Source organism: Phytohabitans houttuyneae (assembly GCF_011764425.1).
GTDB classification, from domain to species: Bacteria; Actinomycetota; Actinomycetes; order Mycobacteriales; family Micromonosporaceae; genus Phytohabitans; species Phytohabitans houttuyneae.
Window position 1 is genome coordinate 916,030 of sequence record NZ_BLPF01000004.1, and the last position, 115,343, is coordinate 1,031,372.

Annotated in this window: 97 protein-coding genes, 2 tRNA genes, 7 pseudogenes and 1 riboswitch (2 of these 107 only partly in view); of the genes and pseudogenes, 51 read left to right on the forward strand and 55 right to left on the reverse strand. The window is 71.7% G+C overall.

All coding sequences use genetic code 11. The annotated features are described in order from the left end of the window. From Phou_RS46285 to Phou_RS46295, 3 genes are all read right to left on the reverse strand, one after another. Positions 1-380, reverse strand: partial view of a 5'-3' exonuclease gene (locus tag Phou_RS46285; protein WP_246274673.1) — the 5' end (the start) only. 640 nt of this gene lie to the left of the window's left edge; the window shows 380 of its 1,020 coding nt (coding positions 1-380); its start codon is at positions 378-380; the stop codon falls past the left edge of the window. A gap of 68 nt (positions 381-448) precedes the next feature. Then, positions 449-525: transfer RNA gene (locus tag Phou_RS46290), tRNA-Ile, on the reverse strand. 100 nt (positions 526-625) lie between these two features. Beyond that, positions 626-698, reverse strand: a tRNA-Asn gene (locus Phou_RS46295). A gap of 194 nt (positions 699-892) precedes the next feature. Between Phou_RS46295 and Phou_RS46300 the strand changes: the two genes are divergently transcribed. Continuing rightward, on the forward strand, positions 893-1,189 hold the full coding sequence (locus Phou_RS46300; RefSeq protein ID WP_173070537.1) for a hypothetical protein: 297 nt from the start codon (positions 893-895) through the stop codon (positions 1,187-1,189). A gap of 229 nt (positions 1,190-1,418) precedes the next feature. Here Phou_RS46300 and Phou_RS46305 read toward each other — a convergent pair whose 3' ends face one another. After that, positions 1,419-2,426: a sugar phosphate isomerase/epimerase family protein gene (locus tag Phou_RS46305; protein ID WP_173070539.1), complete on the reverse strand. Its 1,008-nt coding sequence runs from the start codon at positions 2,424-2,426 to the stop codon at positions 1,419-1,421. A gap of 470 nt (positions 2,427-2,896) precedes the next feature. On the opposite strand from Phou_RS46305, the gene Phou_RS46310 reads away from it, so the two are divergent. Then, on the forward strand, positions 2,897-3,286 hold the full coding sequence (locus Phou_RS46310) for a VOC family protein (protein WP_173070541.1): 390 nt from the start codon (positions 2,897-2,899) through the stop codon (positions 3,284-3,286). A 471-nt stretch (positions 3,287-3,757) separates the two neighbouring features. On the opposite strand, the gene Phou_RS46315 is transcribed toward Phou_RS46310, so the two are convergent. From Phou_RS46315 to Phou_RS46325, 3 genes are all read right to left on the reverse strand, one after another. Then, positions 3,758-4,234 (reverse strand): hypothetical protein, encoded by a 477-nt coding sequence (locus tag Phou_RS46315; RefSeq protein ID WP_173070543.1) that lies wholly within the window; start codon positions 4,232-4,234, stop codon positions 3,758-3,760. A gap of 82 nt (positions 4,235-4,316) precedes the next feature. Then, complete coding sequence (locus Phou_RS46320) at positions 4,317-5,483, reverse strand: hypothetical protein (RefSeq protein ID WP_173070545.1); 1,167 nt, start codon at positions 5,481-5,483, stop codon at positions 4,317-4,319. Next, positions 5,480-6,037, reverse strand: coding sequence for a SigE family RNA polymerase sigma factor (locus Phou_RS46325; protein WP_246274675.1), 558 nt, complete (start codon positions 6,035-6,037; stop codon positions 5,480-5,482). The genes Phou_RS46320 and Phou_RS46325 overlap by 4 nt, the downstream gene beginning before the upstream one ends. A gap of 200 nt (positions 6,038-6,237) precedes the next feature. On the opposite strand from Phou_RS46325, the gene Phou_RS46330 reads away from it, so the two are divergent. The 3 genes and pseudogenes from Phou_RS46330 to Phou_RS46340 all read left to right on the forward strand — a co-directional run. After that, complete coding sequence (locus tag Phou_RS46330) at positions 6,238-6,573, forward strand: DUF952 domain-containing protein (protein WP_173070547.1); 336 nt, start codon at positions 6,238-6,240, stop codon at positions 6,571-6,573. Further along, on the forward strand, positions 6,566-7,522 hold the full coding sequence (locus tag Phou_RS46335; protein ID WP_173070549.1) for a serine hydrolase domain-containing protein: 957 nt from the start codon (positions 6,566-6,568) through the stop codon (positions 7,520-7,522). The genes Phou_RS46330 and Phou_RS46335 overlap by 8 nt, the downstream gene beginning before the upstream one ends. Before the next feature lie 119 nt (positions 7,523-7,641). Further along, positions 7,642-8,001: pseudogene (locus Phou_RS46340) on the forward strand (serine hydrolase); the annotation flags it as partial. Positions 8,002-8,025: 24 nt separating this feature from the next. Here Phou_RS46340 and Phou_RS46345 read toward each other — a convergent pair. After that, positions 8,026-8,901, reverse strand: coding sequence for a class I SAM-dependent methyltransferase (locus Phou_RS46345; RefSeq protein ID WP_173070554.1), 876 nt, complete (start codon positions 8,899-8,901; stop codon positions 8,026-8,028). Positions 8,902-8,920: 19 nt separating this feature from the next. On the opposite strand from Phou_RS46345, the gene Phou_RS46350 reads away from it, so the two are divergent. Beyond that, a complete protein-coding gene (locus tag Phou_RS46350; protein ID WP_173070556.1) occupies positions 8,921-9,076 on the forward strand; it encodes a hypothetical protein in 156 nt (51 codons plus the stop codon). Further along, on the forward strand, positions 9,073-9,951 hold the full coding sequence (locus Phou_RS46355) for an aminoglycoside phosphotransferase family protein (RefSeq protein ID WP_173070558.1): 879 nt from the start codon (positions 9,073-9,075) through the stop codon (positions 9,949-9,951). Before Phou_RS46350 ends, Phou_RS46355 begins: the two co-directional genes overlap by 4 nt. Here Phou_RS46355 and Phou_RS46360 read toward each other — a convergent pair. The 3 genes from Phou_RS46360 to Phou_RS46370 are packed head-to-tail and all read right to left on the reverse strand — an operon-like array spanning position 9,941 to position 11,939. Continuing rightward, positions 9,941-10,516 (reverse strand): O-methyltransferase, encoded by a 576-nt coding sequence (locus tag Phou_RS46360; RefSeq protein WP_173070560.1) that lies wholly within the window; start codon positions 10,514-10,516, stop codon positions 9,941-9,943. The two genes, Phou_RS46355 and Phou_RS46360, sit on opposite strands and share 11 nt — an antisense overlap. 5 nt (positions 10,517-10,521) lie before the next feature. Beyond that, positions 10,522-11,013, reverse strand: coding sequence for an SRPBCC family protein (locus Phou_RS46365; RefSeq protein WP_173070562.1), 492 nt, complete (start codon positions 11,011-11,013; stop codon positions 10,522-10,524). After that, on the reverse strand, positions 10,992-11,939 hold the full coding sequence (locus tag Phou_RS46370; RefSeq protein WP_173070564.1) for a DMT family transporter: 948 nt from the start codon (positions 11,937-11,939) through the stop codon (positions 10,992-10,994). Before Phou_RS46370 ends, Phou_RS46365 begins: the two co-directional genes overlap by 22 nt. Between Phou_RS46370 and Phou_RS46375 the strand changes: the two genes are divergently transcribed. Then, entirely contained in the window at positions 11,938-13,338 is a 1,401-nt protein-coding gene (locus Phou_RS46375; RefSeq protein ID WP_173070566.1) for an aminotransferase-like domain-containing protein, read from the forward strand. The two genes, Phou_RS46370 and Phou_RS46375, sit on opposite strands and share 2 nt — an antisense overlap. On the opposite strand, the gene Phou_RS46380 is transcribed toward Phou_RS46375, so the two are convergent. Together Phou_RS46380 and Phou_RS46385 are read right to left on the reverse strand one after the other, a co-directional pair. After that, positions 13,328-14,542 carry an RtcB family protein gene (locus tag Phou_RS46380; protein WP_173070568.1) on the reverse strand — a complete coding sequence of 405 codons (1,215 nt, stop codon included), beginning with the start codon at positions 14,540-14,542 and terminating at the stop codon, positions 13,328-13,330. The genes Phou_RS46375 and Phou_RS46380 overlap by 11 nt on opposite strands. A gap of 39 nt (positions 14,543-14,581) precedes the next feature. Beyond that, positions 14,582-15,463: an ion transporter gene (locus tag Phou_RS46385; RefSeq protein ID WP_246274680.1), complete on the reverse strand. Its 882-nt coding sequence runs from the start codon at positions 15,461-15,463 to the stop codon at positions 14,582-14,584. A gap of 72 nt (positions 15,464-15,535) precedes the next feature. Here Phou_RS46385 and Phou_RS46390 point away from each other — a divergent pair, with 72 nt between their 5' ends. After that, complete coding sequence (locus Phou_RS46390; RefSeq protein ID WP_173070572.1) at positions 15,536-16,039, forward strand: hypothetical protein; 504 nt, start codon at positions 15,536-15,538, stop codon at positions 16,037-16,039. A gap of 4 nt (positions 16,040-16,043) precedes the next feature. On the opposite strand, the gene Phou_RS46395 is transcribed toward Phou_RS46390, so the two are convergent. After that, complete coding sequence (locus Phou_RS46395) at positions 16,044-16,886, reverse strand: alpha/beta fold hydrolase (protein ID WP_173070574.1); 843 nt, start codon at positions 16,884-16,886, stop codon at positions 16,044-16,046. Positions 16,887-17,124: 238 nt separating this feature from the next. After that, positions 17,125-17,805, reverse strand: coding sequence for a GNAT family N-acetyltransferase (locus Phou_RS46400; RefSeq protein ID WP_308785112.1), 681 nt, complete (start codon positions 17,803-17,805; stop codon positions 17,125-17,127). Positions 17,806-17,928: 123 nt separating this feature from the next. On the opposite strand from Phou_RS46400, the pseudogene Phou_RS46405 reads away from it, so the two are divergent. Further along, positions 17,929-18,447 (forward strand): annotated as a pseudogene (locus Phou_RS46405) (snapalysin family zinc-dependent metalloprotease); the annotation flags it as partial. Here Phou_RS46405 and Phou_RS46410 read toward each other — a convergent pair. From Phou_RS46410 to Phou_RS46440, 7 genes are all read right to left on the reverse strand, one after another. Next, the gene (locus tag Phou_RS46410) at positions 18,435-20,513 is read right to left on the reverse strand and encodes a putative bifunctional diguanylate cyclase/phosphodiesterase (RefSeq protein ID WP_173070579.1); all 2,079 of its coding nucleotides are present in this window, start codon (positions 20,511-20,513) and stop codon (positions 18,435-18,437) included. The pseudogene Phou_RS46405 and the gene Phou_RS46410 overlap by 13 nt on opposite strands. Positions 20,514-20,665: 152 nt before the next feature. Then, entirely contained in the window at positions 20,666-22,336 is a 1,671-nt protein-coding gene (locus tag Phou_RS46415; RefSeq protein WP_246274682.1) for a glycoside hydrolase family 13 protein, read from the reverse strand. Positions 22,337-22,403: 67 nt separating this feature from the next. Next, entirely contained in the window at positions 22,404-23,291 is an 888-nt protein-coding gene (locus Phou_RS46420) for a carbohydrate ABC transporter permease (RefSeq protein ID WP_173070581.1), read from the reverse strand. Between the two features lie 13 nt (positions 23,292-23,304). Continuing rightward, positions 23,305-24,258 (reverse strand): carbohydrate ABC transporter permease, encoded by a 954-nt coding sequence (locus tag Phou_RS46425; RefSeq protein WP_173070583.1) that lies wholly within the window; start codon positions 24,256-24,258, stop codon positions 23,305-23,307. A gap of 80 nt (positions 24,259-24,338) precedes the next feature. Next, positions 24,339-25,733, reverse strand: coding sequence for an extracellular solute-binding protein (locus tag Phou_RS46430; RefSeq protein WP_173070585.1), 1,395 nt, complete (start codon positions 25,731-25,733; stop codon positions 24,339-24,341). Between the two features lie 324 nt (positions 25,734-26,057). After that, a complete protein-coding gene (locus Phou_RS46435; protein WP_173070587.1) occupies positions 26,058-26,597 on the reverse strand; it encodes a dihydrofolate reductase family protein in 540 nt (179 codons plus the stop codon). Between the two features lie 98 nt (positions 26,598-26,695). Further along, entirely contained in the window at positions 26,696-27,676 is a 981-nt protein-coding gene (locus tag Phou_RS46440) for a sigma-70 family RNA polymerase sigma factor (RefSeq protein ID WP_173070589.1), read from the reverse strand. Positions 27,677-27,707: 31 nt separating this feature from the next. On the opposite strand from Phou_RS46440, the gene Phou_RS46445 reads away from it, so the two are divergent. The 9 genes from Phou_RS46445 to Phou_RS46485 all read left to right on the forward strand — a co-directional run bounded on the left by Phou_RS46445 (position 27,708) and on the right by Phou_RS46485 (position 39,446). Next, the gene (locus Phou_RS46445; protein ID WP_173070591.1) at positions 27,708-28,952 is read left to right on the forward strand and encodes an RNA polymerase sigma factor; all 1,245 of its coding nucleotides are present in this window, start codon (positions 27,708-27,710) and stop codon (positions 28,950-28,952) included. Positions 28,953-29,128: 176 nt separating this feature from the next. Continuing rightward, positions 29,129-30,079, forward strand: a complete 951-nt coding sequence (locus tag Phou_RS46450; RefSeq protein WP_246274684.1) for an LCP family protein — start codon at positions 29,129-29,131, stop codon at positions 30,077-30,079. Between the two features lie 84 nt (positions 30,080-30,163). Further along, complete coding sequence (locus tag Phou_RS46455) at positions 30,164-31,684, forward strand: sugar transferase (RefSeq protein WP_246274686.1); 1,521 nt, start codon at positions 30,164-30,166, stop codon at positions 31,682-31,684. A gap of 74 nt (positions 31,685-31,758) precedes the next feature. After that, positions 31,759-32,946, forward strand: a complete 1,188-nt coding sequence (locus tag Phou_RS46460; RefSeq protein WP_173070594.1) for a glycosyltransferase family protein — start codon at positions 31,759-31,761, stop codon at positions 32,944-32,946. Next, a complete protein-coding gene (locus tag Phou_RS46465; RefSeq protein WP_173070596.1) occupies positions 32,939-34,399 on the forward strand; it encodes an O-antigen ligase family protein in 1,461 nt (486 codons plus the stop codon). The genes Phou_RS46460 and Phou_RS46465 overlap by 8 nt, the downstream gene beginning before the upstream one ends. Then, on the forward strand, positions 34,353-35,366 hold the full coding sequence (locus tag Phou_RS46470) for a glycosyltransferase (RefSeq protein ID WP_173070598.1): 1,014 nt from the start codon (positions 34,353-34,355) through the stop codon (positions 35,364-35,366). The genes Phou_RS46465 and Phou_RS46470 overlap by 47 nt, the downstream gene beginning before the upstream one ends. Before the next feature lie 121 nt (positions 35,367-35,487). Further along, positions 35,488-36,675 carry a glycosyltransferase gene (locus Phou_RS46475; protein ID WP_173070600.1) on the forward strand — a complete coding sequence of 396 codons (1,188 nt, stop codon included), beginning with the start codon at positions 35,488-35,490 and terminating at the stop codon, positions 36,673-36,675. A 7-nt stretch (positions 36,676-36,682) separates the two neighbouring features. Further along, a complete protein-coding gene (locus Phou_RS46480) occupies positions 36,683-38,272 on the forward strand; it encodes a lipid II flippase MurJ (RefSeq protein ID WP_173070602.1) in 1,590 nt (529 codons plus the stop codon). A gap of 10 nt (positions 38,273-38,282) precedes the next feature. Further along, a complete protein-coding gene (locus tag Phou_RS46485) occupies positions 38,283-39,446 on the forward strand; it encodes a glycosyltransferase (protein ID WP_246274688.1) in 1,164 nt (387 codons plus the stop codon). Positions 39,447-39,656: 210 nt separating this feature from the next. Here the strand turns inward: Phou_RS46485 and Phou_RS46490 are convergent. Next, a pseudogene (locus Phou_RS46490) lies at positions 39,657-39,948 on the reverse strand (transposase); the annotation flags it as partial. A gap of 439 nt (positions 39,949-40,387) precedes the next feature. Continuing rightward, on the reverse strand, positions 40,388-42,112 hold the full coding sequence (locus Phou_RS46495) for a hypothetical protein (protein ID WP_173070604.1): 1,725 nt from the start codon (positions 42,110-42,112) through the stop codon (positions 40,388-40,390). A gap of 167 nt (positions 42,113-42,279) precedes the next feature. Here Phou_RS46495 and Phou_RS46500 point away from each other — a divergent pair, with 167 nt between their 5' ends. From Phou_RS46500 to Phou_RS46510, 3 genes are all read left to right on the forward strand, one after another. Next, the gene (locus Phou_RS46500; protein WP_173070606.1) at positions 42,280-44,220 is read left to right on the forward strand and encodes an arabinofuranosyltransferase; all 1,941 of its coding nucleotides are present in this window, start codon (positions 42,280-42,282) and stop codon (positions 44,218-44,220) included. Between the two features lie 72 nt (positions 44,221-44,292). Continuing rightward, positions 44,293-45,552 carry a DUF1800 domain-containing protein gene (locus Phou_RS46505; RefSeq protein WP_173070608.1) on the forward strand — a complete coding sequence of 420 codons (1,260 nt, stop codon included), beginning with the start codon at positions 44,293-44,295 and terminating at the stop codon, positions 45,550-45,552. A 1-nt stretch (position 45,553) separates the two neighbouring features. Next, entirely contained in the window at positions 45,554-46,804 is a 1,251-nt protein-coding gene (locus Phou_RS46510) for a DUF1501 domain-containing protein (protein WP_173070610.1), read from the forward strand. On the opposite strand, the gene Phou_RS46515 is transcribed toward Phou_RS46510, so the two are convergent. Then, positions 46,788-47,654 carry an SDR family oxidoreductase gene (locus Phou_RS46515; RefSeq protein ID WP_173070612.1) on the reverse strand — a complete coding sequence of 289 codons (867 nt, stop codon included), beginning with the start codon at positions 47,652-47,654 and terminating at the stop codon, positions 46,788-46,790. The genes Phou_RS46510 and Phou_RS46515 overlap by 17 nt on opposite strands. A 207-nt stretch (positions 47,655-47,861) precedes the next feature. Between Phou_RS46515 and Phou_RS46520 the strand changes: the two genes are divergently transcribed. Both Phou_RS46520 and Phou_RS46525 read left to right on the forward strand, forming a co-directional pair. Beyond that, positions 47,862-49,199, forward strand: coding sequence for an MFS transporter (locus Phou_RS46520; RefSeq protein ID WP_218579611.1), 1,338 nt, complete (start codon positions 47,862-47,864; stop codon positions 49,197-49,199). 228 nt (positions 49,200-49,427) lie between these two features. Then, entirely contained in the window at positions 49,428-50,015 is a 588-nt protein-coding gene (locus Phou_RS46525) for a TMEM165/GDT1 family protein (protein WP_173070616.1), read from the forward strand. Between the two features lie 581 nt (positions 50,016-50,596). Here Phou_RS46525 and Phou_RS46530 read toward each other — a convergent pair. Continuing rightward, the gene (locus tag Phou_RS46530) at positions 50,597-52,966 is read right to left on the reverse strand and encodes a putative bifunctional diguanylate cyclase/phosphodiesterase (protein WP_173070618.1); all 2,370 of its coding nucleotides are present in this window, start codon (positions 52,964-52,966) and stop codon (positions 50,597-50,599) included. Positions 52,967-53,169: 203 nt separating this feature from the next. On the opposite strand from Phou_RS46530, the gene Phou_RS46535 reads away from it, so the two are divergent. Continuing rightward, the gene (locus Phou_RS46535; protein WP_246274690.1) at positions 53,170-54,405 is read left to right on the forward strand and encodes an ROK family transcriptional regulator; all 1,236 of its coding nucleotides are present in this window, start codon (positions 53,170-53,172) and stop codon (positions 54,403-54,405) included. A gap of 32 nt (positions 54,406-54,437) precedes the next feature. Here the strand turns inward: Phou_RS46535 and Phou_RS46540 are convergent, their stop codons facing one another. Further along, entirely contained in the window at positions 54,438-54,617 is a 180-nt protein-coding gene (locus tag Phou_RS46540) for a hypothetical protein (protein ID WP_173070620.1), read from the reverse strand. A gap of 284 nt (positions 54,618-54,901) precedes the next feature. Here Phou_RS46540 and Phou_RS46545 point away from each other — a divergent pair, with 284 nt between their 5' ends. Beyond that, positions 54,902-55,210 (forward strand): hypothetical protein, encoded by a 309-nt coding sequence (locus Phou_RS46545; RefSeq protein ID WP_173070622.1) that lies wholly within the window; start codon positions 54,902-54,904, stop codon positions 55,208-55,210. Here Phou_RS46545 and Phou_RS46550 read toward each other — a convergent pair. Then, positions 55,207-55,905, reverse strand: coding sequence for a response regulator (locus Phou_RS46550; RefSeq protein WP_281365193.1), 699 nt, complete (start codon positions 55,903-55,905; stop codon positions 55,207-55,209). The genes Phou_RS46545 and Phou_RS46550 overlap by 4 nt on opposite strands. After that, positions 55,884-58,160, reverse strand: coding sequence for a sensor histidine kinase (locus Phou_RS46555; RefSeq protein WP_173070624.1), 2,277 nt, complete (start codon positions 58,158-58,160; stop codon positions 55,884-55,886). The genes Phou_RS46550 and Phou_RS46555 overlap by 22 nt, the downstream gene beginning before the upstream one ends. A gap of 256 nt (positions 58,161-58,416) precedes the next feature. On the opposite strand from Phou_RS46555, the gene Phou_RS46560 reads away from it, so the two are divergent. Continuing rightward, the gene (locus tag Phou_RS46560; protein WP_173070626.1) at positions 58,417-58,704 is read left to right on the forward strand and encodes a hypothetical protein; all 288 of its coding nucleotides are present in this window, start codon (positions 58,417-58,419) and stop codon (positions 58,702-58,704) included. Between the two features lie 82 nt (positions 58,705-58,786). Here Phou_RS46560 and Phou_RS46565 read toward each other — a convergent pair whose 3' ends face one another. Further along, positions 58,787-59,482, reverse strand: coding sequence for an AraC family transcriptional regulator (locus Phou_RS46565; protein WP_173070628.1), 696 nt, complete (start codon positions 59,480-59,482; stop codon positions 58,787-58,789). 399 nt (positions 59,483-59,881) lie between these two features. On the opposite strand from Phou_RS46565, the pseudogene Phou_RS46570 reads away from it, so the two are divergent. Beyond that, a pseudogene (locus Phou_RS46570) lies at positions 59,882-60,249 on the forward strand (STAS domain-containing protein). Between the two features lie 124 nt (positions 60,250-60,373). Beyond that, positions 60,374-61,216 (forward strand): serine/threonine-protein kinase, encoded by an 843-nt coding sequence (locus Phou_RS46575; RefSeq protein ID WP_173070630.1) that lies wholly within the window; start codon positions 60,374-60,376, stop codon positions 61,214-61,216. A 17-nt stretch (positions 61,217-61,233) separates the two neighbouring features. Here Phou_RS46575 and surE read toward each other — a convergent pair whose 3' ends face one another. After that, positions 61,234-62,031: a 5'/3'-nucleotidase SurE gene (gene surE / locus Phou_RS46580; RefSeq protein ID WP_173070632.1), complete on the reverse strand. Its 798-nt coding sequence runs from the start codon at positions 62,029-62,031 to the stop codon at positions 61,234-61,236. Further along, complete coding sequence (locus Phou_RS46585) at positions 62,028-62,951, reverse strand: 1-phosphofructokinase family hexose kinase (RefSeq protein WP_173070634.1); 924 nt, start codon at positions 62,949-62,951, stop codon at positions 62,028-62,030. Before Phou_RS46585 ends, surE begins: the two co-directional genes overlap by 4 nt. A 103-nt stretch (positions 62,952-63,054) precedes the next feature. Between Phou_RS46585 and Phou_RS46590 the strand changes: the two genes are divergently transcribed. Continuing rightward, on the forward strand, positions 63,055-64,302 hold the full coding sequence (locus Phou_RS46590) for a cellulose-binding domain-containing protein (RefSeq protein WP_173070636.1): 1,248 nt from the start codon (positions 63,055-63,057) through the stop codon (positions 64,300-64,302). Between the two features lies 1 nt (position 64,303). Here Phou_RS46590 and Phou_RS46595 read toward each other — a convergent pair whose 3' ends face one another. Together Phou_RS46595 and Phou_RS46600 are read right to left on the reverse strand one after the other, a co-directional pair. After that, a complete protein-coding gene (locus Phou_RS46595) occupies positions 64,304-66,019 on the reverse strand; it encodes a glycoside hydrolase family 3 protein (RefSeq protein WP_371872284.1) in 1,716 nt (571 codons plus the stop codon). 38 nt (positions 66,020-66,057) lie between these two features. Then, a complete protein-coding gene (locus Phou_RS46600; protein WP_173070638.1) occupies positions 66,058-66,549 on the reverse strand; it encodes a DUF3145 domain-containing protein in 492 nt (163 codons plus the stop codon). A 254-nt stretch (positions 66,550-66,803) separates the two neighbouring features. Between Phou_RS46600 and Phou_RS46605 the strand changes: the two genes are divergently transcribed. The 3 genes from Phou_RS46605 (at position 66,804) to Phou_RS46615 (ending at position 70,332) form a co-directional block, all read left to right on the forward strand. After that, positions 66,804-67,130 carry a hypothetical protein gene (locus tag Phou_RS46605; protein WP_173070640.1) on the forward strand — a complete coding sequence of 109 codons (327 nt, stop codon included), beginning with the start codon at positions 66,804-66,806 and terminating at the stop codon, positions 67,128-67,130. A 108-nt stretch (positions 67,131-67,238) separates the two neighbouring features. After that, the gene (locus tag Phou_RS46610; protein ID WP_173070642.1) at positions 67,239-68,147 is read left to right on the forward strand and encodes an alpha/beta fold hydrolase; all 909 of its coding nucleotides are present in this window, start codon (positions 67,239-67,241) and stop codon (positions 68,145-68,147) included. Between the two features lie 76 nt (positions 68,148-68,223). Continuing rightward, positions 68,224-70,332: a HelD family protein gene (locus tag Phou_RS46615; RefSeq protein WP_173070644.1), complete on the forward strand. Its 2,109-nt coding sequence runs from the start codon at positions 68,224-68,226 to the stop codon at positions 70,330-70,332. Here Phou_RS46615 and Phou_RS46620 read toward each other — a convergent pair. After that, on the reverse strand, positions 70,313-71,239 hold the full coding sequence (locus tag Phou_RS46620; RefSeq protein ID WP_246274692.1) for an SMP-30/gluconolactonase/LRE family protein: 927 nt from the start codon (positions 71,237-71,239) through the stop codon (positions 70,313-70,315). The two genes, Phou_RS46615 and Phou_RS46620, sit on opposite strands and share 20 nt — an antisense overlap. A gap of 137 nt (positions 71,240-71,376) precedes the next feature. Here Phou_RS46620 and Phou_RS46625 point away from each other — a divergent pair, with 137 nt between their 5' ends. From Phou_RS46625 to Phou_RS46655, 7 genes are all read left to right on the forward strand, one after another. Further along, positions 71,377-72,285 (forward strand): cation diffusion facilitator family transporter, encoded by a 909-nt coding sequence (locus tag Phou_RS46625; RefSeq protein ID WP_173070648.1) that lies wholly within the window; start codon positions 71,377-71,379, stop codon positions 72,283-72,285. A 117-nt stretch (positions 72,286-72,402) separates the two neighbouring features. Further along, positions 72,403-72,536: riboswitch (cyclic di-AMP (ydaO/yuaA leader) on the forward strand. A gap of 4 nt (positions 72,537-72,540) precedes the next feature. Beyond that, entirely contained in the window at positions 72,541-73,548 is a 1,008-nt protein-coding gene (locus Phou_RS46630) for a coiled-coil domain-containing protein (protein ID WP_173070650.1), read from the forward strand. Positions 73,549-73,684: 136 nt separating this feature from the next. Continuing rightward, positions 73,685-74,794 (forward strand): MFS transporter, encoded by a 1,110-nt coding sequence (locus Phou_RS46635; RefSeq protein WP_246274694.1) that lies wholly within the window; start codon positions 73,685-73,687, stop codon positions 74,792-74,794. Between the two features lie 12 nt (positions 74,795-74,806). Beyond that, positions 74,807-75,772, forward strand: coding sequence for a glycosyltransferase family 2 protein (locus Phou_RS46640; RefSeq protein WP_246274696.1), 966 nt, complete (start codon positions 74,807-74,809; stop codon positions 75,770-75,772). 649 nt (positions 75,773-76,421) lie between these two features. Next, positions 76,422-77,960, forward strand: coding sequence for a hypothetical protein (locus Phou_RS46645; protein WP_173070652.1), 1,539 nt, complete (start codon positions 76,422-76,424; stop codon positions 77,958-77,960). A 129-nt stretch (positions 77,961-78,089) separates the two neighbouring features. Further along, positions 78,090-81,173: an ATP-binding protein gene (locus Phou_RS46650; protein ID WP_173070654.1), complete on the forward strand. Its 3,084-nt coding sequence runs from the start codon at positions 78,090-78,092 to the stop codon at positions 81,171-81,173. 143 nt (positions 81,174-81,316) lie between these two features. Continuing rightward, complete coding sequence (locus Phou_RS46655; RefSeq protein ID WP_173070656.1) at positions 81,317-82,015, forward strand: class I SAM-dependent methyltransferase; 699 nt, start codon at positions 81,317-81,319, stop codon at positions 82,013-82,015. A 213-nt stretch (positions 82,016-82,228) separates the two neighbouring features. Here Phou_RS46655 and Phou_RS46660 read toward each other — a convergent pair whose 3' ends face one another. Continuing rightward, on the reverse strand, positions 82,229-82,681 hold the full coding sequence (locus tag Phou_RS46660; RefSeq protein WP_173070658.1) for a hypothetical protein: 453 nt from the start codon (positions 82,679-82,681) through the stop codon (positions 82,229-82,231). Positions 82,682-83,080: 399 nt separating this feature from the next. Here Phou_RS46660 and Phou_RS46665 point away from each other — a divergent pair, with 399 nt between their 5' ends. The 4 genes from Phou_RS46665 to Phou_RS46680 all read left to right on the forward strand — a co-directional run bounded on the left by Phou_RS46665 (position 83,081) and on the right by Phou_RS46680 (position 86,623). Beyond that, positions 83,081-84,184: a LysR family transcriptional regulator gene (locus Phou_RS46665; protein WP_173070660.1), complete on the forward strand. Its 1,104-nt coding sequence runs from the start codon at positions 83,081-83,083 to the stop codon at positions 84,182-84,184. 66 nt (positions 84,185-84,250) lie between these two features. Next, entirely contained in the window at positions 84,251-84,769 is a 519-nt protein-coding gene (locus Phou_RS46670; RefSeq protein ID WP_246274698.1) for an NADPH-dependent FMN reductase, read from the forward strand. After that, positions 84,759-85,778 (forward strand): ATP-binding cassette domain-containing protein, encoded by a 1,020-nt coding sequence (locus Phou_RS46675; RefSeq protein ID WP_218579612.1) that lies wholly within the window; start codon positions 84,759-84,761, stop codon positions 85,776-85,778. The genes Phou_RS46670 and Phou_RS46675 overlap by 11 nt, the downstream gene beginning before the upstream one ends. Continuing rightward, positions 85,775-86,623 (forward strand): ABC transporter permease, encoded by an 849-nt coding sequence (locus Phou_RS46680; RefSeq protein WP_173070662.1) that lies wholly within the window; start codon positions 85,775-85,777, stop codon positions 86,621-86,623. Before Phou_RS46675 ends, Phou_RS46680 begins: the two co-directional genes overlap by 4 nt. 283 nt (positions 86,624-86,906) lie before the next feature. Here Phou_RS46680 and Phou_RS46685 read toward each other — a convergent pair whose 3' ends face one another. The 6 genes from Phou_RS46685 to Phou_RS46710 form a co-directional block, all read right to left on the reverse strand. Continuing rightward, the gene (locus Phou_RS46685; RefSeq protein ID WP_173071513.1) at positions 86,907-88,295 is read right to left on the reverse strand and encodes an acyl-CoA carboxylase subunit beta; all 1,389 of its coding nucleotides are present in this window, start codon (positions 88,293-88,295) and stop codon (positions 86,907-86,909) included. A gap of 48 nt (positions 88,296-88,343) precedes the next feature. Further along, positions 88,344-89,567 carry a beta-ketoacyl-[acyl-carrier-protein] synthase family protein gene (locus Phou_RS46690; protein ID WP_173070664.1) on the reverse strand — a complete coding sequence of 408 codons (1,224 nt, stop codon included), beginning with the start codon at positions 89,565-89,567 and terminating at the stop codon, positions 88,344-88,346. A 2-nt stretch (positions 89,568-89,569) separates the two neighbouring features. Further along, the gene (locus Phou_RS46695) at positions 89,570-89,809 is read right to left on the reverse strand and encodes an acyl carrier protein (protein WP_173038887.1); all 240 of its coding nucleotides are present in this window, start codon (positions 89,807-89,809) and stop codon (positions 89,570-89,572) included. A gap of 80 nt (positions 89,810-89,889) precedes the next feature. Continuing rightward, on the reverse strand, positions 89,890-90,834 hold the full coding sequence (locus Phou_RS46700; RefSeq protein WP_173070666.1) for a beta-ketoacyl-ACP synthase III: 945 nt from the start codon (positions 90,832-90,834) through the stop codon (positions 89,890-89,892). Next, positions 90,834-92,003, reverse strand: coding sequence for an acyltransferase domain-containing protein (locus Phou_RS46705; RefSeq protein ID WP_173070668.1), 1,170 nt, complete (start codon positions 92,001-92,003; stop codon positions 90,834-90,836). Before Phou_RS46705 ends, Phou_RS46700 begins: the two co-directional genes overlap by 1 nt. 113 nt (positions 92,004-92,116) lie before the next feature. Beyond that, positions 92,117-93,316 (reverse strand): PucR family transcriptional regulator, encoded by a 1,200-nt coding sequence (locus Phou_RS46710; protein ID WP_173070670.1) that lies wholly within the window; start codon positions 93,314-93,316, stop codon positions 92,117-92,119. Between the two features lie 43 nt (positions 93,317-93,359). On the opposite strand from Phou_RS46710, the gene Phou_RS46715 reads away from it, so the two are divergent. Next, positions 93,360-93,995 carry a phosphatase PAP2 family protein gene (locus Phou_RS46715; RefSeq protein ID WP_173070672.1) on the forward strand — a complete coding sequence of 212 codons (636 nt, stop codon included), beginning with the start codon at positions 93,360-93,362 and terminating at the stop codon, positions 93,993-93,995. Here Phou_RS46715 and Phou_RS46720 read toward each other — a convergent pair. From Phou_RS46720 to Phou_RS46730, 3 genes are all read right to left on the reverse strand, one after another. Further along, positions 93,980-94,597 carry an NYN domain-containing protein gene (locus tag Phou_RS46720; RefSeq protein WP_173070674.1) on the reverse strand — a complete coding sequence of 206 codons (618 nt, stop codon included), beginning with the start codon at positions 94,595-94,597 and terminating at the stop codon, positions 93,980-93,982. The two genes, Phou_RS46715 and Phou_RS46720, sit on opposite strands and share 16 nt — an antisense overlap. Positions 94,598-95,349: 752 nt before the next feature. Further along, positions 95,350-96,000: a response regulator gene (locus Phou_RS46725; RefSeq protein WP_173070676.1), complete on the reverse strand. Its 651-nt coding sequence runs from the start codon at positions 95,998-96,000 to the stop codon at positions 95,350-95,352. Then, positions 95,997-97,151, reverse strand: coding sequence for a sensor histidine kinase (locus Phou_RS46730; protein ID WP_218579613.1), 1,155 nt, complete (start codon positions 97,149-97,151; stop codon positions 95,997-95,999). The genes Phou_RS46725 and Phou_RS46730 overlap by 4 nt, the downstream gene beginning before the upstream one ends. A 142-nt stretch (positions 97,152-97,293) precedes the next feature. On the opposite strand from Phou_RS46730, the pseudogene Phou_RS46735 reads away from it, so the two are divergent. Both Phou_RS46735 and Phou_RS46740 read left to right on the forward strand, forming a co-directional pair. Next, positions 97,294-97,858 (forward strand): annotated as a pseudogene (locus tag Phou_RS46735) (hypothetical protein); the annotation flags it as partial. Between the two features lie 410 nt (positions 97,859-98,268). Beyond that, complete coding sequence (locus Phou_RS46740) at positions 98,269-98,901, forward strand: TetR/AcrR family transcriptional regulator (RefSeq protein WP_246274702.1); 633 nt, start codon at positions 98,269-98,271, stop codon at positions 98,899-98,901. Between the two features lie 256 nt (positions 98,902-99,157). On the opposite strand, the gene Phou_RS46745 is transcribed toward Phou_RS46740, so the two are convergent. Together Phou_RS46745 and Phou_RS46750 are read right to left on the reverse strand one after the other, a co-directional pair. Continuing rightward, complete coding sequence (locus tag Phou_RS46745; protein ID WP_173070680.1) at positions 99,158-99,808, reverse strand: hypothetical protein; 651 nt, start codon at positions 99,806-99,808, stop codon at positions 99,158-99,160. Positions 99,809-99,962: 154 nt separating this feature from the next. Then, a complete protein-coding gene (locus tag Phou_RS46750) occupies positions 99,963-101,321 on the reverse strand; it encodes an FAD-binding oxidoreductase (RefSeq protein ID WP_173070682.1) in 1,359 nt (452 codons plus the stop codon). A gap of 203 nt (positions 101,322-101,524) precedes the next feature. Between Phou_RS46750 and Phou_RS46755 the strand changes: the two genes are divergently transcribed. Continuing rightward, the gene (locus Phou_RS46755; protein ID WP_218579614.1) at positions 101,525-102,244 is read left to right on the forward strand and encodes an NYN domain-containing protein; all 720 of its coding nucleotides are present in this window, start codon (positions 101,525-101,527) and stop codon (positions 102,242-102,244) included. Positions 102,245-102,366: 122 nt separating this feature from the next. Here the strand turns inward: Phou_RS46755 and gltX are convergent, their stop codons facing one another. From gltX to Phou_RS46800, 7 genes and pseudogenes are all read right to left on the reverse strand, one after another. Then, a complete protein-coding gene (gene gltX / locus Phou_RS46760; RefSeq protein WP_281365196.1) occupies positions 102,367-103,767 on the reverse strand; it encodes a glutamate--tRNA ligase in 1,401 nt (466 codons plus the stop codon). Continuing rightward, the gene (locus tag Phou_RS46765) at positions 103,764-105,020 is read right to left on the reverse strand and encodes an MFS transporter (RefSeq protein WP_173070686.1); all 1,257 of its coding nucleotides are present in this window, start codon (positions 105,018-105,020) and stop codon (positions 103,764-103,766) included. The genes gltX and Phou_RS46765 overlap by 4 nt, the downstream gene beginning before the upstream one ends. Further along, a pseudogene (locus Phou_RS46770) lies at positions 105,017-106,308 on the reverse strand (GH1 family beta-glucosidase). Before Phou_RS46770 ends, Phou_RS46765 begins: the two are co-directional and overlap by 4 nt. 35 nt (positions 106,309-106,343) lie before the next feature. Beyond that, positions 106,344-107,391 (reverse strand): annotated as a pseudogene (locus Phou_RS55955) (DNA glycosylase AlkZ-like family protein). 17 nt (positions 107,392-107,408) lie between these two features. Beyond that, positions 107,409-107,879 (reverse strand): hypothetical protein, encoded by a 471-nt coding sequence (locus tag Phou_RS46790; protein WP_173070693.1) that lies wholly within the window; start codon positions 107,877-107,879, stop codon positions 107,409-107,411. Between the two features lie 37 nt (positions 107,880-107,916). Further along, positions 107,917-110,661 carry a pyruvate dehydrogenase (acetyl-transferring), homodimeric type gene (aceE, locus tag Phou_RS46795; protein WP_173070695.1) on the reverse strand — a complete coding sequence of 915 codons (2,745 nt, stop codon included), beginning with the start codon at positions 110,659-110,661 and terminating at the stop codon, positions 107,917-107,919. A 126-nt stretch (positions 110,662-110,787) separates the two neighbouring features. Further along, the gene (locus Phou_RS46800; protein ID WP_173070697.1) at positions 110,788-111,192 is read right to left on the reverse strand and encodes a YjbQ family protein; all 405 of its coding nucleotides are present in this window, start codon (positions 111,190-111,192) and stop codon (positions 110,788-110,790) included. 21 nt (positions 111,193-111,213) lie between these two features. Here Phou_RS46800 and Phou_RS46805 point away from each other — a divergent pair, with 21 nt between their 5' ends. Both Phou_RS46805 and Phou_RS46810 read left to right on the forward strand, forming a co-directional pair. Beyond that, complete coding sequence (locus Phou_RS46805; protein ID WP_173070699.1) at positions 111,214-112,836, forward strand: DUF4139 domain-containing protein; 1,623 nt, start codon at positions 111,214-111,216, stop codon at positions 112,834-112,836. 59 nt (positions 112,837-112,895) lie between these two features. After that, on the forward strand, positions 112,896-113,555 hold the full coding sequence (locus tag Phou_RS46810) for a DUF6766 family protein (protein WP_173070701.1): 660 nt from the start codon (positions 112,896-112,898) through the stop codon (positions 113,553-113,555). Here the strand turns inward: Phou_RS46810 and Phou_RS46815 are convergent. Further along, positions 113,532-114,218: a helix-turn-helix domain-containing protein gene (locus tag Phou_RS46815; RefSeq protein ID WP_218579615.1), complete on the reverse strand. Its 687-nt coding sequence runs from the start codon at positions 114,216-114,218 to the stop codon at positions 113,532-113,534. The genes Phou_RS46810 and Phou_RS46815 overlap by 24 nt on opposite strands. Before the next feature lie 153 nt (positions 114,219-114,371). Here Phou_RS46815 and Phou_RS46820 point away from each other — a divergent pair, with 153 nt between their 5' ends. Next, on the forward strand, positions 114,372-115,343 hold the 5' portion of the coding sequence (locus Phou_RS46820; RefSeq protein WP_218579616.1) for an MFS transporter. The gene runs 360 nt beyond the window's last position; 972 of the gene's 1,332 nt are visible here — the first part of the coding sequence; it begins with the start codon at positions 114,372-114,374; the stop codon falls past the right edge of the window.

The window sequence follows — 115,343 nt, forward strand, 5'->3', positions numbered from 1 at the left end:
CGGGCCTTCGCCGCGCCGCTGGCGAGAACGTCGTCGGCCTCGTAGCCGGCCGGGACGAAGACCGGCAGCCCGGCCGCGCGGAGCAGGTCCGGCGCGGCGGCCAGCTGTTCTTCGAGGTCTGCTGGCTTGGCCGGGCGCTGCGCCTTGTACCCGGCGTAGTCGTCCGCCCTCGTCGACGACACTGGACAGTCGAAGCCGATCAGCACGGCGTCCGGGCGTAGCTGGGCCGCCGCGTGGGCGACGTGCGTGACCAGACCCTTGAGCGCCCAGACCGCGCGACCCTCACCGTCGCGCAGTTCCCCGGTGGCCGCGGCGTGGTACGCGCGGTGCAGCAGGCTGTTGCCGTCGATGACGAGCAGCAGCGGCTCCGGGGGGCTCACGGCCACCAGCGTAGAGCGGCGGGTCGGCGCGGGGTACCCGACCATCATGGGTCCGCAGCTCGGAGCAGTGGTGGGGCGGACGGGACTCGAACCCGTGACCGATCGATTATGAGTCGACTGCTCTAACCTGCTGAGCTACCGCCCCCTGGCTGGCGCGGGGATCGTATCCCGCAGCCGGTGTCAGCGGCCACTAACCCGCCGGGCGGGAAGGGGGCGGATCGACGGGGAGCATGAGGAGTGAGGAGCTCCCCCATTTGGACTCGAACCAAAAACCTGCCGGTTAACAGCCGGCTGCTCTGCCAATTGAGCTATGGGGGATCGAGCTGGTCCGGATCGCTCCGGCGCCGCGCGACTGCACAAGAGTACAGGACGTTGGGGGGCGTCGGGCTACAGGGTTACCTGGGACACGCCAGGCCCAATTCGGGACAATCTGCCGCTCGGGCCCCAAGGGTGCATGAGTGCGAGGCAGGATGGGTAGGTATCGGGGGACAGACCACTGGGAAGGAGCCGCTATGCGCGGAAAGCTGTGGTTCATCGGCGGGCTGGCTGCGGGCTTCGTCCTGGGCGCCCGCGCCGGCCGGGAGAAGTACGAAGAGCTGGTCCTCAACGCCCGCAAGGTGTGGGACCACCCGACGGTGCAGGAGGCGGCCGGCGTCGCACAGGCGCAGGCCAACCGCCTCTATTCGGAGGGCAAGGACCGCTTGGCCCACACCCGGGTCGGCGAAAAGCTCACCAGCGGCACGGACGACGCGGTGACCGCGTCTACCGGGCCCAGCAGCGCGCACCGCAACAACAGCAGCACCATTTAACGCAGTCACAGCAGCGGGGCCCGGCCGGTCGGCTGGGCCCCGTTCGCATGCGCCCACTGTCTGGAACAGCCGGCGAGCCGCGCGCGGCGTGGGGCCGGCCAACCGCGGAGGGTCCACGTTCCCCGGGAGCCCCGTGCAACGGGCCGGACCACGACGGACAGTGAAGCCCAAATCTGCTGGAAAGGCTCCGGACCCGCCGCGCTGCGACGGACCCGGAGCCTCCAGGTCGCTAGTCCTTGCTCGCGAACGCCGCGTCGAACGCGGCCTGGGGTGCGTCGAAGGCCAGCCGGCGCACGAACTGCAGGGCCTCGGGCGCGCCGACCAGGCGGTCCATGCCGGCGTCTTCCCACTCGATCGAGATCGGGCCGTCGTAGCCGATCGCGTTGAGGGCGCGGAAGCAGTCCTCCCACGGCACGTCGCCGTGGCCGGTGGAGACGAAGTCCCAGCCGCGGCGCATGTCGGCCCACGGGAGGTGGGAGGCGAGGCGGCCGCGACGGCCGTCACCGGTGCGCACCTTGGCGTCCTTGCAGTCGACGTGGTAGATGCGGTCGGCGAAGTCGAAGATGAAGTTGACCGGGTCGAGCTCCTGCCACACGAAGTGGGACGGGTCCCAGTTCAGGCCGAAGGCGGGGCGGTGGCCGATCGCCTCGAGGGTGCGCTTGGCGGTCCAGTAGTCGTACGCGATCTCGCTGGGGTGCACCTCGTGCGCGAAGCGGACGCCCTCCTCGTCGTAGACGTCGAGGATGGGGTTCCAGCGAGTGGCGAAGTCCTCGTAGCCCTTTTCGATCATCGAGGGTGGCACCGGCGGGAACATGGCCAGCGTGTGCCAGATCGACGATCCGGTGAATCCCACGACGGTGCGCACGCCCAGCTTCGCCGCGGCGCGGGCGGTGTCGGCCATCTCGGCGGCGGCCCGCTGCCGCACACCCTCGGGCGAGCCGTCGCCCCAGATGCGGGCGGGCAGGATGCCCTGGTGGCGTTCGTCGATGGGGTGGTCGCAGACCGCTTGCCCGACGAGGTGGTTGGAGATCGCGAAGACCTGAAGGTTGTACTTGGCGAGCGTCTCGCGCTTGCGCTCGACGTACCCGTCTTCGTTCAGCGCCTTGTCGACCTCGAAGTGGTCGCCCCAGCAGGCGATCTCGAGGCCGTCATAGCCCCACTCCGAGGCCAGCCGGCACATCTCCTCGAACGGCAAGTCGGCCCACTGGCCGGTGAACAGCGTGATCGGTCGGGCCATGTCCCTCTCCTGTAAGAGCGGTGGACGGCGCGAGGAGACCGGTCCGGTGCAATACAGCAGCGAGCTCGGGCGGAGGGTGGCAGCCGACTCCGAGCGGGTTGCGCCTCCCACCCGGACGCACACCCACGCCCGCTCAACGCCAGCACAACTCTAGGCCGCCACGCCCCCGCATGAAAGCAGATGTCCCACTCCGCTCGGCCATCACGTCGCCGGGGGCACGAGGTGCGCGTCCTGAGCCGGCCTCGCCCGCGCACGGTCGCGGATGCCCGCCAGCTCGGGACAACCCTGGCCACCGCGCGCTGCCGCTCCCCCTGCCGCTTCCGGGCCGTCTGGGTCGGGCTTTGCGAGCCGGGGTACCGGCAGCGGAGCGGGCCGATGTTCAGGGAGTTACGCCGTTCGGGGCGTGGGGTCGCCTGCGAGGCTGGTTAACCGTTTGCTGACGGCGGCGGGCCTTGGCGATGCTGGCCGGCATGAGCTCATCGATTCGCTGGATTTCTTACGACTGCGCGGACCCGTACCCGCTGTCGCGTTTCTACGCCGCCGTCACCGGGTGGCCCACCGACGACGAAGACCAGCCCGACCACGACGAGTGTGCGGTGCTGCCGCCTTCGCCGGGGCATCCGGGCCTGCTCTTCACGCGGGTGCCGGAGGGAAAGACCGTCAAGAACCGACTGCATCTGGATCTCCAGCCGACCGACCGTACGCGGGACGAGGAGGTCGAGCGCGTGGTCGCCCTCGGGGCGACGGTGCTCGACGACCGCCGCCGCGGCGACGGAAAGGGCTGGGTCGTGCTCACCGATCCGGAGGGCAACGAGTTCTGCATGAACACGAGCCCCGCCGAGCGTGGCGAGGTGGCCTAGAGCTCCCGTCCACAGCGCGGCGCGTGCGGCAGCTTCCCAGCTCACGGTGTCCGCGCCGCAGTGGCCGGCTTCACGGGTAAGGCGAGTCCGCCGACAGTTCGGCGCCGCCGTCACGGTCTGTGACTGTCGATCAACTGCAGGCGGTGTGAGTGTCGAGATCTTGGTGAGTTTGCGCGTTATTTCGACGCCAACTGGCCAAGATCTGCCGGAGCGGGCTCCTGGGTTGAGCTGGGCGACCGCGGAGGGTGAGCGGCAACCGCGGGGCATAGCCGCAGCTCACATCTAACTCGGGCGCACCGCGGAGGGTGCGGCTGCGGGAACGCACCCAAGAAGACGCTCCGCTGCGCTCCACGTCTCCCCGGGGGCCCCGCGCAACGGTCCGGACCACCGCGGACATCGCGGTAGCTCGCGTCTAGGTCGGGTTGGATCTTTGGAGGCCGCGGACCCAGCGCCTGACCGTGCTGCCTGGGCTTAGAGGTGGGCGAACCAGGGGTGGCCCGGGCGGGCGGTGACCACGGATTCGCGCAGCCATCTGCGGGCGTCGGGGGTGAGGGCGGGGAGCAGGGCGTGGAAGTCCTGCTCGTCGTGCGGGCGGAGGTCGTTGACCGCCTTGAAGAAGAGGATCACCTCGGGGGTGGCCGCCGGCAGGTTTGCGGGGGACTGGCGGATGGCGCGTTCGCGGGGGAGGGCGACGCGGGGATCGCGGTGCAGGAGCCAGTCGGGAGCGGCGCCCCCGGCGAGCAGAAACTCGAACTCGAATGCCGTGTGCGTGGCGGTCGGCACGGTGGACAGCGAGCTGCCCAGCTCGGGCACGTGGATGTGGGCGGGTGGGTCGAGGCGCCGGCCGTTCCACGGCTCTTTGGTGTCGTCGGGAACGTTGGGGTCGTGCGCGACCAGGGCCCACCCGCGGAGGTGGTCGAAGATGGCGCGCTGGTCGTCGTGGAACACGCCGATGTCGAGCGCAATTCATTTACGGGGTACGCGAAAGCGGCGCCGGGGGTGAGCCCGGCGCCGCTCGCGGTGGGATCGGTCAGTGTTGGGTGTACCGGTCGAGGTCGGCCTGGTTGGTCGCGTCCGGGCGGTCGAACGTCGCGGTGACCTTGCCGTCCAGCGTGACGAGGCGGAGCTTGTCGGCGGTCTGGACGACGAGGCCGCCGTCCCAGCGGAAGAAGATCTCGGTGATCCCCTTGACGGAGGCGGGGATGGCGACCCGCTGGCCGTTCGTGCTGTCCAGGACGATGGTGGCGCCGGTGACCCGGGTGGGGTCGGTGTTGCCGATCGCGGTCGCCACGTACCGGCCGTCGTTGGAGATGGACTGCACCGCGAACGGGCACTCGGCGCTGCCGCACTCCGGCTGGCCGGCCACGTCAAACCGCCGGACCACGGTGCCGCTGGCCCGCGCGACCACGATCGTGCTGCCCTCGGCGTGCGCGCGGAAGCCGCCGTCGGCGGACCAGGTCAGGTAGCGCGGGAACCGGTCCAGGTTGACCTCGGTGAACCTGCCGCTGATCGTGTCCACCTCGCCGAACTTCGTGGCGCCGGCCGTGTCACCCCGCATCTCGGTGACGCTGACCAGCATGTGCCGCCCGTCCGGCAGCCAGACCGGCTCGTTGCCGCCGCCCCAGGTGACGTTTCGGGCGATCACCTTGCGGGCGCCGCCGGGACGGATGATGACCAGGTCGGCGGGGTACTCGCTGATGTCCTTGGTCGGGTGGAGCACCGCGACCATGGTCCCGTCGGGTGAGATGGTCGCCGCCCGGTCGCCCAGTACGCGGGCGCCGAAGCTGGTGGTCTTGGTGGTGCCGTCGGTGACCGTGACGACCTCGATCTCGGCGCCGACCCGCACGTACGAAAGGCGGCCCGGGACGTGCTCGGGTACGGTCGCGACCGGCGGCGTGCCCTGCGTGGCCGGCGGCGACGACGGCGGAGGGGTGGTCGGGGTCGAGGGCGACGGCGTGGGCGGGACGACCACAGTGGACGACTCGCCCGGCAGCGGAGTGCTGTTCGACTGGGGCAGCAGCTGGATCCCGCCGACCGCGGCCACGCCGGCCAGGGCCAGCGCCGCGACGGAGGTGACGGCGGTACGGCGGTACCCCAGGTGGCGGGCGCGCGTGTCCACCCGCTGGCGCAGCGCGGTGTAGTCGGTGTCGGTCATTTCGTCCGCCAGGGTGGCGAGCCGCTGGTTCAGGTCGTTCATCGGGTCACCCCTTCGGACAGGTCGATCTCGGGCATCAGTTCGCGGAGCTTGGCGAGGGCGCGTGCGGTGTGGCTCTTCACCGTGCCCACGCGGCAGTTGAGGATGTCGGCGGTCTCCGACTCGCTGTGGTCCTCGAAGTACCGCAGCACGACCACGGCGCGCTGGCGGGCCGGCAGGGCCTGCAGCGCCCGCCGCAGGGCGAGCCGCTCGACCGCGTTGTGCGCGTGGTCGGAGTGGTCGCGGTGCTCGGGCAGCTCACCCGGCATGGTCTCGACCACGCGGCGCCGGCGCCACATGCTGACCTGCAGGTGGTACATCACGCGGCGGGCGTACGCCTCGGGGTTGCCGCCGTCGGACAGCCGCCGCCAGGCCCGGAAGGTACGGGCCAGCGCGTCCTGGACGAGGTCTTCGGCAAGGTGCTTGTCGCCGGTCAGCAGGTACGCGGTGCGGAGCAGTGCGGGGGCGCGCCCCCGGAAGAAGGCGTCGAAGTCGCTGGTCATCTGCTCCACCACAGGCGATCGGGCGGTGGCGCCCGCGGGGGCGGCCCCGGTCATGGCTTGGGTCATGGAACAACTCCGGTCGGAAGGAACTTACGGGCGAGAGCCTGCGCGCGGCGATTGACACACGTATAAACGTCGCCGCGTTCCGCGCCGGGTTACCGGGTTCGGCACCGACTTCCGGTCGCGAACCTGACCCGGACGCATGACAACCTCGGGGACCCCGCTCGCGTTCACGCAGCGCATAGGGTGGGGGCGTGCTGATCTACAAGATCCTGCTGCCCGCGGAGTGGGCCGCGTTCGAGGATGCTGGCCGGTTCGACGGGTCGCCCTTCGACCACGAGTCAGGGTTCATCCACTGCTCCTCGCGCGCGCAGGTCGGCCCCACCGCGCTGCGGGTGTTCGCGGACGAGCCGGCGCTGGTGGTCGCGGCCATCGACGCGGAGGTGCTTGGCGACAGCGTCCGCTGGGAGGAGTCCACCGACGGCGGCCTGTTTCCGCACGTGTACGCGCCGGTGCCGCGGAACGCCGTCACCGCTGTCCACCATGTCGCGGGAGCGGCCGAGGTCGACAGGGCGCTGCCTGATGCGTGAGCGACTGGAGCAGCTCGACGGGTTGCACTGCGCCATTGCCGTCCATCGTGGACAGACGATGCTGGAGCACTACGGCTCGGGCGAGGACTTCACCTGGAACACGCCGCTGGGCACCGTCGACTTCGAGGCGCACACGCTGCACGACGTGCGTTCGGTGACAAAGAGCGTGGTCGCCCTGCTCTACGGGATCGCGCTCGGCGACGGCCTGGTGCCGGAGCCGGCCGCGCCGCTGCTTGCCAGCTTCCCGGAGTACCCCGACCTGGCCGCGGACCCCGACCGGGCGCGCCTCACCGTCGAGCACGCGCTGACCATGTCGCTCGGGCTGGAGTGGAAGGAGGAGATCCCCTACAACGGCCCGGCCAACGCCGAGATCGCGATGGAGATGGCGCCGGACCGGTACCGGTTCGTGCTGGAGCGGCCGGTCGCCGAGGCGCCGGGCGTGCGTTACGCGTACTGCGGCGGTGCGAGTGCACTGCTCGGCGGGCTTATCGCGCGGGGCACCGGCCGGGGACTGGCGGACTTCGCGCGCGACACGCTGTTCGCCGCGCTGGGGATCGACCGATTTGAGTGGATTGCCGGGCCGGACGGTGTGGTCTCGGCCGCCTCCGGGCTGCGACTGGCGACCCCGGACCTGGCCCGCATCGGGCAGCTCGTGCTGGCCGGCGGCGAGTGGGACGGCAGGCAGGTCGTCCCCGCCAACTGGCTCACCGCGATGCTCGCGCCGCGCCTGCCGATCGAGTGGGGCGGCATGTACTGCTACCAGTGGTACAGCGGAGAGATGGCCGGCCACCGCTGGGTCGGCGCCATGGGCAACGGCGGGCAGCGCCTGACGATCCTGCCCGAGCTGGACCTTGTCGTGGCGATCGCGGCCGGCAACTACGACGACCCCGAGCAGTGGCGCACCCCGACGGCGGTGCTGGAGCAGGTCGTACTCCCGAGCGTCACCTGATGCGGCTCCGCGCCTGCCTCGCGGCGGCCGCAGCGCTGGTCCTCGCCGCCTGCTCAGCCGAGCCGGCGACCGCGCCACGCCCGTCGCCCTCGGTGTCGCTGCCCTCGCCGCCCTCGGCTGCCGCGCCGGGCGACGTGCGGGACATGAGCACGCCGCGGGCGTTCGCCACGAACCTGCGGGCGTACGCGGTCGGCGACGCGCTCGGCGCCGATGACCGCGCCGTGCTGGTCGGCTGGCTGCGCGGCAACACGACCGGCGACACGCTCATCCGGGCCGCCGTGCCGGCTGGCTGGCAGGTCGGCGACAAGACCGGAGCCGGTGGGTACGGCACGCGCAACGACATCGCGGTCCTCTGGCCACCCGGCGGCCCGCCGATCGTGCTGACCATCATGTCCACGCGCGGCGAGCGGGACGCGCGGGCCGACGACGCGCTTGTCGCCCAGGCCGCCGTGCTCGCGATCGAGGCTCTTGAGCGCTAGGACTTCGGCCGCGGACCGCGGATGTCAGCGCGGCAGGCGACCGGCGGCGAGCTTGGCCGAGACCGGCAGGGACAGGCCCGAGCCGCGGGCGTAGCGGGCCACCCGCGCGTCGAAGGCGGCCCGGATCCGCTCGCGTACCTCCGGCGGCTGGCCCAGCACCTGCGCCGACATGCGCACCGTGCCCTCCATCAGGCTCTGCCACAGCTCGTCCGCGCTGTCGACGCGGTGCTCGAACGCGACCGTGGTCACCTCCACGCCGCCGAAGCCGGCCGACTCGAAGAGTGCGACGAGGCTCTCCCGCTCCGCGTACCGGAAGAACGGTGGACCCTCGGGAAGGCCGGCGGGCGCGACCGCGCCGGCCTCCGCGAGCGCGTCAACGAGGACTCCGACGAAGCGTGCGTGTTGCGGCAGGTCCCATGCGGTGAGCGCGAGCCGTCCGCGGGGCGCGGTGACCCGGGCCAGCTCGGCCACCACGGCGTCCGGGTCAGCCAGGTGTGGCAGCAGGAAGTTGCCCACCACCGCGGCGAACGTGCCACCGTCGAACGGCAGCTCCTCCGCGGCCGCCTCGCGAAAGTCCAGCCGCGGGTGGTGCGCCCGGGCCAGCGCCAGCATCGCGGCGGACTGGTCGACGCCGGTGGCGCTCGCGCCCCGCTCGGCGGCGCGGGCGGTCGCGTACCCGTGGCCGCACGCCACGTCGAGCAGCCTCGTCCCGGCGGTGACCTCGGCCGCGTCCAGCAGGTGGTCGGCGACGCGGTCGGTGATGCGGGCGAGTAGCCGCTGGTACCCGCCCGCCTTCTCCTGCCACCCGGCCCGCTCGAAGCGGCCGAACGCGTCCATCCGGCAAGTGTCGCAGATCACATCCACGGCGAGCTGGCAGTCGATGCGAGCGCTGAGCCACATGCTCTGTACCCTTCGGGCCGTGACCGCACGCGTGCGCCGGCTGGTGCTGGTCCGGCACGCGATGCCGGAGGTGGAGCGCGACGTGCCCGCTGAGCGTCGAAACCCGGGCGCCGACGACCGGGCCGCAGCCCAGTCGATGGGTCCGCTGCTGTGCCGCACGGGCGCCGCGGCATGACGGCGGTCGGGCCGCCGCTGGTGAGCCGGCTGGTCGCGAAGCAGTTCCCGCAGTGGGCAGGCCTGCCCGTGCGTGAGGTCAGCACCGTCGGCACCGACAACATGATCTACCGGCTCGGCGACGAGCTCGTCGTCCGCCTGCCCGCCCTGCCCCGCGCCGCGCCGACGGTGGGCCGCGAGTGGGAGTGGCTGCCCCGGCTCGCGCCCCGGCTGCCGCTGGACGTGCCGGTGCCGCTCGGGTCGGGCGTGCCGGACGGCGAGTTCCCGTACCCGTGGTCGGTGTACCGCTGGCTCGAGGGGCAGACCCTGGCCACCCGGCCGGACCTGGACATGCGCGACGTGGCGGTGCGGCTTGGGCGGTTCGTGGCCGCGCTGCAGCGGATCGACACGGCCGGCGCGCCGCGCTCGCCGCGCGCGGTGCCGGTGCGGGCCGGCGACACCGAGGTGCACGAGTCGATCGAGCGGCTGGCCGCCGTCGGGCTTGTCGACGCCGAGCTGGCCACCGCCGTGTGGGAGGACGCGCTCGCCGCGCAGCCCTGGGCGAAGCCGCCGGTCTGGCTGCACGGCGACCTGCTGCCGGCCAACCTCGTCGCGCGGCACGGCCGGCTCGCCGCGGTCATCGACTTCGGCCAGGTGGGCACCGGCGATCCGGCCACCGACCTGCTGCCGGCCTGGGCACTGCTGACCACCCGCACCCGGGACGTCTTCCGCGCGGTCGTGGGCGTCGACGACGCGACCTGGCGGCGGGGGCGCGGCTGGGCGCTGAAGGCGGGGCTCGGCGCGATGCGCATCTACCGGTACACCAACCCGGCCCTCGCCGCCGCCGGCCGGCACTCCCTCGCCGAGGTGCTCGCGGACTTCCGCGTCACACCCTGACGCCGATCAGCAGCCCGGACGCCCACGCCAGCGTCGTGGTGCGCAGGCCCGGCACCAGCGGCAGCGCGGCGACGAACGCGTCCACCCGCTCCTGGTGCTCGCCCGGCCAGCTCGGCTGGGGCAGCAGGTCGTCGCCGATGTAGAGACCGCCGGGCCTGAGCAGGCCGACCACCTCGTCCATCCGGTGAAACTTGCCGGGCATGCAGTCGACGAACGCGAGGTCGAAGGGCTCACCGTCGTACGTGGACAGCCACTGCTCCACGTCCGCGTTGACGAACGTGACCCGCGGGTCGAGGCCCAGATGCCTGGCCGCCACCGCCTGCACGCCGGCGTCGACCTCCACAGTGGTCAGTCGCGCCGCCGCGTCCGCGCCGTCGAGCAGCCACGCCGCGCCCGCGCCGGTGCCCGTGCCGAGCTCCAGCAGCCGCCCTCCAGGCTTGCTCGCGGCGAGCGTGGCCAGCAGTGATCCGGTGCGCTCCTCGCAGGACATCACGAAGCCGCGCGCCGCGGCGTCCGCGAGGATGCCGGCCAGCGCGGGCGGGCGGCGGGTGGGGAAGTCATCCACGCCGGTCACCGTACCCGCAGCGCCTCGCGCGCCGCCTCGAGCACGACCAGGTCCGCGCACCCGGCCGCGTAGCCGGCGATGCGGCGGCGGATGTCGCGGCCGAGGAGCCAGACCCCGATCCGTTCGAGCACCGGTCGCAGGAAGCGGGGGCGGCACCGGAAGTTGTACCGCCACGTGGCGACCGTGTGGCCCGGCGTCCCGGCGGGCGCGAAGCGCCAACCGCCGGCGAACATCTCGAAGAACCACGGGCCGCGCACCATCTTCATACCCACGTTGGTCGGCGGTGCGAACGACACGTACTCGCTGACCATCGTGAGGCCGTGCTTGGACCGGGTGAAGGTGCGCACACCCTTGCCCGGCCGGGTGGCGCCGTCGACGAAGTGCTGCCGGCGCAAGAACGGGTCCCACCGGTACCGCACCGGCGCGGTGGTCTGCGACACGGCGAACGCGAGGTCGGGCGGCACGGGCACGGTGATCATGGCTTCGACGACTGGCATCGCCCCATTGTCGCCATCGGCGCACGGGTTCGCTGGGTCAGTACGACGCAGCCCAGTACCACCACCGCCGCGCCGATCGACGCGGGAGTGACCTCCTCGCCGAGCAGCAGCGCGGACCAGAGCAGGGTGAGCACCGGCTGGGCGAGCTGGATCTGCCCGACCCGGGCGATGCCGCCCCGGGCGAGGCCGGCGTACCAGGCGAAGAAGCCCAGAAACATCGAGACCGCGGTGAGATAGGCGAACGCCGACCACGCCCCGGCGCCGGCGCGCGGCGGGTGCAGCCAGGCGGCGCCGAGCGTCACCGTCAGCGTGACCGGGAGCGACAGCACCAGCGCCCAGCAGATCGTGCGGGCACCGCCGAGCTCGCGGGCGAGCGCGCCGCCCTCGGCGTACCCGAGTCCACAAAGGATGACCGCGACGAGCAGGAACAGGTCGGCGGCGCTCAGCGCACCGCGGACCGTGCCGCTGGTGACGAGGAACGCGAGCACGGCGAGCATGCCGGCGGCGATGGCCACCCAGAAGAGCGGCGGCGGCCGCTCGCCGGCCCGCAGCACCGCGAACACGGCGGTCATCGCGGGCAGCACGGTGATGACCACGGCACCGTGCGCCGACGTCTGCGTGGTCAGGGCCAGCGACGTGAAGAGCGGGAAGCCGACGACCACCCCGAGCGCGACGACCGAGAGCCGCCGCCACTGCCGCGGGGTGGGTGGGGGCGCGCCGGTGAGCCGCAGGTACGCCCACGCCAGCAACGCCGCGCCGACGGCCCGCCCGAAGGCGACGAACCACGGGTCGAGCTGCTGCACGGCGACGCGGGTGAACGGCAACGACAGGCTGAACGCGAGCACGCCGAGCGCACCGAGCCCGAGGCCCACCAGGCGGTCGGCCGTTATCGCCGGCGCGAGAGTAGCGTTACTCTGATCCCTCATGGAGTACGGTAACGCAGTGGATCGCGTTATCCAAGATCTGCGCCGCCTGGCGGCCGCGGCCGAGCCCGGCGCCCGGCTGCCCTCGGTGCGCGAGCTGACCGCACGCCACCAAGCGTCACCGGTGACCGTCGCCGAGGCGATCCGCCAGCTCGTGGCCGAGGGACTCGTCGAGGCGCGGCCGGGCAGGGGCACCTTCGTGGCGGCCCGGCCGGACGAGCGGCGCGCACCCGACCTGTCCTGGCAGACGGTCGCGCTCGGCGCCGGCCGGCCCGGCGAGGACGAGATGCAGGCGTTACTGGCGTTACCGCGACCGGGCGCGATCCCGCTCACCGGCGGGTACCTCGACGCGGACCTGCAGCCCACCGCCGCTCTCGGCGCCGCGCTCGCCCGCGCCGCCCGCCAGCCCGCCGCCTGGCAGCGCGGGCCCACCGAGGGGCGGGAGGACCTGCGCGCGTGGTTTGCCCGGGAGGCCGGTGGCGGGCTGCGCGCCGACGACATGGTGATCTGCCCCGGCGGGCAGGCGGCGCTGTCGTCCGCGCTGCGCGCGCTCGCCGTGCCGGGCGACACCCTGCTCGTCGAGTCGCCCACCTACCTGGGCGCACTGGCCACCGCCCGGGCCGCGGGGCTTCGGGTGGTGCCCGTGCCGGCCGACGCCGACGGGGTGCTGCCCGACCAACTCACGGCGGCGTTCGCGCGCACCGGCGCGCGGCTGTTCTACTGCCAGCCGCTGCATGCCAACCCGAGCGGGGCGACGCTGTCCGCCCGCCGCCGGTCCGAGGTCGCCGAGGCGGTGCGGGGCGCGGGCGCGTTCCTGATCGAGGACGACTACGCCCGCGACCTCACCATCGACGGCGACGCGCCGGCGCCGCTGGCCGCCGACGACCCCGACGGTCACGTGGTCTACCTGCGCTCGCTGACCAAGTCGTGCGCGCCCGGCCTGCGCGTCGCCGCGATCGGTGCGCGCGGCCCGGCCGGCGCCCGCGTGCGCGCCGCCCGCCTGCTCGACGACCTCTTCGTCTCCGGCCCGCTGCAGCAGGCCACGGTCGAGTTTGTCACCGCGCCGGCCTGGACGCGGCACCGCCGGGCCCTGCGCGCCGCCCTGCGGTCTCGCCGCGAGGCGCTGCTGAAGGCGCTGCACCGGCACCTCCCGCACCTGACCCCACCGGCGGTACCCCGCGGCGGCCTGCACCTGTGGGCGAGGCTGCCCGACGGCACCGACGACGTGGCGGTGGCCGCCGCGGCCGCGACCGAAGGCGTCGTCGTCTTTCCCGGCCGCCCCTGGTTTGCCGCGGAGCCGCCCGCGCCGCACCTGCGCCTGACGTACGCGGCGGCCCCGCCCGAGCTCATGGACGAGGCCGCGCGCCGCCTGGCCCGCGCCGTGCCGGGCCTCAGCCCTTGACGCAGACCACCTGCTTGAGGTGCGCCACGACCTCGACAAGGTCTTCCTGCTGCTCCATGACCTGGCCGATGTCCTTGTACGCCCCCGGGATCTCGTCGACGACGCCCGCGTCCTTGCGGCACTCGACGCCGGCGGTCTGCGCCTCCAGGTCCTCGGTGCTGAACATCTTCTTCGCCTTGGACCGCGACATCCGCCGCCCCGCGCCGTGCGACGCCGAGCAGTACGCGTCGGCGTTGCCCCGCCCGCGCACGATGTACGACCCGGTGCCCATCGAGCCCGGGATGATGCCCAGGTCGCCGGCGCCGGCCCGGATCGCGCCCTTGCGGGTGACCAGCACGTCGACCCCGCCGTAGCTCTCCTCCGCCACGTAGTTGTGGTGGCAGCTGATCGGCTCGTCGTAGCTGACCTGCGGCAGGATCCGGCGCACGACATCGCAGAGCAGGGCCATCATGACGGCCCGGTTGCGGCGCGCGTACTCCTGCGCCCACCACAGGTCGCGGCGGTACGCCTCCATCTCCGGCGTGCCGGTCAGGAAGACCGCCAGGTCGCGGTCGGGCAGGTCGGTGTTGTGCGGCAGGCGGCGGGCGATGGCGATGTGCCGCTCGGCGAGCTCCTTGCCGATGTTGCGCGAGCCCGAGTGCAGCATGAGCCAGACCCGGCCGGCGTCGGAGCTCTGCTGGCCGGAGCCGCCCTGCTCGACGCAGACCTCGACGAAGTGGTTGCCGCCACCGAGCGTGCCCATCTGGAGGTGCGCCCGACTCTCCAGCTTGGACACACCATCGTGGAGGGTGCCGAACCGGCGCCAGAACGCGTCCCAGCCGCCCTGCTCGAGACCGCGGACCCGCCGCGGGTCGACCTCGCGGTCGCGCTGCGCGAAGCCGACCGGGATCGCGTCTTCGATCGCGCCGCGCAGTGCGGCAAGGCTGTCGGGGAGGTCGCCGGCGGTCAGCGAGGTGCGCACCGCCGACATGCCGCAACCGATGTCGACACCGACCGCGGCCGGCGATACGGCCTGCCGCATGGCGATGACGGAACCGACGGTCGCGCCCTTTCCAAAGTGGACGTCGGGCATGACGGCGACGCCCTCGACCCACGGCAGCTGACCGATGTTGCGAAGCTGCTGTGCGGCCTCGGGCTCGATGCCGTACGGGTCGGTCCAGACCCGCACGGGCGCCTTGGTGCCCGCCAGCAGTGTGTACCCCATGATGTTTCGCCTCCCTCCAGCCGCTCAAAGGTAAGAAAATCAAGGGCTGCGCGGCAACGGTGTTTTGACGCGGGCGGGCTCGTCGCGCTCGATGCGCAGCTCGCGTTCCAGCTCGGCCACCAGCTCCCGCAGGTCGTCCAGCCGCTGGCTGATGGCGATGCGGTCGATCTCGTCTGGCACACCGTCGCCGTCTTCGTCGGCCGCCATCCGCTCGGTCATCTCCAGCCGGCGGGCCTCCTCCATCGAGTTGACGATAACCGCGATGAGGATGTTCAGCAGGAGGTTGGCGGTGATGAGCACGTAGCTCACGTAGTACACGAGGGTCCACGGCGACAGCGCCAGGCCCTGTTCGATGAGCTCGGGCAGGTTTTCCAGCGACAGCAGCACGAAGAGGGTGAGGACGGCCTGCCCGATCGTGCCGTACTCGTCGGGCGCGTGGTCCTTGAAGATGAGCCAGCCCGCCATGCCGTACACGTAGAGAGTCACCATGGCGAGTGCCAGGAAGCCGCCGACGCCGGGCAGGCTGCGCAGCAGCGCCGCCACGATCGTGCGCAGGCCGGGGGAGAAGCGCACCAGCCGCACGACGCGCGCGATGCGGATGACGCGCAGGGCGGTGTCGCTGTTCAGGCCCGGCAGGAACGCGGCGGCGATGACGACGAAGTCGAAGACGTTCCAGCCGTGCCGGAAGAAGTCCTGCGGCCGGCGGCCGTGTGCGAGGATCCGGATGACGATCTCGGTGACGAAGACCGCCCGGAAGAACCACTCCAGCAGGTGCAGCGGCGGGCCGGCGACGCCGAGGTGCGGGTACGTCTCCAGGCCCAGCACGACCGCGTTGGCGCCGATGAAGACCACGATGGCCACCTCGAAGGCGCGGGACTCGACGATGCGGTTACAACGTTCGGTCAGGCGCGTCGGCGGCACGGCGAAACCTCCCCAGACTGTCGCGTGCTGTGTGTTCTTGCAAGCTTGTGGCAACAAGGTATGGTTGCCGGCATGGAACCTGGCGGTGACGAGCCGCCGGGCTCCGCTGCGATGATCCCGGGCGTCCGGGCGCACGTCGAGACCGTGCTGTTGAGTGCGCGGGGCGGACGGCTCTGCTTCCGCACCGCCTCCCGGCAGCTCGGGGTTGGCGAGCACCCGGACGCCTGCGCGCGGAGCCTGGCCGGCCACGGCGTGGGGCTGCTGCACTCGACCTCGTGGCGGCACACCGCCGAGGGCATCCTGCTGACGTATGTGGCGCTGCCCGACCCGGACCCGTCCGCACCGGCCGAGCCGGTGCTCGACCTGCCGGTCACGCGCGGCCCCGACCCGCTGACCCCGAGCCCGGCGGTGGTGCGGCCGGTCGACGTGGCCGCGCACGCGTGCCGGCACCTGGCCTTTCTGCGCCACACCGACCCGCAGGTGGCGGGCGCCGTCACCGGTGCCGGCGAGCTGTGGGACCTGATCGACGTCTTCACGCCCGCGGTGGCCGGGCTGCTCCCGACGGGCGTGCGGTAGCCCTTCAGGCCACCAGGTCGGCGGCCAGCCGCGGGATGCGGGCCACGATGCTGAGGTGGCCGTCGACCGGGCGCAGGTCGAGCTTGGCGCCGGGGATCAGGTCGACGGTGTGTCGCGAGTGGGCGACCGGGATGACCGTGTCGGCCTCGCCGTGCAGCGCGACCACCGGCGCCCGGATCGCGCCCGGGTCAAAGCCCCACGGCCGCGCCTGCACCGTGATGTCGTGCGCGTACCCCACGACGCCTTGGCTGAAGCTCTCCGCGAGCGTCTCGGTCATGGACGCCGCCATCTCGGGCCGGCTTGTCAGCGCGAGGTCGGCGTCGGCCCACTCGCCGCCGCCCTCGGAGTAGCGGGCGCCGTCCGGACCGAACTGCTCCTCGCACCACGCCACCGCCGCGGCGTCGTCGCCCACCCGCATCAGCTCGGCCTCGCGCTTTTCCACCCCGTCCCACGCGGGCGCCCAGCCCATGTCGGTCACGCCGGCGACCACACCGGCCGCGGCCACCCGGCCGGGAAGCAGGGCGGCACTGACCACCGCGTACGGCCCGCCGGAGGAGTAGCCGACGACCGCGAAGCGCTCCAGCCCGAGGTGGTCGGCGAGCGCGGCGACGTCGGCCGGCCAGTCGTCCAAGAGGCGGCCGGGGCGGGGCGACGACCGGCCGTAGCCCGGGCGGTCGGGAGAGAACACCCGCAAGCCCATCCGGGCCAGCTCGTTGTCCCACGGCACCAAGTCGAGCCGGCTGGTCGGTGCGCCGTGGAAATACAGCACCGGAGCGCCGTCGGGTGCACCGAGGTCGGTGTAGGCCAGGGTGCGCCCGTCCGGAAGGGTCATCGCGTCGTCCCGCATTCGGGTCAGTATGCCGCCACCGGCAAAACCGCGTGCGCCTGTTGGGTGAACCTCCGGGCCGGGGGCCCTACTGTCCGCGAAAGACCGCGACAGATATTTGCCCCGGTCCGCCCGGGTGCGGACCGTATGCTCCCGCGGGCAACGCGGAGGCCGGCGGCGAGCTGGCGCTCGCCGAAATCCCCGACCTCCGCTGCCGGGTCCGCGCGCCACGGTCCGGAGCACCGCGCCAGCGCGAAGCTCAGGCCGCGCGCGGCTCCACCACGGTGATCACCACGTCCCGGCGTAGCCGGAAGCCGATCGACTCGTAGAGCCGCAGTGCCGCGGTGTTGTCCGCGGAGGCGTGCATGAACGGCGTCTCGCCGCGCGCCCTGACGCCGGCCGCAACGGCGCGCACGATACGGGTGGCCAGGCCCTGCCCGCGGTAGGCCGGGTCCGTGCAGACAGCGCTGATCTCGGTCCAGCCGGGCGGCTGCATGCGCTCGCCACCCATCGCGACAAGCCGACCCTCCCGCCGGATGCCGAGGTACGTGCCGAGCTCGACGGTGCGCCGGCGGAACGGTCCGGGCTCGGTGCGGGCGATGAGGTCGAGCATCTCGTCGACGTCCGCCGGCCCCAGCCGCACCGCCTCCGGGTCCGCTGCCGCGCGCAGGGAGACGTCGACGAGCTGCACGCCCGCGAACACCTCCAGCACCTCCCACCCCGCCGGCGGCGTCACGGCGGCGCCGACCGTGGCGACAGCCTCGCCCGGTTCGGTGATCGCGGCGAGGTCGGCCCAGGCGCGCCCGTCCGATCCGGGGCGCAGCGCGGCGAACGGCGCCACGTCCGACGGGTAGCGGGCGGCCTCGCCCTTGAGATGCCCCAGGCGGGCGTGCGCGCCGTTCAGGGCGGCCCACACCGGATGGTCCAGCACGTGTGTCACGTACCCGATCATCGCGCGCCGCCCTCGGGTGGGCGCTATGGGGCAATTGCTATGCGGTGTGGACCACACGGGGCAACTAGATTGCTATCTATCGATGCCCCCCGCTCCCATGAGGAGTCCACAATGTTCAGACGCGCCTTCCTGGGTCTGCTCGCGCTCTCCCTCTCGCTCGTCGGCGTCCAGGTGATCGCCGAGGCGCCCGCAGCCGCGGCGCCGCGGATCATCTACTACGACGCCAGCCGGGCCGGCGAGTTCGCCACCAACTTCGCGCAGGCGGCCCAGATCTGGAACAGCAGCGTGGCCAACGTGCGGCTGCAGGCTGGATCGCCGGCGACCGTCGTCATCTACGTCGACAGCGGCTGGCCCCGGGCGTACGTGACCGGGCTCGGCTCGGGCCGCATCTACATGGGCCGGCAGGCGGTCAACCAGGGCTACAACCGCACCCGCATCGCCACCCACGAGTGGGGCCACATCCTCGGCCTGCCGGACAACCGCACCGGCCTCTGCTCGGACCTCATGTCCGGCAGCAGCGCGCCGGTCTCCTGCGCCAACGCCCAGCCCAGCGCGGCCGAGCGGGCGAGGGTCGACCGCAACTTCGCCAGCAGCGCCGCACCGGCCCCGGCGAAGGTCTACGTCTGGAGCTGACTTCGGACCGGGAGCGCGCCTCCCCGCGCCGGGCGGCGGACCACGTCGGCCGCTGAGAGCCACCTGACCAGCTCCGCGCCGGGCATCGGGTGCGCGGCGATCCAACCCTGGATCAGCGTGCACCCGGCCTCGGCGAGGAGCTGGCGGGTGTACTCGTTTTCCACGCCTTCGGCCACCGTGCGGATGCCGAGCGTCCGAGCCATCTCCACAATGGACCGCACGATCGCGGCGTCGTCGCGGTTGTCGGCCATCCCGGCGACGAACGAGCGGTCGATCTTGATTTCGCTGATCGGCAGGCGGCGCAGGTGCTGCAGCGACGAGTAGCCGGTACCGAAGTCGTCCAGCGAGATCGCGACGCCCAGCGCGGCGATCCGGTTCACCGTCGCCTGCACCCGGCTCGGGTCGGCCAGCAGCGCGCTCTCGGTGATCTCCACCTGGACCCGCTCCGGCGGCACGCCCCGCTCGCGCAGCCGTGCGGCCAGGTGCGTGGCGAGGTCGTCGCTGTAGAGGTCGCGGACGCTCACGTTGAGCGAGGCGCGCAGCGTCAGCCCGGTGCCGCGCCAGGCCGCGGCCTGCGCGGTGACGTCGTCGATGACCCGCATGGTGAGCTGCTGCATGACCGAGCTGTGCTCGGCGACGCTGAGCAGGTCGCGGGTCGGCACGAGGCCGTGCACCGGGTGGTGCCAGCGCAGCAGCGCCTCCACGCCCTCCACCTCGCCGGTGGCCAGCGACACCTGTGGCTGGTAGTGCATGGCGATCTGCTGCGGCTCCGGGACGGTCAGCGCGTCGCGGAAGTCGGTGAGCAGCTTGAGCCGCTCCGGGCTGTTCTGGTCGGCCCGTGCGGCGTACGTCGCGACCGCGTCGCCGCGCTGCTTCGCCTCGTACATCGCCACGTCCGCGTGGCGCAGCAGCGTGGGAAAGTCCTCACCGTCCGAATAGGACGCGATGCCCAGCGAGGCCGTCACGTCGATCTGCAGCCGGTCCAGCGCCACCGGACGGGCGAGTGCGTGTACGACCGTGCACGCCACCCGCTCCGCCTCCTGGGGCGTGTGCGTGGCCAGCAGGATCGCGAACTCGTCGCCGCCCAGCCGCGCCACCGTCGACTCGGCCGGCTGTACCGCGGCGATCCGCTCCGCCACCGCGACAAGCAGCCGGTCGCCGACGTCGTGGCCGAGCGTGTCGTTGACGTGCTTGAACCGGTCGAGGTCGAGCATCAGCAGCGAGAGCACCGCCGGCGCCGGCACACCGTCCGGCGAGACCCGGCCGCGGGCGGCCAGCAGGTCGTTGAAGCCGGCGCGCAGGCCGGCGCGGTTGGCGAGGCCGGTCAACGGGTCCATCCGCGCGGCCCGGTCCCGCTCGGCGGACAGGCGCGCCATCCGCTGCACGGCGAACAGCGGTGCGAAGACCAGCGGCACGAAACCGACGTTGATGTGTGCGGCCACCGCGAGCACCGGGCTCAGCAGCAGCAACGATGCCTTGAACAGCAACTGGTTGCCGACCGCGCTGGTCAGCGACCGCGACCGGGCCGGGGCCCCGCGCAGGACGGAGTGGACGAACTCCAGCGCGGCGTAGACGACGATCCACGCCACCACCGCGAGCACCACGGCGATCGCATCCGTCGCGATGTTCGTGGGCCCGTTCCGCTCGAACGGGTCCGGCTGGCCGAGCCACAGGACCGCACCCGAGGCGGCGAACGCCAGCGTGTACTGCCCCCACGCCTTGACCGCCTCGACCATCGGGGCGTGCAGCTTCCACCGCACCAGCAGCACCGCGACGGCCTGCGCCGCGATCGCCGGCCCGAAGCCCCAGCAGAGCTGGATCGCGAACGTGAAGCAGATCGTCGGGCACACGATCAGTGGCGGCCTGCCGGGTGTCGGCCGCTCGATGAAGGCGAGCATGCCGGCCACCACGGCGAGGACGGTCATCAGCCACATGGGCGGGTGCGCCACGGCCTCCGCGACGACATCACGCGCGGAGAGCGCCAACAGAAACCCTCCGGTGACGCCCATCACCAATGCGTACAGCCGTAGGAGGCGTTGCTTGGTCCACCGGCGTCCAGCCATGGTCAGACCCGCCACGTGCCACCCCCTCAGCCGCCCGTCATCCCCCGTGACCGGCCCAAAGAGTAACTCGAACGATCTTCACGGCAAAACGCATATGAGAGGTTTAACCCCCGATAGGTGGATTTCTCCAAGTACTTGCGTCGATTTGCTCCCTAGTCCGTCACGACCCAGGCGGCGGTGTCCGGCGGCAGCAGGTCGCCGTCGAGCGGCCCGCTGGTCAGGACGACGTGGCCGGGCACGGGGAGGGCGACCGGCTCGCCGGAGAGGTTGACCACACAGGTGAACGTGGCATCGCGGCCGCGGCTGAAGACGAGCACCCGGTCAGGGCCGGGCAGCCACGCGAACGGGCCGTCGCCGAGCTCGGGCCGCGCGTTGCGCTGCCGCAGCGATCGCCGGTACAGCTCGAGCATCGAGTCGGGGTCGCCGGACTCGGCCTCCACCGTGCGGTCGTGCCAGGTCGTCGGCTGGGGCAGCCACGGCTCGGCGGTGGCACCGGGCGGGCTGAAGCCGAACGGCGGCACCGCGCCGGACCACGGGATCGGCACGCGGCAGCCGTCGCGGCCGAGGTTTTCACCGGCGGTGCGGTAGAACATCGGGTCCTGCCGCAGCGCGTCCGGGATGTCCTCGATCTCCTCCAGACCGAGCTCCTCGCCCTGGTACATGTAGACCGAGCCGGGCAGCGCGAGGTTGAGCAGCAGCGCGGCGCGGGCCCGGCGCAGGCCGAGCGCGCGGTCGGTGGGCGCCCCGAGCTGGCGGTAGTCCAATGTGAACGAGGTGTCGGCGCGCCCGTACCGGGTCACGTGCCGGGGAACGTCGTGATTGGACAGTACCCATGTCGCGGCCGCGCCGACCGGTGCGTGTACGGCGAGCGTCTCGTCGATGGTGGCGCGCAGCGCGGCAGCGTCCCAGGGGCAGCCGAGGAACGCGAAGTTGAACGCGGTGTGGATCTCGTCCTCGCGCAGGTACGCGGCGAACCGCTGCGCGTCGGGCAGCCACACCTCGCCGATCAGTGCCCGCGGCTCCGGGTAGCTGTCGGTGATCGCCCGCCACGCCCGGTACACCTCGTGCACCTCGTCGCGGTCCTGGAACGGGTGCGGGAGCGGCGGGTTCGCGGGGTCGAAGTCGGCGAGCGCGCCGTCCTTCATCAGCAGCGCGGCCGAGTCGATACGGATGCCGTCCGCACCCCGGTCCAGCCAGAACCGGAGCACGTCCTCGAACTCCTCGCGGACTTTCGGGTTCTCCCAGTTGAGGTCCGGCTGCTCGGGCGCGAACAGGTGCAGGTACCACTCGCCGGGCGTGCCGTCCGGGTTGGCGGTGCGGGTCCAGGCCGGCCCGCCGAAGATGGACTGCCAGTCGTTGGGCGGCAGCTCGCCGGACTCGCCGCGGCCGGGGCGAAACCAGAACAGGTCGCGCGCGGTCGAGCCGGGCCCGTTCTGAAGCGCTTCGACGAACCACGCGTGTTTGTCCGAGCAGTGGTTCGGCACCACGTCGACGATGATCCGGATGCCCAGCGCGTGCGCCTCCCGGATCAGCTCCTCGGCCTCGGCGAGCGTGCCGAAGACAGGGTCGATCGCCCGGTAGTCCGAGACGTCGTAGCCGGCGTCCGCCTGCGGGGACGCGTACCACGGGCTGAACCACACGGCATCGACGCCGAGACCGGCGAGGTGGTCGAGGTGGGCGCGGACGCCGCCCAGATCGCCGACGCCGTCGCCGTTGCTGTCGGCGAAACTGCGCGGATAGATCTGGTAAATGACGGCCGAGCGCCACCATTCCACCGTCGCCGAGCGCACCTTCTCCGGCTCGACGGTCCCGATTTCGCCCACGGCAAACCTGCTTCCTTGTACGTGATGTGTTTCGTGCGACGTGCACCCGATGCTGTGTTGGTTGGCGCTATCCCTTCAAGCTGCCCGCGGTGAGACCGGACATGATGCTCTTTTGGAAAATCAGGAAGAAAATGATGGTCGGGATAGCGGCGATGACCGCGGCGGCGACGACCACGTTCATCGGGGTGCCGCCGGAAAAGGCGTAGATGCCGACGCTGACCGTCCTGGTCTCCGGCGACGGCATGACCAGCTTCGGCCAGAGGAAGTCCTTCCACACCGCGGTGACCGCGAAGATGGAGACCACACCGAGGATCGGCCGGGACATCGGCAGGATGATCGACCACAGGGTGCGCAACGGGGTCGCGCCGTCCATGACCGCCGCCGACATGATCTCCTCGGGGATCGAGTCGAAGAAGCGCTTGAGCAGGAAGATGTTGAACGCGTTCGCCACCGCGGGGAGCCACAGCGCCAGCGGCGAGTCGAGCAGGTTGACGTGCAGGATCGGCAGGTCGATGACCGTCACGTACTGCGGGATGATGAGCACCATCGCCGGGATCATCAGCGTGACGAGCATCAGGCCGAGGATCGCGTTGCCGAAGGCGGGGCGCAGCTTCGACAGCGCGTACGCCGCCGTGGTGTCCAGCACGAGCTGGAAGATGAGCGCGCCGGCCGCGTAGTAGAACGTGTTGAACAGCAGCTTGGCGAGGTCGAGCTGGTTCCACGCGTCGGTGTAGTTGGTCAGCCGCGGGTCCTTGGGCCACAGCGTCGGCGGGGTCTGCGCGATCTCCTGGCCGGACTTCAGCGCGCCGGTGACCATCCAGTACAGCGGGCCGATGAAGACCAGCGTGAAGATGAGGACCACGGCGACGAGCAGGGTCCAGTAGATGTACTTGCCTCGCCCGCGCCGCATCTGAGCGGAGGAGATCAGGGTCCGGGTGCCGGAGTCCGCTGCCATGAGTGGTGTTCCCCTAGTCCTGTTGCGAGGTGAGGCGCACGTACACGAAGGAGAAGCCGGCCAGCACGATGAGCATGATCACGCCGAGCGCGGCGGCCCCGTTGAGGTCGTTCTGGAAGAAGCCGTGCTGGTAGATGAGGTACGCGACCGAGGTGGCCGAGTCCTGAGTGCCGGCTCCGTTGGCGAGGATCAGCGGCTCGATGAACAGCTGCATCGTGGCCACGATCTGCAGCATCGCCATCAGCGACAGGATCAGCTTCGTCTGCGGGATCGTCACGTTCCAGATCCGCCGCCAGATCCCGGCGCCGTCGATCTCGGCGGCCTCGTACAGCTCGCCCGGGATGTTCTGCAAGGCGGCCAGGTAGATGAGCACGGCGGCGCCCATGTTCATCCACGTCGACGCGATGACCATCGCGGGCATCGTCATCGTCGTGGACTGCATCCACTCCGACGTCGGCAGGTGGAAGAACTTGAGGATCGCGTTGAAGAGGCCGGCGTCGCTCGGGTCGTACGCGTAGTACTTGAACAGGAACAGCGCGGACGCCGGCGGCAGCATCACCGGCAGGTACACCAGGATGCGCAGGTAGCCCTTCGCGTGGCGGAACTCGTTGAGCAGGATCGCCACGAAGAACGGCACCGCGTACCCGAGGATCAGGGCCAGCGCGGTGAAGTAGAAGGTGTTCTTCCACGCGGTCCAGAAGCTCGGGTCGTTGATGATGCGTTCGTAGTTGTCCCAGCCGACCCAGGTGGTCTCACCGCGTCGCGTCCGCTGAAAGCTCATGACGACGCCGCGGACCATCGGGTACCAGGAGAAGATGGCGAAACACGCCACGGCGCCGATCAGAAACGCGTACCCGGTCAGGTTGTTCTGCAGCTGGCGCTTGCGCCGGCTCTGCCGCCGGGCCGGCGGCCGCGGCCGGGATCCGGACACCTCGGCGGGCTTGCCGTGCGCCGTGATTGTCGCCATGAAGACTCCAGTGTTGGTCCATATGTCTTCGGTCTGGACGGAGGGTGCGGGGCCGCTGCCGCGACCCCCGCACGCCGACGTCAGCTACCCGTGCCACCTGTGGCGAGGACCTGGTTCACCTTTTCCTCGGCCGTCTTCAACAGCTGGTCGATGTTGGCCTTCGAGTCCGTCAGGACCGCGGACATCGCCGCGTCCAGTACCGCGTAGACGGCCTGCGCGTTCGGCGGCTCCACCTTCACCGGCACCGGGTTGTTCTCGAATGCCGCGAAGTCCTCGACCGTCACGTTCGCGTTCGCCTTGCGCTGCTCGAGCTCCTGGTTGTACGCGGCGCTGCCGACCGTGAACAGCTGCGGCTGCGGCAGGCCCACCGGGTTGTTCTGCGGCTTGGCCCGCACGTAGTCGAACTGGCCCTTGCCCGGGGTGAGCTTCTGGTACGCCAGCCACTTCAGGCCGGCCTCGACCTGCTCCTTGCTCAGGCCCTTCTTGAAGAAGTAGCCCTCGCCGCCGCCGAGCGTCGCCTTCGCCGGGCCGTCCTGGCCGGGCATCGGGCCCATCGCCCAGTCCTGGTACTTGCCCTGGAACTGGGTCACGATCGCGGTGGTGGCGTCCGGCGCGCCGATGAACATGCCGACCTTGCCGGCGCCCGCGTTGGTGAGCAGGTCCGGCCACTGCAGCAGCTGCTTTTCGCCCACGCTGTTGTCGGTGAACCGCATGTCCTTGAGGGTCTGCAGCACCTGCTTGCCCTGCGCGTTGTTGAAGTCCGCCTTCTTGCCGTCCTCGGTCACCATCTGGCCGCCGAGCGAGTAGATCTCCGCGGTGAAGTGCCAACCGCCGGTGTTGCCCGCGCTGTACTCCGAGTACCCGGCGATCCCGTTGCCGAGTGCGGAGATCTTCTTCGCGGCCTCACGAACCTCGGCCCACGTCTTGGGCGGGTTCTTCACGTCGAGCCCGGCCTGCTGGAACAGGTTCTTGTTGTAGACGAGGCCCATCGAGTAGTTCTTCGTCGGGATGCCGTAGATCTTCCCGCCGTCGGTGAAGGCCGCCTTGGCGCCGGCGTCGACGCTGTCCCAGGTCGGCACCGTCGAGGTGTTGACGTACTCGGTGATGTCCATGACCTGGCCGGAGTCGAGGACCTGCTGCAGGTCCGTCATGTACCCGTAGAAGACGTCCGTGGTCGTGCCGCCCTGCAGGCGCGCGGTGAAGTCCGGCGGGTTGTTGCACTGCGTGCCGACCGAGACGCTCTTGATCTCGATGTTCGGGTTTTCCTTCTCGAACGCGTCGACGTCCGCGTTCCAGTTGGCCAGAAGCTCCTTCTGCGACGCGACCGGCTGGCAGTCGACCGTGATGGAGACCTTTCCGCCGGACGAGGACGACCCGTCGTCGTCGCTCTTGGTGGAGCAGGCCGCGAGGCTGAGCCCCGCGAGACCGGCCGCGGCCGCTACGGCGACGACCTTTCGATACAGCGGTGCGGACATAGTCCTTCCCTTCGGGAACTCCGGTTGCGTCATCGGTGCCCTGCGGTGACGCGTCACCGCAATGCGTCTGTGCTCGGCGGTGTGAATTGACTCGCTGGTGTCGATGGCTGGCCTGGCACCGGATTCGTGCTCAAGCGCAAGTGGAGTCACCGTAGCTAACACGACATATTTCTGCAAGGTTTCGATTGAACTCTGCAAAGTTGAGACTCAACCGTGTTTGATCGTTGACGGACACGCGTATTCCGCGACGAATGAGGCTTGCATGACGAAATGGGCGGTTGCCGCCGCTTCCACGGCTGCAACCGCCCGGAAATCCGGCTGTTATCAGGGCAGTACGCGTGTCCAGATGTTGGTGGCGAGCGGCCCGTGGGTCAGGCTTGTCCGCTCCAGCCGCACGTTGTCGCCGCCCGGCCGCTCGAAGAGCCGGGTGCCGTCACCGAGCAGCACCGGCGCGACGCAGACCAGGACCTCGTCCGGCAGGCCGGCGTCGAGGCAGGCCCGCGCGGTGTTGGCGCCGAGGATGTTGACGTACTTGTCTCCGGCCGCCTCCTTGGCCGCCGCGACCGCGCGCTCCAGGTCGTCCATGAAGACCACGCTGGGCACCGGCTCGGCCGGGACCTGGTGGGTGAGCACGAACGTCGGGCCGTCCCACGCGCCGCCGAAGGCGCCTTCGTTTTCGGTGCCCTTGTTGGGGTCGTCGCCCTCGAACGTGCGCCGGCCGACCAGCAGCGCGCCGATGCGGTGGACAAGGTCGTCCATGTCCGGGTTGGGCCCGAAGTACGGCTTCAGCCAGGACATGTCGCCGCCGTGCCCGGCGATGAAACCGTCCAGCGACATTGTCGCCGCGTAGAGCATCTTGGCCATGAGCTGCCTCTTTCCCTCAAGTGACTCCTACACCCGTTGAGACGCCGGCCGCCGGAAAACTCATCGGCGGGCTTCTCAGAGGGGAATCGGTGGGCCTCTCACAGGGAGTCGGGCAGTCCGAACGCGGCGAACAGGCCGGTGTCGTGGAAAGCGCTGATCTCGGCGATCCGGCCGTCCGCCACCCGGAGCACCCCGATCGCAAACGCCTTGTACGTGTCGTCGCCGGGCGCGCACACGTACGAGGCCACGGCCGGCATGCCGTTGGCGGCGACCGGCACCACGCGGAACCGGCCGATGTAGTAAGGAAGCGCCGGGTCCCAGCTCGCCCGGAGTGTGGCGAGCACCGTGTCCCGGCCGGCGAACCACATCGGCCACGGCGGCATGACCGCGCGGATGTCCTCGGCCATCAGGTCGGCCAGCGCGTCGAGGTCGGCCCGCTCGACCGCCTCCACGTAGCGGCGGACGACGGCCAGCTCCTCCTCGGTCGGGCCGAGCGGGTGCGTCCACTCCAGCCGGTGCTCGGGCAGGTGCTCGCGGAGCGTCGCGCGGGCCCGCTGCAGGGCGCTGTTGGTCGAGGCGACGCTGGCGTCGAGCGCGGACGCGGCCTCCTTCGCCGACCAGCCGAGCACGTCGCGCAGGATCAGCGTGGCCCGCTGGCGGGGTGGCAGGTGCTGGATGGCGACAAGGAACGCGAGCTCCATCGTCTCGCGGGTGACGGCCACGGAGTCCGGCTCCGCCTCGACCGGCGCGGCCCGGTCCGGAAACGGCTGCAGCCACGGGATGTCGGCGCGCGGTGGCAGGTCGGCGTCCGGGCCGGAGGGCGGCCCGAGGTCCTGCGGCAGCACGCGGCGGCCGCGGCCGCGCAGCGTGTCGAGGCAGGCGTTGGTGGCGATCCGGTACAGCCAGGCCCGCAGCGAGGAGCGACCGGCGAAGCCGTCCCGCCCTTTCCAGGCCCGCAGGAACGTCTCCTGCACGAGGTCTTCGGCCTCGTCGTACGAGCCGAGCATCCGGTAGCAGTGCACGCGCAACTCCCGGCGGTGCCGCTCCACCAACTCCGCGAACGCGGACTCCTCGCCCATACCGGGAACGCTACGTGGTTGTATCGGGGGCGTGGCTGGTACTGACGTCAAGCGGGTGGTGGAGGCGGTCTGGCGGATCGAGGCGCCGCGGCTGATCGCGGGCCTCGCGCGGATGACGCACGACGTCGGCCTCGCCGAGGAGCTGGCGCAGGACGCGCTCGTCGCCGCGCTGGAGCAGTGGCCGGTCTCGGGCGTACCGGATAATCCGGGCGCGTGGCTGATGGCCGTCTCCAAGCGGCGCGCGATCGACCACTTCCGCCGGCGCGAGCGCTTCGACCGCAAGGTCGAGGAGCTGGGGCGGGACCTTCCGGCCGCGCACACGCCCGACTTCGACGCGGCCGTCGAGGACATCGGCGACGACATGCTGCGCCTTGTCTTCACGGCGTGCCACCCGGTGCTCTCGACGGAGGCGCGGGTCGCGCTGACGCTGAAGGTGCTGGGCGGCCTGACCACCGAGGAGATCGCGCGGGCATACCTCGTCTCCGAGTCGACGGTCGCGCAGCGCATCGTGCGGGCGAAGCGGACGCTGGCCGAGAAGAAGGTGCCGTTCGAGGTGCCGAGCGGCGCGGAGCTGCCGGCCCGCCTGGCTTCCGTGCTCGAAGTGATCTATCTCATTTTCAACGAGGGCTACACCGCGACCGCAGGTGAGGACTGGATGCGGCCTGCGCTGTGCGAAGACGCGCTGCGACTCGGCCGGATCGTCGCCGAGCTGATGCCGCGCGAGTCCGAGGTGCACGGTCTGGTGGCACTGATGGAGATCCAGCAGTCGCGGTCGGCGGCGCGGGTCGGCCCGTCCGGCGAGCCGGTGTTGCTGATGGAGCAAAACCGGACTCGCTGGAACCGGCTGCTCATCCACCGTGGACTGGCCGCACTGGAGCGGGCCGAAAAGCTCGGCGGCGCACAAGGTCCTTACGCGTTGCAGGCCGCGATAGCCGCGGTACACGCGCGGGCGGGCACCGCCGAAGAGACCGACTTTGTCCGGATGGCCGCGCTTTACGAGCAGCTCGCAGTGGTCACGCCTTCACCGATCGTCGAGCTCAACCGCGCGGTCGCGGTGGCGATGGCGTACGGGCCGGAGGAGGGACTCAAGCTCGTCGACGAGCTGATGACCGAGCCGGCGCTCAAGGACTACCACCTGTTGCCGAGCGTGCGCGGTGACCTGCTGGCAAGGCTGGGGCGCAAGGAGGAGGCGGGCGCGGAGCTTACCCGTGCGGCCGGTCTCACCCGAAACGCACGCGAGCGTGAGCTGCTGCTGGATCGCGCACGGGCTTTGTAAACTCTGTGTCCCGAGGGCGACATCTGATTGTGTGAATCAGTACCATCGGGCGCATGTCACGGGGTCCCCTGTTTGCCGAGCCAGACTCCACGCAGTTGCTGGAGATTCCGGAAGAAACGCCGCCATCGAAGCATAAGACGCGTAAGGGGCGGCGTGGCCGGAAGATTCTCCTCATCGTGCTTCTCGTGCTCGCGCTCATCAGTGGCGGTGGCCTCATCGCCGGCGGGCTCTACTACCGCTCCGTCGAGGGCAGCATCGAGCGGGTGGACGCGTTCCAGGACGTGCCCGAGGCGTCGCGGCCGGAAAAGGTTGCGACAGATGCCAAAAACATGCTCATTCTGGGCAGTGACACCCGCGATCCGGAAAACACCGGCGGTTCCCGCAGCGACACGATCATCCTGGCGCACATGCCGAAGGGTCGGGGGAGCGCGCAGCTGATCTCGATCCCGCGTGACACCTGGGTCTTCGTGCCGAAGTCGAAGGACGGGCGGCACGGCGGGCGCGAGGCGAAGATAAACGCGGCTTTCGCGTGGGGTGGCATCCCGCTGACCGTGCAGACCGTGGAGAAGTACACGGGCGTGCGCATCGATAATGTGGCAATTGTCGATTTCGCCGGATTCCAGGAAATCGTGGACGCGCTCGGTGGCGTGGACATCACTGTGGAGAAGGCGTTCACCTCGACCCACTCGCTGCTCCCGGGCGGGCGTCGCGAGTTTCCGGCGGGCAAGCAGACGATGGACGGGGCGATGGCCCTGGACTACGCGCGTGAGCGCTACGCCTTCGCCGACGGCGACTTCGCCCGGATCCGGCACCAGCAGCAGGTCATCAAGGCGATCCTGGACAAGGCGGCGTCGGGCGGCACGCTGGCCAACCCGGCCCGGCTCAACTCGTTCCTGCGCGCCACCGCCGACGCGGTCTCGGTCGACGAGACGTTCAGCATCTTCGACACCGCCACCGAGATGCGCCACCTGCGCAGCGGCAACCTGACGTTCATCACCAACCCCACCACGGGCACCGGACGCAAGGGCTCGGAGAGTGTCGTGCTCGACGATCCGGAAAAGGTCAAGGCGCTGTACGAGGCCGTGCGGCGGGACGCGGTCCCGGAGATCCTCGCGGCGGCGAAGTAGGAGGCCAGGTCGTAACTGCTGTGTATTTCGGGGGATACCATGACCAGCACCAGCCTTTCGGCAGTGGGCCATCAGCCCTCGCCGGTGCAAGAGCCTACGGTCGAGTTACCGATCGTCGCGGCGCCCAAGCGGGACACCGCCGGAGACGAGGGCGATGACTCCTCGTTGATTCCCAAGCCGCGCCATGTGGATGGGGAGCCGGATGTCGCGGCAGCAATGCCGGTCCGGCCCGTTTCGACGACCGTGCTTCCGTACGTGGCGTCGGACACCTCCAAACGCACCCGCGCGCTGCGCGCCTGGATGATCACGGCGCCCGTCGACCTCTTCGCGATGCTCGCGCCGCTGGTGGTCTCCACGCAGTACTGGCGCGGCACGATCTTCCTCGCCGGGCTCACCGTCGTCATCTTCGCCGCCGGCGGTCTCTACCACGCGCGGCGGCACGTGAGCATCCTCGACGAGCTGCCCAGCCTGTGCGGTCGGCTCCTGGCGTCCGCGGCGATCGTGGCCATCATCGCCGCGCTGCGCCACGAGTCGGTCGACTACGTCGCCGGCTTCATGCGCATGGTGGCGCTCGCCGCCGGCCTTGTCATCGTCGGCCGCGTGATGACCCGGTCGCTCACCGTCTTCGCGCGCAAGCGCCGCTGGGTCGAGCACAACGCGATCATCATCGGCGCCGGGCCGGTCGGCGTCGAGCTGGCCCGGCTGCTGCGGCGGTACCCGCGCTACGGGCTGCGCTTCACCGGCCTTGTCGACACGGAGATGCCCACCGAGGCGGGCGCGCCGCCGCTGCTGAGCACGCTCGACGACCTGGACAAGATGGTCGACATGGTCGAGGTCGACGTGCTGATCCTGGCCGACGCGGTGGTGCCCGAAGCCACGCTCATGGAGGTGCTGCGGCGGCCGTCGTGTGCGGGGTGCGACCTGTGGGTGGTGCCGCGGCTGTGGGGCTCGCACGCGCAAGGGCGGCTGCCCGACCACATCGGCGCGATCCCCGTCGTGCAGGCCCGGCACACGATGCTCAGCGGTCCGCGGTGGGCGGCCAAGCGCGCCTCCGACATCGTTTTCGCCGTGCTGGCGCTCGCCCTGCTCAGCCCGGTCCTCGTGCTCTGCGCGATGGCCACGTTCCTCGACGGCGGGCGGGGTGTCTTCTTCCGGCAGGAGCGGATCGGGCGCTACGGCAAGCCGTTCCAGGTCATCAAGTTCCGCACGATGCGCCCGGCCGACGAGCACGAGTCGCAGACCAACTGGTCGATCGCGGGCGACCGGCGGATCGGCCCGATCGGGCGCTTCATGCGCCGCACCTCGCTGGACGAGCTGCCCCAGCTGTGGAACATCCTGCGCGGTGACATGACAGTTGTCGGGCCGCGCCCCGAGCGGCCGTACTTCGTGGAGAAGTTCTCCGCCGAGCACCCCGACTACGCGATGCGCCACCGGGTGCCGGTCGGCCTGACCGGCCTGGCACAGGTGAGCGGCCTGCGCGGCGACACCCCGATCTCCGACCGGGCCCGGTTCGACAACTACTACATCGAAAACTGGTCGCTCTGGCTCGACGTAAAGGTGTTGCTGCGCACCATCGCCGAGGTGTTTCGGGGCGGCGGGCGCTGAGCACCCGTCCCGCTGGCAGCGGGTCTATCCTCTCCACAGCGCGCTGGCGGCCATGACGAGCCCGAAAGAGACACGTGACGACCACACCCATTCTGGTACTGGGAACCGCTGAGTGGAGTTCCCCGATCGCCACCAACCAGCACTACGTCGTGCGGGAGCTGGCGCGCGACCACGGCGTGCATTTCGTGGAGTCCCTCGGCCTGCGCCGGGTGCGGCTCGACGCCAAAGACCTGCGGCGCATCGGCCGCCGGTTGCGCAACTCGGTGGGTGGCCGGGACACGACGGCGTACCGGCCGGTGCCGGACGGGGCGAAGGTGATCTCGCCGCTCGTGGTGCCGCTGCACCGCGCGCCGACCCGCGTGCCCAACCGGCTGCTGCTGGAGCGGGCGGTCGCTGACTGGCGGCACAGTCCCGGGCCGCGGTTGCTGTGGACGTTCACCCCGGTGACGTACGGGTTGGAGCGGCATGCCGACGCCACCGTGTACCACTGCGTCGACATCCTCGGCGCGTTTCCGGGCATCGACGCCAAGGCGGTGGCCGCGGGAGAGCGAAACCTCGCCACCAGGGCCAGCCTCGCGATCGCGACAAGCTCGGCGGTCGCCGCACACCTGGATCAGATGGGTTTCCCGGACGTGCTGACCCTGCCCAACGTGGCCGACGTCGACGTCTTCTCCGCCGCTGTGCGGCCGGCCGCACAGCGGCGACCCGCCGCGATCTTCGCCGGCAACCTCTCGCCGCACAAGCTCGACTTTCCGCTGCTGCGCGCGCTCGCGGAGGCGTTGCGGGGCCAGGGTGAGCTGCTGCTGGCAGGGCCGGTGGCCGCCGGCGGTGGCGGCTTCGACCGCGAGCTGGCGGAGCTGACCGCGCTCGGCGCCCGGCATCTCGGCGTGCTCACGCTCGACAAGCTCGCCACCGTGCTCGGCGAGTGCACCGTTGGCCTGATCCCGTACGCGGCGAACGCGTACACGGCCGGGGTCAGCCCGCTCAAGTGCTACGAGTACCTGTCCGCCGGCCTGCGCGTGGTGAGCACGCCGATACCGGAGGTCGTGCGCGCCGCCACCGGTACAGGTTCGATCGACGTCGCCGACACGGTCGACGACTTCGTCGCGACGGTGCTCAAGGCACTGCCGCCCGGCACCGACGCCGACATCCAGGGGCGGCTCGACGGGGCCCGCCCGTTCGGCTGGGCACATCGCGGCGAGCGGCTGCGCGAGATCGCCGCCACCGCGCTGACGGCGGTGGACGGGACGCGCCGTGGCTGAGCCGCTTCGCAAGGCCGCCGGTGCGCTGGCCGGCCGGTCGCCGGCGCTCGCCGCGGGCGCCCTCTTCGTGCTCGCCGTGCCGCAGATCTACCTGCTGCCCGAAGGCCGCATCGACATCGCGCTCACCACGGTCGTCACCGGGCTGCTGGCGCCGGGGCTGCTGCTCGTGGTGTGGCGCGGCGCCGGCCGTTCGCTGCTGCGCCTCTGGCTCGTGCGGGTGCTGCTCGGGCTGATCGCCATCCGGGTGCTCGCGCTGGCCTGGTCACCGGAGCCGCGTTCCGGCCTGCAGCCGATCGTGGTGCTCGGCCAGTTCGCGGTCACGGTCGCCCTGATGGCGCAGCTGCTGCGGCGTGAGCCCGGCCAGGTGCGGCTGCTGCACTGGCTGTACTGGCCATGGGTGGCGGCGGAGGCGGCGCTCGTCGTGCTCTTCCGCGTCGCACCCGATGTCGAGGACGGTTTCCTGCGCACGGCCGGCGGCTGGTTCGCCGGGCAGAACACGGTCGGCGCCCTCTTCGGCGAGGGGCGCAACAACGTGCTGGACGTGGCCAAGTCCGGCGGCGTGTTCGTCAACGCCAACGTGGCCGCGATGTTTCTCGGGGTCAACGGGCTGGCCGCCCTCGCGCTCGCCGTGGTCACCCGGCAGCGGTGGCTGCGCGTGCTCGGCGTCGCGCTGCTGCTCACGGTGCCGTTCACCGGTTCAAAGTCCGCGACGGTCCTGACCGTGGCGCTGCCCGCGGCCGCGTTCGGCATCCAGCAGCTGACCCGGGCCGCCGCGCCCGCCGTCCGGCGCCGGCTGCTGGCCGGCTCCTTGATCGGCGGTACCGCTGTGATCGCGCTGCTGCTGACCGTGAGCGCCGGCCTGCGCGACGCGATGGTGGAGGCGTTCGTGGGCCGCACGATCATCTGGCGGTTCGGTGCCGAGGAGTTTCGCGAGCATCCCGTCCTCGGGCTGGGCTTCGGCGGCTGGGACGACGGCTTCGGGCCGTACGCGGCGGCGGAAGGGCTGGACCGCAGCTTCCCGCCGCACAACGTCCTGCTCGCCGCCTGGGCCAACACGGGCATCGCCGGCCTGCTGCTGTCCGCCGCTTTCTTCGCGCTCGCCGCGTGGCTGTGCGCGCGCCACATGTCGCGGCCCGGCGGCGACCGGCGGATGGTGCCTTTCGTGGCGGCCGCGGTCGCGTGGGTCTTCGTGCAGGGCATGGGAGAAAACACCGACCTCTTCGGTGTGATCCACCTGATCCCGATCCTCTCGCTTCTGATCGCATACCTCATCCGGCCCGCTGGCGAGGAGTCGAAGGACAGTGCCACAAACCACCGTGGGGATTCTGCGACACCAACAGTTCCTGCCGTCGGAGACCTTCATCGCGAGCCAGGCGGAGGCGCTGCGGAGCTTCCGGCCGCTGTACGTGGCGCGGGACCCGGTGCCGACCACGAGGAGAGTCGAGTCGCTTAGCGTCGCCGAGTTCGGGCGGCCGGCGCTGCTCGCGTACACGCTGACAGGTCGCGCGCAGCCGCTCGCGGCCGCCCTCAGCGAGCGCGGGGTCGCCTTGCTGCACGCCCACTTCGGGCCCGAGGGTGCGTACGGCGCGGGTGTGGCAAAGGCGATGGGCGTGCCGCTGGTCACGACGCTGCACGGCTTCGACGTGACGGTGACGAAGGCGCGGCTGCTCGCCTCGCGCAAGCCATCCTGGGTGCGGTACGTGTCCGGGCGGGGCGCGCTGTTTCGCTACGGTGCACGGTTCATCTGCGTCTCCGAGCACATCCGGCGGCGGGCTGTGGAGTGGGGCTACCCGGAGGAGAAGGTGACCGTGCTCCCAATCGGCGTCGACGTCGACCTGATCGCGCCGGCCGCGACGCCCGAGGTGCCGCGCGTGCTGCACGTGGCCCGGCTTGTCGAGAAGAAGGGCACGGCCGACCTGCTGAAGGCGTTCGCCGTGGCGGCGCGGGCGGTGCCCGGCGCGGAGCTGGTCGTCATCGGGGAGGGGCCGCTGCGCGAGTCGCTCACCGCGCTCGCGGCCGAGCTCGGCACCGGCGACTCGGTGCGCTTCCTCGGCGCCCAGCCGTACCCGGAGACGCTGCGCTGGGTGCGCGAGTCGCGGCTGCTCTGCCTGCCGAGCGTGACCGCGCCCAACGGCGACCAGGAAGGACTGGGGATGGTGCTGCTGGAGGCGGCCGCCACCGGACGGCCGGTGGTCGGCACCGACCACGGCGGCATACCTGAGGCGGTGGTCGACGGCACCACCGGCTACCTCGTGCCTGAGCACGACGTGACCGCGCTGGCGGACCGCATCGTGACGCTCCTGCGCGACCCGGAGCTGGGCGAGCGCCTCGGCAAGGCGGGCCGCGACATGGTGGTCGAGCGCTTCAACCTGAGCCGGCAGACCGGAAAGCTCGAAGACCTTTACCGGAGTTTGCTGTGAGGGAGCGAGTTGGCGCGGCGGCGTCTGGACGGAGCCACCCCGCCGGCGGAGTCGGGGTTTCGGGGTGGCGGAGGAAGACGTCGCCTTCAGCGCCGCACGAGCGAGCGAACCAGGGGGCACAGTGAGCCGGGCGATCCTCGTCTTCTCCCGGGCCACCCCGCACCACCACTCCGGCGGCATGGAGGAGGTCTCGTGGGGCCTGGCCGCCGAGTGGGCCCGCCTCGGCCGGGAGGTGCGGCTCGTCACCACAGCCCTGCCCGGCGCCGAGGGTCCGTTCAGCGACGCGGGGGTCGAGGTCGTGCCGCTTTCCGGTACCGCGCCCGGGCGCTACTCCCGCGCCTGGTGGGAGGCGTCCCGGCGGTACTGGACACAGCTTGCCGCCGCGCCGTCCGTGGTGCTGTCGGTCAGCTCGGCCGCGTACGCGGCGGTGCGTGAGCGCGCCCGCCACCCGCACACGCCCTTCGTGATGCAGGCACACGGCACGTCCGCGATGGAGATCCTGTCCAAGCTCCGCGCGGCCAGCGTGAAGTACGCGGCCACCGCGCCGAAAAACGCGCTCTGGCTCCTGCGCGACCTGGCCCGCTACCGCGACTTCGACCAGATCGTCGCGGTCGGTGACCGGGTGTACGACTCGCTGGTCGCCAAGCCGCAGCGCTGGTCGGTCGGTGCCGAGCGGGTCCGCCTCATCCGCAACGGGGTGGCGGCCGAGGGGCACGCGTTCGCCCCGGCGGCGCGCGAGCGGGTGCGCGCCGAGCACGGCATCGGACCAGACACCGTCGCTGTCGCCTGTGTCGGGCGGTTGCACCTGCAGAAGCGGGTCGACCGCGCGCTGCGCACCGCCGCGGCGCTGCGCGCGTCCGGTGACGGCGACAGGTACCGCTTCCTGCTGGTCGGCGACGGTCCGGACGAGCAGCGGCTACGGGGCCTCGCGGCCGAGCTGGGGGTCGCTGGCATGGTCGTCTTCACCGGCCGGGCCGACCGCGAGCGGGTCCGCGACTACAACTCGGCGGCCGACGTGGCACTGGTGACCACGGCCCGCATGGAGGTCGGGCTGCCGCTGGTCGTCCTGGAGGCACTCGCCAACGGACTGCCGTGCGTCGTGCCGTCGAGCTTCGTCGCCGGTACCTCATGGAAAGGCTTGCATCCGGTGGACGCGGGCGACCCACCGGCCGTGGCCACCGCGCTGGCCGCCGCCACCCGCGGGCCGCGCGGTGCCGCGAGCCTGCTGCCCGCGGACCTCACCCTCGAGCGGTGCGCCCGCACCTACCTCGACCTGTTCGACGAGCTCGCGCCCGTGGGCCGGGCCTGAGGGCACGATGGTCAAGATTTTCTTCCGGCTCGTGCTCGGCGGCCTCACCGGGAAGGTCCTCGGGCTGGTCCGGGAGGTGCTGCTCGCCGCGCTCTTCGGCGCCGGGCGCGTGGTCGCGGCCAACCGGGTGGCGCTCACCGCCACGATGGTCCCGATCAACTTCTTCACCGCGGACGCGCTCTCGGCCGGCTTCCTGCCGCTCTACGTGCAGTACCGCAAGGAGGGCTCGGCGCTCGCGCTGGCGCTCTACCGCACGGTGCGCACGGTGCTCGCGATCTTCTCGTTCGCGCTGCTGGTGGCGTTGCTGATCAGCCGGCACACGTGGGTGGACCTGCTCGCGCCGGGACTCGACGACGGCACCGCCGGCATCGCCGCCTCGATGCTCGCCATCGCCGCGCTGGGCGTGCCCGCCTGCGTGCTCTACAACCTCTACACGCTCGTGGCGCTGGCCCACGACGACGTGCGCCTGATCAACCTGCGCGCCTCGGCGCTGAGCATCGGACTGATCGGCGCGACCGTGGCCGCGTACCACACCGGGCACGTCACGCTGCTCGCGTGGGGCTTCACCGCCCCGTTCCTCGCCCTGTACGCGTGGGGCTTCTACTGGGTGCGGCGCAAGGGCTACCTGCGCGCCGGCGATGGGCCGGCCGACCTGCCCGATCGCGCGGGGTACCGGCTCGCGCTCGGCATGTTCTGGCGGCGGCTGCGACCGCTGCTGCTGATCCCGGTGATCCTGCAGGGCTCGATCGCGGTCGAGCGGATCGTCGGCTCGCTGCTCGGGGTCGAGGTGGTCGCCGCCACCGAGTACGCCCGCTTCGTCGTCGACTCGTGCATGGCCCTGCTGGCGGCGCCGCTGGGGCTGGCCGGGCTCGCCGGTTTCGCGAAGATGAGCGCGGGCGAGGTGTTGGGTGGGCTGCGGCGGCTCGTGCCACCGGTGCTGCTCGTGACGATCCCGCTCGCGGTGATGCTCTCGGTCAACAGCACCGGCATCGTGACGTTCCTCTACGCCCGCGGCCAGTTTGACGACTCCGCGGTGGAGACCTCGTCGGTGCTGCTGCTCGGCTTCGCGCTGGGCATCTGGGCGCAGGTCGTCGGGTACACGCTGGTCAAGGTCCTCAACGCCCGCGGCGCCAACCTGCGCGTCGCGATCGTCATGGCCGTCTCCTTCGGCGCCTCGGTCGCCGTCAACCTGCTGCTGTACCGCTACTGGGGCCCGTTCACGATCGGTGCCGCGGCGTCGGTGTGCGGGGTGCTGACGTTCGCCATCGCGGCGTGGTGCCTGGGGATCCTGCGCTACAGCCTCGTCCTGATCGCGCTGCTCCTGCCCGGCGCGGCGGCGGCGACCGGGGTCGGTGTGCTGCTCAGCGGCCCCGGCGTCATCCGGCTGGCCGCCTCCTGCACCGCGATCCTGGCGGTCTTCGGCCTCTACGTTTTCGTGGTGCCACACCTGCGGCGGACCTTCGTGTCCGGCCTGCTCGCGCGGCTTCGCAAGACCCCACCGCCCACCGAGGGGACGCTGCGGCCGTGCCGGCACAGGGCGGCGAATCGGTGGCCGTCACGGTATCGTCCCCGCCGGCAGGCAGCGAATCCGGCATGAGGAGCGGTGGGTGAGAGGTCACGGGGAGCACCTGGCGAGCCGCCACGGCGTGCCCGCGCAGCGGGCGAGCGCCGAGACCGCTCCCGGGCCGCTGGCCGGGCGGTCGGTGGCGTTGGTGCACGAGTGGTTCGGCGCGACCGGCGGATCCGAGGAAGTGTTCCGCCACATTGGACGGATCGTCCCGCACGGCGAGCGCTTCGTGCTCTGGAAGGACCACGACGCGGTGGAGCCCGGCCTGCGCGAGTCGTGGCTGGCCCGCACGCCGTTGCGCCGGGCGAAGGCGGCCGCGCTGCCCTTCATGCCGCTGGCCTGGCGCACGCTGAGCCGCGAGCGGTTCGACGTGGTCATCTCCTCGAGCCACGCGTTCGCGCACACCGTGCGGCTCGGCTCGCCGGCGCGCACCCGCTACCTGAGCTACGTGCACTCGCCCGCGCGCTACGTGTGGAGCCCCGACTTCGACGGCCGCGGGTCGAGCCCGTTGCTCACCGTGCCGAGGCGGCTGCTCCAGGTGGCCGACGTGCAGCTGAGCCGGCACGTCCACGCGTACGCGGCGAACTCGCGCGAGGTGCGCGCGCGAATCCAGCGGTACTGGCGGCGGGACGCGGTCGTCATCAACCCGCCGGTCGACACCGACTACTTCATGGCCGCGCCCGACGAAGACCGCAACCAGCCGCGCGACTACCTGCTCGGCGTGGGCCGGTGGATCCCGTACAAGAACTTCGACCTCATCATCGAGATCGCGCACGCCACCGGCCTGCCGCTGGTCATCGCCGGCTCCGGCCCCGAGGAGGAAGCGCTGCGCCGCCTGGCCGACCGCGCGTCGGTCCAGGTCACGTTCATCCTGCAGCCCAACCGCGACCGCCTCCGCCGGCTGTACTGGGGCGCGCGGGCGCTGCTGTTTCCGGTGCACGAGGACTTCGGCATGATCCCGGTCGAGGCACAGGCCTGCGGCACACCGGTGCTCGGCCTACGCCGCGGTGGCCTGCTGGAGACCGTCGCGCACGGCGAGACAGGCTTCCTGGTCGACTCCCGCGACCCTGGTGCGTACGTCCCGCTGGTCCGCCGGCTGGGCGAGCTGGCACCGGATCGCATGGCGGCGCAGGCCAGCCGCTTTTCGACCAGACAGTTCGCGGCCCGCATGAGCGCCTGGATCGCCGAGGCGGCGCGCGCGTAATGCCGCTCGCCGTCTGGCCCGGCGAGGTTTATCGGAGAATAGGACCGAGGCCCGTTTGTTATGCGAGCTGCCGCGACGTCCGCGGTGGTCCGGACCGTTGCTCCCGCGGCCTCACCGTCCGCGGCCGGGCGGCTCACCCCAACGGCCTGCTCCCGCAGATCGGGCCGTCACGCCTGATCGACCGGTTGACGCGCACGGGAACGCGGCCGCCAAAGACCGGTCCCGGAACGCGCCGATTTCCTGGTCCAGGTCTGTGCAGATCCGCGAGACCTCGGAATTGGCGTGCCGCTATCGGCGCCGACGGCTTTGACCACTCCGTCACCACCGCGAACAGCGCCTGGTCCACCCGCCGCAGGCGTTCTTCCCCAGCGGCCTGGGGAAGAACTTACCGGCGCGTAGTTTCGGGATGCGTAGTCCCAGGTCGCCGGCGGTGGTGGTCAGCGCCCGCCGCCCGGCGTCCGTGCGCTGCCGTCCGGGCGTCGGTGCGCTGGTGTGGCGCGGCGGCGGACGCCGCGTCGAAGGCGTCACCGCGCGGTCGCTCGACGTCGGGCTGCGGGAGCGGTCGTTTGGGGTGAGGTGCCTATCGCGGAGGGTGAGGCTGCGGGAGCAACGGTCCGGCGGGCCTATAGAGACCCGGCGGCCACGCCCAAGCCCTCGTGATCGGCGTCTGCAACGGCACCATCCACGCTCGGTATAGACGGATTCGGCCCATAGTCGGCTGCCCGTGGGGCGGTCTGGGTAATCGTAAGGGCGGTGGACGACGGTTTAGACCACACAAAGGTCCTCGCAGAGCAGATCGTGGTCGTTTGCTGCCCCTGTAGGGGCAGTAGACGTCCACGATCTCAACGGGATCCGGGGTTGAGCTTGCCCACCGCGGAGGGTGAGGCCGCGGGAGCAACGGTCTGGACCACGACGGGCGTCGCGGTAGCTCGATGTCGTTCTTAGAAGACCAGCACGTCTCGCAGGTAGGTGGCGATGCGGCGCAACTCCTGTGCCTCGCGGACCGGTGAGGTCATCCGCAGCACCAGCTGCTTGTTGACCACGCCGTCGCTGCCGCCGCGCCAGTAGGCGACCACGATGAGCGCGTGGCGCTGCTCGCCGTCGAGGAGCTGCTCGCCGATCGTCGTGTACTGGCCGGTGCGGGTCCACGGCACGCCCCACGCCTCTTCGGCCATGCGCATCGTGGTCTGCTGCTGGTCGTTGCAGGGCTGCGGGCAGTCGCGCACGATCAGCTCGCCGCCGATCTCGTTCGGCTGGCCTTGGCGGGCGCCGCAGCTGTACCGCACGAAGCCTTGCGCCTTGCCGGCCAGCGCGCAGTCCCAGTCCTGCGGCACCTTGAGCGCGAAGCCCAGACCGTCCAAGCTGGACAGTGTCTTGACGTTGTCGCGCTCGGTGACGTGCGGCCAGTTTTCCGGCCACTTGCCGGGCTTCGGCGGCTCGATGCCGGGCGACACCGGCGGGCCGGTGGGCGCCTCGGGCGGCAGCGCGCTGGCGGATGCGCTGTTTGCCGGCGGGTTCGGGTCGCCGCCGGAGGCGCTCCACGCGTAGACACCGCCGCCGCCCGCGATGAGCACCAGCACCGCCACCGCGATGCCGATCCACATCCCGGTGCGGGAGCGGCGCGGTGGCGGCGGGGCGACGGGCGCGTAAGGGTCGTACGGCGCGGGGCCGTGCGGCGGGTGCGGCCCGTATGCCGGGGCCGGTGCGGCGTAGGCGGGGGAGAGCGGCTGCCCGTACGCCGGGGACATGGGCGTGCCGGAGACCGGCCGCGGACCGCCCGAGATCGGGTGTGGTGGGACCGACGTGGGGTGCGGCGGCACCGAGGTGGGCGCGCCGGAAACCGGATGTGGTGCGCCGGAGACCGGGTGCGGTGCTCCCGAGGTCGGCTGGCCGTAGGTGGCGGGCGGCGTCGACACCGGCGAGGGCTGCTGCGAAACCGGCGGTGCCGACTGCGGCGCGGCCGAACCCGCCCACGGGGTGACCGGCGGTGCCGCCTGCGCCGTGGGCGGCAGGTGCATCCGCTGGGTCGGCTGCGTGCTCTCGAAGTCGTCGACCGGGCTCTCGGCGGCCGGCGCGGCCGGAGCGGGCGGCGCCGACTGCGGTGCGGCAGGTGCCGGCGGCTGCGCGGGAGGCTGCTGGGCGGCGACCGGCTGCGCCTGCTCGGCGGCCGGCGGGCCGGGCTGCACCGGCGGGAAGACGGTGGTCGGCGGCGCCTCGGCCGGTGTCGCGGTGTCGATGATGCCCGGCGGCAGCGGCTGCTGGGCCGGCGCTGTCGGCTGCTCCGGCGGGGCTGGTGGCGGGGTGACCTGCGTCGCCGGCTCGTACGGCGCGTGGTCGAGCGGCCCGGTCCCGTCCGGCGGCACCTGCTGGAAGTCCATGCCCAGCGCCAGAAACACCCGCTCCGCGCCGATGCCGTTCTCCGCCGAATACGCCACCCAGGGGGCGCCGGAGGCGAAGTCCGCGTACAGCCAGCCGGGCTCGCCGGCCTGCACGAGCGCGTTTGCCGCCTCCTGGAACGCCTCACGCCACCGCTGGTCGATGGCCACGTTGGGGTCGAGCAGCGCCACCATCAGGGACCGGCCCTGTGGGTCGATGGCCGACCAGACACTGCCCACCTGACACGAGCCGATCGCCTCGATCAGGTGGTACGGACTGCCTGGCTGCATGCCGCATCCTCCCCGCCTCTTACCGTATGCGGATCCTAGCGAGCCAGGGCACGTGCCCTGGTAAGGGGTGCTGCCGCCGCGTGCTGCCCAGGGCGTGAACGGACACGCTACGCTACGGCGGCTCACCCCTCCGCACCCTCAATAACTCGCACAGGACCGGAGCGCCGATGGAACGCGTTCTCGACGAACTCGACGGACCGCCGAGTCGGACGGAACAGCCGGCGGCGATCCAGGAACATTCCGGTACACAACGGGAAAAGCCGCGGCGCGCGTTCGCCCTACCCCGCGGAAAGAGCGTGCTGGTGGCGATGCGGCCGCTCATTTTCGCGGCCGCTGTCGGCCTCGCCGTCATCGGAATTCACGCGCTCGGAATAGCGGCGGAGTTCAACCCCTATTCCGGACGGGTGCAGTACGGGCTGCGCAGCGCACCGCTCATTCTCGCCGCGCTGGCCGCCGGTGCCATGTGGTGGGCCCGCAAGCGCGGATGGTCCTGGGACGCGGATCTGATCCCCGCCCTTTTCGGCGGCCTCGGCGCGCTGACGATCCTTACCGCCCTGCACGGTACGCCGTTCGACATGTACGGCCTGATCGGCGACCAACTGTTCCGCACCGAGTACGTCACGCGCTTCGCGGACTCGTGGTGGGGCGGCGACTACACCTATCGCGACCTTCCGGCCTATTACGCGCCGGCGTTCTTCTGGGTGCTGGGACGGGCCGCCGACCTCAGTGGCACGGCGCCGTGGCACATGCTCAAGTTCGGCACGATCACCGTCGCGTTTCTCGCCCCGATCGTCTCGTACCTGCTGTGGCGCCGGATCGTCGCCCCGCGCGTGGCCGCGCTCATCTCCTCGGCGGCGCTCATCCTGCCCAGCCTCAGCGAGTCGTACGCCTGGATCGTGCTTGTCGCCTTCATCCCCTGGTGGCTGATGGCCGGTCACGGCCTGCAAAGGGCGGGCGTGCGGCGCTGGCATCCGGTGCTGCTCGGCCTCATCGGCGCCGTGCTGTTCACCGTCTATTACTACTACTTCTTCGTCCTGCCGATCGTCCTGTGCCTTTACTTCGTCGACGCGCGGCTGCGCGGGCAGTTCAGCTGGCGAGAGGCGAGCCGCACCTTCATCGCGCTCGGCGTCGCCGCGCTCGGTTCTTCGGTGTACTGGGCGCCGCTGGCCTGGAACTTCCTGACATCGGGTCACTTCGAGTCGCTCAACAACCGCTGGATCACGCCGAACTCCGGAAAGCTCGCCCTCCCGATGCTCGAGCCGTCGGTCATCGGCGCGCTCTGCCTGATCGGCCTCGTGTTCCTGCTCGCCACCGTCAAAGAAGCGCTCTCGCGGGCGATGCTCATCGTGCTCGTCTCGCTGTACGTGTGGCACGCCGTCGGTTTCGTTTTCCTCGCGATCGACAAGCCGCTGATGTCGTTCCGGATGCGCGAGCTTGTGCCGATCCTGCTGCTCGCCGCGGCCGCGATGGCGGTCGCGCGGGTGGCCCGCTTCGCCGCGGACAACTTCTCCGCCGACGTCGTGTGGCGTTTCGCCGTGGTGGGCACCGCGCTGCTGGCGGTCTTCGCCGGCAACCGGTTTGTCGAGCTGGTGCTCGCCGACGCCAAGAACGCGCACAACCAGGCACTGCCCAACGGCAAGCTGCCGCCGTTTCACGAGGCCGGCGCCGAGCCGTGGAAGGGCGCGCCGCCCGAGCGGCTGAACGAGGTCATCGAGGCCGGCTACAAGGGACCCGGCCGGCCGGTCGTGCTCACCAGCCATCCGGACCTGCTGGCCATGTACCCCTACTACGGCTTCGTGCAGTGGAGCGCCAACTACAGCCACCCGACCAGCCAGTTTCGCGCTCGGCTGGACTTCCTCGAAGAGCTCGCCCGGTCCAGCGGGCCGGCCGAGTTCGCGGCGCGCGCGGGCGACAACCCGTACGACGACATCGACGTGATCGCGCTGCACTCCAACAAGGACACGCTGACCCTCAAGATCCGTGACGACGCGTTCCCGTTCGGTACGACCGTGCGGCAGATCGAGTTTCCGAGGCGGCTCGTGCAGCCCGAGTACTTCGACATCACGATGGTGGACTCGACCGTTGTGGCGGTGCTGCGGCAGGGCTGAGGGGCAGGCCAGGGGGTGTGACCCCGGCCGGTGGCGTTTGCCGTGGTGTCGGCGGTCGCCTATCTTCGCATCATGACCGGGGACGTCGCGCTGCTGCTGCGCCGCGCCGGCTTCGGTCCCACCGCCGCCGAGCTGGCCGCGGCGCAGCAGTCCGGATACGAGCGCACAGTGTCCGCATTGGTCGCCCCGGTCGGGCCGGACGTCGGCGCGACAGACGCACCGATCCCGGTGCTGGGGCTCGACCCTTTCGCCCGGCTGCTGACCCCGACCCCGGCACAGACCGAAAGGGCGCACGCCCAGCGGAGGGTGCAGCTGGAGTCGATCTCCCGTTGGTGGCTGGACCGCATGGTCGTGGCCAGCCATCAGGCCGTGGAGCGGCTCCAGTTCTTCTGGCAGGGCCACTGGGCCACAAAGCTCGGCAGCGCACAGCTGATGCTCGGGCAGCACCGGGCGTTGCGTGGCTCGCGCGACTTCGTCGACATGGCACACCGGATGGTCAACGACCGGGCGTTGGTGTACTGGTTGGACGGACAGCACAACAAGAAGAACGCGCCGAACGAAAACCTCGCCCGCGAGCTGTTCGAGCTTTTCGTCCTCGGCATCGGGCAGTACACCGAGAAGGACATCAAAGAGGCGGCGCGGACGTTGACCGGCTATCGGGTCGTGCTCGACAAGGACGCGTTGGTCTTCGACCCTCAGCACCACGACAACGGGCGGAAGACAATCCTCGGCACGACCGCCGACTTCGACCCGCACTCCCTCGTCGACCTGCTGGTCAAGCAGCGCGCCTGCCCTCGGTTCATCGCGACCCGGATGTGGTACAGGTACGCGTCGTCCAGCGAGCCGATTCCCGAGCGGGTGCGGGAAAGCATGGCAGCCGCGTTTCCAAAACCGATGGCGATGCTGCGGGTGCTGTTCGAAGACGACGCCTTCCAAGCGACCCGCGGGACGATGGTGAAACAGCCGGTGGAATGGTTTGTCGGAGCGCTGCGCCAGCTGGGACTGCGACCCGTGCGGCTCAAGCCGGAGGTCTTCACCCGGCTGTACTGGGCGCTGGAAAGCCTTGGCCAGCGGCCCTTCGCGCCGCCCAGCGTCGGCGGCTGGCCGGCGGGCACCGCGTGGCTCACCTCGGCCGCGGCCAACGTCAAGCTGGCCATGGCCAAGCAGCTCGCCGACCTTGTGGCACCGAGCCGCATGACACCCGAGGACGTGGCCTACATCCTGTGCGTGGACAAGTGGACAGACCGGACCTACGCGGTGCTGCGGGGCGAGCGCGACGCCCGCCTGCTGCTCACCCTCGGCCTGGTGAGCCCCGAGTACCAGGTGACCTGACGTGGATGCCCTGACTCGACGGCGATTTCTCCTCGCCTCCGGCGTCGCCGGAGCCGGTGCGCTGGCCACCGGCTCGCTGGCGCTGGGCTTCTACGAGCTGCTGCACAAGTCGACCGGTGCGCCGCCGGAGCAGGCCGAGCCGACGCTTGTCGTCGTCACGCTGTATGGCGGCAACGACGGCCTGAACACCGTCGTCCCGTACGCGGACCCCGCCTACCACTCGGCCCGCCCCGAGCTGGCGTACGCCCCCGAGCAGGTGCTCCACCTCAACGACGCGCTGGGGCTCAACCCCGCGATGCCGGGGATGAAGCGGCTGTGGGACGAAAAGCGCCTCGCCGTCGTGCTGGGCGTCGGCTACCCCAAGCCCGACCGCAGCCACTTCCGGTCCATGGACATCTGGCAGTCGGCCTCTCCCGCGGGCCCCGTCTCCACGGGCTGGATCGGGCGGTGGCTGGACGGCACGAAGGCACCGGTCGAGGCGGCGGTGAGCTTCGAGCCGGTGCTGCCGCCGCTGCTTGTCGGCCGGACGCGGGTTGGCGCCTGCGTCAGCTACCGCGGGCTGAGCGTGCCGTCGTGGATCAGCCCGGACGTGGTCACGGCGCTGGGACAGGGCCAGGCCGGCGAGCCGCCGATGCAGGCCAGGGCCGCCGCGGCGTACGCCGACCTGGTCAGCATGGAAAAGGTCGTCCGCGAGGCCGGAACCGTCACGCACACACCGGGCGAGGGTGAGACGCCGGACCTGCCGGCGACCGGCACCGGGGGCGACAGCGCGCTCGCGGCGCAGCTCGCCCTGGTCACGCGGTGTGTCGAGGCGGGGGTACCGACCCGGGTGTACTCGGTGAGCCTCGGCGGATTCGACACCCACGCGGCCGAGCGGGTGGGGCAGGAGTACCTGCTCAAGCAGCTCGACGGTGCGCTGACCGACTTCGTGACCCGGATGGCGCGCACCGAGGCCGGAAAGCGCGTGGTCGTGGTCGTGTACAGCGAGTTCGGCCGGCGGGTGCGGGCCAACGCCTCCGACGGCACCGACCACGGCACGGCCGGTCCCGTCTTCGTGCTCGGCGCGGGCGTCGCGGGCGGCCTCTACGGCGAGCAGCCCAGCCTGACCGACCTTGACGACGGCGACCTCAAGGCGACGCTCGACTTCCGCGAGGTCTTCGGCACGGTCCTCGACTCGGTGCTTCAGGCCGACCCCGCGAAGTACATCGACGGGTACCAGGGCATCTCGCTGCCGTTCATCCCGCCCGCTTAACGCTTTCCAGGTGCTCCGCCAGGCTGGTGGCCGGGTGCCCGGTGAGGGTCGGCACCGCAGTGGTGACACCGTCGAGCTCGCCCGCGGCGATCGCCGTGTACGTGCTCACCCACGCGTCCACCTGCCAGGCCGGCGCACCGTACTTCGCCCGTGACGCGTACGCCTCGTTGAGCGACTCGTCCTGGTAGCTGACCTTGTCTCCGGTGACCTCGGCGATCGTCGCCGCGACCTCGCGCAGCGTCAGGGCGGCCGGGCCGGTCAGGTCGTACCTCGCGTTGACGTGCTTGTCCGGCTCGCGCAGCACCGCCACCGCCACGTCGGCGATGTCGTCCTGCGTGACCGCCGCGACGCGCCCCTCGCCGGCCGGACCGCGCAGCACGCCGTCGTCGCCGACCATGAGCGGAAAGAAGTCGATGTAGAGGTTGTCGCGCAGGATCGTGGCATTCAGGCCGCTCGCGGCGATGTGCTCCTCGGTGGCCCAGTGGTCGCGGGCGAGCGTGAACGTGGCGTCCGGCGCGGCGCCGAAGAACGACGTGTACACAAGGTGCGTGACGCCCGCCGCGGCCGCCGCGTCGATGAACGTGCGGTGTGCCTCGACCCGCCCCGGCTCCTCGGCGCCGGAGACCATGAAGAGCGTCGTGACGCCCTCGAGAGCGGCCCGTGCGGCGGCGCCGTCCGAGTAGTCGGCGCGGACCGCCTCGGCGCCCGGCAGGCTCGGCGCGCGGTCGGGATCGCGGACGACGAGGCGCTGGGCCAGGCCGGCGGCGGAGAGCCGATCGGCGACCCGGCGGCCCAGGCGGCCGGTCGAGCCGGTTACGGCGAGTGCAGGTGAGGATGCGGAACGCGTCACCCTGACATCGTCCTTCCCACGATCAGCAACACGCCCGCGAAACCAACACGGGCGGCGTTAAACCTGGCACGCTGTACCCTGCCGCGAAACCCCCGTCCCAGAAACCCGCCGTTGCGTATCCCACCCGTCCCATCTCCGCCGGAGCGCCCAGATTTGACCAGGCCGACTTCCGCCGTATCGCCCGAGGGCGGTGCTGAGCTGCGCCGAGTGGTCGCGGCGTCCCTGGTGGGGACCGCCCTGGAATGGTACGACTTCTTCATTTACGGCCTCGCCGCGGCTCTTGTCCTCGGTGACCTGTTCTTCCCCAACGCATCCGAGCCGGTGCAGATCCTGGCCTCGTTCGCGACCTTCGGGGTTGCCTTCATCTTCCGGCCACTGGGCGGGTTCTTCTTCGGCCGCCTCGGCGACCGGATCGGCCGCCGCTCGACCCTGGTGATGACGACGCTTCTGATGGGCTTCGCCACCGGGATCGTCGGGCTCCTGCCGACGTACGAGACGGCCGGCGTGCTCGCCCCGATCCTGCTGGTCACCGCCCGAATCTGCCAGGGCCTGGGCGCGGGCGCGGAGTTCGGCGGGGCGTCAACGCTGCTGGCCGAGCACGCGCCCCGCGGCCGCCGCGCCTACTACGCCTCCTTCGTGCAGACCGGCGTGCAGCTGGGGCTGCTCACCGGCACGGTGGCGTTCTTGCTGGTGCAGCTGCTCGGCACCGACGCCGTGCGGGAGTGGGGCTGGCGGCTGCCGTTCCTGGCCAGCTTCGTGCTCATCTTCGTCTCGCTGTACGTGCGGCTGCGGGTCGCCGAGTCGCCGGTCTTCCTGGCGATGGAGCGCGACCGCACGATCGTCCCCTCGCCGGTGCTGACCACGTTGCGGCGCTACCCGCGCAGCTTCCTGGTCGGGGTGGGAGCGCACGTCTGCGACACCGCCGTCGTGTACGTCTACGGCACATTCATGATCACGTACCTGGTCAACGAGGAGAAGCAGAGCCGGGCGGTCGCGCTCACCGGAGTGATCCTGTTCAGCCTTGTCGTGATCGCCCTCCAGCCGGTGTACGGCGCACTCGCCGACCGCATCGGCCGCCGCCCGCTCAACCTTTTCAGCGTGGTGTTCACGGCAGTCTTCGCGGTGCCGCTCTTCCTGCTGGTGGACACCGGCGAGCCGGTGGTGATCTGGCTGGCGATGGTGACCGCGATGGCGCTCGGCTTCGCACCGATGATCGCGGTGCAGCCGATCTTCTACGCCGAGCTGTTCGGCGCCGGCGTCCGGTACACCGGCTTCGCCGCCTCCCGCGAGGTCGGCGCCGTCGTCTCCGGCTTCTCCCCACTGGTGGCCGCCGCACTGCTGCGCGCCGGCGGCGGGTCGCCGTGGCTTGTCGCCGGCTGGATCATCCTGACCGCGCTGGTCTCGCTGGTCGCCTTCCTCTTCTCCCGGGAGACCCGCGACATCGACATCGCCGCCCCGACGGTCGGCTCACCCCGCCCGCAGCTCCCCGCGCGCCCCGGTCCGCCGGCGCCGGCGGGCGTGCCGCATCGGGCCGGCGCTCACTGACGACCCCAGGGTGATCTTCGTCTCGGCGCGTGCCCGGGTCGCCGCGCGGTGGATATGGTCGTGAGCGCGAAGGGGAGTAGCTCCCAATGTCGTGGTCGACATACTGGTGCGCGTTTCGTGTGCCCGGCCACGCGGCCCCACAAAGGGCGGGCGAGACCTTCGACTTGGCTGTCAAGCCGGGTCGAGGTCGCTCATGCCCGGTCCCGGCTCTGTTCCGGGAAGGGCGTTGTGGAAGGTTTCCTGGCCGCTCTGGCGGTGAGTTTCGGGGTCATTTTCGTCGCCGAGCTGGGCGACAAATCGCAGCTGATGGCATTGACCTTCGCCACCCGCTTCCGGCCGTGGCCGGTGCTGCTCGGCATCACCATCGCCACGACCGTCGTGCACGCGGTATCGGTGGGCGTCGGCTACGGGCTGGGCGCCGCCTTGCCGACCGGGTGGATCGCGCTCGCGGCGGGCGTGGCGTTTCTCGCGTTCGGGGCGTGGACGCTGCGCGGTGACAGCCTCACCGACGACGAGAAGGCCAAGGCGGAACGGACCAAGCGGTCGGCGATCGTCGCGGTGTCGGTGGCGTTCTTCCTGGCGGAGCTGGGCGACAAGACGATGCTGGCGACGATCACGCTGGCCACCCAGCACGGCTGGCTCGGCACGTGGATCGGCTCGACGATCGGCATGGTCGCCGCCGACGCCCTGGCCATCCTCGCCGGCCGCATGCTTGGCCGCCGCCTGCCCGAGAAGGCCATCAGGTACGGCGCGTCCGCGCTCTTCGCCATCTTCGGCATCTGGCTCGTCGTGGACGCCATCGCCCAACTCACCTGACCCGCGTCACAACCTTCGGAGTCCGCGCCGTCTCAAACAGATCGGGCCGCCGGCGCCAGCCCGCATGGCCCGCCGCAAAACAGATCGTGGTACCGATTCGCCTCCAGAGGGCCGACCCATACCACGATCGTCCCGCACGAAAGCCGCGCGCCCAGCGCAAGCTCTGCGCCCGAAGCCCGTCTGCCTGGCACCTTCCCCATCAGCTGGCGGAAGAGCAGTCCCCCTCGAGGAAGAGCTTTGGGGTCGAGGTGGGCCGAATCCGTCTACACCGAGCGGGGCGGTCTGGGCGATCGCGAGGACGGTGGACAACGGTTTAGACCACACTGGCTCCTTGATCGGCGTCGACAAAGGTCTTCGCATAGCAGATCGTGGTCGTTTGCTGCCCCTGTAGGGGCTGTTGAGTCCCTGTAGGGGCAGTAGACGTCCACGATCTCAACGGGACCCGGGGTTGAGCTTGCCCAGCGCGGAGGGTGAGGCCGCGGGAGCAACGGTCTGGACCACCGCGGACATCGCGGTAGCCCAAGTCCTTTTGAATCCGGTGATCAGGCGGGGGCGCCGGTAGCGACGGCCGCGAGTGGGCGCTACGAGAGTGAGGCGCGGAGGGCGACCGGGGTGGACAGGTAGTCGAGGATGCCCTCGGGCGGGCAGGGGCGCGCGAAGTGGTACCCCTGGGCGAGCGGGCACCCGAGCTCGCGCAGCAGCGCCGCCTGGCGTGCGGTCTCGACGCCCTCGGCCACCGTGGGGACGCCGAGGCTTGAGCCGAGGCCGAGGATGGCGCCGACGAAGCGCTCGCCGCGTTCGCCGGGGGAGTCGAGCGTCGCGGTGAAGGTGTGGTCGATCTTCAGGATGTCGATGGGCAGGCGCTGCAGGTAGGCCAGGGACGAGTAGCCCGTGCCGAAGTCGTCGACCGCGATGCGCACGCCCTGCTCGCGCAGCGCGGTCAGCGCGTGCTGGGCCAGCTCGCCGGCGGCACCGGCGGCCTCGACCAGGACGGTCTCGGTGATCTCGATGATGAGGGCGGCGGGCGGCAGCGAGCGGTCGGCGAGGATCGTGAGGACGTCGGTGGCGAAGCTGGGGGAGGAGAGCTGCCGGGCGGATACGTTCACGCTAACGGCGACGTCGTGGCGCGCGTGCCACGTGCTCGCCTGCGCGGTCGCGTCGCGCAGCACCTTGCAGCCGACGTCGACCACCAGCCCGATCTCCTCGGCCACCGCGATGAACTGGCTCGGCGGCACGTTTCGCCCGTCGGCCGTGCGCCACCGCAGCAGGGCCTCCAGCGCGACGGGCTGGCCCGAGCGGATGTCGACGATCGGCTGGTACAGCACGGTGAGCGCGTCGGCGGCGAGCGCGGCGCGCAGGCTCGCGGCCAGCTCGGCGTGGCGCAGGCGGGCCTCGCGCATGCGCGGGCTGAACTCCACGACCTGGTTTTTGCCGGCCTCCTTGGCCGCGTAGAGCGCGAGGTCGGCGTCGCGCAGCGCCTCGGCGGGCTCGGTGCGCTCGGGGTTGAGGATCAGCAGGCCGCCGCTGGCGGCCAGCATGACCTGGCGCTCGGCGAGGGGGTACAGCTCGCGGACGGTCTCGATGACCCGCGCGGCGACCTGCCTGCAACGGTCGGCGGGGCTGTCGGTGAGCAGCACCGCGAACTCGTCGCCGCCCAGCCGCGCCACCGTGTCGGCACCGTCGGCGGCCACCCGCAGCCGCTCCGCGACCCGGACCAGCAGCTCGTCGCCGGTGGGGTGGCCGAGCGTGTCGTTGACGTCCTTGAAGCCGTCGAGGTCGATGAGGAGCAGGCCGCCGGGGGCGCGGCCGGATTCGTGCAGGTGCCGCTCCAGCCGCTCCGCGAGCACCGCGCGGTTGGCGAGGCCGGTGAGGGGGTCGTGCAGGGCGCGGTGGGCCAGCTCCTGCTGCAGCGACTGCTGCTCGTCCAGCGCTTGCTGGAGCGCGGTGGCCTGCATCATGAGGGCGGCCGACTGCACGTTCATCGCGCGGGCGCGGCGCATGGCGAGGCGGGCGAAGTTGCCCAGTCGCACGACGAGCAGCACCAGCAGCGCACAGGTGAGCGCGGCGGCGCCGATCAGGGCGGGCACGGTCTGGTCCGGGATGAGGTTGGAGGTGATCAGGCCGACCACCGGCACGACGGGAGCCAGTAGGGCAACCACGACGAACGTGACGAACCGGACGCGAGGCAGCACGTCCTCGGTGCCGCCGTCGGGCCGGCGGTAGCCCCGCCCGTACGACGGGTGGAGCGCGGCGGCCGCGATCAGCACGCCGCAGAGCTGCCAGGCGGTGAAGACAAGCCCGCCCGGCTGGAAGCCGTCCAGCGCGTGGGCGCCCACCCGGACGATCGAGGCGAGGTCGGCGGCGAGCACCACGCTGGCGCCGACGGCGAGCAGCAGCATGCTCGGCGTACGCGAGGACGGGCTGGAGACGATCCGGACGGAAAGGGTGAGCAGCAGCAGGTCGAGCGCGCCGAAGCAGATGACGACACCGGCGAACTCCGCATTCGGCGGGGTGTCGCTGAGCCACGGCTCGATCATGAACGCCCACGCCACGATCGCCAGGCCGGCCGCGACGATCCCGGCGTCCAGGAAGTTTTGGTCGGTGGGCTGGGCGCGGCGGGCGCCGAGCAGCAGGATCAGGCCGAGCACGAAGAGCGCGGAGCGGGCGGCCAGCGCGATCGGCCAGGCCGCGTCGGAGAGGTCGTCGCCGGGCACGAGGTGCAGTGCGGCGCTGGCGAGGCCGAGGCCGCAGCTGGCCAGCAGCACCCACCAGCCGGAACGGTGCAGCGCCTCCCGGCTCGTCAGCGCGAAGGTCGCCACGCCGACGGTGACAAGCTGCGTCACGATCCAGATCGGGGCGGCGACGGCATCCGGGAGGGGCCAAGCCACGAGGGCCAGCGTCAGTCCGCCGGCCAGAACGATCAGCCACGCGCGGCGCGGCGCACCGATCACGATCTTCGTCCCATTTCCCCTGGTCGAGTGGAAACCCCCTGGGTGCGGCCAAAACGGCTAGGCAGCGCCGTGAGTCTACTGCTCACCCGAGCGACGTACCTACGGACTAATCGGTATTTTCCGCCTCCGCCCGCCGATGTGGCGGCGCTGGTCGGTGGCAATTTACGATCCTGGAAAAGTCCCCTCGGACGAGGTTTCCCAGAATGTCGAGAGCCCCCAGGACGCCCGCGATCGGGATGGCGCAGGAGCAGATCCACCGGCACAACGTCGGTACGCTGCTGCGCCACGTCCACCTGGGCGGCTCGATGTCGCGCGCCGAACTGGCCGAGCGCATGGGGCTCAACCGCAGCACGATCATGGCGCTCACCGCCGAGCTGAGCGCCGCCGGCCTGGTGCGCGAGGAGCCGCCGACCGGCAGCTTCGGAAGCGCCGGCCGTCCCTCACTCGTCGTGCGGGTCCGGCCCAACTGGGCGTACGTGCTGGCCTTCGACGTCGCCGTCGACCGGCTCGTGGCCGCGCGGGTCGGGCTGGGCGGCGCGGTGCTGGACCGCCGCGAGGCGGTGCGGGCACGTGCCGGCGCCGACCTCGACCACGTCGTGGAGGTGCTCGCCCGCTTCGGCCGCCAGCTGCACGAGGCGGCGCCGGCGGACTCGGTTTGCGTGGGGATCGGCGCGTCCTACTGCGGGATGATCCGGCCGGGCGACGGCATGGTGCGCTTCGGGCCGGACATGGGCTGGGTCGACCAGGCGTTCGGCGCCGAGCTGAGCCGCCGGCTGGGCCTCGGCATCCCTGTGCCGGTCGGCAACGAGGCGCACCTCGGCGCACTCGCCGAGCAGCACCGGGGTGCGGGCGTCGGCCTGCAGAACCTGCTCTACCTGCACGGCGACGTCGGCGTGGGCGGCGGCATCATCGTCGGCGGCAAGCTGCTCGACGGCGACGGTGGGTACGGCTGCGAGCTCGGGCACATGGTCGTCAACCCGTACAACGGCCGGCCCTGCGGCTGCGGCTCGCACGGCTGCCTGGAAGCGGAGGTGGGGGAGCGGGCGCTGCTGGACGCCGCCGGACGCCCCGCCGAGACGTGGGGCCGCGACGCGCTGCGGGCCGTGGTCGACGACGCCGACCGCGGGGACGAGACGGCCCGCGAGGCGCTGCGCCGCATCGGCGACTGGCTCGGCATCGGTGTCGCCAACCTCATCAACCTCTTCAACCCCGGCATGGTGATCTTCGGCGGCATGCTCCGCGACGTGTACCCGGGCGCCGCGCCCCAGGTGCGCCACCGCATCGCCACCAACGTGCTGCCGGTCGCCCGCGAGCGGGTGCGGCTGCGCACCTCCGCCCTCGGCGACGACTCCACTCTGGTCGGTGCGGCCGAGCTGGGCTTCGCCGACCTGATGGCCGACCCGCTCGCCACCCTGGCCGGCACGAAGGCGAGCGCCTGAGGGCTCCCGATGCCAAGGACCCCCGCAGGCCCTCAGCTCGGCTCCTCCGCGCTCGTGCCAGGCAGTTCGCGCTTGGCTTCGCGGCCTTCGCGGCGCTTTTCCCGGACCAGCACGGCCAGGCCCGACGCGCCGAGCACGACCGCGATCGCCACCTTGAAGCCAGTCTTGCCCAGCGCCAGGTAACCGCCGATGTGGCTGAGCACCCCAGCCACCAGCGAGGATCTCCATACCGCGGCCCGTCGCTCGCCAGCACCCACCCGCGCAGCCAGAATCCGAGGACGATCAGCGCCAGCGCCACAACACCCGCGATCACCGCCGCCGTCGCCAGGACGCCGGTGCCCCGCCCGCTTCGTTCGACCATGCGATGACGGTACGAACGGCCGAGGCGCCAATCGTCATGCCGGACAAGGAAATCGTCCTGTATCGCTGGGTAGAGTGCGGGTACGCCTGTGGCCGGGGTCACTGCCCGGCGGGCGGTGGTGAGCGGGAGGAAACCATGGTTGTGCACACCGAGCGCGTGGCGTGGGACGGCGCTTCCGCCATCGTCGCGGCGCTTGACTCAGCGGCGCTCTACCCGTGGCTGCACGGCGAGGTGTCGGGCCTGCTCGGCGTGGCCGCGGGAGACGCCCTGCGCGACTCGTTCCGGATGCTGCACGGCCCGCAGGCCGACCGGCCGTTCGTGGAGACGGCCAAGTGGCGGGCCCGGCTGGACGAGGTCGTGCGCGCCGAGCCCCAGGTGGCCGGCCGGATCAGCGTGCTCGTCACCCAGGTCAACGCGCGCATCGCCCCGATCGGGCTGCGCTAAGGGCCCGCGCCAGGCGGGGCCGCGCGCCGCGGCCGCACCAGGCCGATGTCGTAGGCGAGGATCGTGGCCTGCACGCGGTCGCGCACGTCCAGCTTGGTGAGCAGCGCGTTGACGTGGGTCTTGACCGTGCCGGTCGCGACGCCGAGGCGCTCGCCTATCTCCGCATTGGACAGTCCACTCGCGACAAGCGCGAGCACCTCCCGCTCGCGCGGGGTGAGCCCGGGCGGCGGTGACACCTCGGACGGCGGGGCGAGCGCCCCACCGGCGAACGCCGCGATCAGGCGCCGCGTGACCGCCGGCGCGAGCATGCCCTCGCCGGCCGCGACCACCCGGATCGCGGCCAGCAGGTCGTCGGGGTTGGCGTCCTTGAGCAGGAAGCCGGACGCGCCGGCGCGCAGCGCCTCGAACACGTACGCGTCGAGGTCGAACGTGGTCAGCACCAGCACCCGCGGCGGGTCCGGCGCGCCGGTGAGCAGCCGCGTGGCGGTCAGCCCGTCCATGCCCGGCATGCGGATGTCCATCACGACCACGTCCGGGCGCAGGCTGCCGGCGAGCTCGACCGCGGCCGCGCCGTCGGCGGCCATGCCGACCACGGACAGGTCAGGCTCGGCGTCGAGGATGGCGGCGAACCCGGCGCGCACGACCGGCTGGTCGTCGACGACCAGGATGCGGGTCACGTCCCGGAGGGCAGCCATACGTCCATCGTCCCTGTCTGGTCCACCGTCATGCGGCCGCCGATCGCCGCGACCCGCGCCCGCAGCCCGGCCGCGACCGGGCCGGCTGTCGCCGAGGGCACGCCGGTCACCGTGATCCGCAGGTCGGCCGGACCGTAGCCGAGGGTCACCCGCGCCGGGCCGTCGTCGCCCGCGCCGAGGGCGGTCTCCACCACGCGGTACGCCGACACGTCCACCGCCGGCGGCAGCATCGGCACCGGCGCCGGGGAGTCGAGCTCGACCCGCCGCCCGGCCGCGCGCAGCTCGCGGCAGAGCGCGTCGATCGCGGCCGCGGTGGGCTGTGGCGTCCGCTCCGGGTCCACCCGCAGGTCGCCGAGCAGGTCACGCATCGCCGCCAGCGCCGCGCGGGCGGACTCCAGTACCGCGTCCAACCGGCCGCCCTCGGCTGCCTCGGTGACCTGCGCGGCGTGCCGCAGCACCGCGGCGCGCAGCCCGGCGGCGATGCGCAGCCGCTCGGCGTACGCGAGCTCGACCGCGCTCGCCGTGGAAGCGGCCACCGCCCGCCGCTCCCGGGACACGACACCCTCGCGGCGCAGCCGGGCCACGAAGCCGGCGACGCACACCGGGGCGGCGAGCAGCAGGTAGGGCGCGGAGGTGGGCACGAGCAGGACGCCCATCGGCGCCGGCGCGATCGGCTGCCCCATCAGCCACCCGTCGAGCGCGAACGTCAGCAGCGTTACCGCGCCGTGCACCCCCGCGGCGAGCGGTATCGAGAGCCAGGTGAGGTGGCGGGGCCGGCCGTACGCGGCGACCGCGTAGACGGCGACGAGGTCCGCGCCGATGCCCGCGAAGAGCGCCGCGAGCGAGGAGTCCGGCAGCAGTCGAAGCCCGGCGACGACCGGCCACAGCGCGGTGGTGGAAAGCACCGCACCGAGCACCAGCCACGGCGCGCGGCGGCGCCACAGCAGCGGCAGGGCGTGTGCCGCGGTGAGCAGGGCCGCGAGCGCCGCGGCGGCGCCGTCCACCCGCGGCATCGTGGGGTCGGGCACGAGCATCAGCGCGACCGGGAGCGCCGCGGCGGCCAGCGCGATCGCGATGTCGGCCAGCCTCGGCCCGCGCACCCGCCGCAACGAACGCTCCATTGTGGACGCTGCCGACTCTGGCAGCAGCGCGCGCACCCGCCACCCGCCGTCGGGGTCCGGTCCGGCGTCGAGCGTGCCACCCGTGGACGCCGCCCGCTCCCGCATGCCGGCCATGCCCCGCCCGGAGCCCAGCCCGCCGGCGGCGGCCGGTGCGGTGGCGGCGCCGTTTGCGACGAGTACCTCGACCGCGCCGCCGCGCTGGCACAGCGCGACCTCCACGGCGCCTCCGGGGGCGTGGCGCAGCGCGTTGGTGAGCGCCTCGCGCACGATCCCGTACGCCGCGTCGGCGACCGGGCCGGCCAACGAGTCCACGCTCAGCCGGGTGGTGACCGGCTGGCCGAGCGCGGCGAAGCCGGCCGCCAGCTCCTCGATCCGGTGGCCCAGCCCGGATCCGCCCTCCAGCTCGACACCGCGCATGACGGCGACGAGGCGGTGCAGCGCCGACTCGGTCTCCCGGCCGGTGCGGGCCGCGAACTCCAGCGCCTCGCCGGCGAGCTCCGGCTGCCGGGCGGCGAGGCGCTGAGCGGCGGTCACGGTGACCACAATGGACGTCAGGTGGTGCGCGCTCACGTCGTGCAGCTCGCGGGCCAGCCGCTGGCGCTCCTGCACCGAGGCCTGCTGCCGGTCGGCCTCGGCCCGCGCCAGGCGGTCGGCGGCCTCGCGACGGGCCGCCCGCCATCGCCGCCGGCTGCGCCCCAGGCCGGCCGCGAGCAGGTACACGACGACGCCGATCACGATGTTGCCGAGGTAGTCGCGCGGGTCGCGGTACAGGAAAAGGCCGATGGCCGCCTGCCACGCGATGAGCACGACCGTGACCGCGAACGTGACGCGGACCGGCCGGCGGGCGCCCACCGAGTACAGCGCAATGACGTCGGCGAAGATGAGCACCACGAGGGAGTCGCGGGGTGTGGCGACGAGGCCCAGCGTCAGTGCCGGGATGATCACGGCCAGCGCGCCGACCGGTGCCCGCAGCCGCCAGCCGAGCGCGGTGCAGGCCAGCGCGGTCGCGGCGAGTGCGGCCGCCACCTCCACCCGGTCGACCGAAGTGCCGAGCAGCAAGGGAAGACCCGGCCACAGCGCCGCCTGACCGGCGGCCAGCAGTGCGGGCAGCACCCAGCTTCGCAGGACCCCCATGACGGATATGACGATAGGGCGCCACGCCGGCCGCGGGCATCCGACCGAGGGTGTAGGGCACCTATACCTCGGGAGGTAGTTGGCATCCGTTAACGCTGCGCATTGTGGACAGCTTCCGCGTGTATCGGCTCGACCGAGTGACTCTGCGTGCTTAGGTTCGCACCGGATGTATTTCCTTGGTGCCGGTCGCGTCGCCAGCCCGCGACCGGCCGGCACCCACCCATCAGGAGGCATGACTCGTGTGGGGGAGTCGGTCATGATCGATGAAGTCGAGGTGCGGCGCGAGCTCAACTGCGCCGCACACGCGTTGGACCAGGCGGCGGCGTTCCTGGCCGGGTACGACGCCGCGCACGCGGCTCAGCTGGGCATGGCAGCCGGCTGGGAGTCGCCGCTCGCGCTGACCCTCCGCGACGGCCGCCAGGCGGTCGACCGGGTGGCCGCCTATGTGCGGGCCCTGGCGGGAGAGCAGGCGGCTGGCGAGTCGCTCAACGGTGTACCGGTACGGCGGATGGCACTGCTACGTCACGGCGACCCGGGAGAGTAGCCCCCGGCCCTGCCCGGGGCGCGTCGTGGCGGCGGTAGGCCCGGGCGGGGCGTGGTGGCGTCCGGGCCATCCGTCGTGCGCGTCAAGGCACCGGGTGCTCGTGCAGCGTCTCAGCCGGCGCGCGGCCGTACTCGCTGCGGTAGGCGGCGGCGAATCGCCCCAGGTGTGCGAAGCCCCACCGGTTTGCGACGCTCGCCACCGTCTCCTTTCCGGGCTCGGCGGCGTACAGGTCGGCGTGCGCGCGCGACAGCCGCAGCCGCCGCAGGTACGCCATCGGTGGCATGCCCACGTGCTGGCGGAAGCCCTCCTGCAGTGTCCGCACGCTCGCGCCGGCGACCGCGGCGAGCGAGGTGGCGGTGAACGCGCGTTCGGGCTCGGCCTCCATCGCGTCGATGGCCCGCTTGACCGCGCGGGGGCGGCTCGCCGGCTCCGGTTGCGCGGTCTCCTCGCGGAGCCGGTCGGCGGTGGCCGCCAGCAGCCCGCTCAGCACCGCGTGCCAGAGCTGCCCGGCGAGTATCGGCTGGTAGATGAGACCCTCGGGATCTTCCATCTCGGCGCGCATCAGCGCGGCGAGCCGGGCCAGGCTGCGGCCGGCCCCGGTGCTGAGGTCGGCCTCGGTGGGGATCGCCTCCACGGCCGGGAGGTCCGGGCGGGAGACGTCGTGCTGCCGCGGCACCGGGACCACCGGGCCGAACTCGATGACCGGTAGGCGGGGGGCGGGTGCTCCGGCCGGCACGCACGGCTCGACGGCCAGTGCGCAGTAAGTGATCTCCCGCATACCGGGAGTATTTTCCTACCGCTTCAAGCGGTCAACAGCTACTTGCAACTTTCATCAATGGCAGTACCTAATCGTGGCGGTTGCACACGCCCGGACTGTGATCAGTGCGATGCTGTTCCGTCCGTCAAGCCGTACTCCGGCCCCAAACGGCGACGATCACCCCAATTCACCCGGGTGGGCAGGCGATTCCAGTGGCGCCTCCCGGTACCCTGGTGGGTAGTTTGCGTGCGTGGGCCGTGGGTACTTATGGTGCTGACTGTCCGGGTTGGCCGCTTTTGTCACGGGAAACCGGAAACATTGCGCCGCCGGGGGCTGGCGGCTGGCGGGGCGGAGGAATACGCTCGGTCGCGGCCCGCGTACTGACGAGGCGCCTGGGTTCCGGGCGGGTGGAGGTGTTGCGTGAGCCTGTCGATCGTGACGTCGGTTTCCCCGGCGGTGTTGTGGAGATTGCTCCGCGCGGAGAGATCGATGTCGACACGGCGCACGAGGTGCGTGAGGCGGTGGCGGCGGTGCTCACAAAGAGCCGACCGAGCCGCATCGAGCTCAACATGAGACTGGTCACCTTCATTGACTCGGTGGGCATCAGCGCGATGGTCGCCGGGTTCCAGACGGCCGAGGTGAGCGGTGTCAAGCTGCTGGTGACCGAGCCGAGCCGGTTCGTCCATCGCCAGCTGTGGGTCACCGGGCTGCTCGGCCTCTTCGGTGCACCCGAGCCTTATTTCGCGGGCACGGCCCCGGCACCCGAGGTTCCGTCCACCGGCGTCTGACCACGATTTCTCGGCACCCTGTGGTGATTGGGCAATCGCGTAGCGTGCGAGACGTTCATCGATGTCGTGTGACACGCAACTGGGCCTTGTAAATCATCCAGCGTGTACGGAATAGTCCGGTGGCGTGACGCTGCTGCGGATGGGCACCGCCATCGTCGGGCGGTACATCGTCTTGCGGCCGATCGGGCGCGGGGGCGTGTCGGTCGTATACGAGGCAGTGGACGCGGTCTCCCCGCGCCCACTAGCCGTCAAGGTGCTGTCTCCGGAGCTGGCCGATGACGTCCGCGCGCAGGACAACGTCAGGCGTGAGGCGCTGATTACGCAGCGGCTGCGGCATCCGAGCGTGCCCCGGATCTACGAGTTCGGCGACATGCCGCTGCCTGACGGCGGATCCGCGCCGTACATGGTGATGGAGCTGCTCTCCGGCGTCTCGCTTGCCGACCGGCTCGCCGACGGCCCGCTGCCGTGGGAGGAGGCCCTGCACGTCGCGGCCACCGTCGCCGACGTGCTGGCGGTCGCCCACCGCCGCGGCTTCGTGCACCGCGACCTGACGATCGAAAACATCATGCTGACCCGCGACGGCGTAAAGATCATCGACTTCGGCCTCGCGACCACTGTGGACCGTCCACGCAACGACCGCCCCCGGGTGACCAGGACCACCGTGCCGCGCCGCCCCGTGGTGCCCGCACACCCGGTCACCAGCGCCGCCCAGCCGGCCGACGACGTCTACGCGCTGGGCGTGCTGCTCTACCAGATGCTGACCGGCCGCTCGCCGTACCCCGGCACGCTGGAGCTGCCGCACGTCCGCCACCTCGCGCCGACCCCGGTGCTCGCGGTCCCCGGGCTGCCCCGGCAGATCTCCGACATGTGCCGGTCGTGCATGAACAAGCGCCCCGCCGACCGCCCGACAAGCCGCGACGTGGCGTTCGCGCTCTGGGGCATGCTGCCCGCACCCTCGCCAAACTGAGGCGCTCCCAGCCAGATCTAGGGGAGTTCGAAGTCCACCTCGGTGACGGCCCGCACGGCGGTGACCGTGGCGTAGCCGTCGGCCAGCAGCGCCAGGTCGGTGCCCTCCTCCAGACGGGCGGTGGACTGCTCCAGCGCCGTGCGCACGTAGTCGCGTCCCCGCTCCGCGACCGCCATCGACACCTGGCCGAAGCGGGCCAGCCGCGCCTGCCGCACCCCTTTGACGGCGTCGCGCGGCAGGTCCGGGACGTTGAGGTTCAGCACGGTGCCCTCGGGAAGGTCCTTGACCGTGGGCAGCAGGGCGGCCGCGATGGCCGCGGCGGTCTCCCAGTGCCGCCGCTCGTCGTCGCCGGCCGGTCGCACGGCGGCGGCGCCGCCGCTGGCCGCGGAGGCCGCGCCGGCGGACAGCACGTCGAGGGAGACGGCCATGGCACGGGAACCGTTTTCTGCGGCGGTGAACGCGGCGCCGACCGTGCCCGAGTGGAGCACCGCGATGCCGGCGTTGGCGCCCCGGTTGATGCCCGAGAAGACCAGGTCCGGTGGCGGCCCGAAGGCGCCCCGCGTGGCGATCAGCGCGATGAAGGCGGGCGAGCCGGCCACACCGTACGCCTCGACGCCGTCCAGCCCGTCGAGCTCGTGCGCCGCCACCACGATGCGCCCGTCCTCCTCCACGGCCGTCATGGCCGCGCCCATGCCGCTCGCCTCGTTGCTGGGCGCGGCGACGACCACGTCCTCGCCCGCGTCGGCCAGCGCCAGCGCCAGGAAGCGGATGCCGGGCGCTTCGACACCGTCGTCGTTGGTGACAAGTACCCTCATCGTTCCAGTCTCCGTAGGCTCACCCTGTCGACCAGGCTGCGCACCGCGTCGGCCCGGCCGCTGCCGAGCCCGTGGCGGGTCACGTTGAGCGCGCCGGCGGCGGCGCCGGTCCGGACCGCGGTCTGCAGGTCGCCGCCCTGCGCCAGCACGGCGCACACGCCGGCGGTCATCGAGTCGCCGGCACCGCGCGAGTCGGCCACCTCGAAGCTCGGCGTCTCGACCGCGTACGCCACGCCGTCGAGCAGCGCGAAGGCACCCTTGTCCGCCCGGCTGACCAGGACCGCGGTGGCCCCGTCGCCGTTCAGCCCGTGCAGCGCGCGCACCAGCTCGGCCTCGCTGTCGTCCTTGGCCCGCCCGTCGGCGATCAGCTCCTCGTGGCTGACCTTCACGAAGTACGGGCGGCCGGTCAGCACCTCGGCCAGGTAGTCGCCGGACAGGTCCGCCACCACCCGGACGCCGTTGCTGCCGAGGTCGGAGGCGAGGCGCCGGTACATGTCGGCGGGCAGCGTGGACGGGTCCGCCGGGCCGCTCAGCACCGCCACCTGCGCCTGCAGGCCCTCGGCGAGCGCCATGCTGTAGAGCTCGTCCAGGTCGTGCCGCCCGAGCGGCTCGCCGGGCACGTCCGCGATCTCCGTGCGGCTGCCGTCGCGCCGGTCGTGCACGTACCCGCCGCTGGTGGCCTCGCGGGTGACCACCCGCAGCTCGATGCCTTCGCTCGCGATCAGCGCTTGCAACACGTGGCCGATCTCGCCGCCGACTGTCGCGCACATCACCGTTCGGGTGCCCAGCTCGGTGATCATGCGGGCCTGCCAGACGCCCTGGCCGCCGGGGTGTACGTGGATCTCCACCTCCTCGGCCGGCTGCTCGATCGTGACGGTGAGCAGGGGCGCGGGCGCGAAAACCAGGACGTGGTCGCTCATACCCCCTAGTTCCCAGCCCGGGTCGCCGCTACGCCCCGGTGCGGGCGCCAGCTAGGCATTGATGGCTATGATTAGCGAACATCATCAATGGAGGGTTGTCTTCATGAGAGTGCGTGCACGGGCCGCCATCGCCGGAGCGGCAGCGCTGCTGGTCAGCGCTGCGGTCGCGGTGAGCCCGACCCTGGTGCCGGCGGCGGGCGCGGCCGCTGGGTGCCTCGTCGACTACCGGGTCAACGCGTGGACCGGCGGTTTCACCGCGGCGATACGGGTGACCGCGGGCGACGCCGCCGTCAGCGGGTGGACGGTCACTTGGACGTACGGCGGCGACCAGCGCGTCACGAACGGCTGGAACGCCACCGTCACCCAGTCCGGCGCCGCGGTCACCGCGCGCAACGCCGCGTGGAACGGGTCGCTGCCCGCCGGCGGGTCGACGGAGTTCGGCGTACAGGGCACGTACGCGGCGAGCAACGCCGCACCGACCGGCTTCACGCTCAACGGCGAGCCGTGCAACGGTGCCGCACCCACCACGCCGCCCACCTCCGCGCCGCCCACCTCCGCGCCGCCGACGTCAGCCCCGCCGACCTCGGCCCCGCCGACGTCCGCGCCGCCCACGTCCGTGCCGCCCACCTCGGCCCCGCCCACCACGTCGCCCCCACCGACCGGTTGTGGGAGTGCCGCCTTCTGCGACGGCTTCGAGAGCCAGGCGGGCGGTGCCCCGTCGGGCGCGTGGAGCGTGTCCTATCCGGACTGCCAGGGCACGGGCACGGCCACTGTGGACACCTCGGTGGCGCACAGCGGCACCAAGTCGGTCCGCGTGAACGGCGCCACCGGCTACTGCAACCACGTCTTCGTGGGTACGACGAGCGGCGTGAGCGGCCTGGGCGCCGTGCGTTTCGCCCGCTTCTGGGTACGGCACACGACCGCCTTGCCGACGCAGCATGTCACGTTCCTGGCCATGCGCGACGCGGCCGACGGCAACCGCGACCTTCGCATGGGCGGCCAGAACGGCGCCCTGCAGTGGAACCGCGCCTCCGACGACGCGACGCTGCCCGAGCAGAGCCCGGCCGGGGTGGCGCTGAGCCTGCCGCTGGCCACCAACCGGTGGACCTGTGTCGAGTTCACAGTGGACGGCGCACAGGGCCGCCTGCGCACGTGGGTGGACGGCGCGGAGGTGGCCGGCCTGGTCGCCGACGGTACGCCCACGCAGGACATCGACCGCCAGTGGTTGTCGCGCGCCAACTGGCGCCCGAACCTGACCGACCTGCGGCTGGGCTGGGAGAGCTACGGCGAGGGCGCCGACACTCTCTGGTTTGACGACGTGGCGCTGAGCACCACCCGCGTCGGCTGCTGACTCAGCCGGCCTGGGGAGCGCAGGAGCTTCGCGGAAGGCCGGTCACCGGGACGGGTGACCGGCCCTTCGCGGGCGCCTTGCCGGCGAGGACCGCGGCCAGGCCGGCCATCGAGGGCTGGCTGGACGAGTACGTGGCGAGCAGCACCGGCGAGTCCGACTTGGCCAGCAGGTACGGCGTGTCCATCGCCACCGTCACCGCCGCGCCCTTGCGCAGGTCGCCCGCCTCGTCGCCGTACCCGACCAGGTGGACCACGGTGCCACCGCTCTCGACGACCTGTACCCCGGCGGCGCGGAGCGCGTCCACCAGCCACCCGCGGGCGGTGTCGCGGCCTCCCGCGGCGGTGACCTGGACCGGCCCGCGCAGTGCGGTACCGCAGGCGCCGCGCAACTGGGTGACCGCGGCGGCGGCGAGCCGGGCGGCGGCGTCGCGGTGTGCGGCACTGCCCACGGTGGACATGTCCGGCGCGGCCTGGCCAGCCAGCTCGAACTTCAGGGTCAGCACGCGGGTGACCGCCTCGACCAGGCGCGAGCGGGACAGGTCGCCGACGCGGAGGCCGGACAGCAGGCCGTTGTACGCCTCCGGCAGCTTGTCCGGCATCAGCAGGATGTCGTTGCCGGCGTTGAGCGCGCGCACCGCGGCCACGCCGGCGGGCCAGCGCTTGGCCGGCGCCATGTTCATGCCGTCGGTGATGACCACGCCCTTGAAGCCGAGCTGGCCGCGCAGCAGGTCGGTGAGCACCTTGCGGGAGAACGTGGCGGGCGTGCCCGGGTCGATCGCGCGCACGTCGAGGTGGCCGGACATCACGAGCTTGGCGCCGGCGCCCATGCCCGCCACGAACGGGGGCAGGTCGCCGCGGTCCAGCCCGGCGCGGCTCTGTACCAGGCCCGGCAGGGCGTTGTGCGAGTCGCCGGAGGTGTGGCCGTGGCCCGGAAAGTGCTTGAGCGTGGCCGCCACGCCGCCGCCCTGCAGGCCGCGCACGGCGCCCGCCACCTGGGCGGAGACCTGGGTGGGGTCGGAGCCGTACGAGCGGGAGCCGATGACGGTACTGCCGGCGTTGCCGAGCACGTCGGCCACCGGGGCGAAGTCGACGTTGACGCCGAGCGCGGCGAGCTCGGTGCCGGCCGCCCGCCAGGCCGCCTCGGTGAGCGCGGGGTCGCCGGCCGCGCCCGCGCCCATCGCGCTCGGCAGCGCGGTCACGCCGGTCTTTATCCGGGTGACCACGCCGAACTCCTGGTCGGTGCCGATCAGCAGCGGCGCCGAGCCGGCGGCGAGCTTGGCGTGCGCCGCCTGCAGGCCGGTGGTGAGCCCGCGCACCTGCGGCGCGTTGTCCACATTGGTCGTGCCCTGGTTCTGCGAGGTCGGGTCGTCGGCGGAGAAGCCGACCAGGATGAGGCCGCCGAGGCGGTACCTGGCGACCATCTCGGCCGGGGTGTCGACGCCGGCCAGCTGGCGGTTGCCGGCCTTGTTGCCGGGCGTGACGTCGGTGGCCGACGAGCCGTACGCGTACGGCATCAGCACCTGGCCCACGAGGTCTTCGTCGGGGAGCTTGGCGGCGAGGGCTGCCGCGCGGGCCGCCGGTGTGTCCGCCGGCGAGGCGATCGGTCCCGTGGAGGGCGGCGAGGCGGACGGAGCCGGCGCGGGCGCAGAGGACTGGCAGCCGGCGGCGAGGAGGAGCACGAGCAGGGACGTGCGGGTACGCAGACGCACGCCCGCTATCAGAACAGCCGGGGCGAGCCGGGGCAAATGGACGATCTTCAGCCCACCCGGGTCAGCAGCGTGACGGGTGCGCCGTCGCCGGCGTAGCGGTACGGCTCGAGCTCGGCGTCCCAGGCCGTGCCGAGCGCCCGGTCGAGGGCGTGCGCGAGGGCCTCGGGGGCGCGGGCTGACTCCATGATGCTGCGCAGCCGGTCTTCGCCGAGCTGGATGTCGCCGGCCGCGCCGACGGTCGCGCGGAACAGGCCGCGGCCGGGCACGAACATGAAGCGCTCACCGTCGAGGCCGGGACTGGGCTCCTCGGTGACCTCGAAACGGATCATGGGCCACTGCCTCAGGGCAGCAGCCAGCTCCGCGCCGGTCCCCGGGCGTCCGGTCCAACTGCACTCGGCCCGGCGTGCGCCGGATTCAACCGGCTGGCTGGTCCAGTGCAGATTGACCGGCGCGGTGAGGACGCGCGCGATCGCCCACTCGACGTGCGCACACACGGCGAGCGGGGTCGAGTGGACGTATACGACGCCACGCGTTGGCACTGTGACCTCCCGGAGAGCGAGGTGCGTCTTCCCCTACGACCTCGATCTACGGTTGGTTGACCAACATGATGACTGGTGTGACGGATGGTGCGCCAGAGAATCGGAAAACTCGGCTGAGAATTCCTTGCGGCCGTGACGCATTTCTGCTTGCGCTGTGACGGAGAGCGCTGGTTACCGCACGGGCACGAACGCCGGGGCATCGGGTAAAGTTCTCTGGTCTGTCTTCTTCTGTCCTGCCTGCAAGGAGTGCCTCCGTGGCGAGCAACACCTCCAAGACCGCGCGCGCGTCCGTCCGCGCCGGCCAGGGCGCGGGTGGCGCCCTGAGCGTGCTCGGCGAGTACAAGTACCTGATCCCGCTCAACAAGGGCAAGCACGCCTACGTGCGCAACCTGACCAACGGCAAGACCGTCCACCTGCGCACCGACTCCGACGCGTTCGTCGAGGAGATCCGGGCGCTGGCGGGTGCGGGCCACGGCGCCAAGATCCGCGCTGAGCTCGCCGCCCTTGCCGCCGCCGCCCCCGGCGACGGCTGGGACGCGACCGAGAAGCGTCTTGTCGACGCGGGCGTTTTCGAAGCCTGAGCCGAGCATCTGACAGAAGCCCCGCCCACTTGGGCGGGGCTTCTTGCTTGCGCTTTCTGGGTATATCCGAGGCATGATTGTTACCCGTGGGTACTTCGGAGGCGCCCAATGAACCAAACGGTCGAGCAGGCTGAGATCCGGCTTTCGGGCGGCCTCCGACTGCACGTACGCACCGCCGGTCCACCCGACGCCGCGGTCACCGTCGTGCTCCTGCATGGCTGGGTGCTCGACGGCCGCACGTGGCATCGCCAGGTGCGGCCGCTCGCCAAGGTGGCCCGGGTGGTCACGTACGACGCGCGCGGCCATGGCCGCTCCGGTGGCATCGACCGCCGCGCGGCCACGCTCGACCATCTGGGTGACGACCTCGCCGAGGTGCTGGACGCGGTGGCGCCGGACCAGCCGGTCGTGCTCGCCGGCCACTCGCTCGGCGGCATGACGATCATGGAGTACGCCCACCGGCACCCCGCGCACTTCGCCGACCGGATCGCCGGCCTCCTTCTCCTCAGCACCACGGCCGAGGGACACACCCACACGGTGTACGGGCTGCCCCCGCGGCTGGCCCACCTCGTCCGGCTCGCCGAGATGACCAGCGCGCACATGCTCGCCCGAATGGGTGACTGGCGGCCGCACCGCGCGCTCGCGCTGGCGCTGCGCCCGAGCCTGCGCTGGCTGCTGTTCGGGCAGCCGTGCGACCCGGCGGACGTACAGCTCACGACGAAGGCGGTCGTCCGCGCCTCGCTCGGCTCGATCGGCGGCTTCCGCCCCTCCGTGGGCGCACAGGCCCGGCTGGAGACGCTCGCCGCGCTGCCCACCGTGCCGACCGCCGTCCTGGTGGGGGAGCGCGACCGGCTCACCCCGCCGGCCTGCTCGCTGTCGATCGCCAAGGCGCTGCCCGGTGCGGCGCTCACGATCTGCCCGGACGCCGGGCACATGCTGATGCTGGAGCGTCCGGACGTGGTCACCGCGGCGCTGCTCGACCTGGTCGAGGCAGCTCATGATCGGCGTAGGAGGGCATGACGGGCGGTGGGCGCGTACCCTTGTCTGGCCTTGTGACACACCAGGCGCCGCACCTTCTCCTGGGAGCCCCGAAAACTTGACCGACGCCGCTACCACCCTCCAGCAGGAGATCGCCGCCGAGCAGCGCCACGTCGACCGGGTGTACGCCCGGCTGGCAGTGCTGCGCCAGGCCGCGGCCCGGGCCGAGAAGGAGGGCTACCGCCTCGCCCGCGTGGGCAACTTCGGCGCGCTGGTCGAGCGGGACGCGATGGTCTTCCACGCCGCGCGCCGCCGGCACGCCCTTGACGCCGAGCACGAGGGCCTCGTCTTCGGCCGCCTCGACCTGCGCGAGGGACCAGTGCTGCACGTGGGGCGGCTGGGAGTGCGGGGTGAAGACGCCGAGCCGCTGGTCATCGACTGGCGGGCGCCCGCCGCCGCCGCGTTCTACCAGGCCACGGCCGCCGACCCGCGGGGCGTGGTGCGCCGCCGCATGATCCAGTCAAGCGGCGAAAAGGTCACGAACATCGAGGACGACCTGCTCGACCCGGCCGCCGCGCCCGACGGCATGCGGGTGGTCGGCGACGGCGCGCTGCTGGCCACGCTCGCCCGCGCCACCGGCCGGGGGATGCGCGACATCGTCGCCACCATCCAGCGCGAGCAGGACCAGGCGATCCGCTCGCCCGCCGCGGGCGTCACGATCGTCTCCGGCGGTCCCGGCACCGGCAAGACGGCCGTGGCGCTGCACCGCGCGGCGTACCTGCTCTACTCCGACCGCTCCCGGTTTGCCGGCGGCGGCATCCTGGTGGTCGGCCCGTCGTCGGTGTTCGTGGAGTACATCGCCTCGGTGCTGCCCTCACTCGGCGAGGACGCCGCCACCCTGCACTCGCTCGGCTCGATCGTCGAGGGCGTGACCGCCACGCGCACCGACACCACCTCGGTCGCCGCGATCAAGGGTTCGCTGCGCATGCGCCGGGTGCTGGAGCGGGCGGTGCGCGACGCGGTGCCGGGCGGCCCCACCGAGCTGCGCCTGCTGTACCGCGGCGACCTGCTCCGCCTCGGCCGCCCCGAGCTCGACGCGATCCGGGCCCGCGCGCTGCCCCGCGGCGCCCGCCGCAACGAGGTGCGCCGGGCCGGCATCGACGGCCTCTTCGACGCGCTCTGGGCGCAGGCGCAGCGGCACAAGATCGGCGGCCTGCCGGAGCAGGTCGACTTCGAGGACGAGCTGGCCGAGCGCTCCGACTTCCGCGAGTTCATCAAGGCGTGGTGGCCGCGGCTGCTGCCCAGGCACGTGCTCGCCTGGCTGTCCAACCCCTCGCGGCTGCGCGGGTACGCGGGCGGCATCCTCAGCGGCCCGGAGATCGAGCTGCTGCGCGGCGCCTTCGTGCCCGGTGACCCGACCGTCGCGGACGTCGCGCTCCTCGACGAGCTGGACGAGATGCTCGGCCGCCCGCCGCAGCCCGCCAAGCGCCAGCGCGACCCGTTCCACGTGGTCGACGGCGTCCGCGAGGTGAGCACGTACGCGGACCGGCAGCGCGCCGCACGCGCCGCCGCCGTCCGCCGGCCCGACGACTACCGCGAGTACGCCCACCTGGTGGTGGACGAGTCGCAGGACGTCTCGCCGATGCAGTGGCGGATGCTGGGCAGGCGCGGGCGGCTCGCCTCGTGGACCGTGGTCGGCGACCCGGCACAGAGCGCCTGGACCGGCGACCCGGCAGAGCTGGCCCGGGCCCGCGACAAGGCGCTGGGCGGGCGGCGCCGGCACGAGTTCACGCTCACCACCAACTACCGCAACTCGGCGGAGATCTTCGCGGTGGCGGCCAAGGTGATCCGGGAGGTGTCGCCGGACATCACGCTGCCGCGGGCGGTGCGCTCGACGGGGGTACCTCCGGAGGAGCTGACCGTGCCCGCCGCGGACCTGCCGAAGGCGACCCGCGAGGCGGCGGAGCGGCTGCTCGCCGACGTGGAGGGGACGGTCGGCGTGATCACGCCGGTGCCGCGCCGCGACGAGGTCGCCTCCTGGGTGGCCGGCCTGCCCACCGACCGCCTCCAGGTGGTCACCAGCCTGCAGGCAAAGGGCATGGAGTACGACGGCGTGGTCCTCATCTCGCCGGAGGAGACGAGGACCGACGCCGGCGCACGGACGCTCTACGTGGCCCTCTCCCGGGCCACCCAGCGCCTGACGACGCTCAGCGTTTCACCGAGTTGACGCTGTACGTGGTGTCCGGGGTGACGGTCGTGCCGAAGCGGGCGTTCGGCAGGTAGAGCCGGTCGCCGTACGCGGCCACCGTGGTGGGCACGTCGAAGTTGGGGTTGGTACGGGTGCCGGTGAGGCGCCCGCTGAGGCCACGCCAGTCGAGCGTGAAGACGGCGACCTGGTTCGAGCGGTTCTGCACCACGTAGAGCGTGCGGCCGACGGTCAGCAGGCCGTCGCCGTTGGTCAGCGGGTACCCGCCGAGGTCGACCGCCCTCGTCACGCCGGTGTCGGGGTCGACCCGGTAGAGGGTGGCGGTGTTGGATTGCACGACGAGCAGGTTGCGGCCGTCCGGCGTACGGGTGATGCCGTTGACGTTGAACCCGGTCTGGTACACGAGGTCGCCGGTGAGCGGGACCTTGACCGGCTCACCGCGAAGGCTCAGCGGCGCCTTGTAGAGAAACGGCTGGTTGGAGTCGGTGAAGAAGGCACCCTTCGGGGTGAGGACCACGTCGTTGACGAACGTGGGCGCGGTCGCGAACGTCCACGACGCCAGGATGCGGCCGCTGCGCGTGTCGACCACGCGGCCGCTGCCCGCGCCGCCGCCGGACACGAAGAGGCGGCCGTAGCCGTCGATCTTCAGGCCCACCGAGGAGGTGCCGGGGCCGGTGGAGATGATCTCGCCGCGCCCGGTGAAGAGGTTGGCGCGGTAGATGTCGCCGTTGGCGAGCGAGCCGAAGTACGCGAACGGCTCCGCGCCGATCGCGATGCCCTCGGGCTGAAACGCGTTCGGCAGGGGGAACGAGTCTTGCAAGCGCCGGTGACGCGAGCCGTGGGCGGTGGCGGCGCCAGGGACGGTGAGTGTGGCCGCGGTGAGGGCCGCGGCGGCGGATGAGGTGATCAGGGCTCGTCTTGTCAGCACGATGGGTACTCCCTGTGATCGGTCCACATCAGAATTCACGTACGTCTTTTCCAACTGGTTCGAAGTTCAACCGGTTCGACACTGATTCCCAATCTCAGGTTTGCATACATAGCAATGTCAGCATGTATTCTGTGCCGATGGGTGCCGGACACGACCACGGGACGGCCGCCGCGCGGGCTGGTGAGCGCCACCGCGGGCGGCTGTGGGGTGCGTTCGCCCTGCTGGCGGCGTTCATGGTGGTCGAGGCGGTGGCCGCGCTGCTCACCGGCTCGCTGGCGCTGCTGTCCGACGCCGGCCACATGTTCACCGATGTGCTCGGCATCGGCATGGCCCTGGCCGCCATCCACGCCGCCTCGCGGGCCGCCCAGGACCCGCAGCGCACCTTCGGGCTGTACCGGCTGGAGGTCCTCGCCGCCCTCGGCAACGCGCTGCTGCTCTTCGGCGTCGCGATCTACGTGCTCGTCGAGGCCGCGCGCCGCCTGGGCGACCCGCCCGACGTCCCGGCCGGCCCGATGCTCGCCGTCGCGGTCGCCGGCCTGCTCGCCAACCTCGTCGCGTTCTGGCTGCTGCGGTCGGGCGCGCGGGAGAGCCTCAACGTGCGCGGCGCGTACCTGGAGGTGCTCGGCGACCTGCTCGGCTCGGTCGGCGTGATCGTCGCCGCCGTCGTGATCGGCCTGACCGGCTGGTCCTACGCCGACCCGATCATCGCGGTCGCGGTCGGCCTGTTCATCCTGCCGCGCACGTGGCGGCTGGCGCGGGCCGCCGTGCGCATCCTCGTGCAGGCCGCGCCGGAGCACCTCGACGTGACCGCGGTCCAGCGGCGGCTGGCCGCCGTGCCCGGCGTCTGCGACGTGCACGACCTGCACGTGTGGACGCTGACCTCGGGCATGGACGTCGCCTCCGCACACCTCACGCTGGAGGAGTCCGCGCAGGTCGGGCCGGTGCTGGTGGCCGCCCGCGAGGCGCTGCACGACGACTTCGACATCGGGCACGCGACCCTCCAGGTCGAGCCCCGGTCGGGCGACTGCCACCCCGCCGGCTGGTAGAAACCGGCCCTGAGCAGGGCGTACTTGATTCGTCACGATCGGTGCAACAGTGTGCACATCGATGGAAAGCCGCTATTCTCGGCTCCGGCCAATACCCGGCGGCGCCCCCGGCGCAGGTGTTGGCCGCCGCCGAGTCGCCTTCGGGCGAGCCGGGGAACCACCGATCCACTGGGGTGAATCCGCGACAGCGGTAGGGAGACTTCCGTCCCGAACCCGTCAGCTAACTCGGTAGGCGGCTGACTGGAAGGATGGTTGATGGCTCATGCCCGCAGCCGGGTCAGCCTCGTCGCGGTGCTTCTCGCCGCGGCGTTCGCGCTGATCGGCATACCAGCGGAGCCGGCGGCCGCCGCACCCACCGACGACGAGGGCGGCACCGCCACCCTGCGCGAGCAGCTCGAAGCGGCCACCAAGGGTTTCCTCGCGGCGCAGAACACCCTGAACAAGTCCAAGAAGCGGCAGCAGGAGCTGACCACTCAACTGGCCCAGCTCGAGCGCGACCTGGTCGTCAAGAGCGAGGTGATCGGCGAGGTGGCCAACGTGGCGTACCGCCGCGGCCGGCTCGGCCCGATCTCCGCGATGCTCAACAGCTCCTCGCCCGAGGGCTTCATCGACCGCGCCGCGGCACTTGACGCGGTGGCCGCGACCGAGGACAAGAAGCTGCGCGACCTGCTCGACACCAAGGACCAGGCGGCCCGCGCCAAGCTCGCGCTCGACGGCGAGATCCGCGAGCAGCAGAAACAGGTCCAGGTCATGGCCGCCCGCAAGAAACAGGCGGAGACCGCCCTGAAGAACGCCGGCGGCGGCGAGGACGCCAGCGGGCCACCGAGCGGCAGCGGCAGTTCGGCCACCGCCGCGGGGTTCTCCGGCGGTTCGGGCTGCTCCATCCGCCCGGATCCGACCTCGAAGAAGGGCTGCATCACGCCGCGCACGCTGCACGCGGTGCGGCAGGCACAGGGGGCGGGGTTCAAGATTTTCGTCTCCTGCTACCGCGACGGTTCGTCGGGTGAGCACCCGCTCGGTCGCGGCTGCGACTTCGCGGTCAGCTCAAGCGACATCTTCGGCGGTACGGCCTCGGGTTCGGCCAAGACGTACGGCAACAACCTGTCCAACTTCTTCATCAAGAACTCAAGCCGGCTCGGCGTGCTGTACGTCATCTGGTTCCGCCAGATCTGGCTGCCCAGCAGCGGCTGGAAGTCGTACAGCGGCTGTTGCGGGCCGAGCGAGCTGCACACGAACCACGTGCACCTGTCGATGATCGCGTAAAAGTGCGTTGACGGGCTCGATCATGGGGTGGCACGGTTGCCCCATGGTCGAGCCCACACGCCACCCCGCTTGACGCCTCGCCAGCACCACCAGCATCACCTGGCGCCTCTGCGCCCTGCGCGCCTGCACCGAGGGCGTGCTCCTCTACCCGGTCTACGCGCTGCTGTTCGCCGACGCCGGGCTGAGCACCGGGCAGATCTCGTCGCTGTTCGTCATCTGGTCGGTCGTCAGCTTCACGCTTGAGATCCCGTCCGGGGCGCTCGCGGACGCGTACTCGCGCCGCCGCCTCGTCGCCATCGCCGCCGTGCTCCGGGCCGCCGGTTTCGCGCTCTGGACCTTCTTCCCCTCGTACCCGGCCTTCGCCGCCGGGTTCGTGCTGTGGGGCGCGTCGAGCGCGATGACCTCCGGCAGCGTCGAGGCGCTCGTATACGACGAGCTCGCCGCCGCGGATGCCACCGACCGGTACGTGCGCACCGTGGGGCTGGCACAGACCACCGCGCTTGTCGCCGAGCTGGCCGCGATGGCCCTTGCCACCCCCGCGTTCCTGCTCGGCGGGTACACGCTGGTCGGCGTCGCCAGCGTCGCCGTGTCCCTCGCCGCCGTGCCGATCGCGCTGTCGTTTCCGGAGGCGCCGCGGGCCGAGGAGACCGGCGGCGGCAGCTACCTCAAGACACTGCGGGCCGGGCTCGCCGAGGTGCGCGCCAACCGGACCGTGAGCCGGGCGGTCGTGCTCTACGCGGCGGTCACCGGCCTGGGCGCGATCGACGAGTACGTGCCGATCCTCGCCCGCGACATGGGCGCGCCGACCTCGCTCGTGCCGCTGCTGTTCGTGCTGCCGGTCGCGGCGATGGCCGTCGCCAGCGCGCTGGCCGAGCGGTGGGCGCACCTCTCCGCGGCCCGGCTCGCCGCGGCGGTGGCGGTCGGCGGGGTGCTGCTGGCCGCCGGTGCCAACGCCGGCAGCCCGGCCGGCATGGTCGCGGTCGCGCTCTGCTTCGCGGTACTGGAGCTCTTCGACATCCTCACCGAGGCGCGGATCCAGGACGCGATCACCGGACCTGCGCGGGCCACGGTGCTGTCGGTCGCCGGGTTCGGGCAGGAGGTGGCGGCGCTCGCCGTCTACGCCGGCTTCGGGCTCGGCTCGGCCGTCCTTCCGGTACCGGTGATGCTCGCGCTCGTGGGCGTGCCGCTCGTGCTCTCGGGCCTCGTGACGCGTCGGTGGCTGCCGCCGGCGCGCAGTTCGTCCTGATAGCGTGCGGGCGTGGCAGCACCCGAGCCGGCACTCTCCGTGGTCGTGCCGATCTACAACGAGGAGTCGGTGCTGCCGCTGCTCGTGGCCCGGCTGCGCGGTGTGCTCGACGCGCTCGGCGAGCCGTACGAGGTGGTCGCCGTCGACGACGGCAGCACCGACCACACCGCCGTCGCGCTGCTCGCCGCGCGCCGCCAGTGGCCACAGCTGCGCGTGCTGCGGCTGCGCCGCAACAGCGGACATCAGCCGGCACTGCTCGCGGGCCTCATGCGGGCCCGCGGCGCCCACGTGGTCAGCATCGACGCCGACCTGCAGGACCCGCCGGAGACCATCGCCGAGATGTTGCGGCTCGCGCGGGAGGAAGATCTCGACATTGTGTACGGGGTACGCGCCGACCGCCGCGCGGACACCGCTTTCAAGCGGTGGACCGCAAGCGTGTACTACCGGTTGATGCGCCGCATCGTCGGCAACGACGTGCCCGCACACGCGGGCGACTTCCGGCTGCTGAGCCGGGCGGCGGTGGAGGCGCTGCGCGAGCTGCCCGAGCGCGCGCCGGTGCTGCGGCTCGTGGTGCCGTGGCTGGGCTTTCCGAGCGGGGAGGTGACGTTCGAGCGGGGCGAGCGCGCGGCCGGGCGCACCAAGTACCCGCTGTCCCGCATGATCGCGCTCGCCGCCGACAGCGTCACCAGCTTCTCCGCCGCGCCGCTGCGGGTGGCCACCTGGCTGGGACTGGCCGGCGTCGCGGTGTGCGGCGTGCTTGTCGTGGTCGCCGTTGTCGCGTTCTTCCTCGGCGCCACCGTCTCCGGCTGGCCGTCGCTCTACGTCGCGATCCTCTTCCTCGGCGCGGTGCAGCTGCTCTGTCTCGGGCTGCTCGGCGAGTACGTGGCGCGCATCTACACGGCCGTGCAGGCGCGCCCGCCGTACTACGTGGCCGAGGACTCCGACGCAACCGCGTCCATTGTGGACAGCTACCGGTGACCGCGACCGCGAGTCGCTCGGCGGGCACCGCCGGCGCGGCGGGACGGCCGTCGCCGGTAGCAGAAAATGTGCGGCGCTGGACCCCTGCGGCGGTGGCCTTCGCGGTGGTGGCCGCGGCCCTGCTTTCGACCGGGACGCCGCTGCTGGATGTGTTGCGGTACACGGCGTACGCGGCGCTGGCGGTGGTGCTGCCCGGCACGCTTGTCTACCGGGCGCTGCGCCGCACGCCGCACACGCTCGTCGAAGACCTGGCGATGGGCGCGGCGGTCGGGCTGGTGCTGGAGCTGGCGGCGTGGTTCGCGTTCGTGTCGGCCGGCGCCGAGCGGTGGCTGTGGGTGTGGCCCGCGGCCGTGATCGCGGCGTTCCTCGCGGTGCCGGCGCTGCGGCGGCACTGGGTCGTGCGCGGCTACACGCCGGTGCCGGCGGGGTGGGCGTGGGCGGTGACCGCCGTGCTCGCGGGCTTCACCGCCTACCTGTGGGACTCGTTCCTGCGGCGCAACCCGATCCTGCCCACGACCGAGGGGCAGGCGCAGTACATCGACCTGTCGTTCCAGATGTCGATCGCCGGCGCGGCCAAGCACCAGGCGCCGCTCGACGTGCCGCAGGTGGCGGGGAGCCGCTGCACTACCACTGGTTCGGCTTCGCGCACATGGGCGCCGCGTCACTGGTCAGCGGCGTCGACCTGCCGACCGTCTTCCTGCGCCTCGCGGTGCCGGCGCTGTGCGCGCTGGCCGTCGTGCTCGTCGCGGTGGTGGGGTGGCGGGTCAGCCGCCGGCCGTACGTGGGTGTGGGCGCCGCGGTGCTGATGTTCACGATCGGCGAGTTCGGCTACGAAAACGGGATCCGGCAGCTGTTCGGCACGCAGGCGACGTTCATCGTGTGGGGCAGCCCGTCGATGACGTACAGCTGGGTGCTGCTCCTGCCGCTGATCGCCGTGCTCGTGTCGATCGTGCGCGGTTCACCCTCGCACGGGACGTGGGTGCTCGCCGGGCTCTTCCTCGCCGGCTCGACAGGTGCGAAGGCGAGCTCGATCCCGGTGGCCGCGGGCGCGCTGGGCGTCACCGCGCTCGTGCTCTTCCTGACCCGGCGGCGGCTGCCGTGGGCGGTGCTCGCCGCGCTCGGCCTGGCGGTGGTGGCGCAGCTGTTCGCGACCGCGATCCTGTTCGCGTTCGAGAGCCACGGCGTGACCGTGCGGCCGTTCTCCGGCCTCGAGCCGTACACCGCGGGCGCCGCCTCCTGGGTCCTCGCGTTCGTCGCCTTCCTGCTCAACATGCAGCTGCGCCTGGCCGGCATGGTCGCGCTGGTGTGGAAACAGCGGCTGCGGCTCGCGCCCGAGCAGGTGTTCCTGCTCGGCGGTGCGGTCGTCGGGCCGGTCCTCTACCTGGCGACCGCGCATCCGGGCAGCAGCAACCAGTACTTCGTGCGGGCCGCCTTCGCCTTCGGCGTGATCCTGTCGGCGTGGGGCTGGGCGCTCGTCGGTGCGCGGGTGGCTTTCGGCGTCGGGCTCGCGGTGCTGCTGTGCGCCGTGCAGCTCATCGCCGGACCCGCCAAGGTGGTCTGGGACCCGCCCTACGATCCGCTGCGGCCGCTGCTCTACTGGGCGTTCGCGCTGGCGCTGGTGTTCGCGATCCTGGCGCTGGTGTGGCGCGGGCGGTTCGGTGCCGTGCTGCTGACCGGCGTCCTCGTGGCGGGCGCGCCGGGCCTGGTGATGGACGCCGCGGCCGCGCACCGGTACCCCAACGGCGGCGCGTACGCGGTGACCGCCCTGCCCGCCTCCCGCGTCGAGGCGGCCCGCTGGGTGCACGACCACAGCGGGCCGGACGACGTGGTGGCCACCAACGCGCACTGCCAGGGCGTGCCGGAGGACGGGTTGTGTGACGCGCGGTCGTTCTGGCTCAGCGCGTACACCGAGCGGTCGGTGCTGGTGGAGGGCTGGGCGTTCACGCCGCGGATGGTGGGGCTGCCGCGCGGGCCGTACGAGCCGTTCTGGGACCCGGCCCTGCTGGCGGCCAACGACGCCGCGTTCTACACGCCGACACCGGGCGGGCTCGACGCGCTGCGGGCGCGCGGGGTGCGGTGGCTGGTGGTCGACCGTGACGTCCAGCCGGAGTCGCCGGACCTGGCCGGACTGGCCACACTCCGTTTCGAGAACACGCGGATGGCGGTGTACGCGCTGCCTGCTCGCTGATCTTGCTTCGGTCGTGGTGTTGTCGGCCTCTGTGTTTGCGTTGATCATGGGGTCGTCGGCCTTGAGTTCGTGTTGATCATGGTGTCTGCGGCGGCTTTTGTCGGTCGGAGTGGATACCGTCTAGGCGTCATGGGCCGGAGCCGGGAGATCATCGGGCGGGAGCACCCCGCGGGGCAGCTGCGCGCCGAGGTCGCCCGCGCGACCGACAGCCACGGTGGCCTCGTGCTGGTCACCGGCGAGGCCGGCATCGGCAAGACGACGCTGGTCACCGGTGCCGCCGACGAGGCGCGGGCGCGCGGTGCCCTGGTGCTCGGCGGTGCCTGCTGGGATTCGGACAGCGCACCCGGCTACTGGCCGTGGGTGCAGGTCCTGCGCGCCCTGCGCCGCGGCGTGACCGCCGAGGAGTGGGCGGCGGCCGAGGAGGTCGGCGGCGCGGGCCTGTCGGTGCTGCTCGGCGACCGGGCCGGCGGTGACCCGATCGCGAGCTTCGAGATGTACGACGCGGTCACGACCGCGCTCGTCACGATCTCGCACCACCGGCCGGTCGTCGTGGTCCTCGACGACCTGCACTGGGCCGACACCGCCTCGCTGCGGCTGCTCGAGTTCGTGGCCCAGCACACCTGGTTCGAGCGCCTGCTGGTCGTCGGGACGTACCGCGACGTCGAGGTCGACACCGCCGACCACCCGCTGCGCCCGCTGATGGCGCCCCTTGTCGCCAAGGCCACGACGATCACGCTGACCGGGTTGGAGCGTGACGAGGTGGGCGCGCTCATCGCCCGCACCGCCGGGCACGACCCGGATCCCGAGCTTGTCACCGAGGTGCACCTGCGCACCGGCGGCAACCCGTTCTTCGTCGAGCAGACCGCGCGGCTGTGGCGCAGCGGCGGCGCGGTAAGCGCGATCGCGCCGGGCGTGCGCGATGCCGTGCGCCGCCGCCTGTCCCTGCTGCCCGGCGCGGTCAGCCAGCTGCTCACCGCGGCCGCCGTGCTGGGGCGCGAGTTTCACCGGCAGGTGCTGGCCGCCACGTACACCGCGCCGGTGCCCGAGGTCGACCGGCTGCTCGACCAGGCGATGGTGGCGCGGCTCGTGGTGGCGCTGGGCGAGGGGCGGTTCGCGTTCGCGCACGACCTGGTCCGTGAGACGCTGTACGACGCGCTCGACCCGGCGCGGCGGCGGCGGTTGCACGCCTCCGTCGTGCGGCTGCTCGGCCGCGACCTGCTCGCCCCCGGCGACCTCGCCCGCCACGCCTGGCTGGCCGGTGACGACGTCGAGCCCGACCAGGCCGTCGACCTGCTCCTGCGGGCCGCCCGCGACGCCGGGAGCCGGCTCGCGATGGAGGAGTGCGTGGGGCACCACCGCCGGGCGTACGAGCGGTCCGCGCCACTGCGCCACCGCCGGGTCACGGTCGGCCTCGAGCTGGTCCGCGAGCTGCGCCACGGCGGCGAGCACGACGAGGCGGCACGGGTCTTCGCGGAGGCGATCGGGATCGCCCGCGAGCTGGGCGATCCCGAGCTGCTGGCACGGGCCGCGCTCACCGACTTCTGGTACCAGCGTCCCGCCGAGCGCCCGGGGTTGCTCCGGGAGGCGTATGCGCTGGTGGCCGGCCACGAGTGGGAGGGCGGCGACGAGCGGGACGGCGGCGACGAAGGGCTCACCCGCGACCTGGCCAGCCGCACGGTCGCGCTGGCGCGCGAGCGGGGGCAGGACGAGCTGCTGCGGTTTGCGCTCTGGGCCCGCCACGACGCGATCTGGGGGCCGGGCAGCGCCGACGAGCGGATTGAGATCACCGGGGAGCTGGTGCGGCTGGCCCGGCGTGGCGACGACAAGGGCGAGGCGTACTTCGCGGCTTCGTTCCGCTGGGTGGCGCTGCTGGAGCGGGGCGACCCGGCCTACCTCGACCAGTACGCGGAGTTCGTGGCGCTGGCCAGCAGCGAGGGCAAGCCGCGCTCCGTGTTCTCGTCGGCGGTCGACCAGACGATCATCGCCACGATCGGCGGTCGCTTCGCCGAGGCGGAGACGCTGCTGGAACGCGCGATCACCGGGTTCAGCGAGCACCACCAGCAGCACGACCACTTCGCGTACATGATGGGGCATCTGCGCTGGTCGCTGTACCAGCTCCAGGGCCGGCACGAAGAGCTGGCCGCGCTGCACAGCACGCTCGACGCGCAGCACCCGCACGGCACGCTGCTCGCCGCGGTCACCGCCGCGGCGGCCGGCGACGCACAGGCCGCGCGGCGGCTGCTGCCGGAGAGATCCCCGCGCATGTACGAGGCGCTGTGGCTGCGCGCCCAGGCTCAGATCGCGGCCATCGCGGGCGACCTGGAGCTGCTCGCGCGTGCGCGGGCGTCGCTGTTGCCGTTCGCGGGGCAGTGGCTGGTCTCGCTCTACGGCTGCGACGTCAGCGGCCCGGTCGACCTGTGGCTCGGCGCGCTCGACGCCGCGGAGGGCCGCTGGGACGACGCGGTGCGCCGGCTCACCGCCGCCGCCGAGTCGGCCGACCGCCTTGGCGCCCGCGCGTGGGCGATCGAGGCCCGCGCCCGGCTCGCGTCGGCCATTCACGCCCGCGGCGACGTCCCGGAGGCCACCGCCCTGCGGCGGGAGGTCGAGGCGGCGGCCGCGGAGATCGGCATGCGGATGGCCGGTGCCGTCACGCCGGCGCCGCGCGCGGACAGCGAGTTTCGCCTCGACGGCGCGGTGTGGGTGCTCGGGTTCGGCGGCCAGCAGGTGCACATGCCCGACGCGAAAGGCCTGCGCGACCTGCACCTCCTGCTCGGCGTGCCGGGCCGCGACGTCCCGGCCGTCGAGCTGCTCAGCCCCGAGGGCGGCGCCGTGGTGGTGGCCGCCCACCGGATGGGCGGCGACCCGGTGCTCGACGAGGAGGCCAAGTCGCGGTACAAGCAGCGCCTCGTGTGGCTCGACGACGAGATCGACCGCGCCGCCGCCGGTGGCTCCCCGTCGCGGGTGGACGCGCTCGACCGCGAGCGCAAGGCGCTGATCGACGAGCTGCGCGCCGCCGCCGGGCTGGGCGGGCGCACCCGCCGCCTCGGTGACGAGGCCGAGCGCGCCCGCAAGACGGTCACCGCCCGCATCCGCGACACGCTGCGCCGCCTGGACGAGAGCCACCCGGAGCTCGCCGCCCACCTGCGCGCCACGGTCTCGACGGGCGCGACCTGCCGCTACGACCCATCGCCGGGTGTCACCTGGCGCTTGTGACCCCCGCCCGACCCCTCCGGCGGCCGTCGCCTGGCGCTGTCCTGCCTGCGCTCGCTCTGGCGAGCAGGCTCTCACAGAGCTCGGCGAGCCGCTCGGGTCTCGATCTGGGCGCAGCGAGGCGCCGGACCCCTAAGGTGTACGGCGTGGAGGCCACCGAGATCCGCAAGCTGGCCGCGCTCGAGGACACCCACTGGTGGTACCGGGAGCGCCGCGCCCTCCTGGACCGGGCCCTGCGCAAGCTGCCCCACCCGCCTGGCCGCGCGCTCGACATCGGCGCCGCGGGTGGCGGCAACACGCGGGTGCTCAAGCGGCGCGGGTGGTCGCCGGTCGCGCTGGAGTACAGCGCCGAGGGCGCCGAGGTGGCCGCCGGGCGCGGGCTCCACGTGATGCGGGCCGACGCGCGGGCGCTGCCGCTGCCCAACGCGAGCCTCGACCTTGTCGTCGCCTTCGACGTGCTGGAGCACATCGACGAGGACCACGCCGCGGCCGGCGAGATCCACCGCACGCTGCGGCCGGGCGGCAGCGCGCTGATCGCCGTCCCCTGCGACATGCGGCTGTGGTCGGCGCACGACGTGGCGGTGGGGCACGTGCGGCGGTACACGCGGGCGTCGCTGGTCGAGGTCGTGGAGAAGGCCGGCCTGGTCATCGACGAGCTGTGGAGCTGGAACGTCCTGCTCCGCCCGATCGCCGCCTGGCGCCGCCGCAAGTCGACGGGCAGCGACCTCGACGACCTGCCCGCGGTGGTCAATGCGGGGTTGACCGCGATCATCGCCGCCGAGCGGTACCTGCCGGTCAAGTCGCTGCCCGGCGTCTCGCTGATGCTGAGGGCACACCGCCCGTAGCCCTGGTCCGCGAGGCGCGGATCTGATCGAGGAGTACGCCGAAGACCGCTGCCTCCTCGGTGGTGCCGCGCAGTTCGGCGTCGATTACCCGCAAGCTCCCGTCGGCCGACTCACCTGCCTCCATCGCACGCCGCACCGCGACCAGCGCGCATTGGAGGCGGAGGCGGGCCGTGTGCAATTCGGCCACCGCGGACTGAAGATGGCTGTCCACCGTCACCGCCCGCCTTCCGGGTCGCCGACCGGGTGGAACCGGCGGGACACCTGAAACCCGGCTTCGCCGAGCAGCGTCAGGAGCACCACCGTGCCGATCGTGATGAGCAGCAGCGGGTCGCGCGACGGTGAGGCGTCGACCAAGAGGCAACCCGCCATCACGACGGTGCTGCCGCAGGCCCGTGCGATGCGGTCGCCGTGTGAGGGACGCTGTGCCAGCTCGCTCGCAGCGATCGCACCGAGGACGCACGCGATGTACGTCACCGCCCTGACGACCACGTGATACTGAAGCCCCATCTCGGACAACAGCCAATTGGCCACATTTCCAAGGCCGACGAGAAAGGGGATGGTGTACAGACCCGGACGGTTCAGCGGGAATGTGATCCGCCCTCCGGCCGAATCTCGGAAGGGAGTGGGTAGGTGCCACGGCTCGGGCGTACGGTGGCGGAAGAACATGTCGGGCTCCTCGCTAGTGGACCGATGTGTTGCGGTCGAGTCCGGTGACGCGGACTCGACCGCGTCATTTCTAGCCCGTGAGGCTCAAGATCGTGACAGCTCGTGATTGGCACATGCGCAACTGCCGGATGCGCGGTTGAGCGTTCAGTTGATCGATTAGCCACGTAGGGTGCAGCGCCTCGTCATTTCGGACGAGTCAAAGCCGGCATTCCTGGCCATATGCGCCCACCAACTGTGACGCAGATCATAGTTGGCTTTCAAAGTTGTTCTTGGTGGCGCACGCAGCCGTAGGTTGCTGACTGTAATTGCGCTATCCCCGCGGAAGCTTGAGGCTCCAGAAAGAGTCAAGTTCAAGCTAGGCACTTCTCGTAGCCACCTGACTACCCATAGGTTATGCCAATGACGTTCTCCGTGGCGCCAGACGAATGGGAATGCCAGGTTTTCATCGCCGTCGCGGAGACTGGCGGCACCGCGGCGGCGGCCAACCGATTGAAGGCCATCCGTGGCGAGACCTACGGTCGGCAGACCGTCGTAAAGACGCTGGCGAAAATCGAGCGTTGGGCCGGCCAGACGCTGCTCGAGCGCGATGGCAACCGGCGGCTCTACACGACCGAGCGCGGGCAGGAGTTTCTCGTGGCGGCGCGGAAGATCGTCGCCCAGTATCGGGTCATGCGTGGCGAAGCGGCCAACTCCGATCTGCCCCGACTCGCCTGCCTTCCGCTGCACACCATCTTTGTCGCGAAGGCGGAGGATCGTCTTTACCACGAGCCGCCGGCCGAGACCGAGAAGATCCTCGTCGAGTACCTTCCGCAGGACCAACGTGGCGAAGGTCAATTTCACAAGGCAGTCGAGATGCTCGGCAACGACGTGTACCAGCTGATCATTGGCCCGCCGGTGAAGGAGGTCAAGAAGTTCCAGTCGACCATCCTTTACCAGGCGCAGCTGGAGGCGATGGTGAGTGTGGACCATCCGGAGTCCGAAATGTCGCTCATCGATCTTGTGAAGAAGCACCGGATGCTCGTTCCCCCAGCGGACATGCGGTCGCGGCGCCTTTTGGAGGACGCCATCCAGAAATGGGCGGCGGACGTCGACCCTGGCCTCGACCAGAGGGTCGCCGCGGAGAGCTACGAGACGGCGACCAGCGTCATGCGCCTGCGCCACGAAAACAGCCGCGGTCGCGTCGACAAGCGCGTGGTGGTGGTGCCCTCGGACGTGGCGTTCCCTTTCAAAGACGGCATGGAGTTCGGCGGGCGCAACGCCGACCGGTTCAAGTGGGTGCCGATCTACTACCGCGACTCTGCCAACGCCAGGCATCTGCTCCAGATGGACGTGTGCGTCACCGTGCGGCTCGGCAACCGGGCCAAGTTGGCCAAGATCGTGGGCGCTTTGCAGGACGCGGTGGCGCAACTCGACCAGATACCCGGCCACGACGGGCTCGGCGGCGCACCGCTCCGGCGTCCCGTCCCGCGGCAGGACGGCGCGGGCGGCAAAGCTCGCCGCTAGATCGGATCTAGCGGGCGCGAGACGCGGACCTCGCGCCTTCTGGGTGTGGAGCCGCTGCGGATCGCTGTGATCGTCGGGAGCACCCGGGAAGGCCGGGTCGGCGACCGGATCGCGCGGTGGTTCGTGTCGCGGGCGGCTGGGCGGGACGGCATCGAGCTGCGCGTGCTCGACCTGCTCGACTACGAGCTGCCGGCCCGGTACCCCAAGACGCCGACGCCGCAGGTCACCGCGTTCGCCGCGGAGGTCGGGCTCGCGGAGGCGTTCGTCGTGGTGACGCCCGAGTACAACCGGAGCTTTCCGGCCTCGCTCAAGCAGGCGATCGACTACGCCTACGACGAGTGGCGGGCGAAGCCGGTCGGCTTCGTGTCGTACGGGCACCGGTCCGACGGTCTCTGCGCCGTGGAACAGCTCCGCCCGGTCTTCTGCGAGCTGCACGCCGTCACCATGCGCGACGCCGTGCGGCTCGACCTGATGCACGACCAGCTCGACGAGGACGACCATGCGGTCGCCGCCATGCTCGACCAGCTCGCCTGGTGGGGCCTCGCGCTGCGGGAGGCGCGCGCCGCACGCCCATATGTGGCATGAAACGGAGGACATCGTGAGTGCGTTGGCGATCGAGACCAGGGGACTGGTCAAGGTGTTCGGCAAGACCCGTGCGGTGGACGGCATCGACCTTGCCGTGCCCGCCGGCAGCGTGTACGGCGTGCTCGGCCCGAACGGTGCCGGCAAGACCACCGCCGTGCGCATGCTCGCCACCCTGCTGCGGCCGGACGGGGGTGATGCGCGCGTGTTCGGCCACGACGTGCTGCGTGAACCCGACCAGGTACGCCGGAGGGTCAGCCTGACCGGCCAGTACGCCTCGGTCGACGAGGACCTGACCGGCACGGAGAACCTGATCCTGCTGGGCCGCCTCCTCGGCTACGACAAGCGGGCCGCGCGGCGGCGGTCCGGCCAGCTGCTGGAGGCGTTCGGGCTGACCGAGGCGGCCGGGCGGCAGGTCAAGAACTACTCCGGCGGCATGCGGCGGCGGCTCGACATCGCGGCCAGCATCCTCAACACCCCGAAGCTGCTCTTCCTCGACGAACCGACCACCGGCCTCGACCCGCGCAGCCGCAACCAGGTGTGGGACATCGTGCGCGCCGTCGTCTCGCACGGCACGACGGTGCTGCTGACCACGCAGTACTTGGACGAGGCCGACCGCCTCGCCAGCCGCATCGCGGTCATCGACCGGGGCAAGGTGATCGCCGAGGGCACTCCGGGCGAGCTGAAGTCGTCGGTGGGCGCGGGCGCGGTGCACGTGCGGCTGCGCGATCCAGGCCAGCGCACCGAGGCGGAGTGGGTACTGTCCCGCTGCCTCGGCGGCCACGTGGTGCTCGAGGCGGACCCCGTCGCGCTCACCGCGCGGGTGTCCGGCAACGGCAACGGCGACAGCGACCGGCGCACCGCCGAGCAGGCGGCCGCCGCGCTCACCGCGCTCGCCGAGGCGGGCATCACGGTGGACGACTTCTCTCTCGGCCAGCCCAGCCTCGACGAGGTGTTCCTGGCCCTGACCGACCGACCCGCCACTGTGGACAACGAGGAGACGAACGCATGAGCACCGCGACGGTCGAGACCCAGGAGGCCACGTACACGTTCTCGCCGGAGACGCTGCAGGCCGTGCTCGCGCCGGACGAGGCGCCGAAGCGGCCGACGTGGCTGTCCGCGTCGATCACGTTCGGGTGGCGGGCGATGCTGAAGATCAAGCACGTGCCCGAGCAGCTCTTCGACGTGACCGCCTTCCCGATCATGATGACGCTGATGTTCACGTACCTGTTCGGCGGTGCGCTGGCCGGCTCGACAACCGAGTACCTGCAGTTCCTGCTGCCCGGCATCATGGTGATGAGCGTCGTCATGATCACGATGTACACCGGCGTCGCGGTCAACACAGACATCACCAAGGGCGTCTTCGACCGCTTCCGCACGCTGCCGATCTGGCGACCGTCCACTATGGTCGGCTACCTGCTCGGCGACGCCTTCCGGTACACCGTGGCCTCGCTGGTGATCCTCGGCGTCGGCCTGATCCTCGGCTTCCGCCCGGACGGCGGCGTGCTCGGCGTGGCGGCCGGGATCGGCGTGCTGGTGGCGTTCTCGTTCGCGTTCTCCTGGATCTGGACGATGTTCGGCCTGCTGCTGCGCACGGAGAAGTCGGTGATGGGCGTCAGCATGATGGTCCTGTTTCCGCTGACCTTCCTCAGCAACGTCTTCGTCGACCCGAGCACGATGCCCGGTTGGCTGCAGGCGTTCGTCGACGTCAACCCGATCTCACACCTGGTCGGCGCGGTGCGCACGCTGATGGACGGCGGCTGGGACACCACCGACATGACCTGGGTGCTGGTCTCGGGCGCCCTCTTCACAGTCGTGTTCGGCACGCTGACCATGCGCCTCTACAACCGCCGCTGACCCGTCTTCCAGGGCCCGCGCCTTCGGACGCAGGCCCTGGAACCGGCTTGGCAGCAGGGGTTGATCAGGGACTTCGTGGGTGGACACGCCGGCAGACACGCCCACCAAGTCCCTGATCAACGGGGGAGGGCCGACCTCGTTCTCGGGCCGGGACGGCCGGTCGGCGCTGGGGCCGACCGTGACCAGGCGCGGAGGGTGAGGCCGCGGGAGCAACGGTCTGGACCACGACGAACGTCGCGGTAGCTCACCGTTTCTTGGTTTTGGGCCGCTGCGGTGGCCCGGTCTAGAGCGGGATGTTGCCGTGGGCGCCGCGGGCCGCTGGTGCGGCGGCGAGCGCCTCCGCGATGCGGCGGCGGGTCTCGGCCGGCTTGATCACGTCGTCGACGACGCCGATCTCCAGGGCGCGTCCCACCCCACCGGCGACACGGGTCTGTTCCTCGACGAGCTCGGTGCGCAGCGCCTCGCGTTCGTCAAGCGGCGCGGCGGCGAGCTTCTTGCGGTGCAGGATGTTGACCGCGGCGGAGGCGCCCATGACCGCGAGCTCCGCGTTCGGCCAGGCGAAGACCGCGCTCGCGCCCAGGGAGCGGGAGTTCATCGCGATGTACGCGCCGCCGTACGCCTTGCGGGTCACCAGCGTCACCCGCGGCACCACCGCCTCGGCGAACGCGTGCAGCAGCTTGGCCCCGCGCCGCACCACGCCGTCCCACTCCTGGCCGAGGCCGGGCAGGTAGCCGGGCACGTCGACCAGCACGATCAGGGGGACGCCGAGCGCGTCGCACATGCGCACGAAGCGGGCCGCCTTTTCCGCAGCCGCCGAGTCGAGGCAGCCACCCAGGCGGAGCGGGTTGTTGGCGATGACCCCGACGGTACGGCCGGCGAAGCGGCCCAGCGTCGTCACGATGTTCGGCGCCCAGCGGGCGTGCAGCTCCACCGCCGGGCCGTCGAGCAGGGCCTTGACGACCGGCTTCACGTCGTACGCGCGGTTTGCCTCGGCCGGCATCGCGGCCGCCATGTCGTGGCCCTCGACGTCGCCGACCGGCACGTCGGCGGGGCTGAGGCGGCCCTGGTGGCCCAGCAGGTGGGCAAGCTTGCGCGCCTCGGCGAGTGCCGACTCGTCGTCCTTTGTGGTCACGTGCACCACGCCGGAACGCCGCCCGTGCGGCTCGGGGCCGCCCAGGCGCTCCATGTCGACCTGCTCGCCGGTCACCGACCGCACGACCTCCGGGCCGGTCACGAAGATGCGGCCGGCACCGGCCATCACCACGATGTCGGTCAGCGCCGGCCCGTAGGCCGCGCCACCGGCCGCCGGGCCGAGCACGACCGAGATCTGCGGTACCCGGCCGGAGGCCCGCACCATCGCGGCGAAGACCTGGCCGACCGCGTCGAGCGCGACCACGCCCTCGGCGAGGCGGGCACCGCCCGAGTGCCACAGCCCGAGCACCGGCACCCGCTCGCGGACCGCCGCGTCGATCGCGTCGACGATGTGACGGCAGCCCTCGCTGCCCATCGCGCCGCCCATCCGTGTGCCGTCGCTGGCGTACGCGACCGCGGGCGTGCCCTCGATCTCGCCCCGCGCCCACAGCACACCGGAGTCGTCGCGCGGCGCCATCAGCCGCAGTGAACCGGTGTCGAAGAGCGCGCGGAGGCGTACCTCGGGGTCACGGTGATCCACAGTGGACGAATCGGCGGCGACGGACGTGGCGGTCACGACGGTCCTCCCTCAGGGACGGGTGAAGAGCAGCGCGACGTTGTGACCGCCGAAGCCGAACGAGTTGTTCAGCGCGACGGGCACGTCGACGTGGCGGGCCTTGTGCGCCGGCACGTCGAGGAGGCCGTCTTCGGGGTCGTCGAGGTTGATCGTCGGCGGGATTACCCCGTCGCGGATGGCGAGGATCGTGGCGATGGTCTCCACCGCGCCGGCCGCGCCCAGCAGGTGGCCGGTCATCGACTTCGTGGAGGTCAGCACCACGTGATCGCCGATCGCGGCCCGCAGGCCGGCGACCTCGACCATGTCACCGGTGGGCGTGGAGGTGGCGTGCGCGTTGACGTGCACCACGTCCCTGCCCGTCAGGTCGGCGTCGGCGAGCGCCTTGCGGACGGCACGCACGAAGCCCGCGCCCTCCGGGTCGGGCTGCACGATGTCGAACCCGTCCGAGGTGATGCCGGCGCCGGCGAGGCGCGCGTACACCCTGGCGCCGCGGGCCTCGGCGTGCTCGGCCCGTTCCAGGACCACGACGCCGGCGCCCTCGCCGAGGACGAAGCCGTCGCGCCCCTTGTCCCAGGGGCGGGAGGCCCGCTCGGGGTCGTCGTTGCGCACCGACATGGCGCGCATGGAGGCAAACCCGGCGATCGGCAGCGAATGTACGACCGCCTCGGTGCCACCGGCCACCACCACGTCGGCGCGGCCGGAGCGGATGATGTCGAGGCCCAGTGAGATCGCTTCCGCGCCGGTGGCACAGGCGCTGGCGACCGAGTGCACGCCGGCCTTGGCGCCCAGCTCCAAGCCGACCCAGGCGGCCGGGCCGTTGGGCATGAGCATCGGCACGGTGTGCGGCGACACCTTGCGCGGGCCGGAGGCCTCCAGGATGTCGTCCTGTGCGAGCAGCGTCATCGCACCGCCGATACCGGTGCCGACGCTGACCGCGAGCCGCTCCTTGTCCAGCCCGGAGTCGGCGAGGCCGGAGTCGGCCCACGCCTCGTGCGCGGCGATCAGCGCGACCGCCTCGGACCGGTCGAGCCGGCGCATCTTGACCCGCTCGATCTTTTCGGTCGGCTCGACGGCGAGCTGCGCCGCGATCCGTACGGGAAGGGTTTGCGCCCACTCCTGGGTGAGCGGACCCACCCCGGAGCGGCCGGCAAGCATTGCGTCCCAGGTGGACGCGACGTCCCCGCCCAACGGGGTGGTCGCGCCGAGCCCGGTGACGACGACGTCTGTTTTTGGCATGGTCAGGCGTTGCTCTCGATGTAGGAGACCGCGTCGCCGACGGTCTTCAGGTTCTGTACCTCGTTGTCAGGGATCTTGACGCCGAACTTCTCCTCGGCAGCGACCACGACCTCGACCATCGAGAGCGAGTCCACGTCGAGCTCGTCGGTGAACGACTTCTCTTCGGCCACGTCGTCCGGGTTGACCCCGGCCACCTCTTCGAGGATCTCGGCGAGGCCGGCGATGATCTCGTCACGGGTCATGGGGATTGGTTTCCTCTCGTGCAATTGGGATCTTTGATGGAGCTGGCTCTCGCCGTTGACGCCACCGGCTGGGGGCGCGCTCACGGACAGCGGATGACCTGTCCGGCGTAGGTGAGGCCGCCACCGAAGCCGAAGAGCAGGACCGGGGCGCCGGAAGGCACCTCGCGCCGCTCGATCAGCTTCGACAGGGCCAGCGGCACACTCGCCGCCGAGGTGTTGCCAGACTCGACGATGTCCTTTGCGATCACCGCGTTGGGGATGCCGAGGCGCTTGACGATACCGTCGATGATCCTGGTGTTTGCCTGGTGTGGCACGAAGGCCGCGATGTCCTCCGGCGCCACCCCGGCCCGCTCGCAGGCCTGCAGCGCGAGCGGCGCGAGCATCGTGGTGGCCCAGCGGAAGACGGTCTGGCCCTCCTGCTGGATGTAGGGCTGCCAGCCCTCGATCTTGAGTACGTCGCCCTTTTCCGGCGCCGAGCCCCACACCACCGGCCCGATGCCCGGCTCCTCGCCGTCCGGCGCCGCGGTGACCACCGCCGCGCCGGCCGCGTCGCCGAAGAGCACGCAGGTCGAACGGTCGCTCCAGTCGGTGATGTCGGAGAGCTTCTCGGAACCGATCACGATCGCGTTGCGCGCGGCGCCGGCGCGGATCGCGTGGTCGGCGGTGCCCAGCGCGTACGAGAAGCCGGAGCACGCGGTGTTGACGTCCATGGCGGCCGGTGCGGAGATGCCGAGCTTGTTGGCCACCCGGCTGGCCACGTTGGGGCAGCGGTCGATCGAGGAACAGGTGGCCACCACGACCATGTCGATGTCGGATGCGGTGAGCCCGGACGCGGCCAGCGCCTTGCCCGCGGCGGCGGCGGCCATGTCGGCGACCGTCTCACCCTCGGCGATCCGGCGGGTGGCGATGCCGACCCGGTCACGGATCCACTCGTCGTTGGTGTCCACGATGGCGGCGAGATCGTCGTTGGTGACGAGGCGGGAGGGCTGGTAGTGGCCCATCGAAAGGATGCGAGAACCGGCCATTAGAGATGTCCTCCGATGCGGGCGAGGGGCTGGCCCGGGGCGACCGGGTCATCGTGGTGCGCGAGCCACTCCGTCAGCACACCGCCCTCGTGGGCGGCCACCTCGACGGCACCCTGGCGGGTCGCGACGTGGCCGATCACCTGGCCGGCTGTGATGTCGTCGCCCTCGGCGAGGCCGGCGGCGGGCTCGAAGGTGCCGGCGCTGGCGGAGACCACGACCCGAAACTGGGGGGTTGGCTCGTGGTCGGGCGCGACACCGTGGCGGGCGATCACGTCGCGCGCCTTGGGCAGGTCGTCGGGGGTGTTGAGGGTGACGATCTCCGGAACGCCGGTGGCGGCCAGCTCCCGCTTGATCAACCCGGCGAGGGTACCGGCCGGTGCGAGCTCGATCACCGCGGTGACACCGAGATCGGCGAGCGTGCGCATGCACAGGTCCCAGCGCACCGGCGCGGTGACCTGCCGCACCAGCCGCTGCAGCAGCTCGCGGCCGTGGTTGACGGCGGCGCCGTCCAGGTTGGAAAGCACGATCTTGCTCGGGTCGGACGGCGTGATGCCGGCGGCCACCGCGGCGAGCGCCCTCTCGGCCGGCGCCATGAACGGCGTGTGGAACGCCCCGGCCACCTGCAGCGCGCGGACCCGACCGCCGCCCGGCCGGTCGGCGGCCAGCTTCTCCAGCTTGTCGATCGCGCCGGCAGCGACGATCTGGCCGGCGCCGTTGCGGTTGGCCGGGTACAGGCCCTGCGCCTCGATCGCCGCGACGACCTCCTCGGCGTCCCCGCCGAGCACGGCCGCCATGCCCGTCGGCTCGAGCGCACACGCGGCGGCCATCTCGCGGCCACGCACACCGGCGAACGTGATCGCCGCCTCCGGCGAAAGCACCCCGCCGAGCGCGGCCGCGCCCACCTCGCCGACGCTGTGGCCGGCCACGACGGAGACGTCGTACAGCGGGAGGTGCTCGGCCGCGAGCAGGGCGGCTGCGACCAGCAGCGGCTGGGTGCGCGCGGTGTCCCTGATCTCGTCGGCGTCGGCCGCGGTGCCCAGGTGCACAAGATCGACGCCCGCGAGGGCTGACCACCACCGCAGGCGCGCCTCAGCACCTGGCAGGTCGAGCCAGGGGGTCAGGAAGCCGGGCTTCTGGGAGCCCTGTCCGGGCGACAGTACGGCGAGCACGACTAAGACTTTCCTTGATACTCGCGGGTCAGGTGTGTGCTGGCATGCACCAAACCGCACTACGGACTTTGTGGAGACTCTACAAAGATCGCTGGTGGCGCCCTAATAATCGTTCAGCTTGTGCCTTGTGTCACAGGCGTCTGGGGGTCCAGCCGTCCGATCGTCAGCGCCACTCGCAGCGCAAAGGCGTCCCGCGGGGTCAACGGCGACAGTCCGGTGACGTCGGCGACCCGGCGGAGCCGGTAACGCACGGTGTTCGGGTGGACAAATAGTGCCCGAGCGGCGCCTTCCAAAACCCCTCCCGAGGCGAAGAACGCGTCGAGCGTCTCCAGCAGTTCGCCGCTGGCGCGGGCCAGGCCACCGTACACGTCCTGGCGCAGCCGCCGCCGTGCCTCGATGTCGCCGGCGAGCGCGCGCTCGGGCAGCAGGTCACTGGCGGCCACGGGGCGGGGTGCGTCCGGCCAGCCGGGCGCCGCGCGGAAGCCCGCCAGCGCGGCCCGCGCCGACTCGGTCGCCTCGTCCAGGGTGGCGACGGCGGGGCCGACGACGACCGGGCCGGCGCCGAAGCCGACGAGCAGCTTTTCGGTGGCGGCGAGGGGGTCGCTGGCGCCACCGAGCACGAGTACCAGCCGGTCGCCGTGCACGCCACCGATGATCTCCACGCCGATCCGGCGGGCCGCCCGGTACACGGTGTGCAGCACCGCGGTCGCGTCGCCGCCCGGCGAGCGCCCCACCGCTACCGCCACCGGCGGCGCGTCGGCCCAGCCCAGCGCGGCCGCCCTGCTGGCCAGCACGTCCGAGGAGTCGCCCCGCAGCAGCGCGTCGACCAGCAGCGCCTGCAGTCGCGCGTCCCAGGTGCCGCGCGACTCCGCCGCGCGTGCGTAAACCCGCGCGGCTGAGAACGCCACCTCGCGGGAGAAGCGCAGCACGGCTTCGTGGAGGGCGGTCTCCTCACCGGGTACCGCCAGGTGCGGCACCTGCTCCTCGGCCACGTCGATGGTCACCTTGACCAGCGCCACCGTCTGCTGCAGCGAGATCGAACGCGCCAGCGCGGTCGGCGCCGCATCGAAGATCTCGTCGGCCAGGTCCTGGGTGGGCCGCCGCCCGTCCCGGCGCAGCCACTCGACGAGCGACCGCACGCCCGCCTGGGCGACAAGCATGACCCAGGCCCGCTGGTCGGCCGGCAACTCGCGAAACCAGGGGAGCGTCTCGTCCATCCGGGCCACGCTCGCGGTCGCGAGGGAGCCGGCCGATCGCTCGATCCGCCGGACGGTCTCGCTCAGCGCGGCGCCGTCGTCGCTCCCAGATGGCACGTCACCAGACTGTCATGCTGGGGTCCGTGCCACTATGGCCGGGATGATCGCCCGCCCTCCGCTGGCCGTGCCGCTCGCGGCGCTGGTCGCGTTTTTAGCGCTCATGGCCCTCGTGGTCGGCGGCTGGGGCCCGCTCGACCGCCTCGACGTCGCCGTGAGTGACCGCCTGCGGGAGTACGGCACGAGCCGGCCCGGGCTTATCGACGTCATCCGCGTCGCCACCGACATCGCCGCGACGATCCCCTTCGTGGCCGCTGGCGTGGTCGCGACCGTGGGCCTGCTGCTGCGCCGCCACCGCCGGGAGGCGTACCTGTGCGCGTGGGTCACCGCGCTGATCCCGGTGCTGTGGGGCCTGATGCACTGGGGCCTGCACCGCCCCCGCCCGCCGGAAGGCTTCGTCTTCGTCGACAGCAACGGCTTTCCCAGCGGCCACACCTCACACGCGGCGTCGGCGGCGCTGGTCGCGGTGCTGCTGCTCTGGCCACACCTGGCCCGCCGAGGCCGCGCGCTGGTGGTGACCGCCGCGGCGGCGCTCGCGGTCTTCGTCGGTGCGACGCGGGTGATCCTGCTGGCCCACTGGCCGGCGGACGTGCTGGGCGGGTGGCTGCTGGCATTGGCGGTTGTGCCGCTGGCGGCGCGCGCGGTCGAGGGCCGCCGCGCGAATTACGGCCGCGAATAGTCGGTCGGGTCGCAAACCTGCTCGTACACCTTACGGTCCAACCAATGACACCAGAGCGACTTGCTGTCGATAGCGAGTCGTCGGCTGTATCGTCGTTGACCGCTCCAAGCGGCAACCTCCACACGCTTATCCGTGAGGATCGCGACTTTCTCGAGCACGGGTTTAAGGTCGGTGTCGGTCGACACAAGCACGCCGACGTCGTATTGGTCTTCCAATGCTAGCCAGCCGAAATCTACCGCCAACGCGACGTCGACGCCCTTTTCCTGCGGCTTCTCTCCCGGCTGACAACGGTCTGGCCAGCCTCGCGGGTACCGGAGCGCCCTGGTGACCACCGTTACCAGCGGGTCGCTCGACCAAGCCTCGATCTGCCGCATGCACGCGGCATTTCCGCGGCTGTCACGGGTCGCCTCTGGCATGCCCCGGTAGACCCGGACGCCCACCAGATCGCGATCAAACGGGCTCGTCGTGACGATGTGCCTGCCCAGAGCGAGCGGGCTGACCTGCCCGGCGACGTGGTGGGCGAACGGCTCGGGATGGAAGCAGTCACGAGCGCTGTGGTAGACGTTTTGGTAGTCGACGAAGAGCATCACGCGATCTGTCACGGGATCGCTCCGTCGGTGAAGAATAATCCCCGCCAATCCGGGCAGAAGCCAAGATGGCGGGGAACATTGCGTCCTTTATAGCGCAGGTCAGCCTGGTCGTCAAGTCGTGTATCCCCAAGAACTGTCGTCATGCCGGGCAGGTTTTCAGTCAACGCGATTGGGGGACACTGGCCGATCATCCAGCAAATCCCTTGATCGACGGTCGGCGGCGCGATAACCGCTGCCTTTCCGAGCGCGGCCGCCTCCGGCGCGGAGTCATAACCACCAGAGTGGCGTGGAATACGCGGCAGCGCCTATCCGCATTCGAGTATCCGGGTCAGCGGGGAGCTCTCGATCGACTGAGCACCAGGTCAAGGCTTGGGGGCCTTTGGGTCTGGCCGCGCGGGTCGCTCCTGTCAACCGGGGTGAGGGTGACGGCCCCGGGACAACGACGCTAGTCCGCGGCGGTCGGCCAGCGCACCTGCCGCGGCTGATCTCGGCACTCCCTCGCGGACCGGTCGACGATCAAACCCAGGTCGCTGCCAGCGGATCGTGGTACGAATCGGACCCCCGAGGCGCGGATCGGTACCACGATCTGACCCAACCGAGCCATACCCCGGCAGGACAACCAGCCCGACGCGAGACCGCGAGGAGCGACAACCCCGAGCACAGCCGGTCCGCGAGCGGTGCCGGCCCCGGAGCGGTGCCGACCCCCGGAGCAGTGCCGCCCGCAAGCAGCGACCGGCCGAGCGCGAAATGACCCGGCACCCCGTCTAAATGGACAGGTTGAGATCCTGCGCGAGGATCGCGGCCTGGACCCGGCTGCGCAGTCCCAGCTTCATCAGAATCCGGCTCACGTGGGTCTTCGTGGTGGACTCGGCCATGTCCAGCCGCTCGGCGATCTCCAGGTTGGACAGGCCCTGTCCCAGGCAGGCCAGCACGTCACGTTCCCGCGGTGTGAGGCCCTCCACCGCCGTCCGGAGGGCGGCTGACGCGCTGGGTGCGGTCGCGGCGAACGCGGCGATCAGCCGGCGGGTCACCGCCGGCGCGATGATGCCGTCGCCGCGGGCTACGGTGCGCACCGCGTCCACCAGGCCGTCCGCGTCGGTGTCCTTGAGCAGGAAGCCCGCCGCGCCGGCGCGGAGTGCGCCGAAGACGTACTCGTCCACGTCGAACGTGGTCAGCACCAGCACGTCGGCCAGGCCCTCGGCGACGATCTCGCGGGTGGCGGAGATGCCGTCCATGCGGGGCATGCGCACGTCGAGCACCGCCACGTCCGGGCGCAGGTCGCGGCAGAGAGTGAGTGCGTCCGCGCCGTCGGAGGCCTGGCCGACCACCTCGACGTCCGGCGCGCCGTTGAGGATCATGGCGAGGCCGGTGCGCACCGCGTCCTGGTCGTCGGCGATCACGACTCGGATGCTCATGCGACCTCTTCCGCGGCGGTGGGCAGCTCGGCGTGTACCCGCCATCGTGCGCCGTCGCCCCCGGCGTCGAAGCGGCCGTGCAGCAGTGCCGCGCGCTCGCGCATGCCGATGAGGCCGGCGCCGGCGCCGGGTACCGCCGATGCGCCGTTGATCGGGTTTTCGACGGTGAGTGAGACGACGCCGGCGCCGTACGCGACCGCCACGTCCGCCCTCCCGGTGCCGTGCTTGAGCGCGTTGGTGAGCGACTCCTGCACGATCCGGTACGCCGCCAGGTCCACTCCCACCGGCAGCGCGCGCGGCTCGCCCGTGGTCTCGACCCGCACGGTGAGGCCGGCGCCGCGTGCCTGCGCGATGAGGTGGTCAAGCTCGGCGAGGCGTACCCGGGTCGGCTCGTCCTCGCCCGCCCCCTCGCGCAGCAGCTCGATCATCTGGCGCATCTCGGCCAGCCCCTGCACGCTGTTTTCCCGGATCACCTTGAGCGCCTGCTCGACCGCGGCCGGATCGCGACCGTGCACGGACAGCGCCGCCGTCGAGTGGATGGCCGCCGCGCTGAGGTGGTTGGCGATCACGTCGTGCAGCTCGCGGGCCATCCGGGTGCGCTCGGCGGTCACGGCTTGGCGGCGGTCGAGCTCGACGAGGCGGGCGGTCTGGTCGGCGCGGGCGCGCTCGGCGGCGGCCTGGTCGCGGTACTGCCGCACGCTGATCGCGGTCACCACCGGGAGCACGAGGATCAGCACCGCCGGGATGGCCAGCTGCAGGCCGCGCCACGAGCCGGCCAGGATGGGGCCCGCGACCACGCAGGCGGTGCTTACGGCGATGCCGACGCGCAGGAGGATGCGCCACATGCGCGCCGAGCCGTACAGGCACGTGTCGTAGAGGACCTGCGAGTAGACCAGCAGCGTGCCGAGCGAGCTGCCCAGCGCGATGTCGGTCACGACCGCGACGGTGCCGAGGGCCAGGCCGGTGCGGGTGGCGACGCGGCGGAGTGCGAGCGCCAGGCAGGCGAGCACGAGCGGCGGTACGAACAGCACGCTCGGCGGTCGAACCGGCCAGGGCTGGATCGTGTGCGCGACGCCGAGCGCGAGCATGGCGAGGCCGCCGGCGAGCGAGAGGCCCGCCAGGGTCAGGTCGCGCCGCATCGCCCTGGACACGTTTCGATCACATCACACGTTCCGCCCAGCGACCTCCGACCGGACGACGAGCCGGTAGGGGCGCGGGGTCCGTCGAAGGATGTACGTGGATTCCCTCACCGCTGCCGACGTTCCGGGGCGCGCGTGCCGTGAGGCTTGAGGCATGGTTCTCGCGGTGATCGCCGCGTGCGAGATCGGGTTCTGGGTGATCCTGGGCGCCGGCCTCGTCGCGCGGTACCTGTTGCGGTGGCGGCGCGTCGGCGGCGTACTCCTGCTGTGCGTGCCCCTCGTCGACGTCGTGCTGCTCGTCGCGTCGGTGATCGACCTGCGGCGGGGCGCGGAGGCCAACTTCACGCACGGCCTGGCCGCGGCCTACATCGGCTTCTCCATCGCCTTCGGACACTCGATGGTGCGGTGGGCGGACCAGCGGTTCGCTCACCGCTTCGCTGGCGGTCCGCCGCCCTGGAAGCCGCCGAAGGGCGGGTGGGAGCGCGCCCGGTACGAGTGGCGGGAGTGGTTCAAGGGCCTGGCCGGCTGGGCAGTCGCGTGTGGCCTGCTGGTTGGCGGCATCCTCCTGGTCGACGACCGCGGCCGGACCGAACAGTTGGATGGATGGATCTGGCGGCTCACCGTGGCGCTCGTCGTCTGGTTGATCGCTTTCCCATTGTGGGCCACGTTATTTCCCGCACGGCCCAAGGAGTGATGTAGTAGCACCGGGGGAGCCTGGTACAGGCGGTTGTCCGCCGGTGAGGAGATCGAAGTATGGCGCACGGGAGGCCGAGCACGGCAGCGCCGAGAGCGAGCAGCATTACTTGCTTGGCGAGCACGGAGTGCCCGGCAGGCACTTGAGGTGGGTGTGCGGGGCCGGTCCGCAGCCCGTGGATGAGGCGGCTGCTGCCGGTGTGACAGGCGTTGCGCCTAGTGCCCCGGCGGAGGCATCTGACGCTCCGGCGGCCGAGCCGCCGCTGGACGAGGGGCGGAAGCTCGTGCCCGAGCGGCGCGGCCCGGCGGTGTGCCGGTCCAGCCAGTCGGGCTGGGCGGGCGCCCACCGCCACGGCGCCGTCCGCCCGCGGGCCCGCGCGACGCGTCGGGAGCGTCCACCGGACAGGTGGTGCTGAGCCCTCTCTACGCTGTACACGTGCGCGCAAAACAGCAGATTCTGGACGAAGCGTTAGCCCTGGCCGACGAACACGGCCTGGCGGCGATCTCCATGCGTGCCGTCGCCCGCCGGATGGGGCTGACGTCGATGGCGCTGTACCCCTACGTCGGCACCAAGGACGACCTGCTCGACGGCCTCGTCGACCGCCTGCTGGCCGGCCTGCTCCCGGACCCGGCCGCCGCCACCGCCGGCTGGCGCGAGCGGCTGCGCGCCATCGCCCGAGCCGCCCGCGCGCTGGCCAGCGCCCACCCCGGCGCGTACCCGCTGCTCATGACCCGCCCCTCGGCCACACCGGACGCCATGCGCGCGGTCGACCTGATCTACGACGCCCTGCTCGACGCCGGCGTGCCCGAGCCCGAGGTGCCCCGCCTGGAGCGGATGCTGTCCACCTTCGTCCTCGGCTACGCCACCTCCGAGGTAAACGGCCGCTTCGCCGCCGGCCGGCGCGGCGCCGGGTCGATCCCCGCCGGGCCGGCACTGCCCGCGCACACCCGCCTGTCCCGCTGGCTGGCGGAGGAGGTCGACTGGGACGCCGAGTTCGAGGCCGACCTGCGCGACCTGATCCACCTCGTCGAGGCCGCCGCCGGCTCCACGGTGGACAAAGCGCCTTAATCCGAGCTACCGCGATGTCCGCCGTGGTCCGGACCGTTGCTCCCGCGGCCTCACCCGCCGCGGGGGTTGGGCTTGCCCGCGGACCTTGCAGCGGAGGTCGGGGAAGTCGGCGAGCCCCTGGCGAGCCGCCGACCTCCGCGTAGCCCGCGGGAAAGCACCCAAAGAAGACGCTCCGCTGCGCTCCACGTCTCCCCCGGGGCCCGCGCATGCGGTCCGCAGCTGGCGCGGACGCGGGCAAGTCTGCTTGAAGAAGTGGCTAGCGGGTGCGGCGGCGGACCAGCAGCGAGATGCCGGCCAGTCCCAGGGTGATGACGAGCACGACAGCGCCGTTGAGCAGCAGGACCTCGCGCAGGTCGGCGAGGAGCTTGTCGAGGTCGCGGCCCGGGTTGAGCGTGTCTTCGTCGAAGACGCGCTCGCCGCCGCCGATCCCGCCGTGCAGGGTCTCCGGCTTTTCCGGCAGCGGCACGCCGGCTGCCCGCAGCGTCTCGGACATGTTGAGCCGCCCGTAGAACCACGCGTTTGACGTCTTGCTCTTGTCGGGCTGCTTGGCCGGGCGGAAGGCGCGTGGGCCGCCGGCGGCCAGCGGGTAGAGGTCGTAGGTCTTCTTGGACTGGTCGCCGACGCGCACCACCACCGTGTACTTGCGGCCGAGCTTGTCCTTCTTCGGCGCGGTGGCCTGACCCTTGGCGGTGGCCAGCCAGTTGACCTGACTCAGCAGCGCCTCGAAGAGCTCCGGGTGGGTCTTGGCGTGGACCGTGATGGCCTCTTCGAGCTCCTCGCCGTCGATCGTGATGGTGTCGGGCTTGGGCGGCGCGGCGAGGGCGGGCGACGGGGCGAGCAGCGGGGCGGCGACGGCGACCAGCACCGCACCGCTCATGAACCATCGGCGGCTCACCCTTGCGACCATGACCGACCTCCCCGCCCCGATGGATGGTCCTGCCCCGTGGTGCGACCGACGATCCGCTTTAAACCAAAGACTCCGCCATGCCTCGCGCGGTTGCATGCGCAGCCCAGGTTTTTGGAACTATCTGCGATCGTCGCCGGCGTGACATCAGGCCCACTCATCCGGCCGCCGAATCGTAACCGGCTGACGTCGATCGTGGGGACCTGGGCGGCACGTTGTGATTGTGGCTGAACAGATTTGTCGGGTCGTACACCTCTTTGACCGCGGCCAGCCTCCGATAGGTGGCGTCCGGGTACATGGTGGCGACGTCGTCCGCGGTCGCGGTGGTGAGGAAGTTGCCGTAGGCGCCGCGCGTCATCGGCCCCACCGCGCGCCACAGCCCCGCGAACGCCTCCGCCCCTGCCTCGCCGCTGTCGAGCTGGACGGTGAGCAGCATCGCCTCGCTGTCCCGGTGGGCGAACGCCGTCGCCTCCTCCGCCACGCGCCCGAAGGCACCGCCGAGGCCACGCAACTCCACGTACACGGTGCCGATCTCGCCCGCCCGGGCCAGCGCGGTGTCGATGAGCTCGTCCGTGACCGACGGCACGAGGCCGTTGCGCACCGCCGGCCGGAAGCCAGGTGGCAGGTCCGCGACCTCCTCCAGGACCTGCGGGTACGGCCGTCGCGTCACGTTTTCGGCGACCACAGTGCCGAGCTTGCGCAGCAGTTCGAGGGCGGACCGTGCGGCCTCCTCGTCACCGGCCGGCACGCAGAATGCCACCTCCACCGGCGGCACCGGCCCACCGAACGACGGCGCGACGCGGGCGATGGTGGTGACCTCGTCGCCGCCGGCGCGCAGGAAGTCCCGCCAGCCGCGCAGCACGGCGGCCGCCTCCTCGGCCGGGTACGAGAACGAGCCGAAGAGCACGTCGCCCACCGGGTAGGCGAGCACCTCGAACGTCGTCACCACACCGAAGTTTCCGCCGCCGCCGCGCAGGGCCCAGAGGAGGTCGGGGTGCTCGTGCGCGCTGGCGCGTACCACGTCGCCGTCCGCCGTCACGACCTCGGCGGCGACGAGGCTGTCGAGGGCGAGGCCGTGCTTGCGTACCAGCCAGCCGATCCCACCACCCAGCATCAGCCCACCGACACCGACACTCGCGGTGTCGCCGGACGAGAGCGCGAGCCCGTGCGTGGCGAGCGCGGCGGCCACTTCCCGCCACCGGGCGCCGCTGCCGATCCGCACGAGGCCACGCGCGGCGTCCACGACCTCGACCGCGTCGATCGGCCCGAGGTCGATGACGACGCCGCCGGTGTTGGTGCCGAACCCGACGCCGTTGTGGCCGCCGCTGCGCACGGAGAGCACGAGGTCATGCTCGCGCGCGTACCGGATCGCCCGCCGCACGTCCGCGCCGTCGTGGCAGCGCACGATCACGGCCGGCTCGCCTTCGTGGACAAAGGTGCGCCGTAGCCGGTCGTAGGCCTCGTCACCGGGCCGGATGATGTCGCCGGTCAGCGCCGCATGGGTGTCGGTGCTCATTGCTCCTCCTCGGGTTGCTCTTCACCCGTTGGTCGGAGCCAGGAGCCACAGCTCTACACGGTTGTGGTCGCTTCTTTCGTCCCACGCTCGCCGCGTGCGGGGCGGCCACCACCGGAGCGTGGGAGAGCCGGTGATTGGTGGGTCCTCACCAGCGGCAGCTCCGATTACCGTGAGCTATGCCCCCGATTCCCACACGCGTGGGCGTGTATATAGACGGTTACAACCTCTACTACGGCGCCCGCGCGACGTGCGGCCGCGGGACGGCCGGGTGGCGGTGGCTGGACCTGCGGGTGCTGGCCACGTCGCTGGTCACCGCACAGCGGGCCTGGGCCGGCGCGGCGATCGACCGGATCGTGTACTGCACCGCGCGGATCGACGGCGCGACCAACCCGAGCGGCAACGCAGACCAGGAGGTCTATCTCAGGGCGCTTGTCGAGAGCAGGAGCGTCGACCTCGTCGAGTACGGCAACTATGTGGCGCGGGTAAAGCACGCCCCGCTCGCGACGAGAGGACCAGGCGGTGCACCGGTGGTGACAAGGCCGGAGTGGCCGATAAAGGTGCAATACCCGACGCCGATTGCCAACGGCGATGTCGCCTTCATGGTTTCTCACCTGCACCAGGAAGAGAAAGGTACGGACGTCAACATCGCCTCGCACATGTTGATGGATGTCCTCGAGGGGCGGGTGGACGGTGTCGTGGTTATATCCAATGACAGCGACCTGCGACTGCCCGTCCAGATCAGCCGGCAGCGGGTCCCGGTCGGGCATGTGAACCCGCGAAACACGCTCTTCGCCGGTGACCTGGCCGGCCTTCCGTCAGAGGGCGTCGGCAACCATTGGTGGCGCAAGCTGCGCCGGGACGACTTTTTCAGGCATCAGCTTCCCGACCTGGCGGGTACGTTCAGCAAACCGGTGGGGTGGTAACGGGGTCCCGTCGCGGCCGACTGTGGGCTAAGCTATTCGCATAACTCACCCGGCTCCTCTGGGGCCGGGTCTTTCTTTGCCCAAGTGGCGAAACGTGATGATGCAGGTGGGCGGCGGCCGAGTCAGATGAGGCGGGCCCGGGCGGCTTCGATCCGTGCGAGGGTCCGCTCCTTGCCCAGCACCACCAGTGACTCGAACAGGGGCAGTCCCACGCCGCGGCCGGTCACCGCCACCCGCACCGGGGCCTGGGCCTTGCCGAGCTTCAGGCCGCGGGCGGCGCCTACCTCCTCCAAGGCGGCCTTCAGCGACTCCGCGTCCCATGTGGGGAGCGCGTTGAAGGCGGCCGCCGCGGCGTCCAGGAGGTCGGCGGCGCCGTCCTTCATCGCCTTGGACCAGGCGGCCTCGTCGATCTCGGGTGAGGGTACGAAGAGGAAGTCCACGTTCGGGACGATCTCGCTGAGCACGGCGATGCGGGTCTGTGCCAGCGGCGCCACCGCGTCGAAGGCGGCCGGGTCGAAGTCTTCCGGGCGCCACGGGGGCGGGGGGATCGTCTCGGTGCCGGTGAGCCACGGCCGGCAGGCGGCGGCGAAGGCGGCCGGCTCGAGTGCGCGGATGTACTCGCCGTTGAAGGCGCGCAGCTTCTTCTCGTCGAAGAAGGCCGGCGACGGGTTTACCTCCTCGAGGCGAAACTCCTCCTCGATCACCGACCACGGCACGATCTCCCGGTTGCCGCTCGGGGCCCAGCCCAGCAGCATCAGGTAGTTGCGCATGGTGTCGGCGAGATAGCCCTCGTCGCGGTACGCCTCGAGCGCCACCTTGTCGCGGCGCTTGGAGAGCTTCTGGCGCTTTTCGTTGACGACGACGGGCACGTGTGCCCAGATCGGTGGCTTCACGCCAAGCGCGTCCCAGAGCAGCTGCTGCTTCGGGGTGTTGGACAGGTGCTCCTCGGCGCGGATGACGTGCGTGATGCCCATCGTCATGTCGTCGACCACGTTGGCCAGCAGGAACACGGGCGAACCGTCGGTGCGCGCGATGACAAAGTCTTCGAGCAGCTTGTTTTCCCAGGTGGGTTCGCCGCGGATGAGGTCGACCACGACGGTGTTGCCCTCGTCCGGGGTGCGGAAGCGCAGCGCACCCGCGGTCAGGCCGCGGTCGCGGCAGAAGCCGTCGTACCCCTGGTACTGCGAGCCGGTGCGGGCCTGCACGTCCTCGCGGGTGCAGTCGCAGAAGTACGCCCGGCCGGCCGCGTAGAGCTTGTCGGCGGCGGCCCGGTGCTCGCCGGCGTTGGCGGACTGGAAGTAGGGCCCCTCGTACGAGCCGCGCTCGATGCCGATCCAGTCGAGCGCGTTGAGGATGCCCTCGGTCCACTCGGGCCGGTTGCGCGCCGCGTCGGTGTCCTCGATCCGGAGGACGAACGCGCCGCCGTGCTGCCTCGCGTAGATCCAGTTCTGCAGCGCCGAACGGGCACCGCCGACGTGGAACATACCGGTGGGAGACGGGGCGAAGCGCACGCGTACGGTCACGGCACCGAGCGTATCCGCACCACGAAGACGCTGCCGAGGAGGGTGACGGCGGCGGTGAGCGCGTAGAGCGTGGGGTACCCGCCGAGGTGCACCACGATCGGCGCCGACATCGCCGGCCCGAGCACCTGGGGCGCGGAGTTGGCGATGTTGATGACGCCCAGGTCCTTGCCCCGGTCGGTGGCGCGGGGGAGCACCTGCGTGATCAGAGCCGCGTCGACGGCCAGGTAGACGCCGTAGCCGGCGCCGAGCAGCACCGCGGCCACGATGGCCGTGCTCCACAGCGGCCACACGGCGAGCAGCGTCGCGGCCACCGCCATGATCACGCCGGACCAGATGACGAAGATCTTGCGCCGGCCGGAGCGGTCGGAGAGGCGGCCGGACACGACCGCGGTCGCCATCATGCCCGCTGTGTAGATCAGGATCAGGATGAGCAGGCCGCCCTCCGGATCGTGGTACTTCACCCCGTCCTGCAGGAAGTACAGCAGGTAGAGGGTGCCGAGCGCGTTGCCGACCTGCACGAGGAAGCGGGTGCCCCAGGCCCAGGCGAAGTCGGGGTACCGGCGCGGGCTGATCCACATGCCGGACAGCAGCGGAACGCGCGGGCGGGCCGCGCGGGGCAGCGGGTCGTCCGGGGTGAACAGCGCGAACGGCAGGGCGAGGATCAGCACGGCCACGGCCACCGCGTAGTACCCCGCCTTGTTGTCGGTGAAGATCGCGGTGACCAGCACCGCGCCCACGACGAGGCCGAGCGACTGCGGTATCCCCACCCACCCCGACACGCCGCCGCGCTGGGCGACCGGCACCCGGTCGGGGATCGCGGCGGTGAGGGTCGCGAGGGCGGCGTTGAAGCACACCTGCGCGGCCACCCAGCACACGGCGACGCCGACGATCGTGCGCTGCTGGCCGAGCGTGACCAGCGACGCGGCGCCGAGCAGCGCGCTGGAGAAGGTCCACACGTGGCGCCGCCCGAGGTCGCGCCCGCCGAGCCGCAGCGAGGTGCGGTCGGAAAGCGCACCGGCCAGCGGGTTGGCGATGACGGCCGCGAGCGCGCCGAGCGCGGTCACCCAGCCGAACATCGCCTCCTTGTTGGCCGGGTCGATCAGCTCGACCTGGTTGGGCAGCAGCACCTGGATCGGCGTGAAGAACGCCATCCACACGCCGAGGTTGGCGCTGAAGATCAGTGCGATCCAACTCCGCCGCACCGGCACGGTGGGCTCGGCGAGCGCGGCGGGTACCTCGATCCCGGCCTTCATCTGGAGGCTCTGATGAGGTCCCGGTACCAGGCGTACGAGGTCTTGGGAGTGCGCACCTGCGTCTCGTAGTCGACGTGCACGAGGCCGAAGCGCTTGGTGTACCCCTCGGCCCACTCGAAGTTGTCGAGCAGGGACCAGACGAAGTAGCCGCGAACGTCCACACCGGACGCCATGGCCGCGCGCACCGCCGCGATGTGACCGTCCAGGTAGGCCACCCGCTCGGGGTCGTCGATCCCGTCGTACGCGCAGCCGCTCTCGGTCACGTGGATCGGCGGGAGCGCCTCGCCGTACTCCTCCTTGAGCGACACCAGCAGCTCCCGCAGCCCGTCGGGGACCACCGGCCAGCCGAACGCCGTCGTCGGATAGCCCTCAAGGGGTGCGAACTCGAACGGCAGCGGACTGTCCGCAGTGGACGGCGCGCGTATCCCCGTGGGGTTGTAGTAGTTGACACCCAGCGCGTCGAGCGGTGCCGCGATCGTGTCGAGGTCGCCGTCGCGCACCACCGAGGGGTCCATGCCCAGCTCCGGATAGCCCCGCCCGAAGAGCGGATCGGTGAAGAGACGGTTGTGCAGCGCGTGGTACGCCGCGGCCGCGGCGGCGTCCGCGTCACTCACCGGCCAGTCGGGTGGGTACCAAACGGGGGAGTAGTTGTTGGTGATGGCCACCGCGCCGGCGCCCCGTGCCCGCAGGGCCGCCACCGCGAGACCGTGACCGAGCAGCTGATGGTGGGCCACCGGCAGCGCACCGAAGAGGAGGGTCTGGCCGGGCGCGTGCTCCCGGTGGCGTAGCCGAGGGTCATGTGGATGAACGGCTCGTTGAGCGTGATCCAGAGCCGCACGCGGTCGCCGAGCGCGTCGGCCACCAGCCCGGCGTAGTCGGCGAACCGGAACGCCGTGTCGCGGCTCAGCCAGCCGCCCTTTTCTTCCAGCGCCTGGGGCAGGTCCCAGTGGAAGAGCGTGACGACCGGGTCGATCTCCTTGGCCAGCAGGGCGTCCACGAGGCGGTCGTAGAAGTCGACGCCGGCCGCGTTTGCCGGGCCGGTGCCGTCGGGCTGGATGCGCGGCCAGGCCACCGAGAAGCGGTACGCGTCGACGCCGAGCCCGGCCATCAGGTCGACGTCCTCCGGGTACCGGTGGAAGTGGTCGCACGCCACGTCGCCGGTGCCGCCGTCGGAGACCCGCCCCGGCTCGTGCGAGAACACGTCCCAGATGGACCGCCCGCGTCCACCCTCCGTGGCAGCGCCTTCGATCTGATAGGCCGCCGTCGATACACCCCAGGTAAAGGCCACCCGCGACCTCCTAGAACGCGAAAGATCCTCGCACTCTAGTCCGCGACGCTGACCTCCGGGAACCCCTTCGTCAGGGCCGAACGGACCGACCTACCCAACGGTACGAACGGGGTCACGGTCGCGTCGTCCCACACGCCGTCGATCCGGCCGTCGACCACCAGAGTCGGCGAAATCCACCCTTGCGGGCGGGAAACCTTGGCCTTGTTGGGCCCGCTCACCACCCGATCGATCTGGCGCAGGCTGCCCACCGTGTACGGGTCGAACGCGGGCAGCAGGTGCACGGACATCGGCCGCTTCCGCGCCACCTCGCCGGCCAGCTCGGCCGGCAGCGCGCCGCTCTCGACCTCGACGAGCTGGTCGGCCAGCCGGGCGAACGACTTCTTCGCCAGCGCCGGCTTCAGGTCGAACCACCGGGCGAACTCGTCCGCTGTCGACGGCCCGTACGTGCCGAGGTAGCCAAGGGTGAGCGCGTCGATCGCCGCCTCGGTCTCGACCTCTTCCCACCCGCCCAGCCAGGCGCGCGGCGCGACGAACGTGACGTTGCGCCCGCGTGGCGGCCCGAGCAGAGCAGCCCGCGGAACGCCAGCGGCTTGAGCACCGCCCGAAGCCCTGGATCAAGGGCTCGCGCAGGTCGTCGTGCCGGGTGGCCTTGACGATCGCGGTGGCCAGCTCCTCGCGGGTGAGCGGCTCACCGCCGAGCACGTCCGGCACGGCCGCGATGATGTCGGCCATCTGCTCGGCGGTCACCCCGTGGTAGCGCAGCCAGGAGCCGGTCGTCTCGCGGGTGCGGGTGGACATCGCGGCGACCCAGGTGGGCAGGTCGGCGGCGGGCAGCAGGTGCAGCGTGCCGCGCGCGGCCCAGGTCTTCACCAGCCGCCGCTTGTCCCACAGCTCCTTGTCGACGCTCGCCGCGGTGGCGCCGCCCTTCACCCGCAGGTCGAGCGCGGTCACCGCCGAGGCGGCGAGCTGGGCGTGCACGCCGCTGAGCCGCCGCGCCACCGCGACCGCATCCGTGCCGCGGGTGGCGCCCAGAAACTGCCGCTCGATGCGCCACCGGAGTATCTGTTCCCACGTCAACGGCATGTAACCACAATAAGGGGTTACCAATACGCGCGGAACACGGAGCGGTCCACGGCGGCCCGCCAGCCGGGGTCGCCGGCGTCGGTGCGCAGCGCGGTGAGCGCCGCGATCGCGCCTTCGACGAGGTCGGGCCAGTCGGGCGGGGCACCAGCCGCGCCTTTCTGCATCAGGAACGCGAGACCGGCCGAGTTGCTGACCGCCCAGCCGGCCCGGCGGGGCGCGCGGTGGCCAGCGTCGCCGCCCTGGTCGCTGACCAGGCGGACGTTGAACGGGTAGCCGACCTCGCCGCCGGGCTTGGTCACGGCGATGTGCGCGCTGGCCGGCTCGGCGCCGAAGATGTCGCGAAGGAACGAGGGCGCGGGCGCCTCGAGGACGACCTCGACCCCGTCGCCGTACTCCCCGGGGTCGCCGGTGGCGGCGACCCCGCGGATGAGCTCGACCACGACCGACGGCTCCCGCCGGTCGAAGATCACCCATTCCATGCGGCTCACGCGATCAAGCATGGCCGCATGGAACAAGGCTGTGGGGTCAGCTGTCGCCGCCGGTCTCGCCGACCGGGGCGGCGTTGACGTCGTCGATCGCGTACTTCTTGGCCGCCTCGGCCGGCACCGCGGCCGGGATCTCCCCGCGGACGGCGAGCTGGCGCAGCGTGGCAACCGCGATCGACTCGGCGTCGACGTGGAAGTGCCGGCGCAGCGCGTGCCGCGTGTCGGAGAGGCCGAACCCGTCCGTGCCGAGCGAGGTGTAGTCGCCGGGCACCCACCGGGCGATCAGGTCCGGCACCGCCCGCATCCAGTCGCTGACCGCGACGACCGGTCCGGCCGCCTCCGCCAGCTTGGACTTGATGTACGGCGTACGCGCCGGGCTGCCCGGGTGCAGCAGGTTGTACTCCTCGGCCTTGACCGCGTCGCGGCGCAGCTCGGTCCAGGAGGTCACCGACCACACGTCGGCCGCCACGCCCCAGTCCTGCGCGAGCAGCTGCTGGGCCTTGAGCGCCCACTGCATGCCCGTGCCGGAGGCGAGGATCTGCGCCTTCGGGCCGTCGACGCTGGGCGCCGGCGAGTACCGGTAGATGCCCCGCTTGACGCCCTCGACGTCGAGGTTTTCCGGCTCGACCGGCTGCAGGATCGGCTCGTTGTAGATGGTCAGGTAGTAGAAGACCGCCTCGGACTGCTCGCCGTACATCCGGTGGAGGCCGTCCTCGACGATGTGCGCGATCTCGAAGGCGAACGCCGGGTCGTACGCCACGACGGCCGGGTTGGTCGCCGCGATCAGGTGCGAGTGGCCGTCTTCGTGCTGCAGGCCCTCACCGTTGAGCGTGGTGCGCCCGGCCGTGGCGCCGAGCACGAAGCCCCTCGCCATCTGGTCGGCCGCCGCCCAGAACCCGTCGCCGGTGCGCTGGAAGCCGAACATCGAGTAGAAGATGTACAGCGGGATCATCGGCTCGCCGTGCGTGGCGTACGCCGTACCGGCGGCGGTGAACGACGCCACCGAACCGGCCTCGTTGATGCCCTCGTGCAGGATCTGCCCGGCCGTCGCCTCCTTGTACGACAGGAAGAGCTCGCGGTCGACGGACGTGTACTTCTGCCCGTGCGGCGAGTAGATCTTCTGCGTCGGGAAGAGCGAGTCCATGCCGAACGTGCGCGCCTCGTCCGGGATGATCGGCACCCACCGCCGGCCGAAGTCCTTGTCCTTCATCAGGTCCTTGAGTAGGCGGACGAAGGCCATTGTGGTGGCCACCTTCTGCTTGCCCGAACCGCGCTTGACGTCGGCGAACCGCTCCGCCCCCGGGATCTGCAGCGGGATCGTGGTGGTGCGCCGGGACGGCAGGTACCCGCCGAGCTGCTCGCGCCGCTCCCGCAGGTACTGCACCTCGTCGGACTTCTCACCCGGGTGGAAGTAGGGGGGCAGGTAGGGGTTGGACTCCAGGGCGGAGTCGGGGATGTCGAGGTAGAGGCGGTCGCGGAACGACTTCAGGTCGTCGAGCGTCAGCTTCTTCATCTGGTGGGTCGCGTTGCGCCCCTCGAAGTGCGAGCCGAGCGTCCAGCCCTTGATCGTCTTGGCGAGGATCACGGTCGGCTGGCCGGTGTGCTCGATCGCCGCCTTGTACGCCCCGAAGAGCTTGCGGTAGTCGTGGCCGCCGCGCTTGAGGTTCCAGATCTCCTCGTCGCTCATGTGCTCGACCATCTTGCGGGTGCGGGGGTCGCGCCCGAAGAAGTGCTCGCGGACGAAGGCGCCGGACTCGGCCTTGTACGTCTGGTAGTCGCCGTCGGGCGTGGTGTTCATGAGGTTGACCAGCGCGCCGTCGGTGTCGGCGGCGAGCAGCGGGTCCCACTCGCGACCCCAGATGACCTTGATGACGTTCCACCCGGCGCCGCGGAAGAACGCCTCGAGCTCCTGAATGATCTTGCCGTTGCCCCGCACCGGGCCGTCGAGGCGCTGCAGGTTGCAGTTGATCACAAAGGTGAGGTTGTCGAGCTCTTCGCGCGCGGCCAGCCCGATCGCGCCGAGCGACTCCACCTCGTCCATCTCACCGTCGCCGAGGAACGCCCATACGTGCTGGTCGGACGTGTCCTTGATGCCCCGGTGGTGCAGGTACCGGTTGAACCGGGCCTGGTAGATCGCGTTCAGCGGGCCGAGACCCATGGAGACGGTCGGAAACTCCCAGAAGTCCGGCATCAGCCGGGGGTGCGGGTAGCTGGGCAGGCCGCCGCCCGGCCCGGCGTGGGAGAGCTCCTGGCGGAACCCGTCGAGCCGGTCCTCGCCCAGGCGCCCCTCGAGGAACGCGCGCGCGTACATGCCGGGGGAGGCGTGGCCCTGGAAGAAGATGTGGTCTCCGCCACCCGGGTGGCTCTTGCCGCGGAAGAAGTGGTTCATGCCGACCTCGTAGAGCGAGGCGGCACTCGCGTACGTCGAGATGTGCCCGCCGACGCCGATCTCCGGGCGCTGGGCGCGGTGCACGAGCATCGCGGCGTTCCACCGGATGTACGCCCGGATGCGCCGCTCGACGAACTCGTCGCCGGGGAACCAGGGCTCCTGCTCCGGCGGGATCGTGTTGATGTAGTCGGTCGTGGTCAGGGGTGGGACCCCGACCTGGCGCTCCCGGGCGCGTTCGAGCAGGCTCAGCATGACGTAGCGGGCGCGTTTGGCACCTCGCTCGTCAATGACCGCGTCGAGCGACTCGATCCACTCGCGGGTCTCCTCGGGATCGATATCGAGAAGCTGGCTCGGCAGGCCATCGCTGATCACCGGGCGCTTGCGTTCGGTAGCCACCAGCGCTCCCTCTGCTTTGTGTGATGGGTCTCTGTAGCCTTCCATCCTGCCTTGTGCACCGGCCTCCGTCACGCCTGGTGGACCCCTACGCGACGCTCGACACATGTACCAGGGGGTAACAAAGCGTCAACCTGGGAGGAAGGAAAACCGCACCTGGCGGCTGGGGTTGTCGCCGTTGGTGTCGACCAGGCAGATCGACTGCCAGGTGCCCAGCGCGATACGCCCGTCGATCACCGGCAGGGAGGCGTAGGGGGCGACGAAGGCCGGCAGCACGTGGTCCCGGCCGTGACCCCTGGCGCCGTGCCGGTGCCGCCAGCGGTCGTCGGCGGGGAGCACCGCGTCGAGGGCGGTCAGCAGGTCGTCGTCCGAGCCGGCGCCGGTCTCGATGATCGCCACGCCGGCGGTGGCGTGCGGCACGAAGACGTGCAGGAGCCCGTCGCCCTCCCCGCTCACGAAGTCGGCCGCCTGGCCCGTGATGTCCCGTACGGTGGCGCGCCCGCCCGTCTTCACCGTGATCACCTCTGTGCGCATGCCGCCAGTATGGTTTGACGCGTGAACCCAGTGGTGCTTGACGCCCCGATCGTGGCGGTGACGGTGTACCCGGACCGGGCCCGAGTGACCCGCCGCGGCAAGCTGCGGCTGCCCGCCGGCCCCGGCACGGTCCACATCGGACCACTACCGCTCGGGCTGCACCGCGACTCGGTCCGGGTCGGCGGGCACGGCCCGGCCACCGTGCTCGGCGTCGACGTGGTCGTCCACCACCAGGCCCGCGCGACCGACGCGACAGTCGCCGAGGTCGAGGAGGCCCGCCGGGCGGTCACCGCCGAGCTGGCCGAGCTCGCCGACGCCGACGCGGTCGAGGCGCAGCGGGCCGACTTCCTGTCGACGCTCGCCCAGCGGGCCGGCTCGACGTACGCGCGGGCGGTCGCCGCAGGCGAGTCCGACCCGGCTGCTGTCGCCGGGTTCGCCGACTCGATCGCCGAGCAGCTCACCGCGGGCAAGGCCCGCCAGCGCGACCTCGCCCGCCGCGCGGAGGAGGCCCGCGACCGCAAGGCCGCGCTCGACCGGCGGTACAAGGAGCTGGTCGGCCGCCGCGGGCCGGACCAGCTGGTCGCCGCCGTGGGCCTGCAGGTCTCGGCCGGCGGCGCGGCCGCGGAGGACGTCGAGCTTGAGCTGTCGTACGTGGTGGACGGTGCCGGCTGGGAGTCCACATACGACGTGCGCCTCGCCGACGACCGGCTGGCCGTCACCTGGTTCGGGCTGGTCACCCAGCACACCGGTGAAGACTGGCCGGAGTGCGAGCTGGTGCTCTCGACGGCGCGGCCGGCGACGACCACGACCGTGCCGGACCTCGACCCGTGGTACCTCGACCGCATCCGCCCGCTCCCGGTCGCGCGGGCGGTGGCGGCCACCCGGAGCCGGGAGATGATGCGCGCCGGCGGCCCGCCGATCCCGCCGCCCGCACCGGCTGCCGCCGCGGCCGGGTACGCGGCGGACAGCGTCGCGCCCGACGAGATGCTCCTGCTGGAGGAGAGCACCGGCGTGGTGGAGCAGGGGGTCGCCGCCGCGACGTACCGCCCGGAGCACGCGGTCGCGGTCCCCGCCGACGGCACCGCGCACCGGGCCACCGTGGCCGTGCTCGACCTCGGCGCCGAGCTTGACTACGTGACCGCGCCGGCCAGCTCGCCCGACGCGCACCTGCGCGCCACCGCGGTCAACAGCTCCGCGCACACGCTGCTGCCCGGCCCCGCCTCGGTCTTCCACGGCGCCGACTTCGTGGGCACCACCCGGCTGGAGACCTGGGCGCCGGGCGAGGAGGTCGAGCTTGCCCTCGGCCTCGACGACCGGATCCGGGTGGAACGCAAGCTGACCCGGCGCACCGCCACCAAGGCCGCGCTCGGCTCGACCCGGCGTCGCGAGGTGGAGTACCGGACCACGGTCGCCAACCACACGCCGCGCCCGGCCAAGGTCACGGTGCTGGACCAGATCCCGGTCTCCCGCGACGAGGGGATCACGGTGCGCGCCTTCAAGGTCGACCCCAACCCCGTCGACCGCACCGACCTGGGCGTGCTCAGCTGGAAGCTGGAGCTGGCCCCGGGCGAGACCAAGGAGGTCCACATGGGCCTGCGCGTGGAGCTCGCCCGTGGCGTGGAGATGTCCGGCTGGCGAGAGTAGCCACCCCCACCTCCGAGGGACGTGTATTCGGGCCCCGCGAAGGTGGGTAGTAGTCGTTCATGCGCCGGTGGATGTGGTTCAACGCCCTCTCCCTGGTGATGTTCGGGGCGTTTCTCGTGTTCATCGTGTTACAGAGCGTCTTCGGGTGGCACGTGCGGAACGAGGAGCTGACCCAGTACGGCCACGCCGCCGACAGCTACTGGGCGTACCTGCAGAGCGGGCACTTCGTCGAGGCCGTGTTCGAAAACTGGGAGTCCGAGTTCCTCCAGATGGGCTCGTACGTGCTGCTCACCGCGTACCTCGTCCAGCGCGGCTCGCCCGAGTCCAAGCAGCTTGACGAGGATGACCGGGCCGAGGACTACCCCGAGAAGGCGGGTCCACACTCGCCGTGGCCGGCGCGGCAGCACGGTGTGGCGAACGTGCTCTACCGCAACAGCCTGTCCATCGCGCTGCTCGGGCTATTCGTCGTCTCCTTCGTCATCCACCTGCTCGGCGGCACTGCCGAATACAACGAGCAGCAGGCGCTGGAGAGCGGCGCGGCGCCGATCAGCGCGGCCACGTTCCTCACCACGAGCGACTTCTGGTTTCAGTCGATGCAGAACTGGCAGAGCGAGTTTCTGGCCGTCGGCTGCCTGATCGTGCTCAGCATCTTCCTGCGGCAGCACGGGTCGCCGCAGTCCAAGCCGGTGGTCAAGTCACACGCGCACACCGGCGAGTAGCCGCTGCAGCTCGCGCGGGGTGTGTCCCAGGTGGGCCCGCACGGTCCGGGTGAGGTGCGCCTGGTCGGCAAAACCAAGATCAAAAGCCAGCGCGGCAAGGCTCGTCTCACCCTGCTCGAGCCGGTCCAGCGCCGCGCCGACACGGACCCGGTTGCGGTACCGGGTGAGCGGCGCGCCCACCACCGCATGGAACGCACGGCTGAGCCGGTACGGCGACACGCCCACCAGCCGGGCCAGCGGCACAAGCCCGCGCGCCTCCGGATGGCCGGCACGGATCGCCTCGCGGGCCCGCTCGACCGCCGTCCGGTCACCGCCGTCCGCTGCCCGATCCGGCGCGCTGTCGAGCAGCTGGACCAGCCGCTCGGCGACCGCGAAGTCGGGGTCGTCGCCGTGAGCGGCCCGCCACAGCAGGCGGTGCGCGAGGTCGAGCCGCGCGTCCACGTAGATCGGGCCGGCCGTGCCCTGCCACAGGTCGGCGCCGAGGCGGATGGAGGTGCACTCGTCCCCGCCGTACGGGTGGGCGAAGTGTTCCTCGTCCCCGGTGACGTGGCGTAGCCCATCGTGCGGTCGGCGAGCACCTCGCCACCCCGGCCGCGGCGGCGGAAGCCACCCGAGCGCACGAGCACCACCCCGAACTCCGGCACCGGCTCCGGCGGCGACCACCGCGCGTGGTCGTCGCGGCAGGCCACCGCGCGGACGGTGAAGTCCGGGCGGTCCACCAGCAGCCGGGTGGCGCGCATGGGCCCAGCCTATGCCGGTGCCGGCCGGCAAGAATGTTCAAGACCGGCCCCGCCCGCGCCGCGCACAGTTGCCGCCGTGACCACCGTGACCGCCCGGCCGCGCGCCGGGACGATGCTCGCCGTCCTGCTCACCGGCCAGGCCATGGCGTCGATGGACAACTCCATCGTGGCGGTCGCCGCTCCCGCCATCCGGGCCGACCTCGGGGGGAGCGGGGCGGTGCAGCAGCTCGTGCTGGCCGGGTACACGCTGGCGTTCGCCGTGCTGGTGGTCACCGGCGCCCGGATCGGCTCGCGGTACGGGTACCAGCGAGTGTTTCTGCTTGGTCTGGCGGGTTTCACCGTGACCTCGCTGGCGTGCGGCCTCGCCCCCGGTGCCGCGTTTCTCGTCGCCGCCCGGATCGCGCAGGGCGCCGCCGCGGCCATCATGACGCCGCAGGTGCTGTCGCTGATCCAGGTCCGCTTCGAGGGCGCGGCGCGGGCGCGGGCCATCGGCCTGTACTCGATGATTCTCGCGCTCGGCGTCGCGGCCGGCCAGATCGTCGGCGGCCTTGTGGTGAGCCTCGACATGGGTGGGCTGTCGTGGCGGCCGGCGTTCCTCGTCAACGTGCCGATCGGCCTCGTCCTGCTGGTGGTCGGCCCGCGCCTGCTGCCCGCCGGCACGCCGGTGCCCGCCCGCCTCGACCTGACCGGCGTGTGGCTGCTCTCCGCCGCGATGGTCGGCGTGGTACTGCCGCTGGTGCTCGGCCGCGAGCAGGGCTGGCCCGCGTGGGCGTGGGCCCTGCCGCTCGGCGGGGGAGTCGCGCTGCTCGCGGCCTTCGTTCGGCACGAGCGGCGGGTGGGCGCGCCGCTTGTCGACCTCACGGTGCTGGCCACCCGCCCGGTGCGGCTCGGACTGCTCGCCTGCTGCGCGGTGATGGGGTGCTATGCGGCGTTCCTGTTCGCGCTGACGCTGCACCTGCAGGACACGCTGGGCTTCAGCGCGCTGGCCGCCGGGCTTGCCTTCGTGCCGTACGCGACCGGCTTCGCGACGAGCAGCCTGCTGGCCCGG

What these genes read in the sequence shown, in the direction of transcription:
- Phou_RS46660 (WP_173070658.1), bottom strand. Translation starts at nt 82,681, where the DNA reads ATGTTCTTCCGCCACCGTACGCCCGAGCCGTGGCACCTACCCACTCCC.
- Phou_RS46650 (WP_173070654.1), top strand. Translation starts at nt 78,090, where the DNA reads ATGGGCCGGAGCCGGGAGATCATCGGGCGGGAGCACCCCGCGGGGCAG.
- Phou_RS46305 (WP_173070539.1), bottom strand. Translation starts at nt 2,426, where the DNA reads ATGGCCCGACCGATCACGCTGTTCACCGGCCAGTGGGCCGACTTGCCG.
- Phou_RS46585 (WP_173070634.1), bottom strand. Translation starts at nt 62,951, where the DNA reads ATGAGCGACCACGTCCTGGTTTTCGCGCCCGCGCCCCTGCTCACCGTC.
- Phou_RS46335 (WP_173070549.1), top strand. Translation starts at nt 6,566, where the DNA reads ATGCGTGAGCGACTGGAGCAGCTCGACGGGTTGCACTGCGCCATTGCC.
- Phou_RS46555 (WP_173070624.1), bottom strand. Translation starts at nt 58,160, where the DNA reads ATGGGGGTCCTGCGAAGCTGGGTGCTGCCCGCACTGCTGGCCGCCGGT.
- Phou_RS46320 (WP_173070545.1), bottom strand. Translation starts at nt 5,483, where the DNA reads ATGAACGACCTGAACCAGCGGCTCGCCACCCTGGCGGACGAAATGACC.
- Phou_RS46495 (WP_173070604.1), bottom strand. Translation starts at nt 42,112, where the DNA reads ATGCAGCCAGGCAGTCCGTACCACCTGATCGAGGCGATCGGCTCGTGT.
- Phou_RS46680 (WP_173070662.1), top strand. Translation starts at nt 85,775, where the DNA reads ATGAGCACCGCGACGGTCGAGACCCAGGAGGCCACGTACACGTTCTCG.
- Phou_RS46715 (WP_173070672.1), top strand. Translation starts at nt 93,360, where the DNA reads ATGATCGCCCGCCCTCCGCTGGCCGTGCCGCTCGCGGCGCTGGTCGCG.
- Phou_RS46395 (WP_173070574.1), bottom strand. Translation starts at nt 16,886, where the DNA reads ATGCGGGACGACGCGATGACCCTTCCGGACGGGCGCACCCTGGCCTAC.
- Phou_RS46435 (WP_173070587.1), bottom strand. Translation starts at nt 26,597, where the DNA reads ATGGCCAAGATGCTCTACGCGGCGACAATGTCGCTGGACGGTTTCATC.
- Phou_RS46665 (WP_173070660.1), top strand. Translation starts at nt 83,081, where the DNA reads ATGACGTTCTCCGTGGCGCCAGACGAATGGGAATGCCAGGTTTTCATC.
- Phou_RS46725 (WP_173070676.1), bottom strand. Translation starts at nt 96,000, where the DNA reads ATGAGCATCCGAGTCGTGATCGCCGACGACCAGGACGCGGTGCGCACC.
- Phou_RS46565 (WP_173070628.1), bottom strand. Translation starts at nt 59,482, where the DNA reads ATGCGGGAGATCACTTACTGCGCACTGGCCGTCGAGCCGTGCGTGCCG.
- Phou_RS46370 (WP_173070564.1), bottom strand. Translation starts at nt 11,939, where the DNA reads ATGAGGGATCAGAGTAACGCTACTCTCGCGCCGGCGATAACGGCCGAC.
- Phou_RS46390 (WP_173070572.1), top strand. Translation starts at nt 15,536, where the DNA reads ATGGAACCTGGCGGTGACGAGCCGCCGGGCTCCGCTGCGATGATCCCG.
- Phou_RS46610 (WP_173070642.1), top strand. Translation starts at nt 67,239, where the DNA reads ATGAACCAAACGGTCGAGCAGGCTGAGATCCGGCTTTCGGGCGGCCTC.
- Phou_RS46700 (WP_173070666.1), bottom strand. Translation starts at nt 90,834, where the DNA reads ATGGCCGGTTCTCGCATCCTTTCGATGGGCCACTACCAGCCCTCCCGC.
- Phou_RS46625 (WP_173070648.1), top strand. Translation starts at nt 71,377, where the DNA reads ATGGGTGCCGGACACGACCACGGGACGGCCGCCGCGCGGGCTGGTGAG.
- Phou_RS46545 (WP_173070622.1), top strand. Translation starts at nt 54,902, where the DNA reads ATGGTTGTGCACACCGAGCGCGTGGCGTGGGACGGCGCTTCCGCCATC.
- Phou_RS46420 (WP_173070581.1), bottom strand. Translation starts at nt 23,291, where the DNA reads ATGGCAGCGGACTCCGGCACCCGGACCCTGATCTCCTCCGCTCAGATG.
- Phou_RS46560 (WP_173070626.1), top strand. Translation starts at nt 58,417, where the DNA reads ATGATCGATGAAGTCGAGGTGCGGCGCGAGCTCAACTGCGCCGCACAC.
- Phou_RS46310 (WP_173070541.1), top strand. Translation starts at nt 2,897, where the DNA reads ATGAGCTCATCGATTCGCTGGATTTCTTACGACTGCGCGGACCCGTAC.
- Phou_RS46300 (WP_173070537.1), top strand. Translation starts at nt 893, where the DNA reads ATGCGCGGAAAGCTGTGGTTCATCGGCGGGCTGGCTGCGGGCTTCGTC.
- Phou_RS46505 (WP_173070608.1), top strand. Translation starts at nt 44,293, where the DNA reads ATGACCGGGGACGTCGCGCTGCTGCTGCGCCGCGCCGGCTTCGGTCCC.
- Phou_RS46810 (WP_173070701.1), top strand. Translation starts at nt 112,896, where the DNA reads ATGCGCCGGTGGATGTGGTTCAACGCCCTCTCCCTGGTGATGTTCGGG.
- Phou_RS46480 (WP_173070602.1), top strand. Translation starts at nt 36,683, where the DNA reads ATGGTCAAGATTTTCTTCCGGCTCGTGCTCGGCGGCCTCACCGGGAAG.
- Phou_RS46645 (WP_173070652.1), top strand. Translation starts at nt 76,422, where the DNA reads ATGGGCGCCGCGTCACTGGTCAGCGGCGTCGACCTGCCGACCGTCTTC.
- Phou_RS46590 (WP_173070636.1), top strand. Translation starts at nt 63,055, where the DNA reads ATGAGAGTGCGTGCACGGGCCGCCATCGCCGGAGCGGCAGCGCTGCTG.
- Phou_RS46325 (WP_246274675.1), bottom strand. Translation starts at nt 6,037, where the DNA reads ATGACCGGGGCCGCCCCCGCGGGCGCCACCGCCCGATCGCCTGTGGTG.
- Phou_RS46695 (WP_173038887.1), bottom strand. Translation starts at nt 89,809, where the DNA reads ATGACCCGTGACGAGATCATCGCCGGCCTCGCCGAGATCCTCGAAGAG.
- Phou_RS46355 (WP_173070558.1), top strand. Translation starts at nt 9,073, where the DNA reads ATGACGGCGGTCGGGCCGCCGCTGGTGAGCCGGCTGGTCGCGAAGCAG.
- Phou_RS46750 (WP_173070682.1), bottom strand. Translation starts at nt 101,321, where the DNA reads ATGAGCACCGACACCCATGCGGCGCTGACCGGCGACATCATCCGGCCC.
- Phou_RS46550 (WP_281365193.1), bottom strand. Translation starts at nt 55,905, where the DNA reads ATGGCTGCCCTCCGGGACGTGACCCGCATCCTGGTCGTCGACGACCAG.
- Phou_RS46375 (WP_173070566.1), top strand. Translation starts at nt 11,938, where the DNA reads ATGGAGTACGGTAACGCAGTGGATCGCGTTATCCAAGATCTGCGCCGC.
- Phou_RS46425 (WP_173070583.1), bottom strand. Translation starts at nt 24,258, where the DNA reads ATGGCGACAATCACGGCGCACGGCAAGCCCGCCGAGGTGTCCGGATCC.
- Phou_RS46630 (WP_173070650.1), top strand. Translation starts at nt 72,541, where the DNA reads ATGGCTCATGCCCGCAGCCGGGTCAGCCTCGTCGCGGTGCTTCTCGCC.
- Phou_RS46765 (WP_173070686.1), bottom strand. Translation starts at nt 105,020, where the DNA reads ATGAAGGCCGGGATCGAGGTACCCGCCGCGCTCGCCGAGCCCACCGTG.
- Phou_RS46690 (WP_173070664.1), bottom strand. Translation starts at nt 89,567, where the DNA reads ATGCCAAAAACAGACGTCGTCGTCACCGGGCTCGGCGCGACCACCCCG.
- Phou_RS46745 (WP_173070680.1), bottom strand. Translation starts at nt 99,808, where the DNA reads ATGGTCGCAAGGGTGAGCCGCCGATGGTTCATGAGCGGTGCGGTGCTG.
- Phou_RS46410 (WP_173070579.1), bottom strand. Translation starts at nt 20,513, where the DNA reads ATGGCTGGACGCCGGTGGACCAAGCAACGCCTCCTACGGCTGTACGCA.
- Phou_RS46345 (WP_173070554.1), bottom strand. Translation starts at nt 8,901, where the DNA reads ATGTGGCTCAGCGCTCGCATCGACTGCCAGCTCGCCGTGGATGTGATC.
- Phou_RS46430 (WP_173070585.1), bottom strand. Translation starts at nt 25,733, where the DNA reads ATGTCCGCACCGCTGTATCGAAAGGTCGTCGCCGTAGCGGCCGCGGCC.
- Phou_RS46365 (WP_173070562.1), bottom strand. Translation starts at nt 11,013, where the DNA reads ATGCCAGTCGTCGAAGCCATGATCACCGTGCCCGTGCCGCCCGACCTC.
- Phou_RS46500 (WP_173070606.1), top strand. Translation starts at nt 42,280, where the DNA reads ATGGAACGCGTTCTCGACGAACTCGACGGACCGCCGAGTCGGACGGAA.
- Phou_RS46800 (WP_173070697.1), bottom strand. Translation starts at nt 111,192, where the DNA reads ATGCGCACAGAGGTGATCACGGTGAAGACGGGCGGGCGCGCCACCGTA.
- Phou_RS46535 (WP_246274690.1), top strand. Translation starts at nt 53,170, where the DNA reads ATGTCGAGAGCCCCCAGGACGCCCGCGATCGGGATGGCGCAGGAGCAG.
- Phou_RS46440 (WP_173070589.1), bottom strand. Translation starts at nt 27,676, where the DNA reads ATGGGCGAGGAGTCCGCGTTCGCGGAGTTGGTGGAGCGGCACCGCCGG.
- Phou_RS46675 (WP_218579612.1), top strand. Translation starts at nt 84,759, where the DNA reads ATGTGGCATGAAACGGAGGACATCGTGAGTGCGTTGGCGATCGAGACC.
- Phou_RS46380 (WP_173070568.1), bottom strand. Translation starts at nt 14,542, where the DNA reads ATGGGGTACACACTGCTGGCGGGCACCAAGGCGCCCGTGCGGGTCTGG.
- surE (WP_173070632.1), bottom strand. Translation starts at nt 62,031, where the DNA reads ATGAGGGTACTTGTCACCAACGACGACGGTGTCGAAGCGCCCGGCATC.